General features: G+C 44.6%; 95 protein-coding genes, 3 tRNA genes and 1 pseudogene (1 of these 99 running past the window's edge). 34 read left to right on the top strand and 65 right to left on the bottom strand.

Going from position 1 to position 115343, the window contains the following annotated elements:
• Positions 1-238, bottom strand: the 5' portion of a protein-coding gene (locus MHM99_RS13625; RefSeq protein ID WP_239219755.1) for a DEAD/DEAH box helicase family protein. It extends 2207 nt beyond the left edge of the window; 238 of the gene's 2445 nt are visible here — the first part of the coding sequence; its start codon is at positions 236-238; its stop codon lies off the left edge, out of view.
• 194 nt (positions 239-432) lie between these two features.
• Positions 433-1695 (bottom strand): hypothetical protein, encoded by a 1263-nt coding sequence (locus MHM99_RS13620; RefSeq protein WP_239219753.1) that lies wholly within the window; start codon positions 1693-1695, stop codon positions 433-435.
• A 1092-nt stretch (positions 1696-2787) separates the two neighbouring features.
• On the opposite strand from MHM99_RS13620, the gene MHM99_RS13615 reads away from it, so the two are divergent.
• On the top strand, positions 2788-3762 hold the full coding sequence (locus tag MHM99_RS13615) for a hypothetical protein (RefSeq protein ID WP_239219751.1): 975 nt from the start codon (positions 2788-2790) through the stop codon (positions 3760-3762).
• Between the two features lie 1385 nt (positions 3763-5147).
• Positions 5148-5732: a DUF4760 domain-containing protein gene (locus MHM99_RS13610; protein ID WP_239219749.1), complete on the top strand. Its 585-nt coding sequence runs from the start codon at positions 5148-5150 to the stop codon at positions 5730-5732.
• 21 nt (positions 5733-5753) lie between these two features.
• Here MHM99_RS13610 and MHM99_RS13605 read toward each other — a convergent pair whose 3' ends face one another.
• Complete coding sequence (locus tag MHM99_RS13605; RefSeq protein WP_239219747.1) at positions 5754-6155, bottom strand: hypothetical protein; 402 nt, start codon at positions 6153-6155, stop codon at positions 5754-5756.
• Between the two features lie 520 nt (positions 6156-6675).
• Here MHM99_RS13605 and MHM99_RS13600 point away from each other — a divergent pair.
• Genes MHM99_RS13600 through MHM99_RS13585 form a run of 4 tightly spaced genes read left to right on the top strand, consistent with a single transcriptional unit; the run spans position 6676 to position 12329 of the window.
• Positions 6676-7398, top strand: a complete 723-nt coding sequence (locus MHM99_RS13600; RefSeq protein ID WP_069944200.1) for an ABC transporter ATP-binding protein — start codon at positions 6676-6678, stop codon at positions 7396-7398.
• The gene (locus MHM99_RS13595; protein WP_156086366.1) at positions 7395-8837 is read left to right on the top strand and encodes a DUF3526 domain-containing protein; all 1443 of its coding nucleotides are present in this window, start codon (positions 7395-7397) and stop codon (positions 8835-8837) included. The genes MHM99_RS13600 and MHM99_RS13595 overlap by 4 nt, the downstream gene beginning before the upstream one ends.
• Positions 8837-10144 carry a DUF3526 domain-containing protein gene (locus MHM99_RS13590; RefSeq protein ID WP_239219745.1) on the top strand — a complete coding sequence of 436 codons (1308 nt, stop codon included), beginning with the start codon at positions 8837-8839 and terminating at the stop codon, positions 10142-10144. Before MHM99_RS13595 ends, MHM99_RS13590 begins: the two co-directional genes overlap by 1 nt.
• Positions 10134-12329: a TonB-dependent siderophore receptor gene (locus MHM99_RS13585; protein WP_156086364.1), complete on the top strand. Its 2196-nt coding sequence runs from the start codon at positions 10134-10136 to the stop codon at positions 12327-12329. The genes MHM99_RS13590 and MHM99_RS13585 overlap by 11 nt, the downstream gene beginning before the upstream one ends.
• A gap of 82 nt (positions 12330-12411) precedes the next feature.
• Here MHM99_RS13585 and MHM99_RS13580 read toward each other — a convergent pair whose 3' ends face one another.
• Positions 12412-13638, bottom strand: a complete 1227-nt coding sequence (locus tag MHM99_RS13580; protein ID WP_156086363.1) for a hypothetical protein — start codon at positions 13636-13638, stop codon at positions 12412-12414.
• Positions 13639-13882: 244 nt separating this feature from the next.
• Positions 13883-14842 (bottom strand): LysR family transcriptional regulator, encoded by a 960-nt coding sequence (locus MHM99_RS13575; protein ID WP_156086362.1) that lies wholly within the window; start codon positions 14840-14842, stop codon positions 13883-13885.
• A 188-nt stretch (positions 14843-15030) separates the two neighbouring features.
• Between MHM99_RS13575 and MHM99_RS13570 the strand changes: the two genes are divergently transcribed.
• On the top strand, positions 15031-15861 hold the full coding sequence (locus MHM99_RS13570) for a DUF4437 domain-containing protein (protein ID WP_156086361.1): 831 nt from the start codon (positions 15031-15033) through the stop codon (positions 15859-15861).
• Between the two features lie 15 nt (positions 15862-15876).
• Here MHM99_RS13570 and MHM99_RS13565 read toward each other — a convergent pair whose 3' ends face one another.
• Together MHM99_RS13565 and MHM99_RS13560 are read right to left on the bottom strand one after the other, a co-directional pair.
• Complete coding sequence (locus tag MHM99_RS13565; RefSeq protein ID WP_156086360.1) at positions 15877-17013, bottom strand: ankyrin repeat domain-containing protein; 1137 nt, start codon at positions 17011-17013, stop codon at positions 15877-15879.
• A 77-nt stretch (positions 17014-17090) separates the two neighbouring features.
• Entirely contained in the window at positions 17091-18062 is a 972-nt protein-coding gene (locus tag MHM99_RS13560; RefSeq protein WP_156086359.1) for an NAD(P)H-dependent oxidoreductase, read from the bottom strand.
• Between the two features lie 198 nt (positions 18063-18260).
• Here MHM99_RS13560 and MHM99_RS13555 point away from each other — a divergent pair, with 198 nt between their 5' ends.
• Positions 18261-19160, top strand: a complete 900-nt coding sequence (locus MHM99_RS13555) for a LysR family transcriptional regulator (protein WP_239219743.1) — start codon at positions 18261-18263, stop codon at positions 19158-19160.
• Positions 19161-19222: 62 nt separating this feature from the next.
• Here the strand turns inward: MHM99_RS13555 and MHM99_RS13550 are convergent, their stop codons facing one another.
• Together MHM99_RS13550 and MHM99_RS13545 are read right to left on the bottom strand one after the other, a co-directional pair.
• Positions 19223-19744 (bottom strand): nuclear transport factor 2 family protein, encoded by a 522-nt coding sequence (locus tag MHM99_RS13550; protein WP_202949250.1) that lies wholly within the window; start codon positions 19742-19744, stop codon positions 19223-19225.
• A gap of 78 nt (positions 19745-19822) precedes the next feature.
• Positions 19823-20929, bottom strand: a complete 1107-nt coding sequence (locus MHM99_RS13545; RefSeq protein WP_081333983.1) for an alpha/beta fold hydrolase — start codon at positions 20927-20929, stop codon at positions 19823-19825.
• A 116-nt stretch (positions 20930-21045) separates the two neighbouring features.
• Here MHM99_RS13545 and MHM99_RS13540 point away from each other — a divergent pair, with 116 nt between their 5' ends.
• Positions 21046-21951, top strand: coding sequence for an AraC family transcriptional regulator (locus MHM99_RS13540; RefSeq protein WP_069944193.1), 906 nt, complete (start codon positions 21046-21048; stop codon positions 21949-21951).
• 41 nt (positions 21952-21992) lie between these two features.
• Here the strand turns inward: MHM99_RS13540 and MHM99_RS13535 are convergent, their stop codons facing one another.
• Both MHM99_RS13535 and MHM99_RS13530 read right to left on the bottom strand, forming a co-directional pair.
• A complete protein-coding gene (locus MHM99_RS13535) occupies positions 21993-22799 on the bottom strand; it encodes a DUF3307 domain-containing protein (protein ID WP_014949292.1) in 807 nt (268 codons plus the stop codon).
• A gap of 50 nt (positions 22800-22849) precedes the next feature.
• Entirely contained in the window at positions 22850-23596 is a 747-nt protein-coding gene (locus tag MHM99_RS13530; RefSeq protein ID WP_061094891.1) for a hypothetical protein, read from the bottom strand.
• Between the two features lie 253 nt (positions 23597-23849).
• Between MHM99_RS13530 and MHM99_RS13525 the strand changes: the two genes are divergently transcribed.
• The 3 genes from MHM99_RS13525 to MHM99_RS13515 all read left to right on the top strand — a co-directional run bounded on the left by MHM99_RS13525 (position 23850) and on the right by MHM99_RS13515 (position 26578).
• Positions 23850-24368, top strand: a complete 519-nt coding sequence (locus MHM99_RS13525) for a TetR/AcrR family transcriptional regulator (RefSeq protein WP_014949290.1) — start codon at positions 23850-23852, stop codon at positions 24366-24368.
• A gap of 64 nt (positions 24369-24432) precedes the next feature.
• A complete protein-coding gene (locus MHM99_RS13520; protein WP_239219741.1) occupies positions 24433-25488 on the top strand; it encodes an alcohol dehydrogenase family protein in 1056 nt (351 codons plus the stop codon).
• A 331-nt stretch (positions 25489-25819) separates the two neighbouring features.
• Entirely contained in the window at positions 25820-26578 is a 759-nt protein-coding gene (locus MHM99_RS13515; protein ID WP_014949288.1) for a DNA/RNA non-specific endonuclease, read from the top strand.
• Positions 26579-26604: 26 nt separating this feature from the next.
• On the opposite strand, the gene MHM99_RS13510 is transcribed toward MHM99_RS13515, so the two are convergent.
• The 8 genes from MHM99_RS13510 to MHM99_RS13475 all read right to left on the bottom strand — a co-directional run bounded on the left by MHM99_RS13510 (position 26605) and on the right by MHM99_RS13475 (position 37651).
• Positions 26605-27474: a sterol desaturase family protein gene (locus MHM99_RS13510; RefSeq protein WP_239219739.1), complete on the bottom strand. Its 870-nt coding sequence runs from the start codon at positions 27472-27474 to the stop codon at positions 26605-26607.
• Positions 27475-27546: 72 nt separating this feature from the next.
• Positions 27547-28212: a CDP-alcohol phosphatidyltransferase family protein gene (locus MHM99_RS13505; RefSeq protein ID WP_239219737.1), complete on the bottom strand. Its 666-nt coding sequence runs from the start codon at positions 28210-28212 to the stop codon at positions 27547-27549.
• Positions 28213-28288: 76 nt separating this feature from the next.
• On the bottom strand, positions 28289-28918 hold the full coding sequence (locus MHM99_RS13500; RefSeq protein WP_014949285.1) for an ATP-binding cassette domain-containing protein: 630 nt from the start codon (positions 28916-28918) through the stop codon (positions 28289-28291).
• Between the two features lie 48 nt (positions 28919-28966).
• Positions 28967-30766: an ABC transporter permease gene (locus MHM99_RS13495; protein WP_239219735.1), complete on the bottom strand. Its 1800-nt coding sequence runs from the start codon at positions 30764-30766 to the stop codon at positions 28967-28969.
• The gene (locus MHM99_RS13490; protein ID WP_239219733.1) at positions 30766-32109 is read right to left on the bottom strand and encodes an ABC transporter substrate-binding protein; all 1344 of its coding nucleotides are present in this window, start codon (positions 32107-32109) and stop codon (positions 30766-30768) included. Before MHM99_RS13490 ends, MHM99_RS13495 begins: the two co-directional genes overlap by 1 nt.
• On the bottom strand, positions 32096-33085 hold the full coding sequence (locus MHM99_RS13485) for a DUF547 domain-containing protein (protein ID WP_239219773.1): 990 nt from the start codon (positions 33083-33085) through the stop codon (positions 32096-32098). Before MHM99_RS13485 ends, MHM99_RS13490 begins: the two co-directional genes overlap by 14 nt.
• Positions 33086-33108: 23 nt before the next feature.
• Positions 33109-35262: a bifunctional TVP38/TMEM64 family protein/FAD-dependent oxidoreductase gene (locus tag MHM99_RS13480; RefSeq protein ID WP_239219731.1), complete on the bottom strand. Its 2154-nt coding sequence runs from the start codon at positions 35260-35262 to the stop codon at positions 33109-33111.
• A 49-nt stretch (positions 35263-35311) separates the two neighbouring features.
• Complete coding sequence (locus tag MHM99_RS13475) at positions 35312-37651, bottom strand: TonB-dependent receptor (RefSeq protein WP_239219729.1); 2340 nt, start codon at positions 37649-37651, stop codon at positions 35312-35314.
• 167 nt (positions 37652-37818) lie between these two features.
• Here MHM99_RS13475 and MHM99_RS13470 point away from each other — a divergent pair, with 167 nt between their 5' ends.
• Entirely contained in the window at positions 37819-38229 is a 411-nt protein-coding gene (locus MHM99_RS13470) for a hypothetical protein (RefSeq protein ID WP_014976366.1), read from the top strand.
• A 125-nt stretch (positions 38230-38354) separates the two neighbouring features.
• On the opposite strand, the gene MHM99_RS13465 is transcribed toward MHM99_RS13470, so the two are convergent.
• A complete protein-coding gene (locus MHM99_RS13465) occupies positions 38355-38819 on the bottom strand; it encodes an EVE domain-containing protein (protein WP_101566579.1) in 465 nt (154 codons plus the stop codon).
• 254 nt (positions 38820-39073) lie between these two features.
• On the opposite strand from MHM99_RS13465, the gene MHM99_RS13460 reads away from it, so the two are divergent.
• Positions 39074-41416: a YgiQ family radical SAM protein gene (locus MHM99_RS13460; protein WP_239219727.1), complete on the top strand. Its 2343-nt coding sequence runs from the start codon at positions 39074-39076 to the stop codon at positions 41414-41416.
• Positions 41417-41523: 107 nt separating this feature from the next.
• Here MHM99_RS13460 and MHM99_RS13455 read toward each other — a convergent pair whose 3' ends face one another.
• The 3 genes from MHM99_RS13455 to MHM99_RS13445 all read right to left on the bottom strand — a co-directional run bounded on the left by MHM99_RS13455 (position 41524) and on the right by MHM99_RS13445 (position 44931).
• Positions 41524-41943, bottom strand: a complete 420-nt coding sequence (locus MHM99_RS13455; RefSeq protein ID WP_239219725.1) for a hypothetical protein — start codon at positions 41941-41943, stop codon at positions 41524-41526.
• Positions 41943-43607 (bottom strand): S41 family peptidase, encoded by a 1665-nt coding sequence (locus MHM99_RS13450; RefSeq protein ID WP_239219723.1) that lies wholly within the window; start codon positions 43605-43607, stop codon positions 41943-41945. Before MHM99_RS13450 ends, MHM99_RS13455 begins: the two co-directional genes overlap by 1 nt.
• Before the next feature lie 253 nt (positions 43608-43860).
• Positions 43861-44931 (bottom strand): SMP-30/gluconolactonase/LRE family protein, encoded by a 1071-nt coding sequence (locus tag MHM99_RS13445; protein WP_239219721.1) that lies wholly within the window; start codon positions 44929-44931, stop codon positions 43861-43863.
• Positions 44932-45136: 205 nt separating this feature from the next.
• Between MHM99_RS13445 and MHM99_RS13440 the strand changes: the two genes are divergently transcribed.
• Positions 45137-45715, top strand: a complete 579-nt coding sequence (locus tag MHM99_RS13440) for a demethoxyubiquinone hydroxylase family protein (RefSeq protein ID WP_239219719.1) — start codon at positions 45137-45139, stop codon at positions 45713-45715.
• 312 nt (positions 45716-46027) lie between these two features.
• Here MHM99_RS13440 and MHM99_RS13435 read toward each other — a convergent pair whose 3' ends face one another.
• From MHM99_RS13435 to ahpC, 5 genes are all read right to left on the bottom strand, one after another.
• A complete protein-coding gene (locus tag MHM99_RS13435; protein WP_239219708.1) occupies positions 46028-47512 on the bottom strand; it encodes a PepSY-associated TM helix domain-containing protein in 1485 nt (494 codons plus the stop codon).
• A 10-nt stretch (positions 47513-47522) separates the two neighbouring features.
• On the bottom strand, positions 47523-48059 hold the full coding sequence (locus MHM99_RS13430; protein ID WP_239219706.1) for a hypothetical protein: 537 nt from the start codon (positions 48057-48059) through the stop codon (positions 47523-47525).
• Between the two features lie 9 nt (positions 48060-48068).
• Positions 48069-50231: a TonB-dependent siderophore receptor gene (locus MHM99_RS13425; RefSeq protein WP_239219704.1), complete on the bottom strand. Its 2163-nt coding sequence runs from the start codon at positions 50229-50231 to the stop codon at positions 48069-48071.
• A gap of 267 nt (positions 50232-50498) precedes the next feature.
• Positions 50499-52088: an alkyl hydroperoxide reductase subunit F gene (gene ahpF, locus MHM99_RS13420; protein WP_014976359.1), complete on the bottom strand. Its 1590-nt coding sequence runs from the start codon at positions 52086-52088 to the stop codon at positions 50499-50501.
• Between the two features lie 181 nt (positions 52089-52269).
• Complete coding sequence (ahpC, locus tag MHM99_RS13415; RefSeq protein WP_014949268.1) at positions 52270-52833, bottom strand: alkyl hydroperoxide reductase subunit C; 564 nt, start codon at positions 52831-52833, stop codon at positions 52270-52272.
• Positions 52834-53126: 293 nt separating this feature from the next.
• Here ahpC and MHM99_RS13410 point away from each other — a divergent pair, with 293 nt between their 5' ends.
• Positions 53127-54590, top strand: a complete 1464-nt coding sequence (locus MHM99_RS13410) for a DUF2252 family protein (protein WP_239219702.1) — start codon at positions 53127-53129, stop codon at positions 54588-54590.
• A gap of 329 nt (positions 54591-54919) precedes the next feature.
• On the top strand, positions 54920-57505 hold the full coding sequence (locus MHM99_RS13405; protein ID WP_239219700.1) for an ExeM/NucH family extracellular endonuclease: 2586 nt from the start codon (positions 54920-54922) through the stop codon (positions 57503-57505).
• Positions 57506-57624: 119 nt separating this feature from the next.
• On the opposite strand, the gene MHM99_RS13400 is transcribed toward MHM99_RS13405, so the two are convergent.
• Positions 57625-59310, bottom strand: a complete 1686-nt coding sequence (locus MHM99_RS13400) for a response regulator (protein WP_168463533.1) — start codon at positions 59308-59310, stop codon at positions 57625-57627.
• 208 nt (positions 59311-59518) lie between these two features.
• A complete protein-coding gene (locus MHM99_RS13395; RefSeq protein ID WP_014949263.1) occupies positions 59519-60190 on the bottom strand; it encodes a 2OG-Fe(II) oxygenase in 672 nt (223 codons plus the stop codon).
• A gap of 426 nt (positions 60191-60616) precedes the next feature.
• Between MHM99_RS13395 and MHM99_RS13390 the strand changes: the two genes are divergently transcribed.
• The 3 genes from MHM99_RS13390 to rluF all read left to right on the top strand — a co-directional run bounded on the left by MHM99_RS13390 (position 60617) and on the right by rluF (position 64078).
• A complete protein-coding gene (locus MHM99_RS13390; RefSeq protein WP_014949262.1) occupies positions 60617-62173 on the top strand; it encodes a bifunctional GNAT family N-acetyltransferase/carbon-nitrogen hydrolase family protein in 1557 nt (518 codons plus the stop codon).
• Positions 62174-62364: 191 nt separating this feature from the next.
• Entirely contained in the window at positions 62365-63177 is an 813-nt protein-coding gene (locus tag MHM99_RS13385) for a hypothetical protein (RefSeq protein ID WP_239219698.1), read from the top strand.
• A gap of 142 nt (positions 63178-63319) precedes the next feature.
• Positions 63320-64078: a 23S rRNA pseudouridine(2604) synthase RluF gene (gene rluF, locus MHM99_RS13380; RefSeq protein WP_014949260.1), complete on the top strand. Its 759-nt coding sequence runs from the start codon at positions 63320-63322 to the stop codon at positions 64076-64078.
• A 407-nt stretch (positions 64079-64485) separates the two neighbouring features.
• Here the strand turns inward: rluF and rpsO are convergent, their stop codons facing one another.
• The 13 genes from rpsO to MHM99_RS13315 all read right to left on the bottom strand — a co-directional run bounded on the left by rpsO (position 64486) and on the right by MHM99_RS13315 (position 79644).
• A complete protein-coding gene (gene rpsO, locus MHM99_RS13375) occupies positions 64486-64755 on the bottom strand; it encodes a 30S ribosomal protein S15 (RefSeq protein WP_012518257.1) in 270 nt (89 codons plus the stop codon).
• A gap of 120 nt (positions 64756-64875) precedes the next feature.
• Positions 64876-65850: a tRNA pseudouridine(55) synthase TruB gene (gene truB / locus MHM99_RS13370; RefSeq protein WP_239219697.1), complete on the bottom strand. Its 975-nt coding sequence runs from the start codon at positions 65848-65850 to the stop codon at positions 64876-64878.
• Entirely contained in the window at positions 65851-66252 is a 402-nt protein-coding gene (rbfA, locus tag MHM99_RS13365; RefSeq protein ID WP_014949257.1) for a 30S ribosome-binding factor RbfA, read from the bottom strand. It lies immediately after the preceding gene.
• Between the two features lie 114 nt (positions 66253-66366).
• Positions 66367-68973, bottom strand: a complete 2607-nt coding sequence (gene infB, locus MHM99_RS13360) for a translation initiation factor IF-2 (protein WP_014949256.1) — start codon at positions 68971-68973, stop codon at positions 66367-66369.
• A 24-nt stretch (positions 68974-68997) separates the two neighbouring features.
• Complete coding sequence (gene nusA, locus MHM99_RS13355; RefSeq protein ID WP_014949255.1) at positions 68998-70494, bottom strand: transcription termination factor NusA; 1497 nt, start codon at positions 70492-70494, stop codon at positions 68998-69000.
• 45 nt (positions 70495-70539) lie between these two features.
• A complete protein-coding gene (rimP, locus tag MHM99_RS13350; protein WP_014949254.1) occupies positions 70540-70998 on the bottom strand; it encodes a ribosome maturation factor RimP in 459 nt (152 codons plus the stop codon).
• Between the two features lie 377 nt (positions 70999-71375).
• Positions 71376-72377, bottom strand: coding sequence for a two-component system response regulator (locus MHM99_RS13345; protein WP_014976349.1), 1002 nt, complete (start codon positions 72375-72377; stop codon positions 71376-71378).
• Between the two features lie 14 nt (positions 72378-72391).
• Entirely contained in the window at positions 72392-75727 is a 3336-nt protein-coding gene (locus MHM99_RS13340) for an MHYT domain-containing protein (protein ID WP_239219695.1), read from the bottom strand.
• Between the two features lie 182 nt (positions 75728-75909).
• Positions 75910-75986: transfer RNA gene (locus tag MHM99_RS13335), tRNA-Met, on the bottom strand.
• A 52-nt stretch (positions 75987-76038) separates the two neighbouring features.
• Positions 76039-76115: transfer RNA gene (locus tag MHM99_RS13330), tRNA-Met, on the bottom strand.
• Between the two features lie 53 nt (positions 76116-76168).
• A tRNA-Met gene (locus MHM99_RS13325) sits at positions 76169-76245 on the bottom strand.
• A 201-nt stretch (positions 76246-76446) separates the two neighbouring features.
• Positions 76447-76749, bottom strand: coding sequence for a 4a-hydroxytetrahydrobiopterin dehydratase (locus MHM99_RS13320; protein ID WP_014949251.1), 303 nt, complete (start codon positions 76747-76749; stop codon positions 76447-76449).
• A gap of 189 nt (positions 76750-76938) precedes the next feature.
• Positions 76939-79644, bottom strand: coding sequence for a TonB-dependent receptor (locus MHM99_RS13315; RefSeq protein WP_239219694.1), 2706 nt, complete (start codon positions 79642-79644; stop codon positions 76939-76941).
• A gap of 421 nt (positions 79645-80065) precedes the next feature.
• Here MHM99_RS13315 and MHM99_RS13310 point away from each other — a divergent pair, with 421 nt between their 5' ends.
• Both MHM99_RS13310 and MHM99_RS13305 read left to right on the top strand, forming a co-directional pair.
• Entirely contained in the window at positions 80066-81052 is a 987-nt protein-coding gene (locus MHM99_RS13310) for a mechanosensitive ion channel family protein (protein ID WP_168463577.1), read from the top strand.
• 17 nt (positions 81053-81069) lie between these two features.
• Entirely contained in the window at positions 81070-81234 is a 165-nt protein-coding gene (locus tag MHM99_RS13305) for an entericidin A/B family lipoprotein (protein ID WP_014949248.1), read from the top strand.
• Between the two features lie 275 nt (positions 81235-81509).
• Here MHM99_RS13305 and MHM99_RS13300 read toward each other — a convergent pair whose 3' ends face one another.
• On the bottom strand, positions 81510-81959 hold the full coding sequence (locus tag MHM99_RS13300; RefSeq protein WP_049586644.1) for a MaoC family dehydratase: 450 nt from the start codon (positions 81957-81959) through the stop codon (positions 81510-81512).
• Between the two features lie 231 nt (positions 81960-82190).
• On the opposite strand from MHM99_RS13300, the gene MHM99_RS13295 reads away from it, so the two are divergent.
• The 5 genes from MHM99_RS13295 (at position 82191) to MHM99_RS13275 (ending at position 85561) form a co-directional block, all read left to right on the top strand.
• Positions 82191-83093: a LysR family transcriptional regulator gene (locus MHM99_RS13295; protein ID WP_014949246.1), complete on the top strand. Its 903-nt coding sequence runs from the start codon at positions 82191-82193 to the stop codon at positions 83091-83093.
• Positions 83094-83256: 163 nt separating this feature from the next.
• Entirely contained in the window at positions 83257-83649 is a 393-nt protein-coding gene (locus MHM99_RS13290; RefSeq protein WP_014949240.1) for a DUF3718 domain-containing protein, read from the top strand.
• Positions 83650-83900: 251 nt separating this feature from the next.
• Complete coding sequence (locus MHM99_RS13285) at positions 83901-84134, top strand: sugar-binding domain-containing protein (RefSeq protein WP_311135867.1); 234 nt, start codon at positions 83901-83903, stop codon at positions 84132-84134.
• Positions 84135-84465: 331 nt separating this feature from the next.
• Positions 84466-84864, top strand: coding sequence for a DUF3718 domain-containing protein (locus MHM99_RS13280; RefSeq protein WP_014949235.1), 399 nt, complete (start codon positions 84466-84468; stop codon positions 84862-84864).
• Positions 84865-85162: 298 nt separating this feature from the next.
• The gene (locus MHM99_RS13275; RefSeq protein WP_014949234.1) at positions 85163-85561 is read left to right on the top strand and encodes a DUF3718 domain-containing protein; all 399 of its coding nucleotides are present in this window, start codon (positions 85163-85165) and stop codon (positions 85559-85561) included.
• A gap of 380 nt (positions 85562-85941) precedes the next feature.
• Here MHM99_RS13275 and MHM99_RS13270 read toward each other — a convergent pair whose 3' ends face one another.
• The 3 genes from MHM99_RS13270 to MHM99_RS13260 all read right to left on the bottom strand — a co-directional run bounded on the left by MHM99_RS13270 (position 85942) and on the right by MHM99_RS13260 (position 91216).
• Positions 85942-87741: an acyl-CoA dehydrogenase C-terminal domain-containing protein gene (locus MHM99_RS13270; protein ID WP_014949232.1), complete on the bottom strand. Its 1800-nt coding sequence runs from the start codon at positions 87739-87741 to the stop codon at positions 85942-85944.
• A 9-nt stretch (positions 87742-87750) separates the two neighbouring features.
• Positions 87751-88932, bottom strand: a complete 1182-nt coding sequence (locus MHM99_RS13265; RefSeq protein WP_049588755.1) for an acetyl-CoA C-acyltransferase — start codon at positions 88930-88932, stop codon at positions 87751-87753.
• Between the two features lie 160 nt (positions 88933-89092).
• On the bottom strand, positions 89093-91216 hold the full coding sequence (locus MHM99_RS13260; RefSeq protein ID WP_014949230.1) for a 3-hydroxyacyl-CoA dehydrogenase NAD-binding domain-containing protein: 2124 nt from the start codon (positions 91214-91216) through the stop codon (positions 89093-89095).
• 245 nt (positions 91217-91461) lie between these two features.
• On the opposite strand from MHM99_RS13260, the gene MHM99_RS13255 reads away from it, so the two are divergent.
• From MHM99_RS13255 to MHM99_RS13245, 3 genes are all read left to right on the top strand, one after another.
• Entirely contained in the window at positions 91462-92376 is a 915-nt protein-coding gene (locus MHM99_RS13255) for a haloalkane dehalogenase (RefSeq protein ID WP_239219692.1), read from the top strand.
• A 44-nt stretch (positions 92377-92420) separates the two neighbouring features.
• Complete coding sequence (locus MHM99_RS13250) at positions 92421-93185, top strand: glucose 1-dehydrogenase (RefSeq protein ID WP_014949228.1); 765 nt, start codon at positions 92421-92423, stop codon at positions 93183-93185.
• Between the two features lie 219 nt (positions 93186-93404).
• Positions 93405-93680, top strand: a complete 276-nt coding sequence (locus MHM99_RS13245) for a hypothetical protein (RefSeq protein WP_014949227.1) — start codon at positions 93405-93407, stop codon at positions 93678-93680.
• A 455-nt stretch (positions 93681-94135) separates the two neighbouring features.
• Here MHM99_RS13245 and MHM99_RS13240 read toward each other — a convergent pair whose 3' ends face one another.
• Entirely contained in the window at positions 94136-94501 is a 366-nt protein-coding gene (locus MHM99_RS13240; RefSeq protein WP_014949226.1) for a DUF4870 domain-containing protein, read from the bottom strand.
• Between the two features lie 11 nt (positions 94502-94512).
• The gene (locus MHM99_RS13235; RefSeq protein ID WP_014949225.1) at positions 94513-94893 is read right to left on the bottom strand and encodes a gamma-glutamylcyclotransferase family protein; all 381 of its coding nucleotides are present in this window, start codon (positions 94891-94893) and stop codon (positions 94513-94515) included.
• Positions 94894-95117: 224 nt separating this feature from the next.
• Between MHM99_RS13235 and MHM99_RS13230 the strand changes: the two are divergent.
• The 3 genes and pseudogenes from MHM99_RS13230 to MHM99_RS13220 all read left to right on the top strand — a co-directional run bounded on the left by MHM99_RS13230 (position 95118) and on the right by MHM99_RS13220 (position 100878).
• A pseudogene (locus tag MHM99_RS13230) lies at positions 95118-96938 on the top strand (M2 family metallopeptidase).
• Positions 96939-97100: 162 nt separating this feature from the next.
• A complete protein-coding gene (locus MHM99_RS13225; RefSeq protein WP_239219691.1) occupies positions 97101-100052 on the top strand; it encodes a ligand-binding sensor domain-containing diguanylate cyclase in 2952 nt (983 codons plus the stop codon).
• Between the two features lie 193 nt (positions 100053-100245).
• Complete coding sequence (locus tag MHM99_RS13220; RefSeq protein ID WP_014949222.1) at positions 100246-100878, top strand: SDR family oxidoreductase; 633 nt, start codon at positions 100246-100248, stop codon at positions 100876-100878.
• Positions 100879-101063: 185 nt separating this feature from the next.
• Here the strand turns inward: MHM99_RS13220 and MHM99_RS13215 are convergent, their stop codons facing one another.
• The 14 genes from MHM99_RS13215 to yceD form a co-directional block, all read right to left on the bottom strand.
• Complete coding sequence (locus MHM99_RS13215) at positions 101064-101621, bottom strand: pyridoxamine 5'-phosphate oxidase family protein (protein WP_239219689.1); 558 nt, start codon at positions 101619-101621, stop codon at positions 101064-101066.
• A 36-nt stretch (positions 101622-101657) separates the two neighbouring features.
• Entirely contained in the window at positions 101658-102440 is a 783-nt protein-coding gene (locus tag MHM99_RS13210) for a TatD family hydrolase (RefSeq protein ID WP_239219684.1), read from the bottom strand.
• Between the two features lie 63 nt (positions 102441-102503).
• Positions 102504-103391, bottom strand: coding sequence for a DNA polymerase III subunit delta' (locus tag MHM99_RS13205; RefSeq protein WP_168463428.1), 888 nt, complete (start codon positions 103389-103391; stop codon positions 102504-102506).
• On the bottom strand, positions 103391-104065 hold the full coding sequence (gene tmk / locus MHM99_RS13200) for a dTMP kinase (RefSeq protein WP_168463429.1): 675 nt from the start codon (positions 104063-104065) through the stop codon (positions 103391-103393). The genes MHM99_RS13205 and tmk overlap by 1 nt, the downstream gene beginning before the upstream one ends.
• Before the next feature lie 60 nt (positions 104066-104125).
• The gene (gene mltG / locus MHM99_RS13195) at positions 104126-105145 is read right to left on the bottom strand and encodes an endolytic transglycosylase MltG (protein ID WP_239219683.1); all 1020 of its coding nucleotides are present in this window, start codon (positions 105143-105145) and stop codon (positions 104126-104128) included.
• A gap of 113 nt (positions 105146-105258) precedes the next feature.
• Positions 105259-106110 (bottom strand): aminodeoxychorismate lyase, encoded by an 852-nt coding sequence (pabC, locus tag MHM99_RS13190; protein ID WP_239219682.1) that lies wholly within the window; start codon positions 106108-106110, stop codon positions 105259-105261.
• Between the two features lie 233 nt (positions 106111-106343).
• Positions 106344-107582: a beta-ketoacyl-ACP synthase II gene (gene fabF / locus MHM99_RS13185; RefSeq protein WP_014949215.1), complete on the bottom strand. Its 1239-nt coding sequence runs from the start codon at positions 107580-107582 to the stop codon at positions 106344-106346.
• A gap of 80 nt (positions 107583-107662) precedes the next feature.
• A complete protein-coding gene (gene acpP, locus MHM99_RS13180) occupies positions 107663-107902 on the bottom strand; it encodes an acyl carrier protein (RefSeq protein ID WP_012518211.1) in 240 nt (79 codons plus the stop codon).
• A gap of 199 nt (positions 107903-108101) precedes the next feature.
• Entirely contained in the window at positions 108102-108842 is a 741-nt protein-coding gene (fabG, locus tag MHM99_RS13175) for a 3-oxoacyl-ACP reductase FabG (RefSeq protein ID WP_239219680.1), read from the bottom strand.
• 9 nt (positions 108843-108851) lie between these two features.
• Positions 108852-109781, bottom strand: a complete 930-nt coding sequence (fabD, locus tag MHM99_RS13170) for an ACP S-malonyltransferase (RefSeq protein WP_014949213.1) — start codon at positions 109779-109781, stop codon at positions 108852-108854.
• A gap of 85 nt (positions 109782-109866) precedes the next feature.
• Positions 109867-110832 carry a beta-ketoacyl-ACP synthase III gene (locus tag MHM99_RS13165; RefSeq protein WP_239219679.1) on the bottom strand — a complete coding sequence of 322 codons (966 nt, stop codon included), beginning with the start codon at positions 110830-110832 and terminating at the stop codon, positions 109867-109869.
• A complete protein-coding gene (gene plsX / locus MHM99_RS13160; RefSeq protein ID WP_239219678.1) occupies positions 110829-111854 on the bottom strand; it encodes a phosphate acyltransferase PlsX in 1026 nt (341 codons plus the stop codon). Before plsX ends, MHM99_RS13165 begins: the two co-directional genes overlap by 4 nt.
• Positions 111855-111869: 15 nt before the next feature.
• Complete coding sequence (gene rpmF / locus MHM99_RS13155) at positions 111870-112040, bottom strand: 50S ribosomal protein L32 (RefSeq protein WP_012518206.1); 171 nt, start codon at positions 112038-112040, stop codon at positions 111870-111872.
• Between the two features lie 3 nt (positions 112041-112043).
• The gene (gene yceD, locus MHM99_RS13150; protein ID WP_014976324.1) at positions 112044-112577 is read right to left on the bottom strand and encodes a 23S rRNA accumulation protein YceD; all 534 of its coding nucleotides are present in this window, start codon (positions 112575-112577) and stop codon (positions 112044-112046) included.
• A 153-nt stretch (positions 112578-112730) separates the two neighbouring features.
• On the opposite strand from yceD, the gene MHM99_RS13145 reads away from it, so the two are divergent.
• Complete coding sequence (locus MHM99_RS13145; RefSeq protein WP_239219676.1) at positions 112731-113351, top strand: nucleoside triphosphate pyrophosphatase; 621 nt, start codon at positions 112731-112733, stop codon at positions 113349-113351.
• Positions 113352-113416: 65 nt separating this feature from the next.
• On the opposite strand, the gene MHM99_RS13140 is transcribed toward MHM99_RS13145, so the two are convergent.
• Together MHM99_RS13140 and rluC are read right to left on the bottom strand one after the other, a co-directional pair.
• Positions 113417-114124, bottom strand: a complete 708-nt coding sequence (locus tag MHM99_RS13140) for an HAD-IA family hydrolase (protein ID WP_239219674.1) — start codon at positions 114122-114124, stop codon at positions 113417-113419.
• A 3-nt stretch (positions 114125-114127) separates the two neighbouring features.
• Positions 114128-115069: a 23S rRNA pseudouridine(955/2504/2580) synthase RluC gene (rluC, locus tag MHM99_RS13135; RefSeq protein ID WP_014979112.1), complete on the bottom strand. Its 942-nt coding sequence runs from the start codon at positions 115067-115069 to the stop codon at positions 114128-114130.
• Positions 115070-115343: the final 274 nt, after the last annotated feature.

Below are 115343 nucleotides of genomic sequence, written 5' to 3'. Positions count from 1 at the left end.
TGGCTTTGGCTTCTATAACAGCCAAGGGCATTGAGGGTTTGTGATAAAGCACGATATCAGCGGATTTTACTTTTTTACGTGCAGCCACCATTCCACGAACAACGACTTTACCATCACGCAGTTTTACTTCCTGGCGGATTTGGGTCATGTCATCCCAACCAGCTTGTTTCACAGCAGGCATGATGAACTTAGAAATTATATCGGTTTCTGATAGCGCTTTTTTATTCACTGAACTCATACGTACTCCGTATACAGTTCACGTGAAGGGCCAATGACCGTGCTCTAATGAGAACTGGGTTGATTCCCTTCAGCGTGACGAGATAGTCCTTTTGTGCGATGCTCGCGTGTATTCGCCTCTTATTAGACAAAAGTATCAGAACACCGCTTTATTGTCACTCATACGTACTGTAATCGGTCGTGCGACATTATAGTCTATTTTAAATAAATAGCTGAGGGTATATAGCCCCCTTTACTCGCGACGGCATACTTAATGTTCTTCATAGTAATTTGATGCTCTACACCAAAGTGCTTAAATATATCAACGAGGTTTTCAAAGACTTTATTCTTTTCCTCAATCTCAATCAGCATCGTTCGGTGAGGGTTACTGCAATCCTCCAGATAAAAACTTATTTCTACTAAGTATTTGTATTGCTCCGTGTAGAACAGCCTTACAGAGACAAAATTAGAGGTAATAGGTAGCAGGGATTCATTGGTGTCACTTTTTTTGATTGTCTGGGCATCAAATTTAAGCAGACTTTTTTCAATAAAAGGCTTCTCTAAACGGAACAGGTCGTTGCTTTCCCATACGCATTTCCCGATTACCACATACTCTTGATTAGGTAGTTTTTTGCGATTCAGCGTTAGCTTTCTTCCGAATTTAAATCCATCGTTAGCCTCAAAAACATGCGCAAATGACTTAAACTGGCAAATTGTACTCAGTTTTAATAACGCAATGAGTTCGAAGGTGTGCTGAGTTGGATTGTAATAGTCTAAGTTCAAAGTAAAGCCATGCTCGATTTGTTTACAGATACCGCGAAGAGTAATGCAATCCGAATTTGGAAAATCCCATCTGACCTCGCTACCAATTGCAATAGGCATGGTCACATCTTTTTGGTAATAAAGGTTTTCATAGAACTCTCTATTTTTGATTACCTTTTCGTCACTCAGCAAACGAAGGGCAGTATCGCACCAATGTTGAAAATAGGTATGTGAAAGGAGTCGATTAAGTAACTTAATTTTATGCTCTTTCACCAGTCGATTATTTTTTTGTTCAGTTCCAGAAGTATTTTCTCCCCTTTCTACCATCGGAATATGCACATAGCCTTTAACTAGCCTTTCATCAACGTTTATGACATTTAATACACTATTTATAAAGCCCTCAGAATTTACCAGCGCAACAACACTCGCTAATTGATTGAGTAGACCGTTATCAATAAATGCTTTATTCAAATCGCTAAGGCCTACTAACTCTGCCTCTACCCAGTGACCGTCCGAGGTCGAAGGTAAGCCATATAATTCTTGTATCACCTCCGACTCTTTTTCCGACAGTCGACGTCTACCAGACTTAATTTCACTAACTCGTGAAGGCTCTAAGTTCAAATCTTTGGCGACTTGACCACTGCTGGATATCGAGCACGCGTGTTCAATATAGTGTTTTGATATCTGCTTATTTAGTTTTGTTTCAGTTTCTTTCACAGCTTTCTCCTCGTTTTCGTCACCATACGATCGCAAATAATGATTTACGTTAAAAGCGTAATTTATGTGTAATTTTTACAATAAATAAAACACTAAATCAATCCGAGAAACCGCTGACGCGCTATTCATCGACTTTTACATACTGATTCACACACGAAGATAGCCGTTAACGAAAAAGCTTGTGGCAACCTCAAAAGTTCTCTTTGTTTGGCCCTTTTTAAGGCTGAAGACATAAAAGGAGAAATACATGAAATGTAAGCGGCAATTTTTTATCGCATTGTTTGACGTACTAAGCTCACAACTAATGATCATAGGAGACATTCTGTTTGCGATTTTTGTTGTGCAACTAATAACTCAATTCGAAGTGGCAGAGAGTTATCCGTTTACCGGAAAGAAAGGCTATTTGCTAATTTTGCTTATCTATTTATTATCACTTGCTTGTCACTTACAAAGTGCAAGGTTGCGAAAAAAATAGAATGTTCTTGGAGCACCCGCTGGGTGCTCTTTTTTCTTCTAATTATTTGCCCATTACCACCCGCAACTCGCTTTTCGCTCTCATCGAAGACGCAAACAACGTAATCGGTACGATTATGTAAAAAAGCTTGAGCAAAGCTCAATAACGACTGCGCAGATAATAGTTTTGTGAAACAGAACTATTATCGGAGCCGGAGGCAGCATCGCAGATTTAGCCAGATTTCATTTTGCTTATGCAAAATTGCTTGTAATTACGGAGTAATTGCAGGCAACTGAAACACCAACGGTGTGAACTCTGCGATGGGGTATTCAAAGCGCAGCTTTCCCTGAGTAGAGCCTGGTGGAATGTGGCTAAATCAGCGGTAGCTGACTCCGAGTAAAACTTCTGCCGCAGTCACAAAGTGACAAGTAGCAGAGCAGCGACGAGTCGCGTCAGCTCTGCTTTGCAGAAGGTTTACTTCTACGCAGTAGACAACATTTTAAGAATAAAAAATGTTGTAGCTAAGCAGTATGCTTAGCAAAGCGAAGCTTAAGCATAATGCAAAGCATTGTGCGCTCATTCGAAGATTCTCCCGAGCCTGATTCTATGTAGTTATGATTTAAAAACAGGAGAATGAAATGAACTACATAGACCGTGCAATCGAGTCTTCTACACGCAACCTATATATTACTAATAAGAGTGACCCAGCGTCACTTGGCATACAGCGAGAGAATGCCGCAATAGCGATAACAGGAATATTTGGAGTTACCTGTAAAACCGTAATTCAGCGGCACCTGGAGCTATCTAGAGAAGCCGTAAATAAACTTGTAAATAGACTCAAAAAGAAGCAAATCGTAGCTATACACCCTACTTTTGCTAACCAAGACAGGAACTTCATAGTTCTAACTAACCAAGGAATTCGGGAGGCGGAATTTTTGCTCAACAGAGAACTACACCTGCGCTCAGATGCTAGCAGAGTGAACGAACGAAATTTGCTTCATGACCTCTCGGTACAGATTGTTATTCTCGACTTAGTGAAGGCTAAGAAAATTACGGGATTTGCTTCTGAGCGCGATATTGCTATTCAGTTAGAGAATAGAGCAAATGACCCTCGACTGGTTGATGCTCTGGTCGTCGATGCAAATACTGGCTGTCGTATCGCTATTGAGATGGAAGCATCTAATGCCAAGAACAAATCTAATGGCGACCTTCGCGCAAAAATACTTAGCAAATATCTACAGGAATTTGAAAGTGACAACGGGCTATATGAATTTGTATACATGTATAGTCACCGCCAGCGTTTTCTTACTCAGATTGAGAAGGCCCACGCTCGTCTATTCGCAAATACCCGCTCTTCTTTCACTGAAAGTGAGCAAGTAACGCTGACGAACCGAATCAAATTTCAGCAAAACCAATGTAATGTCATATACGAATTAATGTTTAATAGTAAAAGGCCATTAGGAGATGAGAAGTCACAGTCTGTTTCCAGAGATGCGTTTTTCACCGAACTCGCCAAACTGGAAGCGCTTGCACAGAGTAGCAAAGACAGAATAGTGGAAATAAGGTTAGAAGGCTTTCGTGACGGAGGAAGAATTTTAGGGTTACTAGATTAATTTTAAACTTGACCTCAGGGAGCGATACGCTCCCTTTTTTATGGCCTTTTTAGCTTCAAGTGGCTTTGAGAATCGTGTTGATAAGCAAAGCAACTTTAACGCACATACCTCTATGCACGTCGAGCCAGCAGGAGGATTGCACTGTCGAGGTTTACTGTGCTATCAGTAGTGTTCCCACCCGAGTTCATGAGACTCAAGCAGATTGAGTTTATGAAAGATTGCGGCTCAGCTATTACTACATAGTCTCCGATTACGAAAAATTTCAGCATAATTTACATGACAATGGAAATTTCGGTTGAAGTAAACTGAATATAGTTACTGATTAATGTGAGCGCGACGCATTAGTCTGGTAACAGGTTTGACGGTACGCCATTAACATCCCCTTCATATAACAGGAGACTAAATATGACTTAAACCTATCTGGTAGATTGGCGTTGGCTCTTGCCATAAATTAGTGGGCTAGACGATGCGGAGGCGTCTTACAACCTCGGCATATAGATAAAGTGTTTGCTTTATCCCCTAAGGCGTACCGTCCTTTTTAATATGTAGTTTGCTTGTATCGAGTCACTTCGAGGTATTCCCGCGCCCTTTTGAATAGTCGAACGTTTGTAAAATCAGCATCTCGATTTTCAACACTGAAACTGTTGTATTGCTGTACGAAAGGCAACCATTGCGCAAATTAAAGTAAAAATATCCCTTTCATCTAGCAGAATTCTCATGAGCAGAACTTAGTTAATCATAGGACTAACTGAGGAATTTATTATGAGACCTAACTACGAAAGCGTTTTCGACGCTTGCATTAAACTCTCTGGAAAATGGATATCACTTGCTAATTCAGTGAGCTATGTCGCAATTATTAATACACTTTGGAACATACTGTTTCTATTGCTAGATTATCCCGACCTCATTGCTTTTGAGGCATTGTCATATAGGTTATTTTTGATTTCGTTTGGATGCGTGGGGATAGGGGTTATTTTTTCACTAGCTGCGTATTTTTGTATGCGAAAATTGGAGAGTAAATAATATTGAGCACCCCGCTAGGGGTGCTTTTCTTTCGAACATGTGATCTTGATAGTTTGGTAAAATGTAGATATTATATGGAAATAAGTGTTGATCTATCTCGCTGTCTATGGCAAGCTTTTCGAAGAAAAGCTTGCCATAGACAAAGGCGAAGAAAAAAACCTTTACAATCAGAGGGTTACTGCAGAAAAGACTTGTTTCTTGACTGAGGTGATTATTCAGTTATATTAGTCTTTAAGTAACGTACAGGAGTAATACGATGTACAGAGAAGAAGATTGGGGCGATTTAGGCTAACTAAGCCTACAAACTATATTTAAAAGCACAATGAGTTCATTGTGCTTTTTTCGTTTAGAAGAGGTGGTTCATGGATGAGTGTTTTAGGGATATGGGCTACCTTATATGTATAGCAAGGTATCACCCTACATTTTACTCCACTCTTGGAGCAGCTGTGCTCGCAGCACTATTCGCTTACGTCAGCATAAAAATGAATAGGAAATCTGCCCGAGAAAAAAACTCCGTTGACTTTGAGCACAATTACAAAAATAGCGACAAAGTAAGAGATGCTTGGCTTGTTTTGATGAAGATAACGCAAAACCGTCTGCAGCAGCCAATAGTTGAGTTCGCAAAAAAGGAAATGTATGCCACTACTGAAACCCAAGCAATTGTAACTATTCTGAATGAATGGGAACGAGCAGCAAATGGTATACACCACAGAGTATATGATGGTAATTATTTGTACAAAACATATGGAACAACGGTTCTAGATCTTTATGCTTATACTTATGAGTTTATAAAAGAGCGTCAGAAATCAAAGCCTCGTTCATACGCTAACTTCTGTCGGCTTTATCTAGCCTGGAAAGTTCGGAGATGTAAAGAAGAAAGGAAAAGCCTTGATAAGGATTTCAAGAGGCTACATACAGCACTTTACAAATTATATAAGGAAATTTAAAAAAGGGCTGCAAAGCAGCCCTTAAAGTAAGTCGATCTGCTCACTCCATTCATCAATTGCTTCCACCGAAAAATAACGCTTTTTCGATACGCCGAACACGTTTTCAAATTCAACATCATCCACTTCTTTAGAGTTGATGAATTCAGAGATCTGTAGTTCGAAGAACAGAAATAACAAGCACCTTTCTGGTGGAGTGAAGTATTTCTTTCTCAGTTCCTCAGGAAGCTGCTGTACTAGCCCATCTGAGAGTACAAAGCCGTTAGTTATAAACTTCTCATCTTTGTGTTCATAGATATAGTCGAGTGACTCTGGATTAAAATGCCAGCAGACTCGAAACTTATCAGGCCACTCCGTTCTTGTAGCGCGTTTGAATTGATGAATAAATGTGATTTGCAGATCACGTTTTGATGTCTTTTTAGTCATAGTTAAGTCCAATTTAGTAAACCTCATAACTAACTAGGCTTACATTTGGAGAATTATGGTAATATGACTCACAGAACAGGCATGGAGCGTAAGCATGGATTGGAAATTCTTCGCAGTGTTCTACGGATTGTATTTGGTATATGAGTTATGCAGGGTGCTTTACGAATGTTGGAAGGACAAAATGACCTTTAGGCAGTGGTGGAATGCGCCTTTGAAAAAAGAGAAGCCAACCAATTTTGAAGCATAAGGTCTTAGCCTAGCAGAAATCAAAAAACACAAATACTGCACAGACTCCCCTACAGGCCAATAAAATAGCGACTAAGACGCGGGTTCAAATCCCGCCAGCTCCACCACTTTCAAAGGCTTGCCACTCGGCAGGCCTTTTTCGTTTCAGCTTCCGAAATTTGTAAATTGTTTCTAATTAAAACAAAACACACACTACCTAAATAAAAGCTATTCCCATCTAGATGGTTATATTATAACATTGCAGCACGATTCTAATGTATAGCTTCTCCAAACAATGCAAACAAATTCAGTGATATGCGCGGATGCGCTTACCGTGTGTGTTGACGATCGCACGCTTCTAGACAATCTCAATTTTAATGTAGGAAAAGGCGAAGTATTTGCACTTTTAGGTGGAAATGGCGCAGGTAAATCCACCACCCTTAAAACTTTTTTAGGGCTTATGAAGGCAAGTAGCGGTAGCGCCACTGTATTAGGGCATAATGCCTCTACCCAGCCAAACCAAGTTCAAAAGTCTGTTGCCTACTTACCCGAATCTGTCACCTTATATGGCCATCTTTCTGGCGTAGAAAACATTCGTTATTTCTTGTCAGTGGCTGGAGTCGATAAGTCTGACGACGATATGTTCGCCGCACTTCGCAAGGTCGCACTTCAAGAAGATTCGTGGAATAAGGCGCTATCTAATTATTCAAAAGGCATGCGTCAGAAGACCGCAATTGCCCTGGCGCTACTGCGCAATGCGCCTGTTCTTTTTTTAGATGAACCTACATCTGGGCTAGATCCAGCAGCCATCGACGAATTTAATGCGCTAGTGTCAGAGCTGGCAGCGGGTGGCGCTACTATTTTTATGGTTACCCACGACGTTTATGGAGCCTGCCAAGTTGCCCATCGAATTGTGCTTTTAAGTAATGGCAAATTAACCGGTTCCTTCGAGCGCGCTGGCGATACGCCAATAGATACTGAAGCCGTTCACGCAGCATTTGCAGGGCGTAATGTATGATACTGAATGTTGCTAAAATCATTTGTGCAGAACAGTGGCGCTATTGGATGCGAACAAAAGTAGCAGCGACCGTTTTATTGCTAGGCGCTATGCTTACCATAGCTGCACTGGTAGTTAACGCCTTTCACGTCGATGAGGCTGCCCACACCAGAGACCACCTTCAAACAGAAGCTGAACAACGCTTTGAGGCACAGCCTGATAAGCACCCTCATCGCATGGTGCATTATGGTCATTATGTATTTCGTGCCCCCACTCCACTGAGCGTAATTGAACCGGGTGTCGATACCTACACGGGGAACGCTATATTTTTAGAAGGGCACCGCCAAAATAGTGCGATGTTCGCCGAGCAGCGCCAATCCGCAGGACTTACACGCTTTAGTAGTTTAACACCCAGCTTTTTAGCTTTGGTTCTTGCACCTTTATTTATTATTCTAATTGGCTACGGCAGCGTGTCACGTGAACGCGAAGCCGGCACGCTAACCCTACTGCTTTCTCAAGGCACCACCCGTTGGCAATTGCTCTTAGGGAAGCTTCTGGCGCTTATAACCGCTAGCAGCCTATTTTTACTCCCGCTACTGCTTGCCTGTCTTTATGTCGCGTTTTCAAACGAAAGTGCACTTGTTGTAATACTCTTTTGCTTTAGTTATGTGGTTTACTTTTTACTGTGGGCCACGGTAGTTACTGCGTGCTCGGCAATATTTGAGAAAAGCAGCGTTAGCTTCACTGTACTTGTTGTCATTTGGATGAGCGCTTGTGTGTTACTTCCTCGTTTAGGGAGCAGCGTTGCCACAAACGTTGCCCCTTCAATGGGAAAACTTGAAGCCGATTTCAAAGTGGAAAAAAAACTTAGAAGTTTAGGTGACGGTCATGACGTTAACGATCCTGCATTCAAAAAGCTAAAAGAAGATTTGCTCGCTAAATACAATGTAGATTCAGTTGACGACTTACCCGTTAATTTCAGGGGCATTGTTGCCCAGTACTCCGAAGGTCGACAAGCCAAAGTGCTTAATGAGTTTGCTGAAACGCGAATGTCCGAAGAGTTGGAACAAGCCCAAATAGCACGGCAGTTTGGCTGGCTTTCGCCTACGGTTGCGGTGCGCTCTATTTCTACGATCCTTGCGGGAACTAGCCTCGAGACACACCACCGCTTTTTAAGGGAAGCGGAAACGCTAAGACTTGAGTTTGTTCAGGCTTTGAACAAGGTTCACGCTGAAAAACTCGATTACAAGTTAGATATGAACCGCAACGCCAGTGAAGAAGCAGCAGACAAAGCTGTGGTTGGCGCAGATAACTGGGCGATCTTAGCAGAGTTTGATTTTAAACCAGAAGCAGGAAGCACACGCATTAGTAACGCGTTGATTTATTTTATTCAGCTGTTGCTTTGGATGGGACTTACCGCACTACTTCTTCAAGCTGCAGTTAGGAATTTAAATCCATAATGCGTTATAGCGATATTAAACGAGAAGCGGGTTTCGTATTTGGCCATCGTCAGATAAAACTAACGCTTTTGGTCGTCTTTCTTTTAAGCTCGGTGTCGTTGTGGTCTGGCTATTCGGAAATGCAAGAGCAGCAAGCCACTATAGAGCGCTTGTTAGAGAAAGATGAAACAGAACGTAACGCTGTCCTTGCTCACCAATCTAATTATGGCATGGTAGCCTATTACGCCTTTCATTTGACCTATGCCCCGCCCTCGCCGTTGGCGTTTGCTGCCGTAGGAGAGCGCGATGTGTTTCCGTGGAAGCACCGTATTAGAATGCTAGCGCTAGAAGGTCAGATTTATGAAAGCGATACAGACAATCCGGAGCTTGCTTTCTTAGGGCGTTTTGACTTTGCTTTCGTTACCAGTGTGCTGTTGCCTCTGTTTATCATTTTGCTCCTTTACGACTTAAAAGCGAAGGAACGCGAAGCCCGCCGTTTTGACTTACTTAATGTAACCGCACGCAATTCGCATGCTATTTGGTCATCACGCGTATTGGTAACCCTGGTGCCCTTGGCACTAGTTACACTTATTCCGTTTATTGCCTTTAGTGTAGTGAATGGCGCGTCTGTGTTTCAAACAGTAACGGTTTGTACCATCGTCATTGGCAGCATAATTGTTTGGAGCGCTATTGTGCTTGCTATAGGTGCTGCTAAGCGTTTTGCCAATTTCAGCGCCACGCACCTAGCTTCAATCATGTTAGGCGTATGGCTTGTCACAACGGTTATTGTGCCAGTTACCGGGCACACCATAATTAATGCGTCGGTCGATACACCTGAGGGCGGCGACATTGTGCTCACGCAGCGAGAAGCCGTTAACAGTGCATGGGACAAACCTGTTGAACAAACATGGGATGCGTTTATTGAAACTCACCCACAGTGGGCGGATAAAACCGACTTTGATCCACAACGAGACAGTTCATTTAATTGGAAGTGGTATTACGCATTTCAACAAGTTGGCGACCAAACGGCAAAGGAACTTTCAGAGGCTTATCAAGCCGCCACCTTACGCAAAGATAAAATTGCAAGCTATGTTGCTCTGCTATCCCCGTCTTTGTTAACGCAACGCTTATTAACGAGTGCGGCTGATACCGATGTTAAAGCCATGGTTAACTACGAAAATAATGTTCGCGAGTTTCATGCGTCGTTGCGCAAATTCTACTATCATCACTTGTTTGAAGCCCCGGAGTTTTCATCGGCCAGTTTTAAACAGCTACCTCAATTTTCACCAAAAATAAGAAAGACACAGGAAAACACTAATGAAGACTAGTTGGGTAAAATCTACCCTCGCCCTTTCTATCGCAACGCTTTTGAATGCGCCTGCAAATGCGCAAAATACTGATATTCAATCGGAAGCGGATGTAGAGAAAATTACGGTGCATGGTATGCACCGTGCGTATCAAGGGGCATTTGAATATAAAGAAGTGCCGGCAGCAGCGCAGGATATCGACCTTGGTCTCATCAATGATGCAGGCGCTATAAACCTTAACGACGCTTTAGACCTGTCCGCTTCGGTAGCAAGGCAAAATAACTTTGGTGGCCTTTGGAACAGCTTTGCTATTCGTGGTTTTTCAGGTGACGAAAACTTACCTAGCGGGTTTCTGGTAAACGGTTTTAACGCAGGACGCGGATTTGGCGGACCTCGTGATCTCTCTGGCATTGATCATGTTGAAGTCTTAAAAGGTCCTAAAGCTGCGCTGTTTGGTCGCGGTGAACCAGGTGGAGCGGTAAACCTTGTTACAAAGCGCCCCCAGTTTCGTCAAGGTGGTGAAATTAAAGCAACTTACGGAAGCTGGTCGCAGAAGCGCATTGAGGCTGATGTACAATCGGTTGCAGGCAGTACTGAAAATGTAGGTGTACGCTTAGTAGGCTTTTATGAAGATGCTGAAAGTTTCCGCGATACAGTAGAAACAGAGCGTTTTGGCTTTTATCCATCGGTTACGTGGGAAGCATCAGCAGACACCACGGTTACGTACGAACTCGAATACACCGAGCAAAAAATTCCTTTCGACCGTGGCGTAGTGGCCATCGATGGTAAGTTGGGCCATCAGCCAATTGAAACCTTTACTGGCGATCCTAATGGCGACACCATCGATACGGAAGTGGTTGGTCATCAAATTGAGATTTCTCATAAACTTGCTGACGAATGGAACCTGCTTTTGGGTGCTGGCTTACGCGATACCACTTTCGAGGGTAATGCATTAGAAAACAACTTTGATGGTCGCCAAACATTGTTTATCGATCCTAATCAAGCTTTGTTGTCTCGTTTTAAGCGCTACCGTAATTTCCAAACCGATTACTACGTTTTACGCGGCGAAATCGCGGGACAATTCGATACTGGGTCGCTATCACATCGCGTGATTATTGGTGCTGACTACGATAAGTTTGAAAATGACCAGATTATTCTGCGCTATCGCCCGCCATTCTTTTCAAGCGATACTGACATTAACGACTTGGACTTAGAACAGTACTTAGTGGTCGATATTTTTAATCCGGATTACTCACCACTTCCAGATGTGGAATTGTCTGACAACTTGGACCGTTTTGAAGTTCAGGAAGCGTGGGGGATCTATTTCCAAGACCAAATCAACATCACTAATAATTTCCAAGTTAGGCTGGGGGGTCGCTTCGATAAGTTCGAACAGGAAATTGATAATCGCTTAGCGTCACCTGTAAGTACCACATCACAAGACGACACACGCTTTTCGCCACAAGTGGGCGCTGTTTACTTGTTTGATGACACCACAAGTGTGTACGCAACCTACGGTGAAGGTTTCCGTCAGCTGACGGGGTCGGATTTCGCCGGAAATCCGTTTGAACCTAACGAATCTAAATCTGCGGAAATTGGCGTTAAAGCTGATCTTACATCGATGTTTAATAATATACGGGGTGATATCACCTTCGCCGTGTTTAATATCGAGCAAAGTAACATCCTTGTTTATGATGATAGCCCTGAGGCGTCTGACGGCTTCTTCTTAACCCCCGCTGGCGAAGCGCGTAGCCGTGGTGTTGAGTTAGACATTAACGCTGAATTTGAAAATGATATTTCGCTTTGGGTGTCGTACACCTTCGTAGATGCTGAAAGTACAAACGATGCGGCGGATGCTAACTTTGTTGCAGCCATTGAATCTGGCGATCCTTTAATTAACGTTCCAGAAAACCAATTAAGCATTCAGTTGAGCAAGGGACTTATATTTGCTGATATGCCAGTACGTATCGGTTCAGGACTGTTGTATGTTGATGAGCGTTTAGGTCAAACCGCTACCGACTTCTACTTACCAAGCTACACCACGGTTCGTGCGTTTGCTGAAATAGAACCTGTAGAAAACTTGTCAGTTAAAGTTGCAGTAGATAACCTGTTTGATGAAGAGTTTTATACTAACTCTTTCGCAGATGTGTGGGTTGAACCTGGCGCGCCTCAACGCTTTAGGCTTACCGCCGCCTATCGCTTTTAAGGTCTAGAATTTAACGTAAAAGGAAGCGGGACTTATTACCGCTTCCTTACTACGACTTTTGAATGTTTAATTTTTGTGTAAATTAAGAGTTTTGTAAAGTCTGAATCGGCTCGATGTCAGACGTATTATTCTTGATAAATGACTCTATATCGTTAATTTTCTCTTTAGAAAATCCGAGTCTTGCTTCTATACCAGTAGTTCCGTCAGCGTTTTCAATGATATCAAACTCGTTTACACCTAAGGTGCGCGAAAATGCAGTGTGAACCTGATTATTGTTGATATCGACAATTTTAATTTTCGTCGATGTTCTATATATAGCCAGTGGGCCTGACTGCGTTTGTACCCAATTGATTGACCAGAAATAGTGACTGTAATTAGGTAAGCCAAGTTTTGTGTACAGCGACTCTTTGAAATCCACGTTTTCGCACTTGTTCATCACAGCATTTTGACGTTCGCAGTTTGAGTATTCTGCAACATCCTTACCTCCTAATCCAACATCCATTGGAACGATGGTCTTTCCGTCTAGACTAACTAAAACATAGTCATCAAACTTGTTAAGTCCAAACGTATTACCTATTTCTTTAAAGGAGTCTAGCAATCCGCCCACACTGTCGCCTTTGTCTCGAGGATCTTTCTCTAACAAAATAAAACCTGTAGATGCAGCATCGCCCTTCTGATGTTTAGCGATGTGGTAGTTATCTAAGAGTGTTATATTTTTTACGTTATCATTGTCTATAATATAGCGAAAAGCAGACCCCGGACGGCCAATAATAAAACCGTCTGAAGTAGGAATTACACTGCTACCTGTTGCAGTTTTTCCGGTAACTGTTTTTACTTCATACCGGTCACCACGCTTCCACACCGTTGCAATTTTTATAGGTGCTTCAGTTGATTTGGCTTTGTGATATTTGAGTGTAAATGAGCCATCGAAATTTTCTACCGCATAGGTAAACTCACCAGTAAACCTATTACCTCCGAAGTTGGCAACTTGTCCTTCGAAGTCATGAAACATCTCCCCATCTATCATGATGCCATCTTTCTTACGATAAAAAATCGCTGCTCCGCCGGTTTCGTCAATTTTCTGTTTTTGTGCTGTAAGTTCAGTCGCACTGATAACGATTTCTGGCTGGGGTGCAGCTTGCTGTTGCTGTTGGGCAGCAACAGGTAAGGACATGCCTTGAATTTTCGCAAGAAACGCTTGCTTCATTTGGTTCGCCATTGCCTGCTCTTCTGGCGAGGGTGGTGTACTACCACACGCAGTAAGAAGTGAAACTGCTAATAAAGATGGAACTAATAGTTTTGCATTCATGTGTTTTCTCTGTTTTTCGCTTTAGCTAAAATATTTAGAACTGAAGCTTTTTTATGAAAACAAAGGATTGCACATGACGAGACTTCACCATGCCGTCCTGCATAGTTGAGTGTACTATTGAAATGTCGCAATCCCTTGCGAGCACTATTAAAGGATATTCCAGTCTTTTTTTCAATTATAAGATTCTGTTTTTAGTTTATTTTTTATTCACTTAGCATAAAAAAATGAGTATCTAAAAACGAGCTCAAATTTCATTGGAGACAGGCCACTCTCGCTCCGTCAAAATATATGTATTGATAAGACGTTGACGCTTATTTTCAATAACCTGTTTTAATTCATCTCTAATTAATCTTACCGCTGGCGTAATAAGATGCCGGCTAGGCAGCATGAGCCACATTTCAGTTAGCGGTACGTGGTAACCAGTCAAAATACGCTGCAGCTTTCCGCTCAGTAAATCCCCCGCAACGTCTATACATGACTTTTTAGCGATCCCCTCTCCATCTACGCACCAGCGCCGAACAATATCACCGTCATTCACAGCGCGATTACTGTTCACTTTCACTTTAACTCTCTCGCCCTCGTTGATAAGTTCCCACGTATTATGGGTTTGGTCGTAGAGCTTATAAAGAAGTGCGTTGTGCTGCGCTAAATCAGTCAAAGTTGTAGGCTCACCGTTTCTTTCTAAATAATCGGGAGACGCGCAAATCACATGCGGAATATTGCACACTTTAAAACCATACATCTGCGATTCTTTAACCGCTTCTTTTGTCATGGCTCTAAGTGCTACATCTACACCATCGCGGTAGAAGTCCACCCGACTGTCGCTCACATGTAATCGCAATGAAAGTTCTGGATTTTCGCGTTGCACTTTATTTAGCAGTTCACGCATTAAGTTGCGACCCATTTCCGAAGACATCGCCATGCGAAGCTCACCATGAATGCTCTGCTTCTGCTCTGTTACTAATGCAAGGCCCTGCTGTAAGGTGTCGAGTGCTTGCTTTGCCATAGGCAAATACTGCTCTCCTTCAGGTGACAATCGAATTTTGCGTGTACTTCGCACAAATAGGGCTACGCCAAGCTGCTCTTCTAAACGTTTAACCGCCATACTTGCAGCAGATGAGCTAATATCAAGTTTTATCGCAGCAGTGGTTATCGAGCTCACTTCAGCCACCTTTACGAACACAGACAGGTCTTCGGTTTTCATACTTCCCTCAACGTTTATTTCACTCTTTTGATTTCAAGGCAAAAAAGACAAAGCAAAATGGAGCACCTCTATTATCCACATTTTCAGGAAAGTCTTTATTGATTTTGGTCGTTTATGAGACTTATTCGAAATAATAGACTGTGCCTGTCTGTTAAATAAAACCTACGACCAACAATTAGGAGGTTTGAATGAAACCAACGAAACGAAACAAACTTACAATAGCATCGCTATTATTGAGCACCTGTTTTCTTCTTGTACCCGGCGCACAAGCACAAGGCAAAGTTATTGCAGCCAAGGATGTAGAGTGGGGTTACTTGAACCCAGCCCGTGGCGACAAAAGCCCCGGGGCAGCAGACTTGTGGGGAGACAGAACAAAAGACACGGCAACGGGGATGTTAGTGCGATTTAACAAAGGCTTTGAATCGCCACCGCACATTCACAACATAACCTATAGAGGTATTGTGATTGAAGGTGAAATGCACAATGACGATCCAAACGCAGCAAAGATGTGGATGCCAACAGGTTCGTTTTGGACTCAACCTGCAGGTGAAGATCACACGACTGCAGCAAACGACAAAACCAACCTGATTTACCTGGAAATTGATGAAGGCCCATACCTTGTAAAGCCATCAAGAGAACATTTTGACAACGGTGAAAGGCCAATCAACGTTCACGCAGACAATATGGTGTGGCTGCAAAAAAGCGACCTTGTAAATATAGCGGCCGACGGTGTTTCTATTGCCTATTTGTGGGGCGACACAAGTAGTGTATACGGCACCCTTATCAAGCTTCCAAAAGGATTTAAAGGTTCAATAAAATCTAATGGTGATGAATTCAAGGCAGTGGTTATCAAGGGTAGTCTCAATTATACCCAAAACAATACCTCCAGACAGATTGAATTAAACGCAGGAAGTTATATTGAATCATCAACTGCCGCACACCATTCTGTTGAAAACGCAAACCAGAGCGAAACCATTGTATACGTAAGAACGTCGTCAAAATTTAGCGTTGCAGATTAGTACGCTTTTTTCAGCTCACTTACGCGGGGCATTTCCACGCTTGCTTCGCGTATTTTCTAGGTATTCAGCAATCATAGAATAACCGTTTTGCCTTGCAAGCTGCTCTGGTGTATTGCCATCGTAACCTTTCAAATCTAACCTAGCTCCTGCTTCCACCAATACTTTCGCTGCCTCTAAATGCCCATGCCACACTGCGTCATGAAGCGGTGTATACCCGTTGTTAGGACCTTGCGCGTTAAGCACATCCTGAAAGCCAGGATATTGACTAAGTAACGTCAGCATGTCTGCACGCCCAAAATATGCGGCTTTGTGTAAAGCAATTGCGGCCATGTAGGCGCCGGTAAGCGTTTGATCTGCGCCGTTATCTAGCAACAGCTTTGCTACTTTCAGGTAGCCTTTCATCGCTGCAAGCAGCAGCGCGCTATGAAAATCACTGCCTTGTTTCAATACGGGCGCAACCGCATTAACGTCATACCCTTTTTCTAGCAGCACTTTTATTTCAGCTACCATTTCTTCTTCAGACAGCGCTTGGTTGGCAACGATCATATAAATGGCTGCTTTTTCTTGCGCTTGCTGCAGCGTTTTCTCTTTATGAGCCGCAAATAGCGCGTTAATAGTGGCAACATCTTCATTTAACGCTTTATCGTTTGCTTTTGCACCGCTTCGATTAAACCCAAGGGCTGTAGCGCCTGCCGCTGAAATAACGGTGGTATCGATGTCGGGCAAACTTAATAAATATTCCACCGCGGGAATATTTCTGTGCCACACGGCCAATAGCAGTGGCGTTCCGCCCAGGCGTACTGACTGCAAGTTTACGAATGCCCCCTCCTTCACAAGCAGTTTAACAAGGTCTAAATTCCTTCCTTGAACAGCCAGATGAAGCGGTGCTACCCCCATTAATCTATCGAGTGCGTTAACATCTGCGCCGCTATCTATAAGGGCCTTAACACGCTGTATATCGTTATCCCACACTGCTTTGTGCAGCGGTGTTAGGTTCTGATTTATGTTGCTTTCAAACTTACTTGAATAGAGCGCCCCTATTGCTTCGTTTGCCACGGCTTCGCTAAACGAGGTGGTAATGCCCATGCCAGAGAGCATAATTAACGCCAGAGACTGACACGCTTTTCTTGTAAACGGGATAGGTTTATTCATTGTCTCGCCTAACTTTTTAAATGCTTTTTGCCTTGGTTTTAAATTCTGGTTTTGAGTTTTTAGCACGTTGTTAATCCCTACAAAGGACTAACAACGTAACTGTCGATGGTTACTTTACCTTCGGTATCAATATGCACATGCCAGCGCTCTTTTACCTGTACCTCAACCGATTCCCCTTTAAAGTCAGACGATTCAAATGTGTCAGCGCGAAGGTTAATTCGAAGGTCTACTATAAACCCATTGGGCTTCGCTGAATCAGCATCGGGTTTGATATCAATTTGATCTACGCGGTGCTCACAGTTAGGTTTAAACGTCTTGCGTGCCCACGCGTACCAGTCGTTGAATCCAGCATGGCCTTGAAATCGTCCCTCTGGCGCTTGCCAGACAACCTCCTCGCTGAGATTCGGTAGAAACGCTTCACTTGACGCCGGTAATTGATCGAACTGCCCAAACCACGTCGTTACAAACTGTTTGATACGCAATTCTGGAGAGTTCATCAAAACATCAATAGCATCGGCTACCCGCTTACCATGTTGATCACCACGGGCCTGAACGTCTGAAAGCGTGTTGTAAACACCTTCAATGTACACCATGCGATGGCTGTAAATTGGCTTGTGGTACTGCATTTTTGCAAGGTAAGCGAGCTGTTCTAGCGGGCGTAAGAATTCTTCCACACTGAAATGGTTATAGCCTAGCGGTCTATAAGACTCTTTTGGGCCACCTACCGAAATGGACAGTAAAAAGTGCTTATTCGCCAGCTTGTCTCCTTCAGGGCCAAACGCAAAATTATAAGTAAATACTTGGTCAATCCAGCGCTTAAGTAAAGCTGGTACAGAATACCAGTAGAAAGGAAACTGCAGCACAATTACCTCAGCTTCAAGCAAGGCTTTTTGCTCTGCCTCTACATCAATTGGGTTGTTAGAATAAAGGGTGTCCAAACGTCTAACTTCAATGTCGTCTATGCGCTTAGTCAGGCTTTGCAAAATAGCGCTATTAGCATTGGACTGGTCTAAATTAGGATGGCCGGAGATAACTAATACTTTACTCATTACTTCTACCTTTGCGTGATAATTTTATGGTTGGTTCAAAGTGAACAGATAGAAGTTTATGCTTGAACAACCTTTAGTTTTATATGATGATTAACTCAAAGATTATTAGTTTAAAACTAACAATTAAATTCTAGACATAATTTTGGGCTTGAAACCCTTCGACCAATTTGTCACTTAGACTTTCAAGAGGCGCTATAAGTGAACGGCACCACATTTCAACAACTTATTGTTTTTCATGCTATTGCCGATGAAGGCAGTATTAGTGGCGCAGCTCGCCAGTTAGAAATGGCACCGCCGTCTGTAAGCCACGCGCTTAAATCTCTAGAAGCAAGTGTGGGCGTTCCTTTGTTCAATCGAACCACGCGTAGAGTTGAATTAACCGATGCGGGAAAGTTACTTAAGCAGCAAACTCATCATGCTATCGACACGTTAGATATTGCATTTGAAGAGGTCAACGCCCTTAGCTATACCCCTAGGGGCACGGTTCGTATTACCACTCCTCGCTTCGCCTTCCAACAGCTTTTGGCGCCTTATTACCAAGAGTTTTGCGAGCGCTATCCAGACTTAAAGCTTGAGGTATCGATAAACGATGCAGCCGTAAATTTGATTACCGATGGGATGGATGTGGGTATTCGCTTTGGTGATAGGATAGAAGAAGGCATGGTGGCAAAGCGATTAACTAATGCCACTAAAGAATGTTTGTTCTGCTCACCTCACTACGCTAAAAAGTATAGCCTTCCCTCGTCTATTGATAGCCTTCAGCAACACAAGCTCATTCAATATCGTTTTATTACCTCTAACAAACTTGCGCCACTTCATCTGTGGCAAAACCAGCAAGCTGTGAGTGTTTCAATGCCGATTGCTATGGTAGTCAACGATACAGATTTGATGATTGATGCTGCCAAAAAAGGGTTAGGTATAGGAAGAATTGTTGAACCTATGGTGGATGAATTATTTCAAACTGGCGAGCTTGTTCCCGTACTTAAAGAGAACTGGTTTCCTTATTCAGGGCTATTTATGTATTTTCAGCAACATAGTCAAAAGGCCCAAAGAATTAGGGCCTTAATCGACTTTCTTGAAGAAAAACACGCCGTTTGACACTAGCCTGTTGTTCTTTACTGTGCACCAAATCTCAACAGGTGTTAGTAACTCGTTTGCTTTCAGTGCACTAGCGTATCGTTTTTAAGCTGCTGCAGATCCGCCAAGCGGTCTTTCGCATTTTCTGGCGCAATCGCTAAAATATCGCGACTGCCCGCCTCCTCTCTCTTTTCTAGTGTCACTGAAGTAATCAGCCATTGCCCTTCTATCTTTCTAAAAGTGAAGTGGTAGATGCCCGAAACTTGCCAAAAACCATCATGCCCTAGCCAATGACTGGCAGTAAATGGCACGTTAGCAAACGCTATATCTTCTTTTCGATTAATACTGGGGTTTCCCAAGTTGTGAAATGTTTTGTCAAAACCAGGCAAAAAAGCCGCCCAGTTTTGCATTAAGATCTCACGTTTTTGGGTTACCGCTTCTCCCCCAAACAAACTGGTGTAGTCTGTTGTTACATTTGGGGCAAACAGTAAGGTTAAGTATTCATAAGCATTGTTGTCAGCTAATGCTGAAAAGCTATTCAGGTTGCTGTGAATACTTGCAATGTCTTTATCCCGGCTCGAATGGGATGTGGCAGCATGGCCCATAGTAAAAACTCCAACTAACATGACACAAATTATGGCTTTAAATTTCATTTCTGAGCCTTTAATAGGTAAATACTCGTCTTACAAAGCGCTGTCGAAGTGGGAAACTACGGCGTTAACGGCTTTTTCAACGGCTTCAGGTTGGTCGTAGAAGTCAAATTGATTGATGTTATCTAGCCAAATTGCATTTACCGAATCAGTCGCGTTTTCCAAATACTGATGTGCACCTTGTGGCAGCGCCATCGCTTCTGATGCAACCATTAAAACCGGTATAGTCTGTTTTGATGCACTTAACTGCGCATTGTAATTAAGCCAACCGCTCCATGACGTCACGTTGAATTTGTTGTCGTAGGCAGGCAACAAACCTCGTGATTGCTCTGTGTAATACGGTGCGTTGTACATCAATGCGTTTTCATTGGTTAAACTTGCCGCTTCAATAACTAATGGCTCGGATTTGCCTTTCTCTGCCGCTGCTAACGCAAGTAATTGATTGCGATTTTCTTCACCGCCATAAATGGCTGTTGCCATTGCTTCATCGTGTAACCAGGGGGCCACTACTGCCACCGCGCCTAACCGTGTATTTTGGCTTAATTGAGTATTTTGAACCGCAGCATCAAGCATATAGCCCGCTGAGGCACAAATGGCCAAGCCAGCAATACGGCTGTTGTCCACCTGCGCGACATTTGGCAGCGCTTTGATAACAGCCTGTATATCTTGCGTTTTACGAACAGGGTCTTCAAGGTACGCAGTTTGGTTGTCATCAGTATCTCTTGACGCTCCCCAACCTCTAAAATCAAATGTAACAGCAGCGTAGCCTCGCTCGGCTAGTGCCTTTGCATAAACAGCTGGCATTTGCTCTTTTACTGATGTCCATGCACCTGTAACAACGACCACTGGTGGATTAGTAATACCTTTTGGCAGGTATAAATTTGCGGCCAAGTTGCCCACTTCTGTGTTTAACGTGATATTTTCCATTTGAAATCCTTGCTGGTTGTATTGACGATGAATATTTTTGTTTTCACTGCTTAACTGCGCGTGATTAGCGCTTAGTTGTTCAATGCCTGCTCGGGCTTGGTTTAACGCGTCTGTTTGCGATGGTTGTTGAGCGTGTGATATGCCCGGTTGTAATATGACCAGTGGCGATATCAAAAGTGACTGTGCAATTACTGTTATGGTAGGTTTAAGCATTTTTGCTGCGCTCTTTAAGTGAAGAATCAATGAACACAGAATATGAAATAGTGCGCCTTAGTTATTGCACATTAATGCTAATTATTTGTAGGTTATTGCTAAAGGAAACATAAAGCTTGAAGTCACGTTTAGCCTTTTTTGATCATTCGACACATCAACCTTCATCGTGCAAAGACGTACTAGATATTGCGTTTTCAAACGACGGTCTCGATTGGAAAGGCATCATTTTAGAGAAAGGAAAGTCGCCTCACTTTTACCCTCAAAATGTGTATACCCCTTATTTCTATTTCGCACTCGCCCTTGAAAGCGATCTGAATTGGAACATAGAAGCGAATGGAAGTATGGTTTCTTTAAAAACCAGTCCGGGAAACATTTGGATAAATCCACCTAAAACGCCGTTTACACACGACATATCCGAGCCTTGTTATTTTGTTATTTTAGCGGTTGAAGAGCGTGTATTTTTAGACGCATGTCCGTTTAAGGTAGAACAAGATCAGCTGCAGTTTCTGAACAACTATAACGTGGAAGACGAGACCATAAAGGGGCTAATTGAGCTTCTGTTATTAGAGACACAAGCAAAGGGTCGTAATGGGAAAGCCTATTTAAGTAACTTATTGTCTGCACTTTCTGCTCATTATATCCAAAATTATTCAAATTACCGCGACCTTCAAGATTCCTCAGCAAAGAGTGTCAAAATAGGCAAGTCACAGATAGATAAGATTGAGCAATATATTAAAGAAAATATCGGCAGTACCATTAGCGTAGATGCGCTGGCCGAGCTTGTTTTTTGCAGCAAGTTCCACTTTTTAAGAGAGTTTAAAAAGAGTGTTGGGGAAACACCTTACCAATTTATTACCCAATACCGTGTTGAGCAAAGTAAAAAATACTTACTCGCGAATACTCAGTCCATGAGCGACATCGCGTTATCATTGGGATTCAATGATCAATCTCACTTCAGTCGTGTTTTCAAAAATCACGAAGGCATTACCCCAAGTCAATTCATTAAACAATACAGCACGTAGAATAAACTACTTTGGACACTACCTACTCAATAAAGCCCTTGCTAAGACTTTATAGGTAACTGCCCTAATGCCGCTGCGCATGCCAAGCCAATGGCAAACGTCATCGCCACACTGGTGAAGGTGCCCAAAAGTACATATTCAGTTAATTTTCTGTCTTGGTGTTTAGTGAGGTCGCCGAAGCGAAATATAGATTTCGCCGCAATAAGAAAACCTATGGCAGAAAACTGATTTAACAACACAAACGTTAACATGAGTACACGTTCTAAATAGCCAATTCGTTGACCTGCCAGTGATAAAGTTTGTTGTGCCTCTGTACTTATTGTAGGCGGATCATTGGGGTGAGAAGACGGCATTTTGTTAGCTAATACTTCATCGCTCCAAGGCGACAGCAGCTGTTTAATAATAACTGAACTGGGCTTGAGTACCGCCAGATAGGCCAAGACCACTAATAGGTGCGTTGTACCTACCTTCTGAAGTAGTCCCACTGCCTCGCGCCACTGATTGGTGGCATACAAAAATACGCCTAAGATCACGACAATGTGCGCTATTTGATCGACAACAAAAGACGTAGTGTTTTGCTTACAATACGATTTAATCACGTCAATTTTGAAGTGAGAAACGGCGACTACAATTGCACCAACACCTATACTTGCGATACTTATCGTTGATGAAAACAAGAACATTGCTGCTGCCGCGAGTATACCGTGTATGATTGCGTGTAGGTATAAAGGCAAAGCCAGTGCGTGACGTTCGTTTCTTTGCTGTACCCAGGTAAACGGTTGAAAATAAAAGTCTGCTAATAGATGCGCTAACACGAGTGCCACCAGCAGTTGAGGTTCAGCAAGCATTTGGTTCTCCAGTCACAAGCATTATGTTTTTTGCATAACCCGTCATCACGTTAGTCTTCCTTGGTCAATTGTTCCGTTTTTAATGAGGTTCCACCTTGAACCCATAAAATGAGCGCTCTCTCCATATAGTCGAGATATTCTGCTATCAGTTTATAGTTACTGGCATTGAGGATTCGACTTACATTACTGCGATTTTTATCTAGTATGGCCGCTACACTTTCATGGCTCTTATCCGTGGCTTCAAGATACGCGAGTAAGGTTTGCGACTGGGTTTGTGTCAGTCCATTGATATGCGCGTCGGCAAAACGTGTTAAGAGCTGCGTTTTGTCGTCGAGTGTTTGTTCACCGCTACAAAAAGTAAGATGGTGCGGCTTTATGTTATCTAACCCTCGTCCTGACAACACAAATGCGTCTCCAGTCCCAGTTTTTACTTCTGAAGGGCGAAATTGCGCTTCTCCCACAGCAACACTCATTCGCACGTCTACGCCTGAAGCGTGCGCCTTGAGTGCTAGCCGCAATCCAACTGCGGCTGCAATGCTATGCTGTGGTTGTGCAACAACTAGCTGGAATGCGTCTCCTCGATAAATATCAAAGTCTCCACCGTAGTACTCGGCGTAGTATGTTAAACGCTCTCTCAGCGTAGCAATTATCTCTCTGAATTCAGCATCAGAATAAGACTGAGAGTTGGAGACGTCACCGGTAATCACACCAGCGCGCTTTTTTGTATTGCTTGTTAAAGCACTCTTTCTTGTCATTTCACTATGCGCCGCGTTGTCTTTTCTACTTTCAATAGACACTTTTTTCCGTTTAGAGGTCCACTATGACACGCTACCATCTCAAATTCAAAAACAATCACACAGCAAAATGTGATTATTATTAATCACAAATTCACATGTGACTAAATTGCGTAACGGAAAGCAAAATATAACAAAGAACGTATAGCGGCTGTTGATTAAGTAGAATATTCATTCTACTTAAAATCTGTTTAATTGGATAACAAGCGATGTGCCAAGCAGACGAAAATAACAAACGCTTTCGAGGAGACCCGGTATGACCGCGCCCAAACAATCTGAGTTAGCTTCGAAACTAGAGCAAGCTTTTGCCCTTTACGGATTCGCAGAGCCTAATGTGGCTAAACTCAAGGACTACACTGGCACCACACTTAAAACCTTGTACAAATACTTCCCTTCAAAAGAAGACATGATTATTGGCGCGCTTGACTATCGTCACAGCCGTTACATCGCGTTTCTGGAAGAAAACTGTCCCTCGACGCGTAACGAAGCAATTAACCACATATTTGAACGCTTGTCGGTGTGGCTAACGACATTCGCTCCCAGAGGTTGCATGTCATTGCAGGCTTTGGCGAGTTACCCCAATAACCTTCAAATTGAAACCGCTGTGAACAACCACAAACACGCGGTGCTAACGTGGCTGAATGAAAAGCTCGAAGACCCAGCCCTTTCAAACAGCGTGTTCCTGCTACATGAGGGCATGTCATCAGCATGGCCAACGATTGGTGATAAAGCGTTAACCGCAGCGAAAGGCGCACTAACAGTGCTACTTGATTAGCCCTTCTTAGCACTTGCATCAACCATTACCTTTCTCGTCTAAAGCAAAAATTCTGGAGGACAATATGAAATCATTGCCAAATGAAATGTACGGCGTGCAGTTAACCAAACATGGCGATCTCGACGCGCTTACATTTAACGAAAACATACCTTTGCCTACACTCAGCGACAACGATGTACTTATTGAAGTACGCGCTGCGGGGGTAAACAACACCGACTTAAATACGCGAAAAGGTTGGTATTCCAAAGGCGACAACAATGCAGAAGATGCTGGATGGGCCGGCAATGCGTTAAACCTACCTCTAATTCAAGGCGCCGACGTATGTGGCTATATTACCGCTGTGGGTAATAACGTGAGCAAAGAACGTATTGGTGAACGCGTCATCATTGAGCCTTGTTTGGTAGAAGTTGACAGTAAACCGCTAAGTACCCCTTGGTATTTCGGCTCGGAATGCAATGGAGGTTTCGCACAGTTTACTAAAGTCGCATCGCGCCACGCCCATGCAGTAAATTCAACGATGACAGATGTGGAACTAGCCTCGTTCCCCTGCTCTTACCCTACAGCCGAAAACATGCTGCACAGAGCAAACGTAAAAACAGGTGAGCGAGTATTTATAACCGGTGCCTCGGGCGGCGTAGGCTCAGCTGCCGTACAACTCGCTAAAGCACGTGGCGCCTATGTTGTTGCAGTAACCAGCGAACAAAAGCAATCAGCCATACAAGCATTAGGCGCCGACAAGACCGTTTTGCGTGATGAAGATTGGCAACACATGGCAGAAAGCGAGCCGTTCGACGTTGTTATCGACCTTGTTGCTGGCCCACGATGGCCTGAGCTACTTGAGATCCTAAAACCGTTTGGTCGCTACGCGACGTCGGGCGCAATTGCTGGTCACGACGTCTCTTTGGATGTACGGACTCTGTATTTGAAAGATTTAACTCTATTAGGCTGCACTATTTTAGGACATGATGTATTTGCCAACTTAGTAAAACACATCGAAGCAGGCAATATTAAACCACTTGTATCGAGCACATTCCCACTAAGTGAAATACACCAAGCGCAGCAAGAATTTGAGCAGAAAAAACACATTGGTAAGATGGTATTGACGTTACAGCCCAAATAACGTCGATATGCCCGAGAGAACGTAAACCAAAGCTCTTTAACGACGGGCGCTCCTATGAGCTTCGCCGAGTAAATGCTTGGCGAAGCTCTTAATACTAATTCTTACACAACTGAGCATAATTTTCTGCCAGCATATCTTGCGCGATAACGTGCTTCGTCGGCTCGTTCAACAAGCCAGGGCATTATAAGAAAAGCCACTGCTAATCGCGTTTTCAAACATAGGTATTTGTTTTTGTACTCTTTGTAACATTAGGTACTATTTCCTGACATTTTAGACCTGTACTTTGGTACAGCCTGTAAAACGCAGGCGTCTAAAAACAAAAGGAAATATAATGAAAAAGCTCATCGCGTTCACACTAACAATTTGCGCATTTAATGCGTTTGCTGATAACTGTGTTTACAACTGCCCCACTGGTCAATCTGGACAAACCATTACCCGTTCCATTTACACCCTAAACAATAATGCACAAACAAAGTTCGCCAACTGGGTGGCCTATCATGTAACCCCAAGCACTATTGACGGCCCATCAAGAAGTCGTAATTGGAAAGCTGACCCTTCAATTAACTCTGCGAATACTTTAGAGCCGAACGATTACAGCGGAGCATGGGCTACAATTGGCACTGACCGCGGCCATCAAGTTCCTCTTGCTTCGTTCAGCAACACAGCCGATTGGCAAATGTTAAATTATTTATCAAACATTACACCTCAAGATTCAGACCTAAACCAAGGTCCTTGGGTGGATCTAGAAAATGCGGTGCGTGATGTAGTGAGAACTGGGCAAGACGTTTATGTGGTTTCTGGGCCGTTATATGAGTGGTATTTCGCTACTCTGCCAGAGGCAGATGAGTCGCACAGCATTCCTAGTGGATATTTTAAAGTCGTCATTACCGATGTTAACGGCTGGGTGGAAGCCTCTGCTTTCATCCTAGAGCAAAACGCAGCTCGCAGTGATAACTTTTGCGCAACTGAGGTAACGGTTAATGAAGTTGAATCCAGAACAGGTCTAAACATTATGCCGTCACTACCAAGCTATAAAGAAAATGCTGTTGAAGGGGGATTAGGAGGCTTAACCGCTGCGCTCGGCTGTTAATAACCCATCTAAAAAGGCAGGGATGCCTATCTCTTTTTAAATGGCTGCAGTAAAAGCGCAATGATACTTGCGTTCTTCTTAGTGGCTGGCACGTCTTTTTGACCAATGGGCAATGTTTCGTCGCTAAACGCAGCGCGAGGCGTAAAACTATTAAACAGCCTATCCCACCACGATACGCTAAACCCGTAGTTCGAATTAGATTCATTTTTAGCCTGGCTATGGTGAATGCGATGTAAGCGCTGTGTGATTAGCACAAGCCCAATTCTATCATCCCACTTTTGTGGCAACCTAATATTGGCATGATTAAAAAGGGCAAAGCCATTTAGCGCCACTTCAAAGATAACAATAGCAATAGCAGGCACGCCCAGCATCACCACCGCCGCGGCTTTAATACCTAAACTCATAGCAATTTCAACTGGATGAAAGCGAAGACCTGTAGTGGTGTCGACATGACTATCGGCATGATGCATTTTATGAAAGCGCCACAACATAGGTACGGTATGAAAAAGTCGGTGCTGCCAATAGATAAGCATATCAAGTAGTAAAACACTTAACGTTACGATGGCTATATGAACAAGATACGTTGATGAATTATTGAGAGGCTCACCACTGTTTAGCAGTTGATTGGAGCTTGAAGCGTCAGCCGGCACGGCATCCAGTAAAACGTTGAAAACACCTATGCCTTTCTGCTGCGCCCATAAAGACACACCAACGAGTGTGGCCGGAAGCAAAATACGCGATACCAGCGCCCCCATTACCACCATGGACAAGTTACCCAACCAGCGTGTTTTCCTACTAAGCACGGCTTCACGCGCTGGCAACAGTGCTTCAAGTACTGCCATAAGCACAAAAACGCCAAGAAATACACTTAAGCGAATAACCGCGGTATTATCCAAAGCAAATTACCTTTATCACGTTAATTACTTTCAAAATTCAGATTACTTTTACTGCTACGAGAACTTTCACCATCATTCATAACCTGAAGAAGGCACTGTACGTTCTGACTTAGCAGCGTCGCGCTCTACCCTATGAAGCGTAGAAAAGCCCCCTACTATGCGAGTAATGACTGTTACGGCACAGGCTGCAGCGAACACATAGGCAAGCGTTGCAAAATACTGCGGCCAAATACAGAACGCCAAAAACACCAAAATGGTTTCAGTGCCTTCGGTTAACCCCTGCATATAATAAAAACTCTTGTTAGCAAACTGGGGCCTATCTATTTGAAACTTCTCTGCTGCAATGGCAAAGGCTAAAAAACTGCTGCCAGTGCCAATAAAAGTAGCTAACAGCACCATAGCTGGTATGCCCCACTCTTGAGGGTTAGCAATGCCAAACGCCAAAGGAATAGAAGCGTAGAATAGAAAATCTAAGCAAATATCCAAAAAACCACCCGCACTGCTGCTGCTTTGCTGATAGCGCGCCAGTTCACCGTCAATTCCATCAAAAACACGATTCAATATGATGCAGGCTAGCGCCATATTCCACCAGTTAAGAATAATAAAGGGAAGCGCAAGAACACCGATGACAAACCCGGCAAGCGTAACCTGATTTGGGGTAACGCCCTTGCTGTCTAGCGCTTTTATCAACAGTTTTAAAAGTGGCTTTATAAAAGGGGTAACTTTGGCATCTAACATGACATGTCTCTTTACTCGCTCTGCAGTATTTTTTTACTATTTCAGTACTACCTTCGGCAGCACCTATGTAATACCGCTATAAAATTTCTATGACGTTGCCGCCTGCGGCTAGCGCATCATCTTTATCGTGTGTCACTAATACTGCGGGAATATTACGTGCTTTTAGCTGCGAAAACGTCCAGCTGCGAATTTGACTTCGAAGGGCTACATCTAGTTTGCTGAACGGCTCGTCAAGCAATACCACATCAGGCTCAGAAGCTAACGTTCTGATAAGGCTTACTCTGGCCTGCTGACCACCAGAGAGCGTATTCACAGTCCGGTCAGCGATGCCGTCAAGTTCGACGGCCACTAATAACGCGTTTATGGCGTCGTGTTTCAATTGCTTGTTTTTATATGCCTTATCAGGCATAGCGAACGCAATGTTTTCGCCCACGGTCATGTGTTCAAATAAAAGCGCATCTTGAAACATAATGCCCACTTTGCGAAGGTGCGCATCGATTTCGTTTATCACCACGTGGTTAATTTTAATTTGTCCAGTAACGCTAAAGGGGGCCTGAAGCTGTCCGGCGATGGCTTGAAGTAAAGTAGACTTACCTGCGCCGCTAGGTCCCATAACGGTCAGCACTTCTCCCTTTGCTACCTCAGCACTTAACTGAAGCAGCGGCTTGTCATCGCGATAAATTACGATGTTTTCTAAACTAAGCACTATAAATTACGCCCTTGTAGTTTTTGTTCTTATGTTAGCCATGCGCTTTTACTGCACCGGGTCTGCGGAACGATTGCTGTGAGTATCTGATACCAGCATTTGCCTACTTCGTCTTCTCGTTGCAATTGCAGGCATGTACCAAGCGATCATAAAGCCAATTAACGGCATTACCGCTTGAATAATGACATACACCGCAGTAAGTCGCGTACTGCTCCCCGATACCGACGCTACAGCCTCGGTCGTAACAGTAGGGAGCGTCCCGCCAGACGCCAGCAAGGTAGGTAAATACTGGCTAAAACTAATCGCCAGCCCCAACGCCCATGCCACCATAATGGCGCTGAACAACGAAGGCAGCTTAACATGATAAAACACCTGCCACGGCGTTTTGCCCAAGCTCTGCGCCACCATGGCGTATCGGTTGTCGAACTTCCTATACGCCACAGCCATCGATAAAAACACGTAAGGCACAACATAAACCATGTGCGCTATATAGGTGTGAAACCATACGGCGTTTTGAAAAACAAGCTGCTGGAACCAGACCAGACCATATAGAAAAGCAACGCCAGGTACCAATAGTGGCAAAAATAGAGAGACAGAAAATGCATTCGAAGCAACAACACGCGCTGGCTTTAACTGCTCGCTTTCCAGGGTAAATAAAACAAGTACCAATGAAGTTGTACTCACCAGCACGCCAAGTAATAAGGTATTAATAAGCGGTGTTGTCAGCGCACTTGTTGCCGTACTCCAGTGCAGTAGTGTTAGCCCCTCTGGCAATAACAGCGGGAAATGCCATTGCTTAGCAAAGGAGTACACAACAACCGTGTATACCACCGCGCAGATCAAGATGATGTAAACTGCCATAACGGTAAAACCACACGCGCGTAACACTGCATCGGCAAAATATCGATTACCACCTGAAAGGCTGCGCTTACCGGTGTATGCCACTAATCGCTCTATCCCCAAAAACAATACTACCGCCACCGCTGATACTGCCACCTGAACCACAGCAGCGCTACTTGCAAGCAGTCGCATGGACAGATCAATATGATTAAACCAGTGCATAATGGCGACAGCCAAAGTGCTCGGGTTATTTGGGCCTAGAATAAGTGGAATTTCTACATTTGAAGTGGCGAAAACTAGTACTGCTAAAAGCGGTAACTTTATCTGGGAAAAAATTGTCGGCAGCACCAGTTTAAAAAAGCTCGCAGTAGGCGAATAACCTAACGCTGTCCCCACCTTTACATACCCCGTGAGTTTCTTTTTCACCAGCGGCTGAGACATAACGCTTAGCGTCATTAACAAAATAAACGGCAGCTCTTTCAGGCTAAGCGCGATAAGTATACTTAGTCCTAGACCGTCATAAAGTAGCGTTCCATCATTCGCAGCGGGCAATGCCATTTCGCTGATTTCATTAACAAAGGGGGTTGTGAAAGCATGACTAAAATACGCATTCAAGCGCGTGGTAGTTGCTGCAAATATACCAGAAGGGCTAACTACAAATAAAAGGGAAATGGCCGCAGCCGCGTGGGGAAACACCAGAAACGGGCTTAACACACCCTGAATTTTTCCTAGCAGGGAAGATTGGTAAAACGTGGCGAGAATACAAAACGCTGCTATTACGGCTAAAAGGGTTGAGCCTACGCCCGTAAAAAGCGACAACCACATCATTTGCCAAATGTCTGGGAGGTCGAATAGCGTAGCAAACACTTGCGTTGAAAAGGCGTTTGCGCCGATAGCTGGGAAATAACCTAACGCAGGAAATATTACCCCTACCAGCCCTGCCAATACGGGAATACAAAGTAAAAGCAGCAAGCACCAGCGTGCAACAAGTGTAATGTGAGTAAACATTAGTAGCGTGCCCCGTAACGTTCATACCAGGCTTCGCGCAATTTATCAGTCCAGCTTGCATGGGGTTCGGCTAACAGCACCGCTGACTGTGATTTGTCGAGGGCAGATTTGTGCACAGACTCGTCTTTAAACAGCATAGCTTGTGCTTGTGTCAGCGATGCCATATCAAGAACCGTATCATCGCCCCACACCGTCAGCTTTTGCTTCTCGGCCTGAGCTTCTGGCGAAAGCAAAAAATTTACTACTGTCTTTGCTGCTGTTTTGTTTTTCGAATTGTAGGTCAGCCCCACAAAATGGACATTAGCAAGGCTACCGTCTTGCATGGCATAGGTGCGAACATCGTCGGGTAGATCAAAGCGATTTACCGCTGATGGAATTTCAGCGGCGGTAAATGAAAACGCGAGTGTTAACTCACCTGTGCCAACCAAGCGTTGAAGTTGTGAGGCTTGGCGAAGCATATACTCACCTTGCTGCCACATAGTGGGATGCAATTGGTCCAAATAAGCCCAAAGTGCGGGCAATACAGCCTGAAGAGACGATTCGGTAACAGGTAGGTAAAACAAAGACTGCTTATCGCCGTTAAGTGCAATTGCTGCGTATTTTATAAAGCTAATGCCTAAATAATCGCTCGGCACTGGATAAGTGAAGCGTCCTGGCGCTTTTTGAGAGAACCGAAGCAGTTCATTAATGGTTTGCGGAGGTGCAGTGCCTAACGCTTCCATGTGCGCGCTACGATAATAAAACACCATCGACGCCTTACCCCACGGCGCTTCCATACCAAGCGTGGGTTCGCCAAAATCGGTTACCATGGCAGAGTTCTTTTCCGGGCGGGTTAGCGCGAAATAATCAAGTTCTTTAACCCAGTCTTTAGCGAGCAAGCCATGCTTTTTCATTGCCGCAAAGTTTTCGCCATTTATCCATATTAAATCTACGCTGCCGTTATCGTGATTACCGGCCGCTTTTTCTGCTAATACGCGTGACACGGCGTCACTGGTATCAGCAAGCTTAACGTGCTGCAGTTCAATGTTAAAACGCTGGCTAACTTGCGCCGCTACCCATTGCAAATAACCATTCACTTGAGCGCTTCCCCCCCATGCATGAAAACGTACCAGAGGTTTGCTTTGTGTGTCGTCTTTAGGCGATTGATGCTGGCTCTGTATTTCATTGCCAGAAACATCAACACTGGGAATATCAAACGGTAGCGCAAATGAATGAGAAGCCGTGATTAGCTGAGAACTGAAAACAGCTGACGCCAGTGCCAGCCCCTTAATGAGGCGACTAAACTTGCCAAAGCGGCGTAAACAAGCCGCTTTCGTGCTAACTAAAGCGCTATTGCGTGGCATTGAGTGCCCAGTCGTAATCTAAGAATTCTAACTCTGCGTTATCTTGCTCAAGCACTGAAATCTGCTGACTCGATAGGTTTAATGCATCCTTGTATAACAGCAAAAATTGGCTGAGATTTTCCGTGTTTACGTTTTTAATGCCTTGCCAACTTTCACTTTTCCGATTGGTGTTTTTTTCAAAATCTTCGCTGTACCAGTCGAATATTTTTGAAAGCTTCAAGGTGTTACCGTCCATTCTGTTGCGAGACGTATCGGCTAAAAAACGCTTGGTTTGTGCGTCAAGCTGGCTATCTAGCCTTGCGCCAACATACGCTTCTTCTCGCAGCGCAGGACAACCAATACTGGCACAGTTTACGGCGAAATGAATTCGAGGTTCGTTATATCCTTCCGTGGTTTTATTTTGTCCGCGAATAAGTTCGTGCTCTATTTCATCCAGCGTACGGGTTTTACCAAGTAGCGGCGCAATTTCCTTTTTCCATGGCGACGAGAAAAAGCTGCCTAAATCGCGAATAGACTCAATCTTAGGGTATTCGTTAAGAATAAGGTCAACGGTGTAGGCATTGTAAGCATTTATGAGAAATGCCAGTTGGTCAGCCTTGCTCCAGCCGTCAAAGGTACTTTTTTCTACCTTAGCTAAGCTATTTAAATACTGAGTTAAACGTTCCCTATCTTGTTTAAACCCATAGTAATCAACTTGCGTGCTGGCACCATTGTCAATGGTTTTCACATGCTCGCTTAGTAACGCACTAAACGGTTCGTGTAGCCTGTTCAATTGCTTTGGCACCGCTTCATCAGAGAGCGCAGAAAAGCTTACGCTTGCAGTAAGCAGCATGACGCTGCTTACTGCCAATCGACCAAATTTTCTAATAGTGATTCGTCTGGACATCGCGATTACTCTTGTCATTACTTGTTCTCTCGCCATCACCAATGCGTTTTTCACCGCTAATCCTTTTGTCACCGCTAATGCTTTTGTCACCGCTAATGCTTTTTTCACATTAACTACCTTCTGCGCCACGTGTGGAATTTCTCTACATAGCTGAGCAATTTTTCAGGCGCGTTTGCGCGCTTCCAATTCCCTGCTGCATACTTTGCGCCTTCAGCCCATGTTGGGTAAGCGTGGATAGTGCCAAGGATCTTGTTTAACCCCAGATCGTGCTTCATCGCAATAACAAACTCAGCCAGTAAATCTCCTGCGTGTTCCGAGACGATAGTAACGCCCAGTATCTTGTCTTTACCCGGTGGCGTGAGTACTTTAATAAACCCTTTTCTGGCACTTTCCGCAACAGCACGATCTAACTCTGCAAACTCGTATCGCGTTACTTCAACGTCAATGTCTTGCTCGGCAGCGTCACGCTCGTTAATGCCCACGCGCGCTACTTCCGGATCGATGAAGGTTGTCCATGGAATAACGCGATAATCAACTTTGAATTTTTTAAACGTGCCGAAAAGTGCGTTGACTGCAGCGTACCATGCCTGGTGGGCGGCCACGTGGGTAAATTGATAAGGCCCTACTACATCGCCAGCGGCAAAGATATTAGGCATCAGGGTTTGCAAGTATTCGTCTGTTTCAATTGTTCTATCAAATTGAATACCTAAGTCTTCCAGACCAAAACCATGTAAACGGGCTTTTCGTCCCACAGCCACAATGACTTCGTCGTAGGCTATAGTAGATTCAACACCCTCTTTCGCTACAACAAGTACTTTTTCACCGTTTTGTTGTTCAAAGCGAAGCGCATCATGGGACGTCAATACGTTTACGCCGCTCTCTCTAAGCACAGACTCAGCATACTCCGCCACATCCGCATCTTCTCGGCCCATTAAACGCGGGGCACGCTCAACTTGCGTTACGTCACTGCCAAGGCGTGAAAAGGCTTGGGCGAGCTCACAACCAATAGGTCCGCCACCTAATACGATTAAACGTTTTGGCGCGTCTTCAAGTTCAGCAAACTTGGTCCACAAGGTATCAGAGGTGACATAGCCGCTTTGCTCAATGCCTGGTAATTCGGGAATAAATGGTGCTGCACCTGTAGCAACCACAATATTTTTTGTGGTTAGTGTTTGGGTACCGCCATCGTTCTTTTTTATTTCAACTGTCCAAGGGTCGATAATTTTCGCATAGCCTTTTACAACATCAACACCCAAGCTAGTGTAACGCTCTACACTGTCATTAGGCGCGATTGCCGCAATCACTTCGTGCACACGTGCCATCACCCTTTTAAACGACATAGCGGGTGTTACCGGCTCTAAACCATAGCTATCGGCATGGCGCATTTGATTGGCCACTTTTGCCGTTTTTATAATGGCTTTGCTCGGTACGCAGCCGTAGTTAAGACAGTCGCCGCCCATTTCGCCAGCTTCTACCAGCGTGACTTTTGCTTTCACCGCAGCAGCAATATAGCTGGTAACCAAACCACCTGCACCCGCTCCAATAACCACTAAGTTGCGATCAAACTTCTTTGGCTTGCTGTAGCCTTTGTACACGCGACGGCGATTGACCACTGCTACGATAGCTTTAGCTATCCAAGGGAATATGCCTAAAAGTACAAATGAAAAGATAAGCCCAGGTGAGACAATGCCAGACAAACTGTCTATTTGGGCAAGTTGAGTACCCGCATTTACATATACCGCGGTGCCCGCAAGCATGCCCACTTGGCTTACCCAGTAGAATGTCCAGGTTTTAAGCGACGTTAGCCCCATCAACAGGTTGATAAGGAAAAACGGGAATACTGGCACTAGGCGCAGGGTAAATAAGTAAAATGCACCTTGCTTTTCCACGCCCTCATCAATCTTTTTAAGCTTTTCTTTAAACTTGTTTCGCACGGTGTCGCGCAAAATAAAGCGAGAAACTAAGAACGCCAGCGTCGCCCCTACACTCGAGGCAAACGATACAATAACTAAGCCTTGAACCAGGCCAAACAAAGCCCCTGCTGCCAGGGTCAAAATAGCTGCTCCCGGCAAAGAAAGTGCAGTTACGGCAACATAAATGGCAAAGAACACACCTATACTTAATACCGGGTTTTGAGCAATCTGCGATTGAAACGTATCGAGTGAATCCTTCATACCTTGAAGGGTTAGATAGCTATTTAAATCAAAATAAAAAAAGCTAAATATGGCGGCAACAATAACCCCTAAAAGCGCTATTTTCTTAAACATAAATATCCTTGGCGCTTAAAACGCGTTTAAACATAAATATCCTTGGCGCTTAAAACGCGTATTGCATGGTAACTTGAGCGTGACGAGGTACGTTTGGCATGACAAGTGTCGCACCGAAATACCCACCTTCAAACAGCGGCTGCCAGTTTTCTTCATCGGTCACATTAATGATATCTAAACGCAATCGAAGGTCATCTGTTACTTGATAGTCTGCATTTACATCAACCGTATATTGGTCGCGAATATGCACCGTTTGCAGAAAGTCTAGTGGGAATGACTTGGTATAGAGCGCACTTGCCCCCACTTGCAGGTCATCCGTAATTTGCCAGCCAGCGTTAATAGAAGCAATTTGTGGCGGGATCCCCTGAACGCGACTGTCTGATGCAGGGAACGCGGCAAAAGAAGGTGATCCTACTCCTGTACCTTCAATAATATCAGGACGACTATTATCAAACGCATCAATAACCTGCGCCGTACCTTGAAACGCCGCTGAATCATCAAAACGCGCGTCTAAATAGCTATACGCGGCATTGATCCAAACATCGTCTGCTTGATAGAACATTTGTAGTTCGAAACCTTGCGTTTTCACACCACTGTTACTGCCATCACGGTTACGTAGGCTTCGGGTTTGGTCAAACACAGCGGCCTCTGCATACCAGCTGCTGTTTGGCGCATATTTTACACCCACTTCGTACAGCGTATTTTCAGTAGTAAAGTTAAGCGGGTTAATCTCGTTATTACCGCCTAACACCGTGCCACCCGCCATGCTGTTCGATGTTGCGTCGTTTTCTGAAAACGCCGCGTAAACATTTACATCACCCGTTAATTTGTACACTGCACTTAACTGGTAGCTGGTTAATGTATCACTGTACGAATCTGAAGCTGCTTCAACACCAATCGGCGCTAGTGGGTCACGCGCGTCTACGTCATAGTAATCAACACGTAAGCCAGCAATCGTTGAAAATTTGTCGGCCCAAATAGAGCGCTGCTGAAGCGCCAGGCCTGTTTGCCATGCGGTAGAGTCGGTGGTGTCTGACAAGTTAAAATCGCCGTTACCATCACCGTCTACGTCGTATTGCGCCCCCGGTGAAACATATACGCCAGGACGCAACTCAACTAATCGGGCTTTTTGGGCATCGGTAAGCGGAATAACGCGGTTTGAGATAGGCCCGGTTAAATCAATCGGATTATCGGCCTCAGTGGTAAACTGGCTATAGCCCAACACGTCGTTGTAGCGTAGCGCTAACCCTACAGTCGTGGTTTGGCTGTCGTTCCACTTATAATCTAGCTCAGTACGGTTTTCGAACGTGTCAGCCCCGTCAATGATCTCAACAAAGCTATTTTGCGCTATTTCTTCACGTTCAAGATATTGATAATAACTAATGTTGCGAAGCGCCACGTTATCAGTCATTTTGTATTCGACACTGCTTCGAATAACCGTAGTTTCAGCACCGTTAATGTCGTCAGGATTTGTGAATACGCGGTTGCGAGGAATAACCACTTCTCCGGTAGGAGAAATGATAGCACCTGCCCCCGGTACTGTACTGCCATTCGGCTGAGTGCCTTGCCCAGTAATATAAATACCGTTATCGATAAGGTCTTGCGTTGGGCGGTTGATACCTGCGTTGTCTGGATAGTCTGTGTCATAATACTCCGCGCTGATATCCCACGTCAGTACATCGCTTGGCGTATAGCGATAGGCTACAAACAGGTTCGTGCTATCGCGCTCGGCAAAATCGTAGAAACTGCCATGGTCTAAGTACTCTACACTAAAGCGAATACCACTTTTACCTTCTTCTATAGCTGTGCCGTAATCCACTTGCGCTGAATACTGATCCCAGCGCCCGGCGCGAAGGGTGACTTTCCCCTTGCTTTCTGTGGTCGGCGCAACCTTTGTTTGAAGGTTTACAAAGCCACCGTTGCGCTGCGTGCTACCAAACAACACTGGCGACGGCCCTTTCACCACGTCAATTTGCTCAACGCTATTGAACGACAAAGGCAAACCAAAGCCATTGTTGCCTGCTTGACGTCTTATACCATCTTGAAAAAGCTCACCTAATTGGCCGCGTATACTGGGCAGGCTTGGCGTGCCAAAGCCGCTAGAGGCGTACGCGTTGGGCGCCGCTTTTACGATGTCGTGTAAATCGTTAATGTTAAGTGCCTCTATCGCTTGTGCCGACAGTGACGTCACCGCTCTAGGTGTCTCAGCTGCACTTAAACCGCTACCGAAAATGCCTTTAAGTGTGTTATCACCAGGATTTAGCGTATCTAAACTCTGCTGGTTTCCGGTTACCTCAACCACTTCAATATCTGCCGCTTGTTGGGCATAGAGCGATTGACTGATGGCAAGTGCGAGTGTGCTAACGGCTAGGCCGATTACTTTTTTCATTAACAGATCCGTATTTTTAATTCTTGTTCGACAAGACCGATACGCGTCACAAAAAATTTCAGTACATTTAATTTTCAAAAAAATATTAAAAAACACAAAATTAATTGAAATTTTTATTTTGAACGGTCGTTCTAGTATGCTTGCACTATTATACTTTTGGAGCATGTATGCAAAACAACACCGATATTCAAAACCGACTACAATGGTCGCTACTCTCTCTTCGCGTAACAATATTTATCGTTATGTTCGTATGGACACTCGATAAGTTTGTTAACCCAGCCCACGGCATGGCCATTTTTGAAAAGTTCTATGGTATCGGCGGCGTGCCTGAAATGGCCGTTTACGTTATGGGCGCACTGCAGCTTGCGCTGGTTTTGGCTTTCTTAGCGGGACTTGCGAAAAAATACACCTACGGTCTTATTTTTATCCTTCACGGTGGGTCTACCCTGTCTTCATTCCCGCAGTATCTAGATGCCTTTAATCACCTGCTGTTTTTTGCTGCATGGCCAATGTGGGGCGCGTGCTTTGCACTTTTCCTATTGCGCGATGCCGATACTAAATTTGCCTTTGGCAAGTAGCAGCTATTCGTTAGCTAAACACGCTAGATACACAGCACGCTAGAAAGTTAGCGCATAGCGATAGCCCTTATATTTAGCTTTAGCAAGCTAGCAAGATATGACGGCTACGCTTTTTAGCATTTAACTTACTGTTTGGCAGCAGCATACAGTTGCTGCCATTCAGCCTCTTCTACAGGCATGATTGACAGTCTTCCACCTTTTTTGACCAATGGCAGTTCATTAATACCGTCCATCGTTTTAATCACTGAAAGCGGCAGAACGCTTGAAAATTTCTCTACAAATTTCACGTCAACGCGATACCAGCGGGGGTTATCCTGACTTGATTTAGGATCGTAGTATTTTGATTCAGGGTTAAACTGCGTGGTGTCCGGGTAGCCGTCTCTTACCACTTCAGCAACACCTGCAATGCCCACCAGCTTGCAACTTGAATGATAGATAAATACTTTGTCACCCCTTTTAACGCCGTCTCGTAAAAAGTTACGCGCTTGGTAATTTCTTACGCCGTCCCACGGTTCCGTTTGTTCTGGGCGGTTTGCCAAGTCATCGATTGAAAATGCATCAGGTTCTGTTTTAAATAGCCAATACGCCATAGTCGTCGTTAATTCTCTTCGTTGTAAATAGACAAGCCTTTCATTCGCTAAATGCGGGCATTTGAAGCGCTTATAAAAACCTGCGCTCATGGCTAGCTTTGCAGCTTGTTGCTTTAAGTGAGTATACAAAGCTCTTTAATTTAATGACAGTGCTATACCTTAGCTTGGCCAACACTGCTATAATTACGCACTTATTCTGAGCTACAGCCTAATTTAAGCTCAGCAACTCTCTGATTTATCTAGATGTGATTACTATGCAAGCCACCATTAAGGCCGATCGCGGTCTGTTTTCTTACCCTAAATATTGGCCACACTGCCTGGGTACTGCGCCGTTTCTCCCCATGTCGAAGGAAGAAATGGATGCCCTTGGCTGGGACAGCTGTGACGTTATTTTGGTAACGGGCGATGCGTATGTAGATCACCCTAGTTTTGGTATGGCGGTGATTGGCCGAGTACTTGAAGCACATGGTTTTCGCGTGGGAATTATTTCTCAGCCAGACTGGACCAGCAAAGACGACTTCATGAAGTTGGGTAAACCCAACCTGTATTTCGGCGTAACAGCCGGCAATATGGACTCTATGATAAACCGTTACACGTCTGACAAAAAGCTTCGTCACGATGACGCTTACACGCCAGGTAATATAGGTGGCAAGCGCCCTGATCGTGCGGTTACCGTGTATTCACAGCGCTGCCGTGAAGCGTTTAAAGGTGTGCCTGTGATTGTGGGTGGCATAGAAGCCAGCTTACGTCGCATTGCGCACTACGACTATTGGAGTGAAAAAGTACGCCGCTCTGTACTGTTCGATTCCAAAGCGGACATGCTCTTTTTCGGTAACGCCGAACGTCCTCTTGTTGAAGTCACTCATCGCTTAGCGGCAGGTGAAGATATTGCCGATTTGCGAGACATTCGCGGTACTGCGATTATCGTTAAAGAAGCCTTACCAGAGTGGCAAGGTGTTGACTCGACCTCTCTAGACAGGCCGGGCAAGATAGACGCCATTCCAAGCCCCTACCAGATGGAGCCCGAGTGCGATTCGCAGGATAAAGACACCAAAAGCAGTGAAGCGCCAGAAGCCGCGCCCATCGTTATTCAGCCTGCGCAAAAAGAGAAAGAAAAGCGTAAGCCTTGGGAAAACGTGTACGTTAAGCTACCTGCGTACGAAACGGTGAAAGACAACAAGGTGTTATACGCACATACCTCTCGTATTTTGCACCAAGAAACCAATCCAGGTTGTGCGCGTGCGCTAATGCAGCGCCACGGCGACAGACACATTTGGATTAACCCACCGGCCATGCCGCTTGAAACCGAAGAGATGGACGCGGTATTCGATTTACCCTATCAGCGTGTGCCTCACCCTGTGTATGGCGATGCAAAAATTCCTGCATACGACATGATCCGCTTCAGTATTAATATTATGCGCGGATGCTACGGTGGCTGTACCTTCTGCTCTATTACTGAACACGAAGGGCGTATTATTCAAAGCCGCTCTGAAGACTCTATTATTCGAGAAATAGAGCAAATACGAGATACTGTACCGGGCTTCACTGGTGTTATTTCAGACTTAGGCGGCCCGACGGCGAACATGTATCGTCTGCGTTGTAAGAGCCCTAAAGCAGAAGCAACATGTCGTCGACCCTCTTGTGTGTACCCTAGCATTTGTGCGCACATGGACACGGACCATAAGCCAACTATCGATTTATACCGCCGTGCTCGTGAGTTGCCTGGAATTAAAAAGATATTGATTGCTTCAGGCGTGCGTTACGACCTAGCAGTAGAAGACCCGGAATACGTGAAAGAACTGGCCCTTCACCACGTAGGCGGCTACTTAAAGATCGCTCCAGAACACACCGAAGATGGCCCTCTTTCAAAAATGATGAAACCGGGCATGGGCAGCTACTACCGCTTCAAAGAGCTGTTTGATAAGTACTCACAAGAAGCGGGTAAAAAGCAGTACCTGATTCCTTACTTTATTGCATCGCATCCGGGTACCACCGACGAAGACATGCTAAGCCTTGCGATTTGGCTTAAAGAAAACAAATTTAAGCTCGATCAGGTACAGAACTTCTATCCGTCGCCAATGGCAACGGCTACCACCATGTACCATACCGAGGTAAATTCCCTTCGCAAAGTCACTAAAGACAGTGAAGAGGTGCCTTCTGCAAAAGGTGAAATTCACCGTCGATTACACAAGGCGATGTTGCGTTATCACGACCCGAAAAACTTTGCGCAAATTCGCGAAGCCCTTACGCGTATGGGGCGTGAAGACTTAATAGGCCGTGGTCCTCAACACCTTGTTCCGCCAGAAACGGCAGATGAAAAACGCCAAAAAGCGCAAAAAGGCCGTCGTGGTGAACGCGCACTGACTAAACATACTGGGCTTCCTCCTACCTTTCAGGGCAAGAGCAGCAAAGGCGGTAACGGCGTAAATAAGAGCCGACGTAATTCCAACGCTAACAAGCAAGGTCATGGAAACACAGCACAGCAGCGTAACGACACCGGCGGGAATAAGAATAGAGGCAACGCATCGAAAGGAAATAATAGCGGCGGCAACAGTCGCGGCCGCACGCAAAAGCAGCCAAGCATGCACAAACGATAGCATGCACAAACGATAGCAGCAAAGACGCCCAGAGCTTGTAGACTCTGGGCGTTTTTTTAAGGCCTATTGTCAACGATGACATTGCGCTTTCGTCGATTTATCCCGACTTATGCCTCGTCCACTATATAACAGGTCACATTTTCAAGCTTGGTAAGTTCCCCACTTTGGTCGTTACGCAACACGCACTGTTCACCATCACTTAGCAGCGTAAAGCTATAAACAGGGTTGTCGTGCCTTCCGTCAATAGGTAATCCCCTGCCATCTACCTTTGCTTTACGCTCAATCGTTATGCTCGCGGTTTGACTGAATGCATCATCGGCTATCGTTATGTTTAGACCACCAAACCAGTTGCTGATCTTACTTTCAATAGCTTGCTTTTGACTCACACTAATGGATTTGGTTACTGCCTCGTGTAACTCAGCCTCCTGCGTTGTCGCGCATCCGCTCGCCGAGAGCAAAAGTATGGCGAGAGGTGCTGCTAGCAGTCTTCCTTTTAGCAGTTTTTCTTTTTTATTAAGAAGCGACATTACTTGCGCTCCTGAATAACAGGCTGATTTATTTTGTTGTGTAAAATAAAGTTCTCTTTGCGTTGTTCAGGCTTGTCGATAGGAATGAGCTTTTCGCCACCTAACGCACTTTGGTTACTGCGCAGTGCTTTGACATCCGCCACGCCGTTTGACGTGACAACTTCGGGACATGAGCCTGTAGCAGCATATTCCAATGCAGCTGACAGCATCCCTTCATTTGGATCACCCAAGCTTGCGGTAAAGTCATCTTCAACTTCACATCCCGGCAACTCAAAATCGAAATTAGGCGTGGTGGTAGGCATGAAACCATCAGCATAATCACCAAACCCTTTGTTATTCACCCCTTGGAACTGGATAGTAAAGTAGGTCTCACCGCAATTGTCTGTTGGGTAGAACCCATACGGCTTACCACAAGTAGTAGAGCCAATTTGCACTACTTCTACATCAATACCACGAAGTGCATTCATTACCGCTTCACTTGCTGAACATGTTGCACCCGTGGCTAAAACGTAAACCTTCGTCAGCGAAAGGCTAGGCAGAAGCGTGTCGGTAAGTTGCCCTGCGTTATAGTCAATAACATTGCGGTAAAACGGTGTTGGGCTAATAGTCTCTCCGGTGACAGGGTTGGTGTTTGGGTTTTTATCGTTAAAACGCAATGTTTCAAAGGTTGCGTTATTGGTTTGGTTCGGACCCGCTATCATATAGGAAAGCTGTGAAGCTAGCGCCAAACGTCCTCCGCCGTTGTAGCGAAGGTCAATAACGAGCTCGGTCACATTTTCTTCAACAAACATATCGAACGCATCAATCAACCCTTCTTGCGCGGTAACGATAAAGGTATTGAATTGGAAGTAGCCCGTTTTGCCGTTTTCGGTATCGAGTACCTTTGCGTTTTGAACCGGCGTTACGCTGATATCGCCGGAGGTGATGTCTACTGAGAGAGTTGAACCATCAACCTGCACAAACTCAAAGCTTGTAACCGTACCTGCGTCTTCCGGAAACAGCGCAGCATTAATCGCGTTGACGCCCTGCTGCGTATTGTCATTGACAAAATCGACGCCGTTTATACGCGAAAGGGTTGCACCGCGAGGCACGCCTGCAGTAGCTGCAGGTGAACCCGGCTCAGTGAATCGCACTGTTAGTACTCTCGGCACGGTTGTTGAACCAAATTCCCAATCAAACCCATAGCCCGATGAAATCCCCGATTGAGACAGTTCATTATATTCGGCAGTGTCCTGTGAAAAGTGGAAGTTATCTTTTGGCGTACCGCTTGGCGTTAGCTCATTGGTTTTAAGCTGATCAAAATATCCCAACACTGAGAAATTTGCAGGGTCATTGTCATCTACTTCGTCGTACCACAGATAAGTGTCATTAGTCCAAGTACGTAGCCACAGCTTTTCATCCATGGCGGTACCTTGTGTATCTGGGTAAGCCCTATTAGTAAAAGGATCAATACCACTTCTAGGAGTTTCACATTTCGCTAGATATTGAGATTGCGGTTCATACACTCCCGCTTCCCACTCCGGCTCTGTTGTTACAGGTGTCGTTGGCGTGGTAGGCGTTGTCACCACAGGAGGGGTATTAGACGAGCCTGAGCCGCCTCCACATCCAGCTAGAAGAGAAATCGTGACTGCAAGTGCAACAGAAGAATACGTATACGCTTTCATGATTTAGAAAATATCCTTTTAAAACGGCTAGCCCAAAACTATTAAACTTGTGCTAAAAACAACTTTTATTAGCATAGCCGATAGTGACATATCCTTCTAAGCGTAACTACATAACAAAAGTTTAAAATGTTTGGAAATGTAAGAAAACGTGTTGCAGAGTTGATGAGTAAGTTTCATTCGTGACGCGTATCGCTCTATCGCGGTAGAAAAGAAGACTACTTATTCTGCCGTAACAATATGCTTATTATCGTCTCTAGTTTAACTGCAACACACCTACTGCTCGTGCAGTTAAGCTACTCACATATACACCTTCATCTGTCTGTATTGCGCCTGTAACAAAGGGAAATGCACCACTAGGGTCTTGATAACTTTGTAAAACCTCTCCGCTTTCGCTTATTTTAACAAGGTGCCCGTATGCTTGACCTCGTGGGCGCATGAACTGTGGCAGACGCTGTACAATTTTACGAATGAAAGGCTTGTCAGATAGAGCGTCAACGGGAGCGGAGCGAGGCGAAGCAAGACCCAGAAAGTACGCGCCGCTATTTGCCTGACTGATGTTGTCTGGGAATCCCGGCAAATTATCAATCACGACCTCCACTTGACCCTGTTTTGGCCCAACTAGCCAATAGCGCAACACGCGATATTTACCGGTTTCGTTGACCAACACTGAATTTTGATCATGGCTTATTGCGACACCATTCGCAAAAACCAAACCATCCATCAGTACATTACTCGTTCTACGTACTGGGTCGTACTCTATAAGCCTGCCATTGCCTCTATGTTCCAAAATTTCTAGCAGGCTCGCTTGCAGCGTTCCCCCATACTCTTTGGCAGAGAACTTGGTAGTTGCGTCAGTGAAGTAAATATTGCCGTTGTCGGCAATATCCACATCGTCCGCATATACAACGTTAGTGTTTTCTACTTGGTTAACCAATACCGTTAGCTCACCTTCAGGGTCTGCAATTAGCAATCCGCGATGAGCATCGGCGATTAATAAGTTGCCGTTGGTATCAAACTCGATACCGAGCGGACGTCCACCAGTGTTAATCCACGGAGTAAATGCTACCTCACCTTTTTTCTTGAGTAATACCGCGCCAGAATGAGTGGCGGTTGCAATAGTTCCCGCAGCGTTTATCGCAAAATCCTCCGGCCCTTTATCTGCGCCTAATTCAATAAGCGAAAGATCTGCCAGACGGTTGTTTTCCGCAAACTCCCCCGAAAATCCGCTACTGCTCGGTGCTTGCCAGCCTATTGGCGCAATGGGAACTGGCCACCATAGTAAATACCCTAAAACCAGAATGACAACGCCACCGAATACCTTCATTTATGCTCTCCTACAAGCAACGCATGTTGTGTATCTATCAACCATAGCAAGCAACCCTCCGATACTCTGCTTTCGTTTATAAATAGAACACTATCATCCAGAGCTTTCTAAATAGCGCATATTTGAATATGCATTACAAATTCGTTAGGTAGCATCCATTCCCCCCTTCAGATCGTTTGTTTATAAAATGCTACAGAGGTACGTCATGCCATTTTATGCAAAAACACTCGGAGATAATCACGCTAAGCAAGTAGACAAAGAACTACGTGCGAGCCACGCGGGAGAGACGGGAGCCGTTTGGATATACCGTGGTGCTCTATTCGCCGAATGTGTTTTAAAACTGGTTAATCTTTCTGGCACAAAAAGCGAGGCACAACCCTTCATACATGAGCACCTTAAAACGGAAAGACGACACCTCGCCGTCTTTGAAAACGAAATGCCGCTTTTTAGGGGAAGTTTTATTTTACCTGTATGGATAGCTTCTGGGTTTATCACCGGTTTTATTCCAAGACTTTGCGGTATTAATTGCTTTTACTACACCATTTACCGAGTAGAGCAGTTCGTAGATTCGCATTACGAAGAACAATGCAAGCGCATTTCTGCGTTAGCCATCCCCCCTTCAAACGTTATAAATCGGTTTAGACAATGCCAAGCAGATGAACAACATCACAGAGATGAAGCGCTGCTCCTAATGACGAAAAGGCCGTCGTTATTAATGAAATTATGGGGCGCAGCCGTTGAAAAAGGCTCTTCTATTGCCGTTGCAATCGCAAAAGTGATTTAAGTTTTCGAGCTTATGCGCAGTGACCTGTGATAAAAAATAGGCATCAGAGAATTTATTAATTGAAAAAAAGAGACGCTTCTAGAGTGGGAAAAAAGGACAGAGTTCGGCTACCAAAACCCTGTGACAACTGCGGTATCAATGCCGACACACAGTTTCGTATTCGATGTGGTGATGAAGACACGTGGCGTATAGTATGCAAAGCTTGTCAAGAACGAGCAAAGGCCAGCAATGGCTATATGTATGGCGGTACGTGGAAAAGAAAGAAGCGTAACTAAGGGGCTTCCTGTGAGCCCCTAGTAGTTACGATAAGATTTACGCATTCACTCTTTTTTCTTGCGCTGATTGAGGTGCGCTGTTTCTCGCGTCGGCTTCAATCTGTGTTTCTGCATTTTTAGCTCGCTTAATCAGCGTATTAGCACGATAAACACTCCACACCACGTACACCACCATAGGTATATTAAGCTGAAGTGACGCAACCGATAGCGTCGCGCTTTGGTGCACAGCCGCATAGGCTATGAGTAACACCATTACGCTTAGGCCTGATATAAGCAACCATATCGGCTTTGTGAGTGATTTAACTCCCACTGTAATACCGGTATTAAGTAGCATAAGGCACCAAAAAACGGCGATGAGCGAGCCTGTAAAAAACATATCTGCTACAGCAGTTAATGCAAGTGCACTCACACTACCCCACACCGTGCTGTACCAAAGCCTACTTGCTAACGGCGGATGCGCCTTCTTAGACAGCCAAATCTCCATACCCGACACGCAAAGCATGGTCAACATTACACCAAGAACAAAGTACAGCCATTTGCTGGTAAGGCCGGCGAAGTCACCGAAGTGCAAACGGTACATCGCCCATACCAACTGCTTACCCCATTCACCGAATTCATAGCCGGCTACACCGATAAAGTTACCCGCCGTATCGAATCGATAGCCTTCTGCGTAGATCATTCTATTGGGTGCCTTGGCATATATTTCGATGAACTGCTCTGGTTCACCGACTTCGTGTACCGTTAAAAATATTGGCGACTTTTCTGGCGCTAGCGTTTCCATTTGTGCAAACGCCCTACCAATAGCCGGTTTACCTTCCTGTGGCGCTAATACAGGGTCTGGCGTAAAGATTTTCTGGATAACCGCGTCGCGATCGCCTTCGTAATTTAGTGAGGCAACAACCACCAAAATGATCCCTGCCATACCAAAATATGCGCCTGTTATACCTATAACTAAATGAAAAGGCGCTGCCCATAGTCCAAAACGGTTGTGCAAATCAATTTGTGCTTGCTGACCGTTGCCACCCCGTCGAAGTTTAAAAGCATCTTTTGCTATTCGTTTGTGAGCAATAATTCCAGTGACGACAAGGGTACAGATGATAGCGCCCAAAGCGCTGACCAAAATCATTCCCCAACTTTGTGGCAAATTGAGATACAAGTGCAAGTTCACGAGCATTTCGGTAAAAGACACGCTTTCTTGCTCTAATAAGTTACCTTCACTGTCGGCAAAGTAAGCAGCATGATCGTTTTCTACCACCAACCGAGGGATATCTGATGTAGGGAAAACCACATAAAGATGGTGAGACTCCTGCGTATTCTGAGCCAAAAAGGTGTCCATCGCCTTTTCAACAACATCAGGAGAAACATTCTTCATTTCTTCAATATGCGGCTGTTCCCACCTTTCAAACTCTAAGTGAAAAACCGCAACGGTCCCAGATAAGCACACCAAAAAGAGAAGTACACTTAGAAAAACGCCTATCCAAGTATGTGCATTTAATGCATTTTGTTTTGTTATTTTATCCATCGATATTCACCTACATGGGGAAGAAAATAAGTATTGGTAGGCAAAGCGCAGCCAAAACTGCGTAAGCAACAACAACTTTAATTTTGTGGGCGGTGGCAAGGTAGTGATAAACAATAAGACCCCACAAAATTGGCAACAGCACGATACCTGTAGCCAACTTCCCTGCTATTGAGAATGGGAGTAGCGCACATAGTCCTAGCGTCAATAACACGCTCACAACCAATAAAACAACCAGCACCACGATGTAGTTTGCGATGTTCCCTAGAACTGTACGTCGCGAGAAATCAAAGCTCCTCGGCTGAGGTACATTTTTTGGCTGAGGCAAATGCGTTTGGTTAAACGCAATAAAAGGCCACACTAAAATGGAAGGGATACACAGCGCATACAGCACGCCAAACTCCCACCCCTGAGCATAAGACCAGCACACTGCTGCAACCAGCCATACGACAAGACCCAAATAAAGATACGTTGACGCTTGAGCGCGCCAACTTTTATAAATAACCCCTAAGGCTGCGAGTGTTAAACCACCCGCTGCAACTGAAAGCATGATAAATCCTTAAAACGAATAGGTTAGCGACGCGTTCACTGTTCTGCGTACACCAGGGAAACAGTCACCTCTGAATAAGCAAGACGTGAGATATTTTTTATCGGTCACATTTCTTACATTCAGCTGCAAATTCAAATTATCTGCTAGCTCGTACGACACCATCAGGTCACCAAGGGTGTAGCTAGGCGTGTCGTATCTGATGACACCATTCTCAGAAACTGATTCTCCCACGTAGCGAATACCAGCTCCTACCGTCAGCGCTTCAAGCTCAAGTGGAGAATAATTTACCCACAACGACGCATTGCTGTCTGGCTGTGCTGACAACGAAAAACCGTTAGGCTCTTCTGCATCCAAGACCGACGCCGAAAACTGCGCTGTTATCTGGCCAAAGTCTACGCGCCCTTCTAGCTCAATCCCTTCAATGGTCGTTACGCCTTGCTGTTGCGCCGCTTCGTCTGGTAATCCGTTAGGATTAGGAAGGTTTGAAACTTCAATATCGTAATACGCCAGCGTGATAAAACCAGGAACTGACGAGAGTTCATACTTAATCCCTGCCTCGTATTGACGGCCTTCTTCTGGCTTAAGCTGGTTGTTATTATTATCTAGTCCCACTACCGTCTCGAACGACTCAGCGTAACTAAGGTAGGGAGAAATGCCGTTGTCAAAACGATACAAAATTCCAGCTGAGTATGATGTTTGTGTGTCATCCTGCTCAGTTACGCCTGTATCATTATCAACGCGGTCGTGACGTAGGCCTAGCGTTATCCGCCAGTTTTCATAGGAAATTTGATCAGACAGGTATAACCCCGTGTCCGTGACTGTCTGTTCAGGCGAATCGTTGTAGATTGCGTCGAAAATGTCTTGCTCTGGTGCGCCTGTGTACTCAGGGTTGGCCAAGTCCAGAATGTACCTAAAACCACCTTGTAATACCCCACCACCAGCATAATAAGCAGAGTTGGCGTCAGTCTTAACATGTTGATATTGTACACCTGCTAATAATTCGTGTTCGAAAGCGCCTGTTATAAAGCCCTTGTTTACACGAATATCAAAAGCGTGTTGATTAAACGTATTGTCTGCTTGATAAAACGTTCTCGGCACAAAGGTATCGGTAGGCGCGACCGGTGCCCCTACAAAAGCGTTTAGATAGCGAGTACCGCCCGTAAAAGTGGGCCACGCTTGGTGGTAGTCTGCCTCACCATCTCGCCATAAGGCAGTAAATGAAAGTGACGTTGTATCGTTAATCAAGTGCTCGCCAAGCAAGGTAACTTGGTTCGACTTAGTATCAAATTTATTAAACCCTGGTTCACCTGCGTAAACATCTTGGTCGGGTAAATAAGTGCCGTCAGCCAAAGGCAATAATGTGCCTTCCACAGGGATAAACTGCGCCGCTGTATCGCTATCAGTATCTTGGAATAACCCGATAAGCGTTAGCGTTGTATCGTCAGAAGGCATGAAGGAAAGTGACGGCATGAATACTTGGGTGTCATCGCTAACATAATCAACCTGAGAGTCAGCATTACGATATATACCAACAAAACGCCCCATCCACTTATCATCTTCAGACAGGCTGCCGTTTACATCCACCCCAACTTGCGCGCGGTCGAAGTTTCCGTAGGACAACACCACTTCGCTTCCTTTACCTAACGTCGGCGTTTTTGACACATAGTTCATTATCCCACCGGGAGAGCCCTGACCGTAAAGTACAGAGGCAGGCCCCTTAAGCAACTCAACCTGTTCCATTGTATAAATTTCAGCTCGCGTAGAATTATAGCTGCCAAACAACTCTTGAATTGAGTCGCGATAGCGCGGAATACTTAATCCTCTGGAAGAGATTGAATCGACACGGGTGGCGTATCCGTATGACTCCCCCGTCACACCCGCCATATAGGTGGCAGACTGAGAAAGATTTAACACACCTTTTTGCTTTAAATCTAATGCGGTTTCAATGGAAATTGTACGGGCGAGCTCAACAATCGGTGTATTTGTTTTTGTTGCGCCAAACGGAGAACGCATGCCCACTACTTCAATCTTTTCTACTGCATTCGCTTCTGCTTTTTCCGCTGTTGCTTCTCGATTATCTATAGCTGAGCCAGCACCACTTTCATCTTCCTGAGCATGTGCGTGAGACACTAAGATAGCCGCTACCGCCAAGCTGAGTAATTTCTTATTCATGTTGAGTGTTTTCTGTTATTAATTTTTAAGATCCATCAATTCGCCTATTACAAGAATGAATTGAACTGAAGGCTTCATTAGTACTTTCGTCTAATTTAGCAAAAATTTACACAAATGATAACCAGTATCATTCACATTAACATCAATAAGTAACAGAAAACGCGTTAGCCGAGGTTGTTAAGTAACATAAAGATACGCGCATACAAAAAAGCCGAACTAACAGCGTTAGCTCGGCTTTAACTCTCATGAGAAGTGAAAGGCTAATGATTATGCCGCTTCACTTTCCTGTTCAGACTCAACCACTTCATGGCTCAATAAGTATTCAAATGCAGCAAGCGATGCTTTCGCGCCCTCACCCATCGAAATAACAATTTGCTTATACGGTACTGTTGTTACGTCACCGGCTGCAAATATACCCGGCTCAGATGTATGACACTTAGTATCAACAATAATTTCGCCATACTGCGTCATGTCTACCGTGCCCTTCATAAACTGACTGTTTGGTACTAGTCCAATTTGAACAAATACACCTGCAAGTTCACGAGTGTGCACTTCGTTAGTTGAGCGATCTTGGTATTCAATTGCGTTCACTTTGCCATTTTCAGCAGTAATTTGGCGCGTTGCCGCGTTCTTGATAATGGTAATATTATCGCGCTTTTGAGCTTGATCGATAAGTACCTTATCCGCTTTTAGTTCTGGCATAAATTCAAATACCGTCACCGATTTTACAATGCCTGCAAGATCAAGTGCCGCTTCAATACCTGAGTTACCACCGCCAATGACCGCTACGTCTTTACCTTTGAAGAAAGGGCCGTCGCAGTGTGGGCAGTACGCAACACCATTACCGATGTTCTCTTTTTCGCCCGGAACACCAAGTTCTCTCCAGCGGGCGCCTGTCGCAACAATGACCGTACGAGTGCGGATCTGTTCGCCAGAAGAAAGCGTAATGGTTTTAATATTGCCTTTCTCAATGCTATCAACGCGTACGTGCTCTTTGAGCGTAATGTCGTAATCGCGTACGTGCTCCATCAAATTACCAACAAGCTCAGGGCCCGTTGTTTTAGGTACAGAGATAAGGTTCTCGATACCCATGGTATCTTTAACTTGGCCGCCAAAAGTTTCAGCAACAATGGCAACTTTAAGGCCTTTACGGGCACTGTAAATTGCCGAAGCAACACCTGCTGGGCCACCACCGATAACCGTTACGTCTTGAAGTGGTAACGCATCGCCTTTGTTTGCTTCTTTAAGGCTAGGGTCGCGTTCAATTAACTTGTTGATAAGCACAGAGGCATCAACTTTACCATTCGCGAATAGCTCGCCATTAAGGTATACGCTAGGAACACCTTGGATGTCGCGCTCTTGAATTAGATTTTGATATAACCCGCCGTCGATCATTTCGGTCTTGATGTTAGGATTAATCAATGCGAATTGATTAAGTGCCTGTACGACTTCAGGGCAGTTGTGACAGCTTAAGCTAATGAACACTTCAAAATTAAGTGGTTCATTCACCGCTTTCACCATCGACTTAACGCTATCGTCTAGCTTAAGTTCAGTACCCGCTGCGTGCAGCATGGCAAGTACAAGCGAGTTAAACTCGTGACCGCCAGGGATACCAGAAAAACGAATTCCCGTATCTTCGCCGTCAGCTTCCAATAAAAAGCTGATTGCACTGCGCAACTCACCATTAGTGTCACGCTCTTCTACGTTTAATTTTTCGCTTACTGAAGCAATGTCGGACAGAAACGTCACAAGCTCTTCACGCTTGCTATGTTCACCGGTCTGTACGACAAAGGTTACGTTTTTTTGCATTGACTCTGCATATGATTTCAATGCCTGTAAAATTTCTTTAGTTAACACGGTTATTCTGCCTTATTTTCGACACGCCAATCCCCGCCAACCTTTTGAAGGGTCAACAACATAAGCGGAAATTGGAAATTAATATCAGGGAGTGGAGACCCACTCCCTACAAATTATTTGCTTAATACTGTGCAATGCACAAAGCGCTGAGCTTTCAAATATTAAGCGCTAAGCGTGCTGCTTAGATTTTGCCTACTAGGTCAAGTGAAGGTGCTAGTGTTGCTTCGCCTTCTTTCCACTTAGCTGGGCAAACTTCACCTGGGTTGTTTGCAACGTACTGAGCGGCTTTAACTTTACGTACTAGGTCATCTGCGTCACGGCCGATACCTTCAGAAGTGATTTCCATCGCTTGGATGATGCCTTCTGGGTCAACAACAAATGTAGCGCGGTCAGCAAGACCCATAGTTTCACGCATACAATCGAAGTTACGAGTGATTTCGCCTGTTGGGTCGCCAATCATTGCAAATTTGATCTTGTTGATCGTGTCAGAAGAATCGTGCCATGCTTTGTGAGTGAAGTGAGTGTCAGTAGATACTGAAAATACTTCTACGCCACGTGACTGAAGTTCTTCGTACTTGTCAGCGATGTCGCCAAGCTCAGTTGGACAAACAAATGTGAAGTCAGCTGGGTAAAATACGAAAACTGCCCATTTACCTTTGATGTCTTCGCTGCTTACGTCTACGAATTCGCCGTCTTTAAATGCAGTTGCTTTGAAAGGTTTGATAGCAGTATTGATCAATGCCATGTTTAATTCTCCATTTGGTTTAAATTATTTTCGCACGTTAAACACATACGAATACAAACTTTACGTTTATTGTGTCGACATGGTTTTGCAGTTTTGTGAAGATATTCACGTAACGCGAAATTCATGTCTCTCGAAACTGGTGATAAGGATAGCGCGCACAATCACAAAAAACTAATTGGTAAAAATGAATCGCTTAATCAGGTTATTGAATTGAACGATGAAAATTGAGCCAAAATAGATTGATTGTTTCGCAATACGGTTTCACCGGCTAAACTCTGCTGAATGAGAAAGCTATGACCCATTCCCGACTACAGCGCATCTCCCACGAAATAATGCTAATCGATGGACACGCGCCATCTCGCACTTTGGCAAAGCATGCAAAAATGGAGGTCAGCCCCTTTGTTTTCTACAGAGGCAGTGCGCAGCTGTTTTACGCTGATATAAAAGCTGGCCTTATCAATTTTCCTAAAGAATGCGAGACAGTTCCCCTCACCAGCGTGATGGGAGACTGTCATACTTCCAATTTTGGCTTTCTCACAGAAGAAGGGTCTCACGGAGATACAGTGATCTTCTCACCCAACGACTTTGATGATGCGTGTGTCGGCAGAGCACATTGGGATGTGCTTCGTTATCTCACTTCATTGCACCTTGCCCAGATACATTGCCTAGGCACCGTTGATGGAAAGTATGCGTGCGATAACATCGACATCACTAAACCTGTTGTCAGCCACCAGCAGGTTATTAATGCGCAATACGCATTTATTGAGCGTTATGTAGAAACCTGTAGCCAAGTAGTAGAAAACGCCATGGTGATTAACGAAGCCGTAGACTACTGCCCAGATGCCGTGCCAAGCAAGCTGACCAAACTATATAAAAAAGCCAAAGCCCGCAGCGCAGGAGGAGAAGACTTCACGGTTAAAAGTGCGCTGGCTAAAGCCGTTCATTTTGATGGCAAGACCTTGGGGTTTAAGGCCAACAGTGAGAAATTTTCTACCCTAAGCCCACAAGAATACGCCACGCTACTAGAAGCTTTTGCTCCCTACATGGACGATGCGGTAGTCGATATAGTGAAACGCCTGGACGCGGGTACCGGGTCGGTAAATATGGCGCGCTACTACTTTTTAGTAGGACCAGCAAAACCACATAATTCAGCAAGCTTTGCGCATTGTCATATTGTCGAGGTTAAGCAACAACGTGTTGCGGCGCCTATTTATTACTTTCCAGATTTTAACCCGGTTAATCGCCTAAATGCGGCACACCTTACAGCTCGATGCCAACGAAGAATGCAAAGAAAACCCGACTTAGTGCTTGATGAAATTAAGTTTGAAAATGCGCATTACCTGGTTCGCTCCCGACATCACGCTAAAGTGGGAATCAGGAATGGCTGTTCCCTTTCAAATTCCCAGAATGAAGCTAGGAAGCTTGCCAGACCTTCCCGAAGGGCGAGTTTAAAATGTCCGTACTCTTTGTTGTGTTACCTTGATGTAGAGCCACTATACCTGCGGCAACACGCCGCGATTACGAACATTTTAAATCTCGCTGCGTGGGTGATTATCTGTGCGGATTGGTATCTTGCCGAATTGTGCGGGTATAGCCTTGCGCTAGCTCACTGCCGAGGCGATAGAAGAAGTACACGATTCGCGTCGTCAGCATCAACATCTTTTTCTCAAGTAAAAAGCCTGCTTGTAAAAATAGCAAATCTTTATACAGAACAAGTAGTTGATGATCATGCGCTGTTCACTCGTGCGCTGAAATAAAGATATCAATAAAAAGCGTATTTTTTACCCGACGAACTGTTGTCATAGACGTGTCGTTGGCATTACTTAACACCTATATTAGCTTTTGGTTAAGAGTTAAAGGTATGAGTAAACTTACCTATAGATGATAAGAACTTGATATTTAAGTAATATTTTAAAAACAGCTTGAATAAGGTTAAGTCATTCCTATCCATTACAAATGCCCTTAGTGTAGTTCAAGCAATAAGAAAATTGCGCTTCACATATCACTCTGTTTTTTCTATTTCGGCAAAAGCAGAAGCAGTATTTATGTGAATTAAAAATAATGAAAACTACAAAGGGAAAATGACGTGAAAACATCATTAACTTTACTATCTGCAGGAATCATTTCTGCACTTTCTTCAACCGCCATCCAAGCTAACGATTTAGTCATTAGTGGTGTTATCGATGGACCGTTAAGCGGTGGTGTTCCAAAAGCAGTTGAACTTTTCGTAGTCAATGACATAGCAGATTTATCTACCTATGCCCTTGGAACTGCAAACAACGGCGGCGGTACTGATGGCGAAGAGTTTACGTTTCCAGCTGGTGCGTCTGCAAGCGCTGGTACTTATATCTACGTAGCATCAGAAATTGATGGATTTACTGCGTTTTTCGGTTCTGCACCAGACTACGATACTTCATCAATGGGTATTAATGGTGACGACGCTATTGAGCTTTTTAAAGATGGCAGCGTTATTGACACGTTTGGCGATATCAACACCGACGGTAGTGGCACCGCGTGGGAGTACCTAGACGGTTGGGCATACCGTACGTCAGGTCAAACAGCAAATGGCGGCAGTTTCGAAGCATCTAACTGGACTTACAGTGGTGTTGACGCGCTTGATGGCTCGACCACTAACACTGACGCTGCAACGCCGTTTCCAGCGGGTACATTTACCACTGAAGGTGGCGGTGACGTTGTAGAAGTTCCAGAAGAGCCTGCTGTTGAGCTAGGTATTTGCGGTGCAGACGCGACACTTATTAGTGCTATACAGGGCAGTGAAAGCAGCTCTGCTGAAGTTGGCAATAACGTTATAATTGAAGCTATTGTAACTGGCACACGTGCTGGCGGCTTCTTTGTCCAAGAAGAAGCGTCTGATTACGACGCTGACGACGCCACGTCTGAAGGCTTATTTGTAGAAGGTTCTGTCGACGTTGAAACAGGTAACCTGGTTCGCTTTTACGGTGAAGTAGAAGAAAACTACGGTATGACCACACTTGCTATGGATAGTGATGTGGCTGCACTTGATTGTGGTACAGCGGATGCTGTAGCAGCGGTAGAACTTTCTATGCCGTACGAACTTGACCTTGAAACCGTTGAAGGTATGGTTGTTAGCGTGACTGATGCAACAGTGACGAGTACAAACAACCTGTGGCGTTTTGGTGAAATCGTTGTTAGCGATACAATTAAACGCCAACCAAGCGACGTAGCTGCGCCTCTGTCAGAAGCTTATACTGCGGCAGAAGAAGCGAGCGAGACAAGCCTTCTTACAATCGAAGATAACAGCAGCTCGCAGTACCCAGATGCACTTAATTACTTCCCTACTTTCAGCTACGCTAATGCCATTCGCATTGGTGATTCGGTTTCTGCTGCTGGCCCACTAAACTATAGTTTTGGCACTTACAGAATTAATCCAAGCGACGTTATCGAAGTAACGTCTTCTCGCGAAGCAAACCCAGTGGTTACAGAAGGCAACCTATCTATTGCTACGTTCAATGTGCTTAACTACTTTAATGGTGAAGTAGATGCAAATGGCGACGTAACTTTCGATTATGACGAAAACCGCGGCGCAGACGATGAAGTGGCGTTTGAATTGCAACAGGGTCGTATCGTTGAAGCTATCGTTAACCTTAACGCAGACGTTGTCGGTTTGATGGAAATCGAAAACGATGGTTTTGGTGAAGATAGCGCTATCCAATCTCTAGTTAATGCTATTAACGCCGAACTTGGTGAAACCGAGCAATACTCATTCATCGCAACCAGTGATGGCAGTGAAATTGGTACGGATGCGATTACTGTAGGCTTGTTATACAAAGCTACAGTAGTGACGCCAGAAAATGATGCCATGGTAGTTGCTATGCCAGAGCAACAAATTGATGAAGATAGCCTGGCACGCATGCGCCCAAGCCTTCTTCAATCGTTTGTACACACTGAAAGCAGCAAATCGTTCCTTGTTGCCGTGAATCACTTTAAATCAAAAGGTTCACAGTGTGCAGAAGATGTGGCAGAAGCGCCGTCTGAAATTACCACGATTCAGGGTAGCTGTAACGCACTTCGTGTATCGGCAGCTATCACATTAGGCAACGCGCTAAGTGATGAGAGCCTGCCAGAGCGCAAGGTTATCTTAGGCGACTTAAACGCTTATAGCGCTGAAGATCCAGTAGCTGTACTTACCGATTACACACCTGAGTCTCGTGGATACACTATTACGACTGCGGTCAATACAGGTATGGATGAAGGCTCGTCAGTGGACGTAGAGTCTAGCTTCGGCTATCACAACTTGGCTGAAGAGTTTGATGCAGAAGGCTTCTCATATTGGTTCTACGGAACTGAACAGGTGGGTAGTTTAGATCACGTACTAGCAAGTGAAGCTATGCTTGCAGACGCCATTGACGGTGCTCACTGGAACATCAACTCAGTTGAAGCTTACCAGTTGCAGTACGATCAAGCGCTTCGTTATTACCCAGATGAAGACGGTTACGCCTTTACTGATGTTGGTCCATTTAGAAGCTCAGATCACGACCCATTCATCGCAACCTTTGACCTACAAGCAGACGTAGTTGAAGAGGAAGAAGAAGAAAACAATGATAGCTCAGGTGGAGCAATGGGAGGAATTCTTGCCCTGCTAGCTGCAGCGATTGGCTTTCGTCGTCGTTCGACTACTGTTAAGAAGTAAAAAGTGAAAGAATGAAGTACACGCTTAACGGGTGTGCTTCATTCACGTAAAAAAAGCTGCCTCAATGGAGGCAGCTTTTTTGTTGGTACTCTTTTCAATAACAGTCTGTGTAGTAACCGTTATGCTTTAACGGCTACCACACCGACTAAGTCAGCAGCGTTACTGTCATCCACCTCAATGGCGATTCGGCTTATATACTGATCGCGCTTTTCAGCCTGGGTTGGCGACAAGTCACTACTTAAAAGAAGCTTCGCCGCTTTATGGGCCGCTTCCATCTGCTCGTCTGTTAAATTATCCCCTAAGTGGATTTGAGTAATAACTTTTAACAAGCTCAGTGCAACTTGTTTGTCTTTAGGGGACAGTGTTAGTGCCTGGCGTAAATTGTTGAAGGCTGGCGACAACCGATTCTCTTTGTAGTTAACCGCAGCCATTTGCTTAAGCTCTTTTGTGGTAAATTGAATTTCAGTACGTTCAATCGACTCTTGATTCAGGTATTCATTTACCACTTGAGAAGTAAACGTGTCCCCTTCAATTTGCTTTCTAAGCTTATCTAAAATACTCACACAGTGTTCACGCATTCCTAACTCGTGAAATGCTTTCATTTTATCGAGGCTATCTTCCATCGAGAGTCCGTCGGTAGATGCCGAACGATCCTTCATCAACTTTTCAGCCCCTTTTTTGTCGTCTCGCAAGCACAAGACACGCGCTTTTACGACGTCAATCTGCTCGCCAAGCTGAGACTGCATGCCCTTTTGTTGTTTCAATTCTTCCAGTTCAGATTCTGCGCGTTTCATATAGCGTTCGCCTTCCGTACTGCCAAGGCTTGTGGCTAAATCAATGGTTGAACGAATAACATTGAGCGTTAGATGAGGTGAGTCATGGATAGAATTTTTAGCAAACTTTGCCATATTTTGAACAGCTGAAAGTTGCCCTGCCTTATCGTGGTTCAATCGAGCAAGATCCCATAACCGTTTGTTACGCTCAATATTGCGAGGTGCTAGCTTACTCGCCTCTTTCATTTGTTCGTAGGCAATATCGAACTGCTCTTTCTCAATAAAATACTGAGCAAGCAAGTCAAAGGTTAAGAATCGCGTGTCGTGGCGCTGCAATAAGTCATCAACCAGTAGCTGGGCTTCTTCTAATTCATCTTGTCGAAGCAACGACCGGGTTAAACCAATGTGAACCCACGCATGATCCATGCTCTGCAATAAGCTTCTAAAGTAGTCTTCCGCAGTTTGATAATCGCGAAGCTGCAATAAGCAATCACCAATTAAGCGTTTAATTCTGGTGTGATACTCCGATAGCGAAGGATCTTTTAACTGGCGCTCTGCATAGTACATAGCGGTGGAATAGTCCCCCACCTGCATACAATGAAGCATTTTATGTAGCTTTAACCTTATTTGGATAAGATATTCCAAACGCAGCTCAATTTTGTTGCGCTGAAGAGGTTTGACCCAAAAGTCATCTGGTTGCAATTCAACAATACAATTAACCAATTCAGGCGATGTCTCTGCACTGAGAAAAATGACCGTGGTGGTGTCGTTGATGTGATTGAGGTGCTTTAATTCTTCAAAAAGGTGAAAGCCATCCTTGTCGTGACTGACGTTAAACGCCAGTAAAACAAAGTCGTATTGTCTTGCAGCACACAACCTTTTCGCGTGAAAGGCATTAAAAGCACTGCTTACGTTTTTTATTCCAATTTCATGCAAAGCTGATGACACTACATCATGTACAAGCCCCTGGTTATCGATAACCAGCACATGTAATTCTTCTCTTGGGGTTGGGGCAGGTATTTTTTCCAGCATTTACCAATCACTTCTAACGTCTTTTCCCTAAGCGTCGTAATAGAATACTTGCTATTGCGACGGCACAATGTTGCGCGAGCTGTGCGCGAGAGGAGCTGGCCCATAATTCAAACCAGTTTTGTAATAATAGCGCGCATACAGCCTAAACTTATTATACATAAGTCTTGGTTTTTAGATACACGTGCGTTTCACAACGTGATTAGTGCTTTTATCGAGGCGGATCAATCGCGTCGTTAACGCTTCCGTTAACCCTAAACCAACCTGCAACCGAGTGACGGCTGCGGGCAGCAGGTAATACTTCATGAGGGAATTGTTCGCTCAAAAAGACAACGAAAGTACCTTTCGTTGGCAGCACTCTTGTTCCAATTAGATCACTTTCATCAGCGTAGAGCACGAGTTCTCCCCCATCTTCTGAAGTCCAGTCGTCATTCAAATAGGCGACTAAAGACAACACGCGATTGCCCTGGCCTTTAAACGCATCTACATGGCGTTTGTAAAATTTACCCGGCTCATAGCAGGCAAAATGACTTTCAAAAGAAAAAAGCCCCATAAAGAGCGAACGATTTACATACTGCTGCATGGCTTCACACCATGAAAGCCACAAAGCGCCTTCGCTAGATGAACCTGTAATCCAGCAAATCTCGTCCCCTCTAACTTTTTCAGCTTTTTGATAATTCTCTGCGCGACCAATACCTGCCGCTTGATATTCAGCTTCAGAGATCGAACGCTGGCAGGCCAAAAGTGCTTGTGTAATGAAATCAGGTAAACCATGCTCTTGAATAGAAAAGCCTTTCGTGACTAAGTCATCGACGATATTTTCAAATATGGCTTCATCGAAAACGTGAAGAGGCTGATACGACGCAAGTTGTTCTCTATTCATCAGAGCATTTCTACCTTTGAGCGGTTAACTAATCGTGTAGTTAGGAGCGGGTTGTGTATGTTAAAAAACTAGCGAACTTATACGCGGGGTTGAATCCTATAGCAATTGCATCACCACGCATTTTCCGCGCTATTTTTTTATCGATAAAAGAAAAATTATTTGTCGTTAAGAAGTCGCACGCTTCTTGCTTATTTAATATCAATTTTAAAGTGAGCAAATGACGGTAAAGGTAAACTAAATCAATAAGTAAACCGAGGTGTATATTTTAAGAGGGTTGATTGAGAGACTTTTCTTCTGCCCTTGTTTCCGTTGCCATTACGTCTGCACATACGGATTGTAATTAACAGTTGAAAAACGCATGGCAAGGCGGTTTAGTAAAGATATATGCAATGTACGTACTAAAATTTTTAGCAAAAAGAGTAACCCATGAGTCAAGATCAAACACAAATAGAAGAAACGGAACATCATCTAGACTTAAGAAATTTGAGACTGGACGACTACAACGATGTTAAAGCGTTAATGGATGAGGTATACGCCAACGTTGGAGGCGCATGGCCTTACTCTAACTATAAAGCCCAAGTTACTACATTTCCCGATGGGCAAATATGTATTGAAGATAAAGGCAAAGTGGTCGCTTTCGCCATTTCAGTGATTGTAGACTATGACCAGTTTGGGGATAAACATAGCTACGATGAAATTACGGGTGATGCTTATTTGACCACACACGATCCTAACGGTGATGTGCTTTATGGTGTTGAAGTAATTGTTTCACCCGAGTATCGAGGTCTACGCCTTGGTCGTCGTCTCTACGAAGCGCGTAAAGAGCTCTGTCGTAATTTGAATCTAAAATCTATTATGGCGGGCGGTCGAATCCCGAACTATAAAAACCATGCGCATGAGTTGTCGCCTTATGAATACATTGAGCAAGTCAAGCTCAAAGACATCTACGACCCCATTTTAACTTTTCAACTTTCAAATGGATTTGAAGTCAAGCAAGTCATGTCGGCTTACCTTCCAGAGGATGAAGCCTCACAGGGTTATGCGACGCTACTTCAGTGGCACAATATTTATTATGAACCGGGCACGCCTTCCCTCATCGCCAGCAGGAAGACAAGCGCGCGAATCGGATGTATTCAATGGCAAATGCGTTACTTCAATAATGTAGAAGAGCTTTTACAACAAGTAGAGTATTTCGTTGATGCCTTGTCTGACTATTCTTGCGACGTTGCCCTGTTCCCTGAGTTTTTCAACGCGCCATTAATGGGCCTGAGCCCGTCAGATTCATCAATTGATGCAATTTGGCATTTAGCGACCTATACCGATGAGATTTTAACTGCCGTGTCTCATTTGGCCGTATCGTACAATATTACGATTATCGCAGGTTCGATGCCTGTGGTAGAAGAGGAAGAGCTCTATAATGTCAGCTACATTTGCAAACGCGACGGTACGATTGAAAGCCAGTATAAGCTTCATCCAACACCTCACGAAAAAGAAGATTGGATAATGAAAGGCGGAAACAGCCTTAAGACATTTGATACCGACTTCGGCAAAATAGGCGTTTTGATCTGCTATGACGTGGAGTTTCCAGAGCTTGCGCGTATTCTTGCCGATCAGGAAATGCAAATTTTGTTTGTCCCCTTCTGGACAGATACCAAAAACGGTTATTTGCGCGTGCGACGCTGTGCGCAGGCCCGCGCTATTGAAAACGAATGCTACGTGGCAATTGCAGGTAGCGTAGGTAACTTACCCAAAGTGGACAACGTAGATATTCAATACGGGCAAACCGCGGTTTTCTCGCCAAGTGATTTCGCGTTCCCACATGACGCAATTGTCTCTGAGACCACGCCAAACACAGAAATGACGCTCATTGTTGATTTGGATTTGGATAAACTCACTAAGCTTCAAAATGAAGGTTCTGTGCGGAATTATCTTGATAGAAGACGAGATTTGTATCGCGTTGAATGGATCGGCGATAAGCAGTAGCGCTACGCTTTAAGGAAATTCTCGGATTTTATGGCTTATGTATAATTGACATTGAGCATAAGCCGTAGAATTTCCTTTAATTTAGCGATAACATACTTTAGCGCGCAAATATAAATGTGCTGTCTTCTTATTGAGTTAAAGCATTTAAATGCGATGAAGTTAGCACTACATAACGAGATTATAAATTTACTATGGCAAATAATTCGAAAAACGATGAGTTTCCAACCATTAGATTGGATGAAGAAGACCGTCGTGATTACCAAACAAAACGTCAGGCGGCGCCAACAAAAGCAACGCCTCCACCGTCATCTTCCCCTTCCGCCAACCGTCAGCCCTCTGGTAGCGGAAACGGTAATGGAATCTGGGTTGTATTCGTTGCCGTCATCGCCTTGGCCGCCTGTGGTGGTTGCTATTACCTGTACACCCTGCTTGAGCATCAAAAAGCAGTTGCTGAGCAAGCGGAGCAGCGCATTTTGCAGTTAGAAAACAAGTTATCTGCTACAGGTGAAGAAATTGGTGAATCTACTGTTGCCCTGCAAGTTAAAGTTACTGAGCTAACCAACAAGACAAACGAGCTTTGGGAGCAAATGGATAAGTTGTGGGCGTCAGCTTGGCGTCGTAATCAAAAAGAGATTGCTGATCTTGGCGACCGCGTAGGTGACGTTCAAAACGCCTTGAATAAGAACATCAACTCAGTTTCAGAAAATGTAAAATCGCAAGCAGCGGCCATTAGCTCGGTTAAGAATCAACTTGCTTCGTTAGCTGATGAACTGCTCGCTGTTAATGTTCAACTTGAGCAAGCAGCAAGCGATAAACAAAGCGCTCAGCAAAGCGTACGCAATTTAACCGACAAATTGTCTGTGTTAGAGCAACGCAATACGACCTTATCTGGCCGCATTACCAGTTTGGAAAACGAAATTCGCGATATAGCAACCAAAGTAGTATCTAGCGGTGGTTCAACGGGTGGAAGTGGTTCGGCTCCTTCAGCTGCAGGTAACCAGTAAACCAGATTAAATCTGTTGCAATAGTATACAACCGAGAATAAAAACCACGGTTTAACGCATAAAAAAGAAAGGGGCGAATCGCCCCTTTCTTTTTGCCGTGATAATATTGCCCTCTTTTGAAATCTATAGGACCTAATGCGCAATGAGTGAGCAAGCGCCCAAACGTTTAAATAAATATATTAGCGACACTGGCCTGTGTTCTCGCCGTGAAGCGGATAAACTCATTGAGCAAAATCGCGTTACCGTTAATAACCAACCACCTGAACTGGGTACGAAAGTGGGGCCTGGTGACACTGTAAAGGTAGACGGTAAAGTTGTAGGCGCAGTAGCCTCAGACAAGTCAGATCGCGTATATATTGTCTACAACAAACCCATTGGTATCACCTGTACAACTGAGCGTCATGTCAAAGGCAACATTATTGACGCTATCGGTCACAAGGAACGTATTTTCCCCGTAGGAAGGTTAGACAAACCATCGGAAGGCTTAATCATTTTAACCAGCGATGGGGACATCGTGAACAAGATCCTGCGCGCTGAAAATGCTCATGACAAAGAATACGAAGTTACGGTTAACCAACCAATCAGTGAGCGCTTCGTCAACCGTATGTCTCGCGGAGTACCAATTTTAGGGACGGTGACGAAGCCTTGTGTGGTTAAACCCACGGGCAAAAATACATTTACCATTATTCTAACTCAGGGTCTTAATCGACAAATCCGCAGAATGTGTGAGTTTTTAGGGTACGAGGTCACCAAACTAAAACGAACCCGAATCATGCACCTTGAACTCGGCTCACTAAAACCTGGCCAGTGGCGTAACCTAACAAGCCGTGAACTAACTATTATGCAAAATGCAGTTCGCTCTTCTACAAAAACAGCGAGCAAAGTTGAGTTGCGTAAATAAATGAAACTACTACATTTAGTAGTAGTTTATTGATAAGACAATTTAAGACTTTGAAAAACGGACATTATCATTTTTTTTCGGTAAAGGATTTTCCCCTTAGTGCTGAAATATTGGCTAACTACGATGTATTTTTCGTGGTGGCTTCTGTTGTTATTGCAATATCTGCTTCCCTTATCTCTTTCGTTCTTTCTGCGAAGATGTCGCAAACAGAATTACAAAATGAGCGAGCATTATTGCAGATGAGCGGATGTTTGAAGATAAAAAGCAAAACATACCGTCGAACTAACGCGTAGTACAAACACAAAGTTAATTGGATGGCTTCATACATGTACTAGGGTGTATTGCACTTCGCTGTACATTTTTGCAAAAAAAAAGCGCCCATTGGGCGCTTTTCTTGAAACCTAGTCTTATCGACGTAGACCTAGACGCTTGATAAGGTCAAGGTAACGCTCTGCGTTCTTGCCTTTAAGGTAGTCTAGAAGCTTACGACGTTGGCTAACCATACGTAGAAGACCACGACGTGAGTGGTGATCTTTCTTGTGATCAGCAAAGTGACCTTGAAGCTTGTTGATGTTGTGAGTAAGCAAAGCAACTTGAACTTCTGGTGAACCAGTGTCGCCTTCTTTAACGCCGTACTCAGCAATGATTTTTGCGGTTTCTGCTTTAGTTAGTGACATATCATTCTCCTAATATTAATGCTTCGCCGATCACTAATTCAGCAAAGCGGAATGAGCGCCGTATTATAATGACGTTTACAGACTTAGCAAGCCATAAACCGTCTTTATTTACCGGCGCAGCTACGATGGATAAACAACTCGACGTTTTGGGTTAACAAACACTTCTTGTTTTGGGATACCTTGGTCTTTCGGGTCAAGAACCCCTTCCCCTACGCCTAAGAAAATACCACTGGTATCATCGCCGTGGTAAACGCGGTAAGACACGCCTTCACCCAGCGCTTCGCTACAAGTCCCTTTTACAGATTGGCCGTTATCAAAACGGTTTCTTTCAGCGTCGTTAATGGTCACAAAGGGCAAACGACTTACAGCGGTATCCATAGGAATCAATAAGTCATCCAGCGCTTTAAAGTCACCTTCTTCCAGTGATTCCTGAATTTCAATTAACTTATCCAGCGAGACCATTTTATCCGTAGGATAGTCTGCTACTTCCGTACGGCGTAAGCGAGTCACGTAGGCGCCACAGCCAAGGTTCTGACCTAAATCATCTACGATAGAGCGAATATAAGTGCCCTTGCTGCATTTAATGCGCATTTCTACAAACGGCAGTTCAATACGCAGTACATCTAATTCATACACTTCAATATCACGAGGTTCACGCTCAATCTCTATACCTTGACGTGCATAGTGATAAAGTGGCTTACCTTGATGTTTAAGCGCTGAAAACATGGACGGGATTTGTTTACTCTTACCTAGAAACGCCAAGCACGCATCACGTACTTGTTCTTCGCTTACATCAACAGGCTTTTCTTCAACCACTTCGCCATCGGCGTCAGACGTGGTGGTGCGAACACCCAGTTGAGCAGTTACCTCGTAGGTCTTTTCTGCATCCAGAAGAAACTGAGAAAACTTCGTAGCTTCACCCAAGCACAGCGGCAACATGCCACTGGCAAGTGGATCAAGTGCGCCTGTATGCCCGGCCTTCGCAGCTTTGTACAGCCAGCGCACTTTTTGAAGCAATTGGTTAGATGACCCACCAAGCGGTTTATCAAGCAATACTATGCCGTTAATCTCACGGCCTTTACGACGTCTTGCCATTTACTCCTGCTCTTGTGGATCGTCTTTATCGCGCTTTGACTCATCTTTTGCGATGGTCTGAGACACAAGATTAGAGATACGCATACCTTCAACAATCGATTTATCTTCAAAGAAGTGAAGATCAGGCACTGAGCGCATGCGAATACGTTTAGCTAGAATACTGCGAATAAACTTTTTGTATTCTGCCAGTTGTTTAATTTGCGCTTTACCTTCTTCTTCGGTGCTGTTGTAGATAGTCACAAAGATTTTTGCATGCGCTAGGTCACGCGACACATCTACGTCAGAAACCGTGATCAAGGGCATGTCGCCAACGCGGTGCTTGTATTCATTTTGCAGAATGCTCGCCACTTCTTTATGGACTTGCTGAGCGACTCTGTCGGTACGTGAAAATTCACGGGCCATTATACTCTCCTTTCCTTATTTAACGCAGGGCATGCGTGAAGCCTGTTTACTGTATACAGACAAAAACGGGAGCACTCGGCCCCCGTTTTTCACATGCCGAATTAACTAAGGCAATTAAATTTCGCGCTTAACCTCAACGATTTCGAAGACCTCGATTTGGTCGCCTACTTTCACGTCGTTGTAGTTCTTAACGCCGATACCACATTCCATACCGTTACGTACTTCTTGTACGTCATCTTTAAAGCGACGCAGTGACTCTAGTTCACCTTCGTAAATTACTACGTTGTCGCGAAGTACACGGATTGGGTTGCTACGCTTAACGTTACCTTCAGTAACCATACAGCCCGCAATTGCGCCCAGTTTCGGTGACTTAAATACGTCACGTACTTCTGCAAGACCAATGATTTCCTGCTTGAATTCTGGTGCAAGCATACCACTCATGGCCGCTTTCACTTCGTCAATTAGGTTATAGATAACGCTGTAGTAACGTAAATCAATTTCTTCAGCTTCTAGTACGCGACGCGCTGTTGCATCGGCACGAACGTTAAAGCCTAGTACGATAGCGCCTGATGCAGCCGCAAGGGTTGCGTCAGTCTCAGTGATACCACCTACACCACTACCTACAATGTTCACTTTTACTTCAGAAGTAGAAAGCTTAACAAGTGATTCAGAAATTGCTTCTACAGAACCCTGTACGTCAGCTTTAAGTACGATGTTAAGTTCGCTAACGTCACCTGATTCCATGTTCGCAAACATGTTTTCAAGTTTCGCTTTCTGCTGACGAGCAAGTTTAAGTTCACGTTTCTTCTGATGACGTTTCGCTGCTACTTCACGCGCTTTACGCTCGTCTTTAACAACGGCTGCGTCTTCACCCGCTACCGGAACACCAGACAGACCAAGTACTTCCACAGGCGTAGAAGGACCAGCAATCTTAATTTCATTACCGTTTTCGTCACGCATTGCACGAACACGGCCGTATTCTTCACCACAAAGTAGAATGTCACCAGCGCGTAATTGCCCTTCTTGAACCAATACAGATGCTACTGGACCACGGCCTTTATCAAGGCGAGATTCAATAACAATACCGCGACCTGGGCCTTCAGCTACTGCTTTAAGGTCTAGAACTTCAGCTTGTAGAACGATAGCTTCAAGCAGTTCGTCTACGCCCATACCTGTTTTCGCAGAAACGTTACAGAACTGGTGCTCACCACCCCACTCTTCTGAGATAACTTCTAGTTGAGATAGCTCAGTTTTAACGCGATCAGGGTCAGCTGTTTCTTTATCCATTTTGTTCACTGCAACAATAAGAGGTACGCCAGCAGCGCGAGCGTGCTGTACCGCTTCTTTCGTTTGAGGCATTACGCCGTCATCTGCAGCAACTACAAGAATAACGATATCCGTCGCCGTAGCACCACGAGCACGCATTGCGGTAAATGCGGCGTGTCCAGGTGTATCTAGGAACGTGATTTCGCCATTTTCTGTTTCTACTTTATATGCACCAATGTGCTGGGTAATACCACCGGCTTCACCGTCTGCAACTTTCGCGCGACGAATGTAGTCAAGCAATGACGTTTTACCGTGGTCAACGTGACCCATGATGGTTACAACAGGTGCACGTGTGGTTTTTTCACCGCCAGTGCCATCTGCCAATAACTCGTCTTCAAGTGCGTTGTCGTTAACAAGTTCGTACTTATGACCCATTTCTTCAATTACTAGTACCGCTGTATCTTGGTCTAGTACTTGGTTAATGGTTGCCATTTCGCCCATCTTCATCATCGTTTTGATAACTTCGTTAGACTTAATTGCAAGTTTACTTGCAAGTTCGCCAACTGTGATGGTTGCGCCAAGCTTAACTACACGCTCTACAGGTGCAGCTGGCTTGTTAAAGCCTTGCTTAAGATGCTCACCCGCATTTTTCTTCGACTTACGACGACGGCGCGATGAACGCTCAACCTGCATGTCTTCTTCGTCTTCAGCTTCTTGAGCATAACGGTTAGAGTGCAAGTGAACTTCTTCAGCTTCTTCTTTCTTACGACGCTCTTCTTCTTCCTTCCAGCGACGCTCGTTCTCTTCAGCAAGTTTGCGCGCTTCATCAGCCGCTTTCTTCGCGTCTTCTTCAAGCTTCTTCTGCGCTTCTTCTTCTTGCGCTTTGCGCAGACGTTCTTCTTCCTGACGAGCCGCTTCAGCTTCCGCTTTTTCAGCTTCAGTTAGCTCAGGTTCGTCGGCCTTACGTGCTTCAGCTTCTTTTTTCGCTTGTTCCGCACGACGAGCACGCTCTTCTTCAGCAGCTTTCTTAGCTTCTTCAGCTTTACGTGCTTTCTCTTCAGCGGCTTTTTTCGCTTCAGCTGCTGCTTTTTCTTCCGCTTCGCGCTTCAGACGTGCTTCTTCTTCAAGACGCTTCGCCTCTTCTTCCGCTTGACGCTGCTGTTCTTCAACATCGCTACGCTTAACGTAAGTGCGCTTTTTACGTACTTCTACTTTCACTTCTTTAGACTTACCAACACTTAGCGTGCTGGTTGTCTTACGCTTAAGTGTCATACGTGTCGGTTCAGCTGCGCTGCCGTGTTGCTTACTTAAATGATCCAATAGTTTTTGTTTCTCGTCTTCGTTTACCTGATCGCCGGCATTCTTAGTGATACCCGCGTCTTTAAACTGGCCAACCAATCGGTCAACGGTCGTACCAATGTCGCTGGCGAGCTTTTCAATAGATACATCTGCCATTACGTAATTTTCCCCCTGTTGACCTTACTCTTCTTCACTGAACCATACGATATTACGAGCCGCCATGATTAACGCACCGGCTTTCTCTTCGTCTAGTTCATCGATATCACTGATATCATCGGTACCTTGTTCTGCTAATTCTTCCAGGTCGGTAACACCGCGGCTGGCCAACACATAGGCCACGTGTTTACTCATACCTTCAAGATTTAATAAGGCTTCTGTAGGCTCTGCACCTTCAAGCGATTCTTCGTTCGCCAGTGCACGCGTGGTTAGGAAAGCGCGCGCTCTGTTGCGCAGCTCTTCAACCATTTCTTCATCTAACCCTTCAACCGCTAGAAGCTCACTTGCAGGCACATATGCCACTTCTTCTAACGTTGTAAAGCCTTCATCTACCAAGACAGACGCGAATTCTTCGTCAATGTCCAAACCAGCAGTAAATAGATCAAGTACCTTCGCGTTTTCTTCTTCGTGCTTCTTGTTGAGATCTTCAACCGTCATCACGTTAAGTTCCCAGCCTGTAAGCTGGCTAGCTAGGCGAACGTTTTGACCACTACGGCCAATCGCCTGTGCTAGGTTGTCTGCTTCAACCGCTACGTCCATGCTGTTGCTGTCTTCATCAACAACGATTGACGCCACTTCGGCGGGAGCCATAGCATTGATAACGAATTGCGCTGGGTTTTCGTCCCATAACACGATATCAACACGTTCACCGCCAAGTTCCCCTGATACGGCTTGTACACGTGAACCACGCATACCAACGCACGCACCAACCGGGTCTAAGCGTTTGTCATTAGTTTTAACCGCAATCTTTGCACGAGAACCTGGGTCACGCGCTGCAGATTTAATTTCTAGTGTCTCTTCCGCAATTTCTGGTACTTCCAGACGGAAAAGCTCAACTAGCATGTCTGGGTGCGTACGGCTAATAAATAGCTGTGCGCCACGTGCTTCTGGACGAATAACGTAAAGAAGGCCACGTACACGGTCGCCCGGACGGAAAGTTTCACGAGGAAGCATGTCATCGCGGTAGATAACACCTTCAGCGTTGTTACCTAAGTCGATGATGATGTTGTCGCGGTTTACTTTCTTAACCGTACCTGTAACCAGCTCACCTACTTTGTCTTCGTACTCAGCAATCATTTGCTGACGCTCAGCTTCACGTACTTTTTGTACAATCACTTGCTTTGCGGTCTGCGTAGTTATGCGGTCGAATTTAATAGATTCAATCTGTTCTTCCACATAATCGCCGAGTTGTATCTCTGGTTCGTCGATTTGTGCAGCAGAAATCGTAATTTCAGCAAATGGGTTTTCCTGTTCTTGATCATCAGGGATAACCAACCAGCGACGGAATGTATCAAAGTCACCAGACGTTCTGTCGATGCTTACACGAACTTCAATTTCGCCTTCGTTTTTCTTTTTTGTTGCACTAGCGATCGCAAACTCTAGCGCTTCAAAAATTTTCTCTCTAGGCACTTGTTTTTCATTTGAAACGGCTTCCGCCACTAACAAAATTTCTTTATTCATTTTCGCCTCTCTTTTGCTTTCGTCGATGAAAGCAGAGCTGTTCCGTTAATCGAACGTGGGAACAACGTTACCTTTTTCGATATTCGCCACAGCTAACTGGAACTGCTGGCCATCCACTTCAATACTTACGATGCCATTTTCGCACGCGAGTACTTTGCCTTTAAAATTACGTCTGTCATCCATTGGCATAGACAAACGAATTTGAACCACTTCACCCACAGACTCGATATAGTGCTTCTCTTTGAAAAGCGGTCTGTCCATACCCGGTGATGACACTTCCAAGTTGTATTCAGTGCTAATTGGATCTTCAACGTCCAAAATTGCGCTAACCTGATGACTTACATCTGCACAATCATCAACGGTAATACCGTTTTCATGATCAATAAAAACGCGAAGAATAGAATGCTTCCCCGCTCGTACAAACTCGATCCCAACCAACTCAAAACCCAGTGCTTCAACACCTGGCTCTAGCATTTCGGTTAGTTTCTCTTCAAGTTTTGCCAATGCAAACCTCCAAAAACGAAAAAAGGGCCTAAAGCCCACCTGTCATCACCCGGCTCAGCGAGGCTGACTCCAGGTTTTAATACAACAAAAAGCCCCGGACTAGCGGGGCTTTTATTAAAATTCTGAACCCATACCTGCCAACAAGGGCAGTTGCAAACCTATGGGTAAAACCACCGTTAGGTGATAGCTTGCTAATGATAAGTGCGTTACTTTCCTGTACTGAGGGAGCCCGCTCTCATCACTTAATGAGCACATTATACGTATAGCCGTCGCATTAAGCAACAGCCAATAGGCGCACACACTGGAGGGTATCGATTTTTTCTGTGTAAAATTCGGCCTGCATGAAAGTATTTTAATTGCCGTTTAGTCCAGCAGACTTAGTCTTCGTCTTTAAATGTCGCTTTAATATCAAGAATTTTAGGCATAATTTCTATCATCAAATCGACAAGTCTGGGTTCGAAATGCTTTCCCTTTTGGCTTTGAAGAAAATCTACCGTTTTTTCAATACTCCAGGCGTCTTTATAAGGACGTTTGCTGGTTAAGGCATCGAACACATCAGCAATGGCGCAAATACGCCCCTCAATGGGAATATCTTCACCCGCAAGCCCTTTAGGATAGCCTGACCCGTCCCATTTTTCATGGTGGGTAAGCGAAACAGACTTTGCAACTTTCAACAACAAAGAATCGCCGCAATCACCAATGATTTCCGCACCAATCTCAGGGTGGTTTTTCATGGTGGCAAACTCTTCGTCTGTCAGCTTCCCTGGTTTCAACATTATACTATCAGCAATACCAATTTTGCCGATGTCGTGCATCGGTGCAGCATGAAGCAGAATTTCAGCCTGTTTATCTGTAAGTCCATAGGCAAGCGCAAGCTCTTTCGAATAATGGCTCATGCGCATGACATGCATCCCCGTCTCATTGTCTTTATATTCCGCCGCTCTACCTAAACGCTGTACAACTTGTAAACGGCTATCAAGTAGCTCGTCAGCTTGCACCAAACTGAGGTGGGTTTTAACCCGCGCTTTTACGATGGCCGGAGATATAGGCTTAGTAATGTAGTCCACAGCGCCCGCTTCGAAGCCTTCCGTTTCTTCGTGTTCATCATTTAAGGCGGTGACGAATATAACGGGAATGTGCCTTGTATCTGCTTGCTGTTTAAGCTGGCGGCATACTTCAAAACCCGTCAGTCCTGGCATCATAACGTCAAGCAATATCAAATTTGGCTGTCTAGTCTCAGTGAGCTTTAACGCTTCTTCGCCATTTCTCGCAAAAATAAGCTGATAATCATTAGCGAGAAGTTGCTTTAAAACCCTTAGGTTTACTGGCTCATCGTCAACGAGTAATAAAGTAGGTTTTGTGATTTCAATATTTAACATGCCGCGTCTCTTGGCTACTTTAATTCTTGTATCAATGTAGAGATGCGCTCATGCGCCAACTCGAACTCAAAATCATCGATATCTAAGAGAATTTGAGTTATCTGTTCTTTGTGACTAGAACACCCAACCTCGCGTAAAAATGACAATTCATCTTCATCTACCATGTTTTGCTCTACACTATCGAGCATAGCTTCCAGATGACTAAGCAGCAACGCATTGTCGATACTTTCATTAATTGCATTCTCGGCGTACAGTGGCGATTCACTTAGCATTAATTCGATTCTTTCTAGCGCATCGCGAAGACGATTGATCTCTTCAATATTCACTGTCGATTTTAAAGCCTGCGCTTCAATTTCTCTGGTGGTATGGTAAAAAGTGGTTAAACAGAGGTTACCTGACGTTCCTTTCAATCCGTGGGACAGCGTAGCGACAGCTTTGTAATCTTCACGAATAGCCGCTCCCATTAGCTCATCTATCTTATCTCTGCATGTTGATGAGAATTTATCAACTTCTTGTAAGATGGCTTCTTCACTTCCCCACAAATCCACCGCTTTTTTCAAATCCAATACATTTTTATCGACTTTATGCGATGATTCAGATGTGCCAATTACTGGATTTTCCTTGGCATTATCTATCACGTTTGTATCTATATTGAGTACGCGAGCCACCTCTTCCATCAGCTGTGCAAAATCGACTGGCTTGTTGGCAAAGCCTTCCATGCCTGCTTGCTGTGCAGCATGCTTATCTTGCACCAATACGCTAGCTGTCAGCGCAACAATGGGCGTAGGAGGTAAGCTATTTTCCTTTTCAAATTCTCGACGCTGTTTGGCTGCTTCCAAACCGTCTAGCTTGGGCATCTGTAAATCCATTAGCACAACATCATATGACTGTGATTGCATTTTCTCAAATGCAATCAAACCATCAGTTGCGGTATCTACATTATGACCAGCCCGCTTCAATAACAATGAAAGAAGCTCTAGATTTTGTTGGACGTCATCGACAACAAGTACATTTAATGTGGTTTCTATTCGCGTAGCTTTTGACGTTGTGTCACTCGAAATATGCTCATCTATTTCCACAACTTTCAGCGGAAGTCTAAATGTAAATGTTGTGCCTTTGCCTTTTTCACTGCGTGCGAAAATACTCCCGCCCATCAGTTCGACCAACTGCTTGGAAATAGTAGTGCCAAGCCCCGTGCCACCGTATTTTCTACTCATTGACGCATCGGCTTGCGTAAATGGATCGAATACGCGTTCCACTTGCTCTTGCGTCATGCCAATACCCGTATCTGACACATCAAAGTACACAAATTTATCGTCGCTTTTTACGTTAATTGTCACCTCACCTTCGTGGGTAAATTTAACTGCGTTACCAATAAGGTTGTTGAGTACCTGACGCATGCGCTCGGGTACGCCTCTATACCCATTAGCTACTGAATCGTCCACATTGAGTACAAGTCCAACTTTCTTGCGTTTAGCTTCTAACCAAAATGTAGAAATGACCAAATCTAACTCTTCGCGAATAAGAAAATCGCGATAATCCAAGTCGAGCTTTCCTTTATCTAGCTTAGCACTATCGAGGATGTCGTTAAGAAGGTGGAGTAATGAACGAGCAGAGCGATTAATGGTAGTAAGGTGGGATTTCTGCTCTTCCCGAAGCGACTCGCCTAACATCAAGTCACTAAAACCAATAATTGCATTCATTGGCGTTCTAATTTCGTGGCTCATATTCGCTAGAAAAGCAGTACGTGCGGCGGCGGCTTGTTCAGCTTTTTCCTTTGCTGCTTTTAGCTCATTTTCCATGACTTTTCTGTGCGTAATGTCAGATATGAAGCCGTCGACATACAGTACCATGCCTTCGTCATCTTTAACCTGAACGCCATGCTCTGTAACCCACTTAACTTCGCCAGATTTCGCAATAATTCTATATTCATGTGAAAATTCTCCTACCTCAGGGCTTATGGTAGAGAGACGTTCAGCATCCTCAGGATGGTAGAGATCAGCAAATGAGCGTTTCGGATTAGGTAAAGTAAAATCCTCCGGCGGGTAGCCAGTGACCTCTAATACAGCGTCACTGATAAATACCATAGGCCAGCCTGGCATATTCAAGCAGCGATACGCCATACCGGGAATGTTTGAAATAAGGCTTCTAAACTTAGCCTCACTTTCACGCAAAGCATCTTCCATTTCTTTGCGTTTACGCAAATCAGAAGCAAACGCCACGAAAACAGGCTTCCCTTCAACTTTTGCATAACCTACCCCTACACTAACGGGTATTCTCTCGCCATCTTTACGTAAAACTTCAACTTCCCTGCCAGCGCCAATAATTTGTTCTGTTGGTACTACCCGCTGACTAAAAAAGTCATCACCGTATAAGTGGCGTCTCTCAGGCGTCACAATGTCGAGCGCGTGCATACCGATAATTTCTTGCTGAGTGTAACCATAGATACGTTCAACAGCAGGATTCGCGGTTTTGATAATACCTTTATCATCTACAGTAAGGATAGCATCGACAGCAGTATCTGTTATCGCGCTTTGAATGCGCTCACTCTCGATGGCACGAACCATTACATCGCGGTATTTAAAGAGCAAGCTAATGCCCAGTACCATAGTGATGAGTATCAAAGTAACAATAGCAATGGAAATAGCGAGGAAAACCGCTATATCTGAGGACTGACCGGAAGTTTCCATGCCAGGTGGTAACACGAACCTAGCAGCTGCCATACCGGTATAGTGCATACCAGAAATGGCCAAGCCCATAATAATACTGGCTAGCAATACATGTTTACCTAACAGTCTCTTAGCTTTAGTCGCAGCAGTAATACCAAACTTAATCCAGAGTGACAGCATGGCTAAACACACAGCGACTACAATAGAAAGAGCAAACATACCGAGGTCATAACGAAGAAGCGGTGCCATTTCCATAGCGGCCATACCACTATAGTGCATGGTGCCAATACCGGCACCTACCAGTACACCGCCTATCATTATTTCAGCGAGGCTAATACGGGACTTAGTTAAAAGGTGAAGCGCCACCCAAGCAGCGGCAAACCCGGGAACGGCAGAGAGCCCAGTAATGAGTGGATCATAGTCAACGGGCAGACATAAATCAAAAGCGGTCATCCCTAAGAAATGCATAGACCAAATACCACCGCCTAATGCAACGCTGCCGGTGCCTAATAAGGTATTTCGTCGAAGTTTGTGTTCGGTGATCGCGGCTTGCCCTGCCACATTAAACGCCATATATGAAGCAAACACAGCCACCATAAGCGATAGAATGACCAAAGGAACATGATAAGCACCTTCTATTAAGGTGGCGTGTTCTTCAAAAGTAAAAAAACGGGATATCATAACGCGGCCATACTACCTATTAATCTAATTTCTAATGGTGCGACAGCTATAACTTAGCACATTCACATATGAAGTGCGGTTATCAATTCGTAGCAATTAATTCAAGATTATCGTGTAAAACAAGAAGTCAAAGTGTTTTTTTGCTGAAAAGAAAAAACCCAGCAAAAGCTGGGTTTTTAAAGTGGTTGCGGGAGCAGGATTTGAACCTACGACCTTCGGGTTATGAGCCCGACGAGCTACCAGACTGCTCCATCCCGCGACTGTACGGTAAAGCTTGCGATTGCAATGCTTTGTAATTCTGGTTTTCAAATTGGTTGCGGGAGCAGGATTTGAACCTACGACCTTCGGGTTATGAGCCCGACGAGCTACCAGACTGCTCCATCCCGCGCTTGTACGGTAAAGCCTGCCTTTGCAATGCTTTTAAATTCTGGTTATTTTCTGTGGTTGCGGGAGCAGGATTTGAACCTACGACCTTCGGGTTATGAGCCCGACGAGCTACCAGACTGCTCCATCCCGCGCCAGAAAATTATTGTTGTAAGCGCGTCATTTAATGCCTCGCTTCAACGTGGTGCGTATTATACATAGGGACTTTCGCAACACAAGTACCAGCATGCGAAATATTTCATTTTTCTGACTGTTAGCGGTTTAATTGACCAACATGAACAAAGTTAATACGAATTAACCGATTTTCAGCTCCTATTTACACACGTAGATTCAAGCTATTTAAATTTTTCCATTTTTTCAGCCAACGAAAAATCTAATTCTGTGAGCCCACCAGCGTCGTGCGTAGTCAATGTTACTTCTACTTTATTATAAACATTGAACCACTCCGGATGATGCTTTAGCTTTTCCGCCCAAATCGCAATTTGAGACATCCACCCAAAAGCTCGGATAAAGCTCTTAAACATAAACGTCTTTTTGATAGTGTCTCCACTTTGCTCCCATGGTGTGTCATCGGAAACCAGTTCATTGAGCGCTTTCAATTTTTCGTTAATTTCATTATCAGACAGCTTCGTCGCCATTCTTATCTCCTTCAATCACTGATTATTACGTAAAAACCTTACCTACTACGGGATACTTTAATCGATTGGTTTAACATTAGAAGAGATTGGAGACAAAATCACAAAGAGGAATGGAGGCTAAGGTTTACAAAAGGCCACCCTTTAACTTCTATAGTCAAAGGGTGGCGATACTTCTACCTTATTAACAGATTAGAACTCGATAGCTAAGCGCGCATAGATTTGACGACCTCGTGGATCGTGAACCTTAGAGTCAAACCCGCTGTTAGTGAATAGCTGTGGAGGCTCTTCGTCGAACATGTTAATTGCGCCTAACGTCAACACATAACTTTGTTCTGTATCATATAAGCCGCCTAAGTCGATGTTGTATTGAGCATCTACCGTCAAGTGACTATCCACTTCGTAAAAGCCACCTGAACAACCACCCACGTTTGCAGTACCGTCCGCGCAATTTTGATCATCATCATATGATGAGATATAGCGAAGGAAGATATTGGCTGCATGGATATCGTTTTGCCAAGCCAGTCCCAAGTTCGCGCGCAATTCAGGAGAAGACACACCAATGTTATTGAAGTTACGGCGTCCAGCACCATCAATGTTTCCTGCCTGTGGGTCCATCAAGTCATACTTAGTGATGTAGGTCGCATTCAACGTAGGTGTAAAGTTACCGAAGTCTGTCTCTATTTTATAACTGGTTACAAAATCAATACCCGATGTTTCCATAGAACTCGCGTTAACATACGTGTTATTTACTTGAAGAACAGGCCCAGTCATCGGGTCTCCAGCACGGATAACGCGGTCTGGATTAGTCGGGTCTTCATTTAGTACCGCCTGCGCGTTCTCTTGAATGATTAGGTCTTCAAACTCGAAATTCCAATAATCAACTTCAACAGAAAAGTCTCTGAAAGGCTCGTATGAGAAGCCAATATTATAGGCTGTCGACTCTTCGGGTTTTAGCTCTTCATTACCCGATGTTCTAACAGCCACAAATGCCGTAGCACCTTGAACGGGGTCAATAAGCTGTTGCAACGACGTTGCGCCACCTTGTGCTAAGAACACTGTTGGCGCTCTAAACGACGTAGATATCGAGCCGCGAAGTGAAAACTCATCAGTCGCACGCCACGATATCGCTAACTTTGGATCCACCGTACTTCCAATGGTACCGCCGTAATCTTCATAACGAACCGCTAGTTGAACATCTAACTCGTCATTTATTGGTAATGCAAGTTCACCGAACGCTGCCCATACATCCTGGCTACCATCAATATCAGGGTTGCCGATAACGAATGTGAAACTGTCTTGGTTAGCAAGATCATCGTAATCTTGGCTAAGCTGGTTTTCACGATATTGAACACCCAAAGCTAACGCCGCAAAGCCACCGCCCATTTCGAACACATCAAACGATGTAATCGCTTCGAAAACTTCAAGGTCCGCTTTAGAGTCAATCACTTCGGTTCCCGTAAAGGAGCTAACCACATAATCAGAGTTAGGTGCCGTTGTGTAAGACGTTGCAAATGGATTGAAGAATTCGCAATCCCCTACCCCTGGCGTTCCTGCGATAGGATCACAATTAGAGCCACCTAGACCGTATAGCGCAAGCTGAAACTCGGTATTTAGTACGTCAGGAACCCTAAATACAAAATCGTTAACCGCACGTGTATAGCTTACTTCCCAGAACCCAGTATCTGTCACACCTTGTAAACTGGTGCTAAAGCGAAAGGTATCTGATTCGGTATTAGCTGGGTCACCAGGGAAGCCGTTACCTTCAGCGCGGCCGAAGAAAGCAACAGGCTGACCAAATGGATTCTGCGGATGGTAATCCGGAACAATTGGAGAGGTTAAAATTGGGAAGCTCGGTGCTCCACCACGTTCTGCACGGTTTCTCGCTAAACTGAATTCAGCCGACCATGTAATATCGTTATCGAACTCGTAGTCTGCACGTACATAAGCATTTGTTCGGCTCTCATCGGCAACATATGAATAGAATTTACCGAAATCAAAACCGCAAAAACCAATTTCTAAACCTGGCACTGTACCACTTGGCGCAAGTAAATCGGGTGCGCCACCAAACTCCTCACATCCGTAAGGGTCGATAATAGGCAGTGCCCCTGCACCTGGGATATTTAAGAAGAAAGAGCCTGGGTTACCCAGAGCACTTGTATCGTCTTGGGGACGACTTAGTCGTCTATCGCTGAGAAAAAGCGGCGAACGGTTGGTATAGCTTATCGCCGCTAGTACGCTTCCGTTATCTCCGGTTGCGCCCCATAAACCTTGTAAAATGTATTCTTTGTTGTCGCCATGCGCACCATCTTGATAGTCAAGGCTTACCATTGCTCCGTCATAATTGCGTTTGGTGATAAAGTTAACGACACCTGCAACGGCATCCGAACCATATAGAGCCGACGCACCATCTTTAACTATTTCCATACGATCAATGGCAATCATCGGTACAAGCGAACTGGTATCGACGAAGTTCAGGCCTTCGTTCGTTGGTTGCGCTGTAACGACCTGACGCTTATTGTTAAGTAAAACCAGAGTAGACGCTACGCCTAAACCACGAAGGTTAATATTCGACGTACCCGCTGTTGCGTTTTGCGTAAATGCATCCGGGTTGTTTTCAGCACCCGTGTTAATAGTGAGTGTTTGTGTAATATCCGCAATATTCTTTGCGCCAATCGCGTCGATAGCCACGCTATCTACCACGGCTAGTGGAGAAGGAGATTCGAAGTTTTCGCTACGGCGAACAAAACTACCGGTAACCAAAATGAGTTCTACGTCTTTCTTAGCTTCTTGCTCACTTTCAACGTCTGCTTCTTGGGCTGATGCGATATAAGGAGAGCAAAATAAAGCAGTACCGACCATTGCCGCCACTGCTGTCTTACGCGTTTTAAATTTCATAGTGTGATTCCAAATCTGGGCTTATCACTACCGGCATTACTACCCACACTTTCCGCTAGCGACAGGCTGTTCGATTTCGTGTTGTTATTGTCTGAGGCCATGAACAAATATTGACCTACGCAATTGATACTATGCTTGAATTTCACCTTTGTAAATTTATTGTGAATAATATGTTTACATTAATTTTACACATGGTCTGACCAGATATCCTTTAGGATAAATTGAAGCCTCTCCACTGAATTTAGCCATATCCCAATTGAGAATATGTTTCCCAATATGGGAAATTTATTCATTACGCTTGATTGATCGCGCACCTCAAAAATCAGGCATAACCTCTAACTTTCAATACGTTACAAGATTATTTTGAAAGGAATGATTCTTGAAACATCAGGAACACTTTATATGAAGGTGCACGAGGTCTATGGAGTTTCCAAAAATAGATGAGGTTTATAAATTACTCAGCGAAAAGCTAGAGTCTTGGGTAGAGAGCGGCATTACGCTTCTTCCTAACATTGTTGTCGCATTTTTTATTGCAATAGCCTTTGGCATTATCGCCAAAGTGATCGGCAACGTTGCTGGCAAGATTATGCGCAGAACGTTTGAGTCTCGACAAATTGCAAGCCTCCTCACCTCCATAATCAAATCTATCGTTTTAATAGCGGGAATTTTCATTGCGCTAGACTTTGTTGGCCTCAAAGGTACTGTTACCTCTTTACTTGCAGGCGCAGGTATTGTCGGGTTGGCCATTGGTTTTGCGTTTCAGGACATGACGGAAAACTTCATTGCCGGTGTGGCCATGGGAATTCGAAAACCCTTTGAGATTGGCGACGTCATTGAGGCAGAAGGTGTATTTGGTAACGTAAAGGAAATAAACCTTAGAAACACCTTAGTTGAAACCTTTTATGGTCAACTTGAAGTTATACCCAACAAGATTCTTTTCCGAAATATATTGACCAATTATTCATATCTTGGTTATCGAAGAATAGAGGTCCCTGTAGGCATTTCTTACGCTGATGATATAGAAGAAGCCGCCAAAGTTATTACGGATGCTATGAATGAAAAAGATTATGTCATTAAAAAAGAAGAAACCGCGGTATACGCAGAGTCTTTTGGCGATTCAAGTATCAACCTATTACTGTGGTTTTGGATTCGATATCCAGGAGAGCCTGGATTTATGGTCGTACGCCACGACGCGATTAGTACAGTAAAAACGGTATTAGAAGAAAACGATATTCTTATTCCTTTCCCTATCAGAACATTGGATTTCAATGCTAAAGGGGGAGATAAGCTTAATAGCATGCTTAAAAAGCAGGATGAGAGAAGTTCAAGTAAAGGTAATACAAATTCATCAACTGAGCAGTCTGATGTGAAAGCGGGTGATAACCCTGAGCAACCCGCAGAAGAATGAAACTAACGGAGATGCAAATGGAAATGTTAAATTCAAAAACACTTAAACACGCTTTTTTAGTACTTATACTCGCAGCCAGTTTTGGGAGTTTAGGCGGTTGTGCAACAGTCGAAGGGGCCGGTAAAGATATTCAAAGTGCTGGAGAAGCCATTGAAGAAGGTGCCGAGGAAGCGTCTAACTAACTCGTTTCTGTCGACATAGGTCTTGCCGATAAAGTACGACCGTGTAGGTAAAAGCCTGACGATTGCTAAACTTGACCCTGTTGACTTTTGCTATATATCAAAGGTCAACAAACGCCAGCATCTCAGGCTTTTTTTATTTTGTGGCATTATGATTCTGCAATACACGGTGCGACATATCAACTAGACAACGACGTAGTACACGCATCGAAATACGCATTTGGCAATATGCCGTACTAGTCTATACAGCCACTTTTACCGCGTACAACAACAATCTATCAAGGCTTAAGCACCGCGAGCATGAGAAAGCCACCTATTAGCGCAGGGTTCCCATTCGATTTAAGTAAGCAACTTGCCTCTACTTTATAAAGCTTCCCTTGCGCCTTTTCAGTGATTTCGACAAGTTTGAATCGGTATTTAACGGCATCATTACTTTTTACTGGTTCAAGAAAACGTAACTTATCAATGCCATAATTAATCATAGACGCGATACGTTCGTCTGGCGCAATCACTTCAGCGAATGCTTTAGGCATGAGACTGGCAGTCAAGAAGCCGTGCGCAATTGTTGTTTTAAAGGGACTTTCTTTTTCACAGCGCGCAGCATCTAAATGTATCCACTGGTGATCGCCCGTGGCGTCTGCAAACTGATTGATCATGTCCTGCGTAACCGCCAGCCATTCAGGTTGTTCAAGGGTATCTCCCACTGCTAAGTCTAAAAGTGTTTTCATTTTTCAGTCCAATCTCCATTTATTGACGATAAAACTACTATTATTACCTTGAATGTTTCAATTAACTTTTAATAATAGGTATTTATAAATATTCTTGTTACACTAACGTAAATTATTCGTAGATGCTATGTAGCATTGGATCACAGTTTTCTATTAAACGCACCGTGATACAAACTAGCGCCTCTTCATCTATTGGCTTTTTTCAGGGCACTCGCTCTTAAAGGATTAGTTATGAATCTCAATAGAATCGATTTGAACCTTTTTGCAGTATTCGACGCCATTTACACGGCAGGAAGCTTAACCAAGGCAGCAGATGTCTTATGCATTACTCAACCAGCGGTAAGTAACTCTTTAGCAAGGCTAAGAGAAATGCTTAACGACCCGCTGTTCGTTCGTACTGGCCACAGTATGACGCCTACCCCTGTAGCGCAAAATATTATTGTTCCAGCTCGACAAGCTTTAGCCTTACTACGCAGAAGCGTGCAAGAAAGTCATACATTCGACCCTCTCACAGCCGAGAAGTCCTTTAACTTTGCCAGCCGTGATTTGCTTGAAGTAAGCATTATGCCTCGACTCATTTCACGTTTGCAGAATTTGGCGCCAAATATTGGGTTGACCAATTACGAGATTCCTAGAAGCCAAGTTGTTTCGGCGATGGCATCGGGCACGTTGGACTTTTACTCAGATGCATCGACATTTACAGACCCTCATTTGTGTAAAGAAAAAATCGCCCAAGACAGACTTGTTGTGTTAGCACGTAAAAATCATCCTGCGCTTAAAAACGGGCTTAACTTAGATACCTTTCTACGATTAGGCCATATTAATGTGTCACAGCGTAAATCTGGTGTGGGTCCAATAGATATTGCGTTAGATAAAATGGGCAAAAGACGCAAGGAAGTTATGCGAGGTCAACATTTTTTAACCGTTCCAAGTACGATAGTAAAGACAGACCTAATCGCGTGCCTGCCGTATCACCTTGCTAAACATTACGATCTTGCGTTGTACGAGGTTCCTTTTGATTTACCGCCTGTAGAGTATTTCCTTTATTGGCATGTAAGCGCCGACCATGATCACGCTCATATGTGGATGCGTGAACAAATAATGGAAGTAGCGAGCAACTATAAACCTCACTAACGCCACTTCTCCAAACAGCGCTCGTTATGGGCGCTTTTTTGTCTCCATAAACTTATAAAACCACATACCTAAGTATCGCTTAGAACGTTTTCAAGATTTCATTTTTGTCGTTTAATCCTCCCGAACAAACAAACAATCCATAGAAGTACTTGAGGAATTAACCATGTTGAAAATTGTTAAAACTTCTCTTGTTATCGCAGCGACATTAGGTGTGTCGGGCGTAGCACAGGCTGATGTTAACGAAGCACTAGCGAATATTTGCACTATCGTTCAAGCGGACGATAAAGGCGAACTACGTAAGAAAATGCGTTCAGTCGAATCAGACTACCGTATGAAACTTAAAGACTACTACTCAGCAATTAGCTGTGGCGGTAACAGCCTAATTCGTACAGCACTGCTAAACAATGCTTTAGAAGCTGGCGAGTTACTTGTTAAGAAAATGCCAAAAAGTGATTTAGAAGCACCTGAAGCTGATGGAAAAACACTTCAAGCTTGGGTTGCGGAAAACGGTCTGCAAGACAACCCAATTGCTGCGGTTATCAACGACCGCCTATAAAACAGTTTCACACCATGTGAACCAGTTCAACATGGTTGCAGAGAAATCTGCACTTTAGAAAGCGACCCTCGGGTCGCTTTTTTCTTTTGTTCAGTCGATAAAATTCAATGCATAAAAAAAAGAGTATCCCCTACTCCCTGAGCCTTTAACGTTGCGATATCGTCATTTGTGGATGCAGGCGTTATTCTGTCTACATACATGGCTTCATATGCCCGATGAAAACCACCAACATCAATGTGAACAATACCCGTTTGAACGTTCTCCACATCATAAGCTGGATCTTTAATGAAGAAGGTGCGCTGATTAGTTGCGATATTAACGAGAGAGTAACGAGCTTTAAGTTGAAAGCAACGCCAGAAAAGCCTGTAGTGGGTGTTGCAGCGGGCGACAACAAACTGCACGCTATAAGAGGCGCTCTGCGATCGAAATTGCTCAATGGGCTCATCACGACAGAACGTACTGCCTCAGCACTGCTTACTTCTTAATTTCGTTCTTTTCTTATTAATACAATGCCAATTGCGTACATTTTTAATACGCATTAACTTCAACAAAAAGCAAAAAACAGCATTAACGTTGTTTTTTTGCACTTTATTTGGCTATTTATTGATCTTCGATTGCAATTCAACTTAGTTTGCCTGCGCCCTTTAATACTAAAGGCTACAGCGCATTTCATACCTCTTACATCTTTAGTCTAACGTATTATTCGATATACCTTGTTATTTGAATGAATGTTTTTCATTCGACCTGATTGTTTTTTAATTAATCCCGAACAGACAAACCGATTAATTAAACAAATATAACGAAGGAAATTTAACCATGTTGAAAATCGTTAAAACTTCTCTTGTCATCGCAGCATCAACATTAGCTTTTTCAAACGCAGCACAAGCAAATGACGTAAACGAGGCACTAGCAAACATTTGTACTATTGTTCAGGCTGACGACAAAGGCGAATTGCGTAAGAAGATGCGTCGCGTACAGTCTGACTTCAAATTAAAGTTACGTGATTATTACTCAGGTGTTTCATGCGGTGGTCAAAGCCTTATCCGCACGGCCTTAACGAACAACGCAGTTGAGGTAGGTACACTGCTTGTTAAGAAAATGCCAAGCAAAGACCTTTCTGAGCCCGAATCAGACGGCAAAACACTTCAAGCGTGGATAGCAGAGCAAGGCTTACAGAGCTCGCCAATTTCTGCTGAGCTTAACGATAGAATCTAAGCACTAATTCACATAGCCATGTGAGTCGATTCAACATGGTTGCAGCGTCAGCTGCAATGAAAGGTCCCGCTACGGGGCCTTTTTACTTTCTGTCTCTTTAAATTTTCACGTTCTTCAACCCAGTAACTTGGGTAATCAAGCTACGGTATGCGTGAGCTCGTAACGCAAGCTCACACTTTAGGTATGGATTGACATACCATGTTATTTTACAACATGTTTTTCAAATAGTTAGATTCGGGTTTAATGCATCTCAACGAACGAACACAATCTTAATAACAACAACCGAAGGAATTTAACCATGTTGAAAATCGTTAAAACTTCTCTAGTAATTGCAGCATCAACTTTAGCTTTTTCTAACGCAGCTCAGGCTAATGACATCAACGAAGCACTTGCAAACATTTGCACAATTGTTCAAGCAGATGACAAGGGCGAACTACGTAAGAAAATGCGTAGCGTTCAGTCAGACTACAAACTTAAGCTTCGCGATTACTACTCTGGCATTTCTTGTAACGGCCAAAGCCTAATTCGCACTGCTCTTACTAGCAATGCGGTTGAAGTAGGTACTCTACTGGTTAAGAAAATGCCAAGCAAAGACTTAGCAGAGCCTGAGTCAGACGGTAAGACACTTCAAGCGTGGATTGCTGAACAAGGTCTTCAAAGCTCTCCTATTTCAACAGAGCTTAACGGCAGAATCTAATATAACTAATTAATCACACCATGTGATGTAACGATTCAACATGGTAGCGGCAGGACGCCGCACTGGAGGCCCCTTTTAGGGGCCTCACCCCTTTCTAGAACCCTATAAAATTTATCACTTCTTTTTGTACCCATTCAGGTTTTTCCCTGTGTAACCAGTGCGACGCGTTCGGGATAAATAATGAAGGCTGGCTCCCTCAACATTCACGTACTTTGACACAACCACTGTGCTCACTTCCTCTATGTTGTTTTTAAGAAACAAAAAAGCCGAGCAAAATAACGTATCCAAATGATTATTTGGTTAAATCATTTTCTCGGCTACATTATTTTCTCGGCCTTTCGTACGTCTTTTAGTAACGCACGTGTATTACTTTTATGTCGTTACTCGATAGCGAACATACTCTCTGGCATAGACATCAAGTTGTCTGCGCCTGATTGCATTGCCGAAACCAGTGAGCGAGTACGGGTTAACAAACGGTCAAAGTAGAAGCCCGTTGTTAAGATTTTACTCTTATAAAACTCGGTTTCGGTGCTACCTGCATCAAGCTGTTCTTGTGCTTTCACTGCCATTTTTAGCCAGAAGTAAGCAACGGTGACATAACCTGAATACATTAAGTAATCGACAGACGCTGCACCAATTTCATCTGGGTTCGATGCTGCTGCCTTCCCGATATCCATAGTGATCTGCTGCCACTCGTCAAGATGAGAGTTTAGCGCGTTAGTCCAAGCACTAAACTGAGCGTTGTCACGCAATGAATTACAGTAGTCGCGCACTTCTTGAACAAACACATTAAGCAATTCGCCATTAGAGCCCATTACTTTACGACCTAATAGGTCAACGGCTTGAATACCTGTAGTACCTTCATACATGGTGCAGATACGGGTATCGCGAGCTAGCTGCTCCATACCCCATTCTTTGATAAAGCCGTGGCCGCCATAAACCTGCATACCGTAACTTGTGGCTTCTTGCGCGGTTTCAGTTAAAAAGGCTTTTACGATAGGCGTTAAGAATGCAAGTTTTGCATCCGCAAGTTGCTTCTCAGCCTCGTCGCTACCATACAAAGTAACGTCAACTAACTGCATACAGTAAGCGGCAAGCGCTCGGTTGCCTTCCGCGAACGCTTTCTGCGTTAACAGCATACGACGTACATCAGGGTGCACTATAATAGGATCAGCTGGGCCATCAGGATTTTTACGCCCTGTTAATGAACGGAACTGAATGCGGTCTTTTGCGTAGCGAAGCGCACCTTGGAATGCTGCTTCAGATGATGCCAAGCCTTCTAGACCAGTGCCAATACGTGCGGTATTCATGAACGTAAACATGCAATTTAGGCCGCGGTTTGGTGGCCCAATCAAATAACCTTTTGCACCATCGAAGTTGATCACGCAGGTTGCGCTGGCTTTGATCCCCATTTTATGTTCAATGCTTCCGCATCCTACTGCGTTTCTATCTTGCTTTTCGCCATCTTCAGACACGTTAAACTTAGGCACAACAAATAGTGAAATACCTTTGGTACCCTCTGGCGCATCTGGCAATCGAGCTAACACAATGTGTACGATATTTTCAGACAAGTCGTGTTCACCTGCCGAAATAAAAATCTTCGTTCCTGTTAAGCTGTAGGTACCATCTTCTTGAGGCTCCGCGCGACATTTCAACATGCCAAGGTCTGAACCGCAGTGTGCCTCGGTCAAACACATAGTACCTGTCCACTCACCGCTAACCAGTTTTTCAAGGAACATTTTTTGTAGCAATTCAGAGCCATGGGCTTTTATTGTTGCCATACAGCCCTGGCTTAGACCTGGGTACATCGCCCAAGAATGGTTTGCGCCTGAGAACCACTCAGCAATGATAGATGACAATGAATATGGTAGTGCCTGACCGCCAAATTCCTCAGGGTGAGACATTCCTGGCCATCCGCCCTCAACATACGTTTGATAAGCTTCTTTAAAACCTTTAGGCGTTGTTACTTCACCATCAACCCACTTACACCCTTCTTCATCACCTGATGCATTGATGGGCGCCAGTACGTTCTCTGAAAACTTTGCAGCTTCAGCGAAAATCGCCGACACCAGATCTTCAGATGCTTCGTCGAAACCTAGCTTTTGATAGTGATTTTGATAATTTAGTAGCTCATGTGTTACAAACATGGCGTCACGTTGTGGAGCTTTATAACCTTCCATACCCAATACCTATATTACTTCAAATAGACCAGCAGCGCCCATGCCGCCACCGATACACATGGTGCAAACAACATATTTCGCACCGCGTCGTTTACCTTCGATGAGTGCATGACCCACCATGCGAGCACCGCTCATGCCGTATGGGTGACCAATAGAAATGGCACCACCGTTTACGTTTAATAATTCGTCTGGAATGCCTAACTTATCGCGGCAATAAAGTACCTGTACCGCAAACGCTTCGTTAAGCTCCCATAGACCGATATCGTCCATGGTCAATCCATGCTGCCTTAATAGCTTAGGAATGGCGAACACTGGGCCAATTCCCATTTCATCTGGCTCACAGCCTGCCACTGCAATACCGCGATAAATACCAAGAGGTTGAGCATTGCCTTTTGCCGCTGAGTGCTCATCCATAATCACTGTCGCGCTGGCTCCATCAGAAAGCTGGCTTGCATTACCTGCGGTAATACAACCACCTTCTATCACTGGGTTAAGCGCTTTAAGCCCCTCTAGCGTTGTTTCTGGGCGATTTCCTTCGTCTTTCGACAAGGTCACTTCACGCTCAGAGGTTTCACCTGTTTCTTTATTAAATAAGGCTTGCGTTGCTGTGATAGGTACAATCTCATCATCAAACTTGCCCGCTTCTTGAGCCGCTGCTGTGCGCATTTGGCTTTGGTAACCGTATTCGTCTTGTACGTCACGGCTAATGTTGTAGCGCTTACCCACCACTTCCGCAGTTTGAAGCATTGGCATATAAATATCTTTGTGCTTAGCAACCAGTGCAGGGTCTACTGCACGAAACATATTCATATTTTTGTTTTGCACTAAAGAGATAGAATCTAAGCCACCCGCAACCATAATGTTGGTATCGCCTGTACGAATTGAATTCGCTGCGGTAGCAATGGCATACATGCCAGAACTGCATTGGCGGTCGAGTGTCATGCCCGCTACGGTGACCGGTAAACCACCCGCTAAACCAGCCAAGCGGCCAATATTCATGCCGCCACTGCCTTGGGTTAACGCTGCGCCCATTACCACGTCGTCGACACTGGCAGGGTCGATCCCTGCGCGTGCTACTGCGTTTTGAATAGCATGGCCACCTAATGAAGGGGCTGGTAAATTGTTCAGTGCACCTTTATAAGCGCGCCCGATTGGCGTACGTGCTGTACTTACGATAACTGCATCGCGCATTTTCATATTCCTTTCAGTTGGGCTGAAAGTTCAGCCAAAGTTTAGCTAGGCCTATGTGCTTCCTCTCGAAGTTACCTAGCTTTACCAAATTCGGATGTCGGGTAACGAGAGCTATCGCTAGCTCTCACCGTCGATTAACTCTCGCTAACGAGAGCCTTGTCTACTTCGCTTTATAGCTTTTAAACGTGCCGCCGCTTTGGGCTAATTTCACCAACAAATCACTTGGTTCAAGCCACATCTTTCCGTAATCACCCAATTGATCACGATAGGTAGTCAGCTTATCTAAAATAGTGCCTAGCCCTACTTCGTCGGCATATTGCATAGGGCCGCCGCGATACACAGGGAAGCCATAACCGTAAACATAAATCACATCGATATCGCTAGATTTAGCTGCAATGCCTTCTTCTAAGATGGCAGCACCTTCGTTGATCAATGAGTACATGACGCGTACTAGAATTTCCTCATCGCTAATGTCTGAACGCTGAACCACGCCTAAACGTTCTGCTTCTTGCTTGGCAATTTCTAGTACTTCTGGATCTGGGACAGGAACTCGACTCCCAGGTTCATAGTTGTAAGCTCCGCGTCCGGTTTTGAGTCCGTTGCGCCCCTTTTCTACCAAGCGATCTGCCACTGCACCGTAAGCGGGGTCGTGTGCAATGTGCTCTTGTCGAGACTGTCGTACATAGTAACCAATATCTAATCCAGCCATATCACCCATAGTGAACGGCCCCATTGGCATGCCAAACTCGGTTAAAACACGATCAACTTGCTCAGGTGTTGCTCCTTCAAGCAGTAAGCGGTTAGCTTCACGGCCGTAAGGCTCAATCATGCGGTTACCTACGAATCCGAAGCAAACGCCTACCAACACCGCTACTTTCTTGATGCGTTTAGCCATCTTCATGCAGGTTTTAATGACTTCAGCAGATGTCTTCTCTGCTTTAACCACTTCTAGCAGTCTCATCACATTCGCTGGCGAGAAGAAGTGAAGACCAATTACATCTTCAGGACGGGATGTGGCTGTCGCTATTTCGTCTATATCCAGTGTTGACGTATTTGAAGCCAAAATGGCGCCTGGCTTACACACTTTATCCAGCGTCGAGAATACGGTTTTCTTTACTTCCATCTTCTCGAAAACGGCTTCGATGACGAGATCAACATCAGCTAAGTCGTCATACGACGTAGTACCTGAAAGCAGTGCCATGCGGCTCTCTACCTGCTCTTGGGTTAACTTGCCTTTTTTCGCTGAGTTTTCGTAGTTCTTTCTAATAAGCGCTAATCCCTTCTCTAGCGCTTCTTCTTTGAGCTCAAGCATTGTGACTGGAATGCCGGCATTGGCGAAGTTCATAGCGATACCACCGCCCATTGTTCCGGCGCCGATAATCGCAACTTTATCAATGTTGCGCTCAGGAGTATTTTTGTCGAAATCGCTCACATGACCTGCTGCGCGTTCAGCAAAAAAGAAATGCTGCTGGGCACGCGCCTGTGGCGTATTCATACACTCCATGAAAAGCTTGCCTTCATTTTTAAGGCCATCTTCAAAAGCGAGCGTGTAAGCGCCGCGTACCGCTTCGATACATTTTAATGGAGCAAAGAAACCACGAGTCGCTTTTTTAGTTTGTGCAGTTACTGCATCAAACACCGCCTGCGTTTCGTCAGACATGGACAGCGTGATATCACTGGTGCGTTTAATCGCTTTATCTGGCGTTAATGCTTGTAAATACGCTTTTGTATCTTCAAGTAAATGCTCAGGCTTATCAGAAATTTTGTCGAAGACACCTGGAAGTTTGACCACCGACGTAGGCTTGCCTGTTACGATCATTTCTAACGATGTTTGTGCGTCGGCTAAACGAGGAAGGCGCTGAGTACCGCCTGCGCCCGGTAATATGCCTAGATTTACCTCTGGAAGACCCACCTTATTGTCGGCAAAGGTGATGCGATGATGGCAAGCTAACGCCACTTCTAAGCCACCGCCGAATGCTGGTCCAGGGAGAACAGCAACAACCGGCTTAGACGCATTTTCAATCTTGTCTAGTACCTCAGGCAGCATGGGAGACAAATCGCCACCAGAGAATTCGCTGATGTCAGCTCCACCCGAAAAAATAGGTAGTGAAGAAGTAATAACAATGGCACGTACGCTGTCGTCATCTAGTGCATTGTTTATGCCTTCTATCAACCCTACTCTGATAGCGCGTGACAGCGCATTAACGGGCGCACTTTGCATTGTCAGCGTGGCAACACCCTGTTGTACTGCATATTCTACGGCTTTATTTTCCATCTCAGTCATAACCATGTCCTGTTTATCACGTTAACTGGATGTTATTGCAGTGTTGTCAATCATCCAAGTTTATTGGTGTTATAGACATTTATCATAATATTTAATATTGACCGCCAGCCCCTTTGTGAATTCATTTCTCTGCGCAGAGCCTGTCCTACCTTGCCTAAGGTTTATTTGACAGAAAATAAAACCGGTGTTTTTGTTAATCAGGCAACACTTGTAATTACATTTTATTTACAAAAGGATGATTGGCTATGCAAGTGCTTAAAACACCGGAAAGCGCCTTCGACACGATCACTGACTTTCCCTACTCCCCCTGTTTCACTGAAGTAACAGACACAGTAAGCAGTGATATAACAATGGCCCATTATCAATGTGGACCGAAAGATGGACATACCGTGCTATTAATACACGGCGAACCGACGTGGGCTTATTTATACCGCAAGATGATGCCCATATTGGCTGATGCGGGATTCAATGTCATCGCGCCGGATCTCATTGGTTTTGGGCGCTCAGATAAACCAGTAAGAAAGGAGGACTACTCCTACGCTCGTCATGTGATATGGCTAAAAGACTGGTTTTCACAGGCTACTAAAGGCCCCGTTACACTCTTTTGTCAAGACTGGGGAGGTTTACTAGGCCTGCGACTTGTCGCCGATATGCCTGAGCGTTTTTCGGGTGTAATGGTGTCTAATACCGGTTTGCCCACTGGCGACCACCCGCCAAGTGATGCTTTCATCAAATGGCGCCGATTCTCACAGGATGTCGCCGTATTTCCCACATCTACGATCATTCAAAACGCCACAACCACTGTTCTAGATGAGGCGACGCTTGCAGCTTACGACGCCCCTTTTCCAGACGAAAGCTTTAAAGCAGGTGCACGTATGTTCCCTATTCTTGTTCCTACAAGCCCAGACAATGCTGAGGCACAGGCGAATAGACAGGCATGGGAAAAGCTAAAGCAATATGACAAACCTTTTGTTACGGCTTTCGGTGATAGCGACCCTGTCACTAAAGGTGGCGATAAGGTATTTCAAAAGCTCGTTCCTGGTAGCAGCGGTATGGCTCATACCCTTGTAGAAAACGGTGGTCACTTTATCCAGGAAGATCAAGGGGAAATGCTAGCCAAATTACTCATTCAATTTATAAACCAAACGCAGCTGAAATAGCCACGTTTCAAAAAACATTTAACAGTTACTAATAGGAGATTACCATGGATGCTCTACTCGACTTTTCAGGGCAAGTTGTATTAATTACCGGCGCAGGCAGTGGTTTTGGCCGCTTGTTATCGCTAGGTCTTGCTAACCGAGGAGCAAAACTCGTTCTTTCAGACATTAACGAAACCGCCCTTGAGGAAACGAAAAAGGATGTAAAAGCACTCACTGATGTCGTGGTGCTAGCGGGTAATATTGCTAGCGAGTCGCTAAATAAGGCACTGGTTGAAACAGCCATTGAAACCTTTGGCAAACTGGATATAGCCGTAAATAATGCAGGCATAGCGCATAACCCTGCACCAATTCATCAAATGACAGAGGAAATCATGGACTCGCAGTTCGCTGTGAATGTAAAAGGCGTTATGTTTGGAATGAAGTACCAAATACCCGTTATGCTTGCACAAAAGCAAGGGCACGTTTTAAATGTAAGCTCACTTGCGGGACTAGGTGGAGCCCCCAAGGGCGGTGCTTATGCTGCAGCAAAACACGCGGTTTCGGGGATAACCCGCACAGCCGCGGTGGAATACGGCCGAAAGAATGTTCGCGTTAATGCAATTTGCCCATTCTATAGTCCTACCAATATTTTGAACGTAGACGGGTACAACACCCCTGAAGCGCGCGAGCAACTAGGCATGGGAAGTCCTATGAAACGTCTAGGCGAACCGCAAGAAATCGTTAACACCATGATGCTGATGCTTTCCCCTGGCAACTCATACATGAACGGGCAAACCATAGCAGTAGATGGTGGTGTTACAGCGTGGTAATTTTTATCTCGCAGTTTCGAAATACATGCAAAGGTATTTTTTGACATACCTTTGTATGACTCATCATGTTTCTCTTTCGTTCTACTTTAGGTGTAATGAAGAGGAACAAACAAAATCGATGAATGAGGCGAGTGCAACCGCCTCTGCAATCGAACCCCTATCTAGTAAAACCCAATAATTTTATTTAGCGATTAAGTTGAACAAAAAGAGAAAAATGTGATGAAAAAGCCAAGTAAAAACATTTTTTTAGCTACCACACTTTGTATAACCTATTCGTTGATTAACGTTAGTATTGCGCAAGAAGCCCAATCTACGCTTGTAAATATGAAGGAAGTGCCTTCTTCCCAACTATTAAAGAAGCAACGTCAAAATAAACCGCTAGCACTAAGCACGGTGAAGCGCGGTACTGATGTTTCGCTTCAAACCACCAAACAATCCAAAAGCCAATACCTTATTCATAGCGCACTGCCAAGTCACCGCTTCAGCGCTAAGTAATTTTTAGGCGAGTACTCGTCTATCAGGTTAATCCTTTATTTAAAGCCATTCTTTGCGTTTATTATTCTTTTTTACTCTATCGCACACGCAGCAATAGTATTCTACGAATCAAATATTTATACCAATCCGCATAGATAAGTGCTAACCGACGACATAGCGCTTTTGAAAAAGCAACGCCCTCGTAATGACATTAGCGACATATGAGTTAATTATGCTAATTGTGAATAGCGCGACACCTATTTGAAAACTATCTTCAAGATTACCACAGGTAGAAGAAGTCACAGGAAAGAGGTGAACATGCTTTTAAAACCAAAACACATCGCGTTATTGTTCACGCTGGCAATTGCAGTATCTGCAATGGGATAAGCACGAAGGCGTTTCAACATGGAAACGCCCTTCGAAAGCGATCTTAAGTCGCAGTGTTTCTTGCTAGACGTGACGTAGGATTCTTTAGGTTAACGTTTAAAAAACTCAAAGCTTAGCGGGTACACCCACAACTCCCCTTTGTTCGCTTTGACTGCTGCCACGATAGCAAAGACGATGTTCATTAATCCAAGAGCGATGAAGCCTAGCGCTCCTATGATAATCAGCGTCAAGACAAAACAAATAACAGAGTAAATGAGCAAGCTTATTAACCAATTCGCTGTCACCCTGCCGTGCTGATTGATGTCTTCGTTTTGATCTTTGTGAGCAATCCATAGCACGATAGGCAATATGATACCTAAGCCAGGTATAATGAAACTGGATAACTGAGAAACATGAATGAGTGTACAGTAGCTTCGAGCGTTCAAGCCCCAGTAGAGTGGTTCTTCCGTTGACATAATGGTCCTTTTTATTGCGTTGGTTTGATTTGATAAATATAGGCGTTTTCAGTGTGACCGGCATCAAGCTTAACAGAAACAATGACCCGCTCATATTGGTCACCTTCAAACTCATCCAGCATGGCCCAGTTTTCGGCAAGTTGAGAAGACGTTAGCATCATGCCCTTCACCTCTTCTTTTGCTTTAGTTAGATCAGAAATAACAATTCCTGGAAACCCCATAACTGCTCCCCACCCTTGTTGAACTAAGTGGCCTTCTACCGTACCAGACTGCCACTGGCCATCAATATGGGCGACGATATGGTGATTTGGGCAATTAGGAGCAAGGCTTCCGTAGATAAACAACCTTTCTAAATCAGGTGTAGCAGACGTTACATTGTCATTGTTTTGCATTACTTTGACCCATTATAAAAAACTTTTCGTCAGGTGTTGAGGCAAATTTAAAAACAGGCCCCAACCGTTCGCATTGCTAGTTATAAATTGCCTAAAAAAGCCAGTGCTTTTGTGAGAGTAATATCGAATTTGTTTTACAAAAGCAACACAGCGTTACACAATGCAAGAGCATGTCTATGTGAACGTCGATTCACGTAAAAAACACAATAATTAAAGGACAAAGTATGCTCAATCACAAACGTACTCTGATAGCAGCATTGGTAAGCGTTTCGCTTATGGGGTGTGGCGAAAGTACAACACAGACAGAAACTAAACCACAACTCACTGCACAAGACGCCAAGCAGTTTTTAACACAGGCGCAAAATGATATTGCAAAAATGCAAGTTCCTGCCGCGCACGCCGAGTGGAGCTACGCCACGAATATCAATTTCGATACAGCAGCAGTCAGTGCTTACTTTAATGAAGTGCTTTCTACCAAGGTTGCAAAGTTAGCTAAAGAAGCGGCGAAATTTAACGATGTAGACGTAGATGCCGACACCCGCAGACAGCTTGATCTACTTAAAAACAGTTTAACAATGCCGCCGCCGGCAGATGCCGAAAAAGCAGAGCGGCTTGCAAAAATTGGTTCTGACTTAAGTGCCATGTACGGCTCTGGTGAGTATTGCAGCGAAGATGGTACGTGCAAAAGCTTGGTTGAAATGAGCTCTGAAATGGCCACCCTACGCGATGCTGACAAGCTACTAGAATATTGGACAGGCTGGCGTGAAGTATCTAAACCAATGGCAGGACTCTATGCAGAACAAGTATCGCTTGCCAATGAAGGCGCTGCAGAGCTAGGTTTTGAAAACGTCAGCGCCTTGTGGCGTGGAAAGTACGATATGCCAGCAGATGAATTTCCCAAGGAGTTGGATCGCTTATGGACGCAAGTAGAGCCTTTCTACGAGTCACTACATTGCCATGTGCGCGCTAAGCTAGGTGAACACTATGGCGAAGACGTAGTACCTCAAGACAAACCAATCCCAGCCCATTTATTAGGTAACATGTGGGCACAGTCGTGGGGGAATATTTACGATATCGTTAAACCTCAGCAAGAAATGAAAGTTCCTGATGTTACAGGCGCATTAGCTGAACAGGGGTATGACGAAATCGCCATGGTTAAACAAGCAGAGTCATTTTTCTCATCGCTTGGCTTTGAAGAACTTCCAGATACCTTTTGGGAACGCTCTATGTTTCAAAAGCCTGAAGGCCGTGACGTTCAGTGTCATGCCTCTGCGTGGGATTTAGATGACAAAGACGATCTTCGTATAAAGATGTGTATTCAAAAGACTGGCGAAGAATTTAACGTTATTCACCACGAATTAGGTCACAACTACTATCAACGCGCTTATAAAGACCAACCACTTCTTTACCGTGGTTCGGCAAACGACGGCTTCCACGAGGCTATTGGCGACACCATCGCTTTATCAATAACACCTAAGTACCTTAAGCAAATCGAGTTAATTGATGAGATCCCAGACGCATCAAACGATATCGGTATGTTAATGCAAGTTGCGTTAGACAAGATTGCCTTCATTCCCTTTGGTCTGATGGTTGACCAATGGCGCTGGAAAGTGATGTCAGGTGAAGTAACACCTGAACAATATAATCAACTATGGTGGGAATTGAGAGAAAAGTATCAGGGTGTGATGGCGCCTGTTGAGCGCAGCGCCGACGCATTTGATCCGGGTGCAAAATATCACGTGCCTGCTAACGTACCTTATACACGCTATTTTCTAGCGCATATCCTTCAATTCCAGTTCCATAAAGCACTGTGTGACATTGCAGGTGATGAGGGCCCGCTTAACCGTTGTTCTATCTACGGCAGTGAAGAAGCCGGTAAAGCACTTAACGAAATGCTAGAGATGGGTATGAGCCAACCTTGGCAAAATGCGTTAGAAACACTGACAGGCTCACCGTAAATGGATGCCAGTACTATCGCTGACTACTTTGCGCCACTAAAAACGTGGTTAGATGAGCAAAATGCTACACGCCAGTGTGGCTGGTAACTATATCCGTTATGATTAGCCACTGGCTAACATAATTCATGCAGTCCAAAAAGCCTCGAATTTCGAGGCTTTTTTTGTTGAATTTAAACTTTTGTACCATTGTAAGAGCGGTAGATTAGCGTAACGTTAGTGTATAAATTTTATGTAATTTTTGATCATATTATGCGCACCCTGTTGGTACTTTCGCTTTTCATAGTTTTTACTGCAACTTGCAGCCTACCTGCACGCGCGAAACCTATTGCCCCAGCGTTTCACTCCTACAATATGGATAGTGGTATCGCCCACGTATCCATTTCAGATATTGCGGAAGATAAGTATGGTTTTCTGTGGTTGGCATCACAGTCTGGTGTCGATAAATTTGACGGCTATACATTTCGAAACTTCGGCTTGTGGGGAGAAGACAAGTCAACAGGCCTCCAGACCCTGTTCGCCCTCCAGATAGAGGCAAGCTTAGACGGTCAATACCTTTGGGTGGGGACATATAGCGGGCTGAGCCGTATAGATGTTGATACTGAGTCGTTCAAGCACTACACGTTACCGGCGTCAGAGCCTTTCAATAAACAGGTAATTAATAGGATAAAGACCACCCACAATGGCCAGCTTTGGATTGTCTCTGAACGAAACCTTTACACTTACTCTCCAGACTCAGACAGTGTAGAGCTGGTCAGCTACCTTCCCAGTACCACGAGTACGCTGACAGACATAGAACTTATCGGTAACACGCTTTATGTCACTTCCACCTCGGGCCTTTATAAACTTGATCCGTTTAAGAAGTCTCTTGAGTTAGTGGCTTTTGAAAACATGAACTTTACTCGACTGGTGGCAGCAGAGAAATCTCGATTCTGGTTGGGCACCGCTACCCACGGCGCATGTTTGTTCAATCCCGACGAACAAAGCACTACCATCGACAAAAGCTGTACCTCTGAAACTCACGGATTATCTGATAACTACGTTACAGACATCTTATTAAAGGACAACGGTGATATATGGGTTTCTACTCAGCGTGGGCTGAATATTTTAACGTCACATAACCCCAACTCTGTGCTGCGTGCACCGATTAACGAGAAAGATGCGGCCAAAGAGAGAATTTCAAGCCTTTATCAAACGAAAGCTGGGCTGGTTGTCGTTGGCACCAGAGACGATGGGTTTGCGATCAGTAACCCTCTGCTTAGCAACTTCTACTCTCAGGAAATAGGCGAAGGACGAATCATCTCCTCTTTATCGAATTACAAAGATAACCAAGTATGGGTAGCGAACGAAAAGGGCCTTTGGCTTTACGACACGATAAGTAAAACTCAAGAAGGCCCATTTACTTCCAATGGTACATTTGCGAGTAGCGAAGACACTAACGACAAGCTGTTGAGCGTGTTTTATCATACAAAGAGCGATGCATTATGGGTAACCACACGCACAGGCCTCGCCAAACTGAACCCTCAGACCAGAAACCTAGAATTTGTTGCGCTGAATGGTAAGTCGGGTTACAGCATTAATATCGATGATGACGGAGACATTTGGTATGGCGGCTACAGCGATGGGCTGTTTGTATATCGCCCGTCAGAAGATAGGGTAATAAAGCAATGGCCATTGTCGCTGACAACGAGAATTGTTTTGGACGACAATGAAAACGCGTGGTTAAGTACGGTATCCGGTTTATTTGTTGCGAATAAACTGACTGGAGACTTGACCAGCGTCAGTGAGTTTACGGACAAGATATCAGATCAAACTGTAGTGACGTGGATTTCTCAGTCAAAACGCGGTGGTTATTGGATTGGAACGCAAGCAGCTGGACTCTTCTTTATGTCTAAAGAAGGCAGTGATTTGTCAACGATTAAAGTGACACAAATTAAGCCTGAAAGTCGATTGAGCAATGTATCCATTGGGGCAATTGTTGAAGATGATGAATATGGGCTTTGGATCTCTACAATTGAAGGGATTGCGTATTTAGCACCTGACTTGTCTACCCTTTCTTATTTCGGTGCAGAAAACGGCGCACTGTCTACGGGTTACTATATTGGCTCTGTCACCGTAACTGAAAATAACACAATAATGTTTGGTGGAGCGGAAGGCTTAACACAATTTACTCCCTCACAAGTGGCAAATGTAAAGTGGTCACCTGGAGTGCACCTCACAAACGTTGAAACGGTGAGTAGGAACGAGCAAAACGGAACAACCTATCAGCAAAGACAGCGCCTAGACGAGGTAATCGAACTTAAACATAATGATATTGCGCTCACGATTGAATTTGCCGCCACTGATTATATGAATGCAAACGAACTTACGTATGCCTATAAACTCGCAGACTTTGAGAACAGCTGGCGCTTTACTGACTACAAGACAAGAACGGCCACCTACACCAACTTGGACCCAGGACGCTACCGCTTCACTGTTAAAGCTATAAATCAAGAGAATGAATGGAGCAGCAATGCAGCGCAACTTGAAATAGTTGTAGTTCCACCATGGTGGGATAAGCCTATATGGCGTGTGGCGATTACCCTGCTAGGCATGCTGTTGATTTCATCGATGGTGTGGCTGAGGATAGCATCGTTGAAAAAGCGCTCTGCTGAACTTGCACTAAAAGTTGAGGAAAAAACCCGAGACTTAGAAGCGGTCGTAGAAAAGTTAACGCAGCTTTCAACTCAGGACGCATTGACGGGTCTCAAAAATCGTCGCTACTTTACACAAAGAGCCAAGGCAGCATGGCAAAATTATAAACGCCATAATCATACTTTCTCCTTGCTAATTGTTGATATTGATTTCTTCAAGCGTATTAACGATGAATACGGTCATCATGTGGGTGACACAGTACTGGTCAAAATCGCTCGGATCCTGGAAGATAGTTTAAGAGAAAGTGACGTAATTGCGCGATGGGGCGGTGAGGAGTTTCTTATATTGCTGCCTTCATTAAAGGTACAAGAAGCATTTTGGGTGGCAGAAAAGCTACGTAAAACTGTCGCTGATTACGAAATCGATGCTCCCCCCTACTCGGTATCAGCTACCATAACCTGCGGTGTAGCAGATATACGAGATTACGATAGCGTCGAGGCTTGCATTCACGCTATCGATAAAAAGCTATATGTCGGAAAGGAATCAGGCCGAAATACGGTGATAAAATAGCCGCTGGCTGATTATCATACTCATTAGTTTCTCTCTCCCATTGCATTGCCGTTTAAACGGCAATGCATGCAGGCAAACGTTTTGTCATGCATTTTATCGCAGTAATTGATCGCTTTCCTTTTTACCCGCCTATGTATTGTGAATTCTTAAGTAGCTTAAGATGAGCGAAATCACCCACAAGGAGGATGAAAACATGGCAAATGTATTAGTAATCGGCGCATCAGGCCAAATTGGTAAGCAAGCAACAGTGAAATTGTTGGATGCCGGTCACAAAGTCGTAGCGCCAGTAAGAAGCCCAGACAAACTGTCAGATATCCAAAATGCCAACCTCACAGTGGTTGAGCAGGATCTAGAAAAAGATTTTTCAGCACACTTTGAAGGTGTGGACGTTGCGGTATTCACAGCAGGTTCAGGCGGTAGCACCGGCGCAGATAAAACACTTATGATTGATCTTTGGGCGGCCCGCAACGCGGTTAACTATGCAAAAGCGGCGGGGACACCCAAATTTGTTATGGTTAGTTCTATTGGTGCAGACGATCCTGACGCCGTGGAGTCAGCAATAAAACCATATTTGGTTGCCAAACACATGGCCGACGAGCATTTAATTAATAGCGGCTTACATCACGTAATTCTTCGACCTGGCACTTTATTAAATGAACCGGGCACGCATTTAGTACGAACCGATATGCCAAGCAATAGGGACGATGCTGTAATACCAAGAGAAGATGTAGCGACAGCTATTGTCGAAAGCGTTGCAAGAGAAAGTAATGCTGACTTGATCACTTATTTATTTAAAGGTGATACACCAATTTCCCATATTTTCTAGGTGAGCGACTTTTCTAGGTGATCGGCGCCCTCTCATTTGCCAATGCGTTATCGCGTCTATCCAAGCTAGAGAGGGCTTACTTTTTGCTTAGGTCGCCTGTTTGTATACTGCTGACTTAGGTGGTGCTCAGAATAGGCAGTATCACGCACTCAATGTGTGCCTACTTAGAGACTAGAGGTGGTTACCTACGGTATCAATGACTGGCTAACCCAGTTGCCATTTCCGTCTTTTTGATGCCACTCTCGACTTTGAGGGTTACCTCTCAAATTCAGGTAATCTACGCTATCGATAGCCAGCATGATCACGCAAAAGTGAGGAGGAACTACACCAAAGTCCCCTTCAACCTGAAGTGCCGAGCCATCGTTTCTTGGCGTGCCTGGCTCGCCCCATAAGAACTGCTTTTTGCCCGCATCTGACAATTTATTCCAGTGCTGAGTAACTAAGTCAGCATCTTGATGTAACGTTATTATTGTTGCAGTACAAGAGAAGCGATATTGCTCCCTGGTTTTAGAAAAATACCAACAAACCTGCGAGTAAGGATTCTGGCCAAGCTGGTCATACTTATCTGAGCGGGTGTCAGAAATAACCACCAGTTGGTTGTCGTCGGTGATCCCTCTAAAAACCACGGTACGGCAGTACGGTACACCACTACCGTCCACAGTAGCTAACTGAAAGTAACGACTTTCTGGCATACTGCGGGTTTGGTGAAGACTCTTTGTCAACCCTTGTCGCCACTGGGGCATAACCACCTCCGAGAGTAAAATCGCCTATACTTACCGCTACGCGGCTTTCTTCTTCGCAGCTAAAGAAAACAGCGTGTAGAAGTTTTGCGTGGTAATTTCCGCTAATTCTTTTACCGTCACGCCTTTAAGCTCAGCAATAAATTCTGCCACTTCTACCACGTAACCTGGCTGGTTTTGTTTACCTCGATGAGGAACTGGCGCAAGCCATGGTGAGTCAGTTTCAATAAGTAGTCGCTCTAAAGGGATCGCTTTTACCACTTCACGCAATTCATCTGCTGAATTAAAGGTTACGATGCCTGAAATAGAGATATAGAAGTCCATCTCTATTGCTGCCAGCGCCATGTCTAATGATTCAGTAAAGCAATGCAAAACACCTTTAGTGTGCGCAGCTTTGTGTTGGCGGAGTAAGTTAATGGTGTCTTCCCTTGCATCCCGCGTATGAATAATTAACGGCTTTTTAGTTTCGTTAGCTACTTTGATGTGGTCGACGAAAGACGTTAGCTGGACTTCTTTACTTCCCGGACTATAAAAATAGTCCAGCCCAGTTTCGCCAATGGCTACCACTTCTTCACGCTGCGCCTTCTCTAACAGTTCTTCATAGCTACACGCTTCATCTTGATGTAGTGGGTGCACACCACAAGATACTGATACATCTTCAAACTGACTTACAGCTGCTAACATGCTGTCGTAATCACCAACAGATACGCACACACAAAGGAAGTGTTCAACACCTCGGGTTCTTGCGAAATTTAAGGTTTCAGCCAGCTCTTCTGGCCCTTGCTTAAGTCGGTCTAAGTGACAATGAGAATCTACGAACAAACTACACCTGTTTTAAAAAATTGCTGTCAGACAAAAGGGCTTCGACAAGCCAGCGTTTGCCTATTAACGTTGAAATTGCTTTAGTAACCCAAAAAGTACCATTGATTTGTTTACACCTGCGTGCTGCAGCGTTCTTACCGCATCAACACACGCTTCATAGCGTTTAAAATCAACAGCCTGTTGACGTTTTATGTATTCGTCATGGGCCATCTGTTGACACCACAATGCGATTTGAGGCGCATTGTCCTGCCACTTATTCGCAAGCGTTTGTACTTGCAAATTTGCATCGCCTGCTAAGAGCGCTTGCATACCATCGCTAAAATTGCGATAGCTAATGTCTTCTTCACCACTGAGAGCCTCTTCTACGCGAAGAGGGGCATAGCCATAAGCTGCCAATAGCGCTTCGCTTGCATCTTCTACGCCCTTAGCGTTTAAGTAGTTCAAACTGTCTGACACTGACGGGAGTGAGAGTATCTGCCGTTCACATCGACTTAATATGGTCGGCATAATTTTATTGATACTGTCAGTGATCAGCAGCAAGAAGGTATTATTTGTGGGTTCTTCTAAGGTTTTCAACAGTGCATTAGCTGCCGCTTCCGTCATGGTATCGGCACGGGGAATCAACAACACTTTATTGCCCCCCATTTGCGCAGTACCTGATAGCTTGCCAATGCCCTCGCGAATTTTATCCACACCTAACTGCTTTTCACTTTCTAAAACATGAAAGTCTGGGTGGTTTCCAGCTTGCCTCAAATGGCAACTTTGACACTGTTCACATGGCCCATCTATGCTTGGTTGCTTACACAATAACGTGCTGCTTAACCCTAGCGCGAGTTGGTATTTTCCAATCCCTTTCGGCCCTGTCAGCAGTAAACCGTGGTGAAGTTTTTTTGCCAAATAGCGCGACAGTAACGTCGAGAACGTTGCAGCAAACCAAGGCAGTACTTGCATTAGCCTTTCCCCTGCATACTTTCGTTTTGCGCTATGTCACTGCTTGCGCTGTTTATGGTCGTCACATAGTCGTTGATAATAGCAGTCACGTCTTGATGAACCTTTTCCATAGACTGCATCGCACTTACCACGACGATAGATTCATCTTGCTTAGCGAGCGACAAGTATTTAGCACGAGTTCGCTCAAAAAAAGCAAGCCCCGCTTGCTCAATACGGTCAAGCTCCCCTCGCCCTCGGGCGCGCTCTAGTCCGACAGCTGGCTCGACATCTAGGTATAAGGTTAGGTCAGGCTTAAACCCTTTAAGGGCGATATCGCTGATGGCCGTCATCGTTTTTTCACTGACGCCTCGACCACCACCTTGATAAGCCTGAGATGATAAATCGTGTCTGTCACCTACTACCCACGCACCAGCATCAAGTGAAGGTAAGATTTTATTGGTCAGTAATTGCACACGCGCCGCATACATAAGAAGTAGTTCAGTCTCCTCACTAACGGTCTCATCCCAGTCGTGTTTTACACATTCTCGAATAGCTTCAGCCATAGGTGTGCCGCCCGGCTCACGAGTTTGCTCAACGCGCTTTCCCGCGTCTTTTAATGCTTGAACAATTAGCCCTATTACTGAGCTTTTTCCTGCCCCTTCAAGGCCTTCAACTACAATAAACTTTCCGCGCATTACTTTTTAAACTCTGTTTTTTGTTTAGCTATAACGTATCGGTTGTCTGCATCAATACGGCTATCGTTTTAACTGGTATTTTCGCACAGCTGCATTGTGTTCAGCTAGTGTCGTAGAAAATTGATGGCTGCCATCGCCCTTCGCCACAAAATAGAGTGCATCCGTTGTCAGTGGGTGCAACGCAGCGTGAATGGCGGCCTTGCCTGCCATCGCGATAGGCGTAGGTGGGAGCCCTTTAATAACATAGGTATTGTAAGGCGTTGCTGTTCGCAAGTGCTTACGGGTAATGTTTCCGTCAAACGTAGGACCGATACCATAAATCACGGTGGGATCAGTTTGAAGACGCATATTTCTGTTTAGCCTATTGACGAAAACGCCTGAAATCATGTCACGTTCCGCAGGCACAGCCGTTTCTTTTTCAATGATACTCGCTAAGATAAGAGCCTCGTAAGGTGTGGCTAACGGCAGTTCGGCATCCCGTAATTCCCATTCGCTAGAAACAAAGTCAATTAGCGCGCGGTGTGCTCTTTTCAATACCTCGCTTGCGGTTGTGCCTTTGGTAAAGAAATACGTATCAGCCAAATATACGCCCTCTGTCTGCGAAACGTTTTCGCAACACCAATCTACACCATTATCCTGAGTGAGCTGGTTTAATTTCCCTTCATTTAAATCAAACACCAAATCTGTGTTTTGTTTAAGCGCCTCAAGCCACTGTGCAAGAGTTAGCCCTTCAACTAGACTCACTGCGAAGAGGTGCTCATCGCCCTCAGTAAACAAGGTAAACACATCTACTAGTGACTGCCCTGGGCGCAGCATGTAGGTGCCAGACTTAACAGACGTACTGCCTGCAAAGAATTTGAGCCACACCTTAGCAACAAAGGGCGACACATCGGTCATGCCTATTTTACGCAAGTGTTTCACGGTACGATAAGCGTTACTGCCGCTCTCTATCGTAAATAAGGTTTCACTTTTTAATGCTAGTTCATTGGTAACCTTGCTCGAGACATACATTACGCCAGAGGCTGCCCCAACAACGGCAAGCATGACAAGAGATAATAGAATAACAATTACCCGCTTCATGCTTGAACTTCCCCTTTCTTCATTGCTTTACATTCCATTTTATTTCTTTTTACTACTAATCTGGTGAAGCTCGTAAAACGTTGACGAACCCCGTTGTGAGAAGTGCGTTTTAGTTAATTTTGAAGCGCAGTCTGAAGCCGTGTCTTTAGCGCTACAATCGCATCGCTTCTTACATCAAAATCGACATAAGAGAAATCCGGCATTTGTATTTTCTGTACCGGCATTACGCCCATTAGTGCATTGGTAATTACCACTGCACTCGCTTTTCGCAAATAAGAAAGGTCATATTCCCCCACGTGAAGCGAACAATTGTCGTTTAACAGCGAATCAATAAGACACTGCCTGACTACGCCATTGACACCGCTTCCCTTCAAAGACGGGGTATACCATTGTTCATTGAGGTAGAAAAATACATTGCCAGCACTCGCTTCAATAATGTTATCTTGGGTATCGCAAACAATAGCATCGTGTACGCCAGCGTCGTCTACTTCGTGCTTAATTAAGACTTGTTCTAGCCTGTTCATATGCTTTACACCCGCAAGCAATGGTTGAATGGCTAACCGCGTTTGAGCGCATATTACCGTTGCCCCTTCATTCGCAAGACTATCGTAATGGACAGGGTAAGGGTGCTGGCTAAATCTGACTAATGCTTCACTGTCTTCGCTTCGCGCATACCCCCTTCCGGCTTGACCTCCCGACACGTGAACTTTTAGCACATATTTTGGAGAAGCGTTATCACCTGAACCGCTCTTTATCGTCTTAACCTGTTCAGCAATTGCGGCTTCAAGCGCGCGGATATCAATATTGAGCTTGATGGCTGCCGCATCGTGCTCTAAACGTGAAATATGATAAGGCAATAATTTTACTTGATGTTCACTTACCAACAATGTGGTAAACACACCGTCGCCATAATTAAACGCCCTGTCACTTGATGAAATAGGCGTAGCGCTAGGAATAATTCTCACTGCCTACTCTTGTTCGCCGTTATTGTGGTTGTTGGAAGTATACCAACTTGCGTTGGTCAGACAACGTCTAGCTGAATTGATTTGGCTGTAGCTGTGCTCAAAGAGACCTGAGTTTTATGATATTTACTGTGAGATATAACTGTATAAACAACAAAAGGCAGCCGAAGCTGCCTTTTAAATATACGTGAAGTTCACTTAATCAGCGATAAGTACGCTATATTAGTTACGCCGTATTAGATACGCTTGAAAATCAATGAGCCGTTCGTACCGCCAAACCCGAATGAGTTACACAGTGCGTAGTCTTCATTGAATGCTTTTGCTTTGTGTGCAACAAAGTCTAAGTCACAGCCTTCACCTGGTTCGTCCAAGTTAATGGTTGGCGGCGCCATTTTGTCACGCAGTGCCAAAATAGTGAAAATTGCCTCAACTGAACCGGCGGCCCCTAGCAAATGGCCTGTCATTGACTTGGTAGAGCTAACAAGTAGCTTGTGAGCATGGTCATTGAACACGCGTTTTACTGCTGCCACTTCCGCAATGTCACCTGCAGGCGTAGACGTACCATGTGCGTTAACATAGCCGATTTCGCTTGCATCCAACTTCGCATCATTTATCGCGTTTTGCATAGACGCTGCCGCACCTTCTCCATCTTCAGGTGGAGAAGTCATGTGGTATGCGTCGCCGCTCATGCCAAAACCAACCAGTTCTGCATAAATGGTCGCGCCACGCGCTTTTGCAGCTTCGTATTCTTCTAGCATTACCACGCCAGCGCCCTCACCCATGACAAAACCATCGCGGTCTTTATCCCATGGGCGGCTTGCTGCTTGTGGGTTGTCGTTGCGAGATGACAACGCACGTGCCGCGGCAAAACCAGCCATGCCTAGCGGAGTAATAGACGCTTCTGCGCCTCCGGCCAGCATGGCATCAGCATCGCCATAAGCAATTGTTCTTGCGGCAATACCAATGTTGTGAACGCCTGTTGTACAAGCAGTCACAACGTTTAAATTCGGTCCTTTCAACCCTTCCATGATAGACAAAAAGCCTGAGATCATGTTGGTAATGGTTGAAGGTACAAAAAATGGCGATACGCGCTTAGGACCGCTATTTGTCAGTTTCAAATGGTTTTGTTCAATTTGTTCTAAACCACCAATACCTGAACCAATAGCTACACCTACACGATGCGCATTATCTTGTGAAATAGTTAAACCAGAATCGACCAAGGCTTGCTTGCCTGCTGCTATACCCAGCTGGATAAAGCGGTCCATTTTCTTGGTTTCTTTCTTTTCAATGTATTCCTGCGGATCAAAATCATTAATTTGACCTGCGAAACGGGTTGAATAGTTACTACAATCGAAATGGGTGATTTCACCGATGCCGCTTTCGCCCGCGAGCAATTTGCGCCATGTGTCTTCGCTATTAAGACCTAATGGTGAAAGCATTCCAAGACCAGTAACCACTACGCGACGTTTTGTCACAAAAAGCCCTCGCTTTGGAACTAAGGTAGGAGATACAAAAACGGCTCTGTTAGAAGAGCCGTTTTGTCGCTACTTAAGACTTAAGCGTCTTTGTTAGCGTTGATGTAATCAATTGCTGATTGAACAGTAGTAATTTTTTCTGCTTCTTCGTCAGGAATTTCAGTATCGAATTCTTCTTCCAAAGCCATTACTAGCTCAACAGTGTCAAGTGAATCAGCGCCTAAATCGTCAACGAATGAAGCTTCTGCTTTTACTTCTTCTTCTTTCACGCCAAGTTGTTCAACGATGATTTTCTTAACGCGTTCTTCAATGTTACTCATAATTCTAGGTTTCCCTTAAACGTCACTAGATAATAAAAGTGCCGCTAGTTTATTTTGCAAGGTGCATCCTTGCAAGCACCAGTTTAAACAAATTTTCTGGTCAAACCAGCGACATTCGAAATTCGTAAAATACTATTTTTACATCCAAGTTCGGGTAAATACCACCCCAAACTAAGGAAAATTCGCAATTTTTGCGAATTTACCCCATATACATACCACCATTTACATGGATAGTTTCGCCTGTAATATAGGCTGCACCATCGCTTACTAAAAAGGCAACAGTGGCTGCAATTTCATCAGGCTCGCCTAATCGGTTAGCCGGAATATCTTTGAAAATGGCTTCTTTTTGGTCATCGGTCAGCGCTTTTGTCATATCGGTATCGATAAAACCAGGCGCTACAACGTTGATGGTAATACCACGAGAAGCCACTTCACGCGCCATAGATTTAGAAAAACCAATGACCCCTGCTTTCGCTGCAGTGTAGTTTGCCTGTCCGGCATTACCTGCACTGCCCACCACTGAACCAATGTTCACGATGCGACCAAAACGCTTCTTCATCATACCGCGAAGTACCGCTTTTGACAGTGTGAAAATTGAGGTTAAGTTGGTGTCGATAATATCCTGCCACTCGTCATCTTTCATGCGCATTAGCAGATTATCACGTGTGATACCGGCATTATTGACCAAGATATCGATACCACCATGTGCTTCATTGATCGCTTTAATCGTGGTATCTACGCTTTCTTTTTCGGTGACATTTAGCGCAAAGCCCTTGCCGCCGAATTCAGAAAGATAATCGCTAATTGCTTGTGCACCATTTTCACTGGTTGCTGTGCCGATAACCGTAGCACCTTGCTGTGCAAGCTGCGTAGCAATCGCTTTGCCTATACCTCGGCTTGCGCCGGTAACAAGCGCAATTTTACCGTCTAATTGACTCATTGCGTTTCCTTATTGTTTTAATGCTTCAACACCATCAGGTGTATTAACTGCAAGAGATTCTAGGCTCTTGTCGATACGTTTGTTCAATCCAGTAAGTACTTTACCAGGACCTACTTCAATAACGCGCTCAACGCCCGCTGCCGCCAAGTATTCAACAGTACGCGTCCATTGAACGGGGCAATATAGTTGTCTCACTAATGCGTTCTTGATTGCATCACCTTGGGTTTCAATAGTGACATCAACATTATTCACGATATTGATTGCAGGCTCATTAACGTTCAATGACGATAACGCGTCTTCTAACTTGTCTGCTGCAGGACGCATTAACTCACAGTGTGAAGGAACGCTTACCGCAAGAGGAAGTGCGCGCTTGGCGCCCGCTTCTTTACACGCATTAGCAGCTTGCTCGGCGGCGTTCTTTTCCCCTGCAATAACCACTTGGCCTGGAGAGTTAAAGTTAACTGGTGCAACTACATCGCCTGTAGCAATAGCAGTTTGCTGACAAATATCCGCAATGGCGGCATCGTCTAATCCGATAATGGCATACATGGCACCCGCACCTGCTGGTACAGCTTCTTGCATGTATTTACCACGGGCTTCCACAAGCTTGATAGCATCAGCAAAATCCATGGCGCCGCCACATACTAATGCTGAGTACTCACCAAGGCTGTGACCCGCTAGGTAATCTACATCGATGCCCTGCTCGCGAATAACACGCCAAATTGCTACGCTAGCAGCAAGCAACGCTGGTTGAGTGATATGGGTTTCGTTAAGTTTACCGTCTGTATCATTTTGGACTAAATCCCACAGATCGTAGCCGAGCGCGTCAGAGGCTTCTTTAAACGTTGCTTCGATAATCGGAGAAGTCTCAGCAAGTTCCTTTAGCATACCTACGCTTTGAGAACCTTGTCCTGGAAATACACAGGCTGTCTTTGTCATGTCGATTCCTTATTATTTTTAATTTACTAGAAGCGAGAAAACGTCGGAGTTGGAGTGCCCCTTAACGAGGCAAATATCTGCAAGGCTAATAGCGTACAAGCGCCGATGCCCAAGCAAATCCGCCTCCGAATGCTTCTAGTAATAAGTGCTGTCCGCGTTGAATGCGCCCGTCTCTGATAGCGGTATCAAGCGCTGTAGGCACAGTAGCAGCAGAGGTATTACCATACTGCTCTAACGTAAGCACTACTTGATCAAGAGACATATTCAGCTTTTTAGCTGTCGCTTTAATAATTCTAAAGTTTGCTTGGTGAGGTACTAACCAGTCAAGATCAGATTTTTGCATACCGTTGGCAGCAAGGGTTTGTTCTACCACTTCTGAAAGCTTGGTTACCGCAACCTTAAAGACTTCATTACCACGCATCACACCCCAGTTCTCGTGAACCGACTGCTCGTCACCACGGGTTGGATTACCCACGTACAGCAAATCGCCATGAGAGCCTGATGCGTTGATATGTGTGGAAAGAATGCCAGGTTCATCACTCGCTTCAATAATCGTTGCGCCTGCCGCATCGCCAAACAAGATAACCATGGTTCTGTCTTCAGGGTTTATCAAGCGGCTCAAACAGTCGGTACCGACTACAAGAATACGTTTCGCCATGCCAGACTTAATGTATTGATCGGCAACACTTAATGCGTAGCAGTAACCTGCACATGCAGCAGCTACGTCAAATGCAGGGATACCGTCAATATCAAGAATGCGTTGAATTTCACATGCTGTGCTTGGAAGCGCATAGCGACCACTTGTGGTAGCGCACACAATCATGTCGATAGAATTCGGGTCAATGCCAGCCATCTCAATGGCTTTCTTACTGGCTTCTGCCCCCATGGTAGCAGCGGTTTCATCTGCTCCAATAATACGTCGCTCTTTTATCCCGGTACGGTCAGTGATCCATTCGTCACTGGTGTCCACCATTTGCTCTAAATCTGCGTTTGTACGCACGTCGCTGGGATAATAGCTACCTGTTCCTATAAAGCGTGAATATTTGCTCAAAGCTGCTCCAACAATACCGTTTCTATCTTTGTCTTTATCTTTTCAGGTAAATGCATTTTTGCTTCTTTCATTGCTTGCACGATGGCGTAATAAAAGGCGTCTTTTTGTGCATTTCCGTGACTCTTGATAACAATGCCGCGCAATCCTATCAGACTCGCACCGTTATACTGGTCGGGGTTCACGCTGTTATAGATAGATTTCAGTAATGGGAAGGCAATTTTTGCCAATAATCGGGTATAAAAGTTCTTCTGTGACTGGCGTTTTACTTCGTTTATCACTAACTTAGCCAGCCCTTCGCTCGATTTAAGCGCTACATTTCCAGTAAAACCGTCTGTTACCACTACATCGGCATGATCGGTGAAAATGTCGTCGCCTTCTACATAACCAATATAGTTTATGCCTGGCGCATCTTTAAAAAGCTGGTCGGCAGATTTTACCTGTGCGTTACCTTTAATATCTTCTTCGCCTACGTTCAATAAGGCAACCCGTGGCGATGCTATGCCCGCCACCTCTTGCGCAAGCACTGAGCCCATAACGCCGTATTGGAAAAGAATTTCAGGCGTACAGTTCACGTTTGCGCCTAAATCTAAAAGAAATACGTTATGGTGCCCTGTTGTAGGCATCATATTAATGAGTGCGGGCCTATCAATGCCTGATAAGGTTTTAAGCAAATAGAATGATAAAGTAAGCAGTGCACCGGTATTACCTGCGCTTACGCACGCGTTTGCCTCGCCACTTTCGACAAGTTCAATAACGCGACGCATAGAAGAATCTTTTTTGTTTCGTAGCGCTGACGTTGGCGCTTCGCCCATCTCAACGACTTGTGAGCAGTGCACAATAGTAACGCGGTTGCGTTCAGCGTTGGTAAGGGGCTGTATACCTGCTTTGATGGTATCTTCATCACCGCATAACGTGAAGTGCACGTCTGGGTGAAGTTGAATAGCCTTTACGGCTGCGGAAAGGATAACAGGGGGACCATGATCGCCCCCCATGATATCTAACGCGATGGTTAGTTTAGACAAAATGTAGTCGCCGTATTACGCGCCGATTACTTTTTTGCCTTTGTAATAACCGTCAGCGGTCACGTGGTGACGACGGTGAGTTTCGCCCGACGTTGAATCGACAGACAAAGTCGCGCCTGTCAATGCATCGTGTGAGCGACGCATACCGCGCTTAGAACGCGTTTTACGATTTTGTTGTACTGCCATAACTTACTCCTGGTCTCGCTTAAGTTCTTTCAAAACCGCGAAAGGGTTTTGTCGCTCTTGTTCCGGTTCAATCTTTCCAAACGACATATCGTCCTGCTTCACTGTACACTCCGACTCTGCATGAAGGGGCACAATTGGCAAAGATAACAGTAGCTCGTCTTCAAAAATTTGAAGCAGATTAACTTCTCCGTGGTCGTTGACCTCTACCGGTTCGTAAGCCTCGGGAATGATGTCATCGCTTTCCTGTTCTTCTCCCTGCACTGGAGTAAAACAGAATTCCGCTTCCACGGGATAATCGAGTTCACCATTACACCTTTGACAGATAAGTGTTACCTGCGTGGCTAGATGGCCGTGAAAGACAGTAAGACCCTGCGCGTCTTTTTCGAACTGTACTTCTGCGTCCACATAGTCATTGCATCGGACAACTGCTTCACTCAATCGTTCCATATCTTTAGACGCAATCACGCCCCGGTAATCGGAACGTTTCATGGCACTTTTAGTCGGTTCAACCGAATGAGGGAGTTTCACTTTCTGCATAGGGCGCGCATGATATAGGGTCAACCCCTTCCTGTCAAAGCAAAATTGCGTTTTAACCTACAATAAAACGCTGTATGTGGTACGCAGTGATAATGTAACATTGTACTACTAACTGAAAGTACGCAACATATTGATTTTATAAAAGGAGTAATTGTGGCCTCCCTTGTTCTTGCCTCATCATCGCAATACCGAAAAATGTTGCTCGCCAACATTGGTATTCAGGTAGACACCCACGCACCAGATATTGACGAAACGCCCTTTGCGAACGAAAGCCCTACTGCATTGAGTTTACGTTTAGCCGAACAAAAGGCGCACAAGGTTGCCGCTGAATTAGAAAAGGTAAATAACGACACCATTATTATAGGTAGTGATCAAGTAGCTTTGGTCCAAACCGATGCGGGCCCGCAGCTACTTGGCAAGCCTGGCACGTTTGAAAATGCAGTAAACCAGCTAATGGCATGCCAAGGTAAGCAAGTGTCATTTTATACTGCACTTTGCCTTCACCAACCTAGTGCCAATAAAACGATAACGCAGGTAGATGAAACACGCGTTTTCTTTCGGCATAACAGTGAAACTACCATTCGCGCCTATGTAGATAAAGAGCAACCACTCGATTGCGCCGGCAGTTTTAAAAGCGAAGGTTTGGGTGTATTACTGTTCGATAAAATAGAAAGCCGCGACCCTAACAGTTTAATCGGTCTTCCGATAATGCTGCTAAATGAATTACTGGGCGCACACTTCGATGTCGATTTATTAGCAATGGCTGCACAGTAAGCCACTAATTCTGTCAGAGCAGTTGTATCAGAGCAGTTGTATCAAAGCAGTGCTACAAACCAGCGCTATTTGAATAGCGCTGTTTCTAGTTCACTTATAGAGTGTACAAGTGCTACAGGTAACAACGCTTCTAAATGAACCTGCGCGTGAACGCCATATGACACACCTATCCTATCCATACCAATCGTTTTCGCCATTTGCATGTCGTAGGTTGTGTCACCAATCATCACGGCGTCTTCTATTTTTACACTAAGTTCATCAAGTAACTGTAGGAGCATATCGGGCGAAGGCTTTGATTCTGCCTCATCGGCGGTACGTGACGCACTAAAGAAAGGTCCCGTCCCTGTTTGTGCCCACGCTCGATCAAGACCGCGGCGCGCTTTACCTGTCGCAACGGCCAATGTGCATCCCGCTTCTTTCAAATTGCTAAGTAACTGTTCAACGCCATCAAACAAAGGACACGGCGTTGTATCGCGAGTGACAAATGCCTCTTTATAGGCGGCGACTAAACGTTCGGCTAACTCATCGTCTTTGATATTAAAAAGCTGTTTAATGGCAGGCTTTAAACTTATACCAATAATGTGACCTACTTCATCGTAGGTAGGAACAGGCATATCACACTGCTTTGCAGCAAGCTGCATGCAGCTAACAATTTTTGTCGCCGAATCCATGAGCGTGCCATCCCAATCGAAGATAACAAGTTTGTACTTAGGCAGTGTTTTATCTAACGAAATGAAAGGCTGTGTTTCCACAGCCTGTTTTTTTGAATGCATAACTTACAGCGCTTTAAGTGTATTTGAGAGAGTGTCGTCTAATGGCGCGGTAAATGTGACGCGCTCTTCAGTCGCTGGGTGCAGCAGTGAAATACTGCGAGCGTGAAGGAACAGTCTGTTCAGCCCTTTTTGGCGCATTGCCGCGTCGAAATCCGCATCACCGTATTTTGGGTCACAAGCAATAGGATGACCCGCATGCAAACAGTGAACGCGAATTTGGTGGGTTCTACCTGTAATAGGCGACGCTTCAACCAAGGTTGCACCCGCGTATTCCTCTAATATGCGATAGCGAGTTTCTGACGGTTTACCATCGTCGCTTACACTTACCATGCGCTCACCCGATTGCAGCACATTTTTACGAAGCGGCGCTTTAACTTTAAATCGAGTTTTAGGCCACTCACCTGCAACTAGCGCATTATATCGCTTGTCCATTTTGCCAGTGCGAAGCTGCTCATGCATGTGGCGAAGGGCAGAACGTTTTTTAGCAATTAAAATGCAGCCCGACGTGTCACGGTCTAATCGGTGTACCAATTCCATAAATTTGGCATCGGGACGCAAGGCTCTTAAGCCTTCGATTAAACCAAAACTCAAGCCACTTCCTCCGTGAACTGCCATTCCCGATGGCTTGTTGATAACAAGTATACGGTCGTCCTCGAAAAGAATATGCGACTCTAATGATGCAATTTTATCGAGCTTTGGCGATGGCGCAGGCGCACCTTCCGACACGCGAACCGGTGGAATTCTGATTAAATCGTCGGCTTGTAACTTATATTCAGGCTTAACACGACCTTTATTCACCCGCACTTCACCTTTGCGTAAAATGCGATAAATCATGCTTTTCGGCACACCTTTTAGCTGGGTGCGCAAAAAATTATCGATACGTTGACCAGCCAAGTCGGCTTCAACCGTTACAAAACGTACTTTTTGGGGAGCTTCTTCTTTCATAGAAGCATTATACCCTATTGCAAAGTGCCCAACATACTGAAAGTTACGTTTTACTAAATAATTATTATATCAGCGCTTAGTTAGGGCCTGCTGACCTTTGCTGTACATTTTTGCAGCGGTCTGTGTGCCATCTAGACAAGGCGGATGTTTGACGGTTTAGTGGTTCTAAATCGAAAACATTCAACGCAGTATAGATGGCACAAAGGCGCTGCCCGAAGGGGTCGTTATGGAAGCCTTTTACTCTTTGTCACAGTCCTTTAACTTAGCCCGCTAG

Source organism: Alteromonas sp. MmMcT2-2, from assembly GCF_022348305.1.
Taxonomy (GTDB): domain Bacteria; phylum Pseudomonadota; class Gammaproteobacteria; order Enterobacterales; family Alteromonadaceae; genus Alteromonas; species Alteromonas macleodii.
Note: the sequence above shows the minus strand (reverse complement) of the source record. Positions and strands in the feature narration are given on the sequence as shown.

Bases quoted from the DNA above. Each gene is read 5' to 3' on its own strand.
- MHM99_RS13615 (WP_239219751.1), top strand. From the start codon at position 2,788: ATGAACTACATAGACCGTGCAATCGAGTCTTCTACACGCAACCTATAT.
- MHM99_RS13610 (WP_239219749.1), top strand. From the start codon at position 5,148: ATGGATGAGTGTTTTAGGGATATGGGCTACCTTATATGTATAGCAAGG.
- MHM99_RS13605 (WP_239219747.1), bottom strand. From the start codon at position 6,155: ATGACTAAAAAGACATCAAAACGTGATCTGCAAATCACATTTATTCAT.
- MHM99_RS13600 (WP_069944200.1), top strand. From the start codon at position 6,676: ATGCAAACAAATTCAGTGATATGCGCGGATGCGCTTACCGTGTGTGTT.
- MHM99_RS13595 (WP_156086366.1), top strand. From the start codon at position 7,395: ATGATACTGAATGTTGCTAAAATCATTTGTGCAGAACAGTGGCGCTAT.
- MHM99_RS13590 (WP_239219745.1), top strand. From the start codon at position 8,837: ATGCGTTATAGCGATATTAAACGAGAAGCGGGTTTCGTATTTGGCCAT.
- MHM99_RS13585 (WP_156086364.1), top strand. From the start codon at position 10,134: ATGAAGACTAGTTGGGTAAAATCTACCCTCGCCCTTTCTATCGCAACG.
- MHM99_RS13580 (WP_156086363.1), bottom strand. From the start codon at position 13,638: ATGAATGCAAAACTATTAGTTCCATCTTTATTAGCAGTTTCACTTCTT.
- MHM99_RS13575 (WP_156086362.1), bottom strand. From the start codon at position 14,842: ATGAAAACCGAAGACCTGTCTGTGTTCGTAAAGGTGGCTGAAGTGAGC.
- MHM99_RS13570 (WP_156086361.1), top strand. From the start codon at position 15,031: ATGAAACCAACGAAACGAAACAAACTTACAATAGCATCGCTATTATTG.
- MHM99_RS13565 (WP_156086360.1), bottom strand. From the start codon at position 17,013: ATGAATAAACCTATCCCGTTTACAAGAAAAGCGTGTCAGTCTCTGGCG.
- MHM99_RS13560 (WP_156086359.1), bottom strand. From the start codon at position 18,062: ATGAGTAAAGTATTAGTTATCTCCGGCCATCCTAATTTAGACCAGTCC.
- MHM99_RS13550 (WP_202949250.1), bottom strand. From the start codon at position 19,744: ATGGGCCATGCTGCCACATCCCATTCGAGCCGGGATAAAGACATTGCA.
- MHM99_RS13545 (WP_081333983.1), bottom strand. From the start codon at position 20,929: ATGCTTAAACCTACCATAACAGTAATTGCACAGTCACTTTTGATATCG.
- MHM99_RS13535 (WP_014949292.1), bottom strand. From the start codon at position 22,799: ATGCTTGCTGAACCTCAACTGCTGGTGGCACTCGTGTTAGCGCATCTA.
- MHM99_RS13525 (WP_014949290.1), top strand. From the start codon at position 23,850: ATGACCGCGCCCAAACAATCTGAGTTAGCTTCGAAACTAGAGCAAGCT.
- MHM99_RS13520 (WP_239219741.1), top strand. From the start codon at position 24,433: ATGAAATCATTGCCAAATGAAATGTACGGCGTGCAGTTAACCAAACAT.
- MHM99_RS13515 (WP_014949288.1), top strand. From the start codon at position 25,820: ATGAAAAAGCTCATCGCGTTCACACTAACAATTTGCGCATTTAATGCG.
- MHM99_RS13505 (WP_239219737.1), bottom strand. From the start codon at position 28,212: ATGTTAGATGCCAAAGTTACCCCTTTTATAAAGCCACTTTTAAAACTG.
- MHM99_RS13495 (WP_239219735.1), bottom strand. From the start codon at position 30,766: ATGTTTACTCACATTACACTTGTTGCACGCTGGTGCTTGCTGCTTTTA.
- MHM99_RS13490 (WP_239219733.1), bottom strand. From the start codon at position 32,109: ATGCCACGCAATAGCGCTTTAGTTAGCACGAAAGCGGCTTGTTTACGC.
- MHM99_RS13480 (WP_239219731.1), bottom strand. From the start codon at position 35,262: ATGTTTAAGAAAATAGCGCTTTTAGGGGTTATTGTTGCCGCCATATTT.
- MHM99_RS13475 (WP_239219729.1), bottom strand. From the start codon at position 37,651: ATGAAAAAAGTAATCGGCCTAGCCGTTAGCACACTCGCACTTGCCATC.
- MHM99_RS13470 (WP_014976366.1), top strand. From the start codon at position 37,819: ATGCAAAACAACACCGATATTCAAAACCGACTACAATGGTCGCTACTC.
- MHM99_RS13465 (WP_101566579.1), bottom strand. From the start codon at position 38,819: ATGGCGTATTGGCTATTTAAAACAGAACCTGATGCATTTTCAATCGAT.
- MHM99_RS13460 (WP_239219727.1), top strand. From the start codon at position 39,074: ATGCAAGCCACCATTAAGGCCGATCGCGGTCTGTTTTCTTACCCTAAA.
- MHM99_RS13455 (WP_239219725.1), bottom strand. From the start codon at position 41,943: ATGTCGCTTCTTAATAAAAAAGAAAAACTGCTAAAAGGAAGACTGCTA.
- MHM99_RS13450 (WP_239219723.1), bottom strand. From the start codon at position 43,607: ATGAAAGCGTATACGTATTCTTCTGTTGCACTTGCAGTCACGATTTCT.
- MHM99_RS13445 (WP_239219721.1), bottom strand. From the start codon at position 44,931: ATGAAGGTATTCGGTGGCGTTGTCATTCTGGTTTTAGGGTATTTACTA.
- MHM99_RS13440 (WP_239219719.1), top strand. From the start codon at position 45,137: ATGCCATTTTATGCAAAAACACTCGGAGATAATCACGCTAAGCAAGTA.
- MHM99_RS13435 (WP_239219708.1), bottom strand. From the start codon at position 47,512: ATGGATAAAATAACAAAACAAAATGCATTAAATGCACATACTTGGATA.
- MHM99_RS13430 (WP_239219706.1), bottom strand. From the start codon at position 48,059: ATGCTTTCAGTTGCAGCGGGTGGTTTAACACTCGCAGCCTTAGGGGTT.
- MHM99_RS13425 (WP_239219704.1), bottom strand. From the start codon at position 50,231: ATGAATAAGAAATTACTCAGCTTGGCGGTAGCGGCTATCTTAGTGTCT.
- ahpC (WP_014949268.1), bottom strand. From the start codon at position 52,833: ATGGCATTGATCAATACTGCTATCAAACCTTTCAAAGCAACTGCATTT.
- MHM99_RS13410 (WP_239219702.1), top strand. From the start codon at position 53,127: ATGACCCATTCCCGACTACAGCGCATCTCCCACGAAATAATGCTAATC.
- MHM99_RS13400 (WP_168463533.1), bottom strand. From the start codon at position 59,310: ATGCTGGAAAAAATACCTGCCCCAACCCCAAGAGAAGAATTACATGTG.
- MHM99_RS13395 (WP_014949263.1), bottom strand. From the start codon at position 60,190: ATGAATAGAGAACAACTTGCGTCGTATCAGCCTCTTCACGTTTTCGAT.
- MHM99_RS13390 (WP_014949262.1), top strand. From the start codon at position 60,617: ATGAGTCAAGATCAAACACAAATAGAAGAAACGGAACATCATCTAGAC.
- MHM99_RS13385 (WP_239219698.1), top strand. From the start codon at position 62,365: ATGGCAAATAATTCGAAAAACGATGAGTTTCCAACCATTAGATTGGAT.
- rluF (WP_014949260.1), top strand. From the start codon at position 63,320: ATGAGTGAGCAAGCGCCCAAACGTTTAAATAAATATATTAGCGACACT.
- rpsO (WP_012518257.1), bottom strand. From the start codon at position 64,755: ATGTCACTAACTAAAGCAGAAACCGCAAAAATCATTGCTGAGTACGGC.
- truB (WP_239219697.1), bottom strand. From the start codon at position 65,850: ATGGCAAGACGTCGTAAAGGCCGTGAGATTAACGGCATAGTATTGCTT.
- rbfA (WP_014949257.1), bottom strand. From the start codon at position 66,252: ATGGCCCGTGAATTTTCACGTACCGACAGAGTCGCTCAGCAAGTCCAT.
- infB (WP_014949256.1), bottom strand. From the start codon at position 68,973: ATGGCAGATGTATCTATTGAAAAGCTCGCCAGCGACATTGGTACGACC.
- nusA (WP_014949255.1), bottom strand. From the start codon at position 70,494: ATGAATAAAGAAATTTTGTTAGTGGCGGAAGCCGTTTCAAATGAAAAA.
- MHM99_RS13345 (WP_014976349.1), bottom strand. From the start codon at position 72,377: ATGTTAAATATTGAAATCACAAAACCTACTTTATTACTCGTTGACGAT.
- MHM99_RS13340 (WP_239219695.1), bottom strand. From the start codon at position 75,727: ATGATATCCCGTTTTTTTACTTTTGAAGAACACGCCACCTTAATAGAA.
- MHM99_RS13320 (WP_014949251.1), bottom strand. From the start codon at position 76,749: ATGGCGACGAAGCTGTCTGATAATGAAATTAACGAAAAATTGAAAGCG.
- MHM99_RS13315 (WP_239219694.1), bottom strand. From the start codon at position 79,644: ATGAAATTTAAAACGCGTAAGACAGCAGTGGCGGCAATGGTCGGTACT.
- MHM99_RS13310 (WP_168463577.1), top strand. From the start codon at position 80,066: ATGGAGTTTCCAAAAATAGATGAGGTTTATAAATTACTCAGCGAAAAG.
- MHM99_RS13305 (WP_014949248.1), top strand. From the start codon at position 81,070: ATGGAAATGTTAAATTCAAAAACACTTAAACACGCTTTTTTAGTACTT.
- MHM99_RS13300 (WP_049586644.1), bottom strand. From the start codon at position 81,959: ATGAAAACACTTTTAGACTTAGCAGTGGGAGATACCCTTGAACAACCT.
- MHM99_RS13295 (WP_014949246.1), top strand. From the start codon at position 82,191: ATGAATCTCAATAGAATCGATTTGAACCTTTTTGCAGTATTCGACGCC.
- MHM99_RS13290 (WP_014949240.1), top strand. From the start codon at position 83,257: ATGTTGAAAATTGTTAAAACTTCTCTTGTTATCGCAGCGACATTAGGT.
- MHM99_RS13280 (WP_014949235.1), top strand. From the start codon at position 84,466: ATGTTGAAAATCGTTAAAACTTCTCTTGTCATCGCAGCATCAACATTA.
- MHM99_RS13275 (WP_014949234.1), top strand. From the start codon at position 85,163: ATGTTGAAAATCGTTAAAACTTCTCTAGTAATTGCAGCATCAACTTTA.
- MHM99_RS13270 (WP_014949232.1), bottom strand. From the start codon at position 87,741: ATGGAAGGTTATAAAGCTCCACAACGTGACGCCATGTTTGTAACACAT.
- MHM99_RS13265 (WP_049588755.1), bottom strand. From the start codon at position 88,932: ATGCGCGATGCAGTTATCGTAAGTACAGCACGTACGCCAATCGGGCGC.
- MHM99_RS13260 (WP_014949230.1), bottom strand. From the start codon at position 91,216: ATGACTGAGATGGAAAATAAAGCCGTAGAATATGCAGTACAACAGGGT.
- MHM99_RS13255 (WP_239219692.1), top strand. From the start codon at position 91,462: ATGCAAGTGCTTAAAACACCGGAAAGCGCCTTCGACACGATCACTGAC.
- MHM99_RS13250 (WP_014949228.1), top strand. From the start codon at position 92,421: ATGGATGCTCTACTCGACTTTTCAGGGCAAGTTGTATTAATTACCGGC.
- MHM99_RS13245 (WP_014949227.1), top strand. From the start codon at position 93,405: ATGAAAAAGCCAAGTAAAAACATTTTTTTAGCTACCACACTTTGTATA.
- MHM99_RS13240 (WP_014949226.1), bottom strand. From the start codon at position 94,501: ATGTCAACGGAAGAACCACTCTACTGGGGCTTGAACGCTCGAAGCTAC.
- MHM99_RS13235 (WP_014949225.1), bottom strand. From the start codon at position 94,893: ATGCAAAACAATGACAATGTAACGTCTGCTACACCTGATTTAGAAAGG.
- MHM99_RS13225 (WP_239219691.1), top strand. From the start codon at position 97,101: ATGCGCACCCTGTTGGTACTTTCGCTTTTCATAGTTTTTACTGCAACT.
- MHM99_RS13220 (WP_014949222.1), top strand. From the start codon at position 100,246: ATGGCAAATGTATTAGTAATCGGCGCATCAGGCCAAATTGGTAAGCAA.
- MHM99_RS13215 (WP_239219689.1), bottom strand. From the start codon at position 101,621: ATGCCCCAGTGGCGACAAGGGTTGACAAAGAGTCTTCACCAAACCCGC.
- MHM99_RS13205 (WP_168463428.1), bottom strand. From the start codon at position 103,391: ATGCAAGTACTGCCTTGGTTTGCTGCAACGTTCTCGACGTTACTGTCG.
- tmk (WP_168463429.1), bottom strand. From the start codon at position 104,065: ATGCGCGGAAAGTTTATTGTAGTTGAAGGCCTTGAAGGGGCAGGAAAA.
- mltG (WP_239219683.1), bottom strand. From the start codon at position 105,145: ATGAAGCGGGTAATTGTTATTCTATTATCTCTTGTCATGCTTGCCGTT.
- acpP (WP_012518211.1), bottom strand. From the start codon at position 107,902: ATGAGTAACATTGAAGAACGCGTTAAGAAAATCATCGTTGAACAACTT.
- fabG (WP_239219680.1), bottom strand. From the start codon at position 108,842: ATGAGTCAATTAGACGGTAAAATTGCGCTTGTTACCGGCGCAAGCCGA.
- fabD (WP_014949213.1), bottom strand. From the start codon at position 109,781: ATGACAAAGACAGCCTGTGTATTTCCAGGACAAGGTTCTCAAAGCGTA.
- rpmF (WP_012518206.1), bottom strand. From the start codon at position 112,040: ATGGCAGTACAACAAAATCGTAAAACGCGTTCTAAGCGCGGTATGCGT.
- yceD (WP_014976324.1), bottom strand. From the start codon at position 112,577: ATGCAGAAAGTGAAACTCCCTCATTCGGTTGAACCGACTAAAAGTGCC.
- MHM99_RS13140 (WP_239219674.1), bottom strand. From the start codon at position 114,124: ATGCATTCAAAAAAACAGGCTGTGGAAACACAGCCTTTCATTTCGTTA.
- rluC (WP_014979112.1), bottom strand. From the start codon at position 115,069: ATGAAAGAAGAAGCTCCCCAAAAAGTACGTTTTGTAACGGTTGAAGCC.